Source organism: Azospirillum halopraeferens DSM 3675, assembly GCF_000429625.1.
GTDB classification, from domain to species: Bacteria; Pseudomonadota; Alphaproteobacteria; order Azospirillales; family Azospirillaceae; genus Azospirillum; species Azospirillum halopraeferens.
On the sequence record NZ_AUCF01000010.1, the window covers coordinates 113,550 to 218,753 of the forward strand.

The following is a 105,204-nucleotide window of genomic DNA, read 5'->3' on the forward strand; positions in this document are numbered from 1 at the left end:
TCGCCTGCAAGCTCTGCGAAGCGGTCTGTCCGGCGCTCGCCATCACCATCGAGGCCGAACCGCGCGAGGACGGCAGCCGCCGCACCACGCGGTACGACATCGACATGACGAAGTGCATCTACTGCGGCTTCTGTCAGGAAGCCTGCCCGGTGGACGCCATCGTCGAAGGTCCGAACTTCGAGTTCTCCACGGAAACCCGCGAGGAACTCTTCTACAACAAGCAGAAGCTGCTGGCGAACGGCGACCGCTGGGAGGCGGAGCTTGCCTCCAACCTTGCGGCCGAAGCGCCCTACCGCTAAGAACCCCCGGGCGAAGCGGGGGCGGGGCCATGCGGCCCGGCCCCCGGCCCAACGCCCGGTACGGACGGATACACCCTCGACCGCGGAGGCGGGGACTTACGATGATTGTGCAAAGCCTGGCATTTTACGTGTTCTCCGCCATCCTGGTGGCCTCCGGCGTGATGGTCATATCGGCGCGGAACCCGGTGCACTCGGTGCTCTACCTCATCCTGGCGTTCTTCCAGGCGGCCGGCCTGTGCGTGCTGATGGGGGCGGAGTTCCTGGCGATGATCCTCATCATCGTCTACGTCGGCGCCGTGGCGGTGCTGTTCCTGTTCGTCGTGATGATGCTCGATATCAACTTCCGGGAGCTGCGCAGCGGCTTTCTACAGTACCTGCCCATCGGCGGGCTGATCGGCTTCATCCTGCTGGCCGAGCTGGCCGTGGTGCTGGGTGCCTGGATCGTGGCTCCGGGTGCGGCCGCGCAGGTCGCGGCACCGGCCCCGCCCATCGACCAGGTGACGAACACGCACGCGCTCGGCATGCTGATCTACACGCATTACGTCTACCTGTTCCAGGCGGCCGGCATCGTCCTCCTGATCGCCATGGTCGGCGCCATCGTGCTGACGCTGCGCCAGCGCGAGGGCGTGCGCAAACAGAACATCGCCGAGCAGCTTGCCCGCCGCCGCGAAGACGCGGTCGTGATCCGCAAGGTGCCGACCGGAGGAGGAATCTAAGCCATGGACATCGGGCTCGGCCATTATCTGACGGTCGCCGCGATCCTGTTCACCCTCGGGGTCTTCGGCATCTTCCTGAACCGCAAGAACGTCATCATCATCCTGATGTCGGTTGAGATGATGCTGCTGGCGGTGAATCTCAACCTCATCGCTTTCTCCGTCTATCTGAACGACCTCGTCGGTCAGGTCTTCTCGCTGATCATCCTCACCGTGGCGGCCGCCGAGGCGGCGATCGGCCTGGCGATCCTGGTGGTCTACTTCCGCAACCGCGGCTCCATCCGAGTCGAAGACATCAACCTGATGAGGGGCTGAGCCGCGCCATGGATGTCATCGTCGTATTCCTCCCGCTGCTGGCGTTCCTCATCGCCGGTGCGATCGCGCTGTTCGCCGGCGCGCCGCACGACGACCACGGCCATGGTCACGGTGACCACGGCCACGGCGGGCACCACAAGGCCGACTGGCGCGATACCGCTTCGCAGTTCGTCACCGCCGGCTCGCTGCTGGTCTGTGCCGTCCTGTCCTGGGTGATCTTCTTCCAGGTGGTCGGCGGCGGCGCCGCGCGCACGGTGGAGCTGTTCACCTGGATCGACAGCGGCACCTTCGAGGTGTCGTGGGCGCTGCGCATCGACCAGCTCACCGCGGTGATGCTGGTGGTGGTCAACACCGTGTCCGCCATGGTGCACGTCTACTCCATCGGCTACATGAGCCACGATCCGAACAAGCCGCGGTTCATGGCCTATCTGTCGCTGTTCACCTTCTTCATGCTGATGCTGGTGACGGCGGACAACCTGGTGCAGATGTTCTTCGGTTGGGAAGGCGTCGGTCTCGCCTCCTACCTGCTGATCAACTTCTGGTACGAGAAGCCATCGGCCAACAACGCGTCGATGAAGGCCTTCCTGGTCAACCGGGTCGGTGACTTCGGCTTTGCACTGGGCATCTTCGCCATCTTCGTGCTGACCGGTTCGGTGACGTTCGACGCGATCTTCGCGCGCGCGCCGGAGATCGCCGGGACCACCATGACCTTCCTGTCGTGGGAAGTGCCCGCACTGACCGTCGCGTGCCTGCTGCTGTTCATGGGCGCCATGGGCAAGTCGGCGCAGCTCGGCCTGCACACCTGGCTGCCGGACGCGATGGAAGGCCCGACTCCGGTGTCGGCCCTCATCCACGCGGCCACCATGGTGACCGCCGGCGTGTTCATGCTCTGCCGCCTGTCGCCGGTGTACGAGTACGCGCCGGCGGCGCTGGAGGTGGTGACGGTGGTCGGTGCCCTGACGGCGTTCGTCGCCGCCACGATCGGCATGACCCAGTTCGACATCAAGCGCGTCATCGCCTATTCGACGATGTCGCAGCTCGGCTACATGTTTTTCGCGGTCGGCGTGTCGGCCTACGGCGCCGCCATGTTCCACCTGTTCACCCATGCCTTCTTCAAGGCCCTCCTGTTCCTCGGCGCCGGCTCGGTCATCCATGCCATGTCGGACGAGCAGGACATGAGGCACATGGGGGGCATCTGGAAGCACATCAAGATCACCTACGCCTTCATGTGGATCGGCAACCTGGCGCTGGCCGGCCTGCCGTTCTTCGCCGGCTACTACTCCAAGGACATGATCCTGGAGGCCGCCTTCGCCGCCCACAGCCCGGTCGGCACCTTCGCCTTCTGGCTGGGCATCGCCGCCGCGGTCATGACCGCCTTCTACTCCTGGCGCCTGCTGATCATGACGTTCCACGGCACGCCGCGCGCCAACGAGCACGTGATGGCGCACGTCCATGAGTCGCCGGCCGTCATGCTGATACCGCTGGGCGTTCTGGCGGCGGGCGCGCTGTTCGCCGGCATGCTGTTCCACAACGGCTTCGTGGGCGACGGCCGGGGCGAGTTCTGGGGGGCATCGATCCTGGTGCTGGAGGCCAACGACAGCATCGAGGCGGCCCACCATCACCTGCCGGGCTGGGTGCCGGTGCTGCCCATCTTCTGCGGCCTGATCGGCATCGCGCTGGCCTACCTGCTCTACATGTTCTTCCCCGGCATTCCCGGCGCCATCGTCCGGACCCTGTCGGGGGCACACCGGTTCATCTACAACAAGTGGTACTTCGACGAGCTGTACGACTGGGCCTTCGTGCGCCCGGCCCGGGCGCTGGGTTACGGTCTGTGGAAGTCGGGCGACGGTGCCGTCATCGACGGCGTGGGGCCGGATGGCGTGGCCGCGGCGACGCGGGACATGGCGGCCCGGGCGGCCCGGCTGCAGTCCGGCTACGTCTACCACTACGCCTTTGCGATGGTGATCGGCGTCGTGCTGCTGATCGTCTGGCTGTCGATGTTCGGCTGATCGGTTAAGGGGGAAGAAGAACAATGGCTGGCTGGCCGATCCTGTCGATCACGACGTTCCTGCCGCTTGTGGGCGCGTTGTTCATCCTGATCATCCGCGGCACGCCCGAGGATGTGAACCGCAACGCCCGCAATGTGGCGCTGTGGACCACGCTGATCACCTTCGTGCTGTCCCTGTTCATCTGGATCAACTTCGATCCGGCGAACCCGAACTACCAGATGGTCGAGAAGGTGGCGTGGATCCCCACCTTCAACATCTCGTACCATATGGGTGTCGACGGCATCTCCATGCTGTTCGTCATCCTCTCCACCTTCCTGATGCCGCTGTGCATCCTGGCGAGCTGGGAATCGGTGAAGACCCGCGTCAAGGAGTACATGATCGCCTTCCTGGTCCTCGAGACCCTGATGGTCGGCATGTTCTGCGCGCTGGACTTCGTCGTCTTCTACATGTTCTTCGAAGGCGTCCTCATCCCGATGTTCCTGATCATCGGCGTGTGGGGCGGGGCGCGGCGGGTGTACGCGGCGTTCAAGTTCTTCCTTTACACCCTGCTCGGCTCGGTGCTGATGCTGCTGGCGATCCTCGCCATGTACTTCCTGGCGGGCACCACCGACATCCCGACGATCACCGCGACGGCGATCCCGCGGGAGATGCAGATGTGGCTGTGGCTGGCCTTCTTCGCCTCCTTCGCGGTGAAGGTGCCGATGTGGCCGGTGCACACCTGGCTGCCCGACGCCCACGTGGAGGCGCCGACCGCCGGGTCGGTCATCCTGGCGGGCGTGCTGCTGAAGATGGGCGGCTACGGCTTCCTGCGCTTCAACATCCCGATCATGCCCGAGGCCACCGAGTTCTTTGCCCCGATGGTCTTCGCGCTGTCGGTCATCGCGGTGATCTACACCTCGCTGGTGGCGCTGGCGCAGGAGGACATGAAGAAGCTGATCGCCTACTCCTCCGTCGCCCACATGGGCTTCGTGACGATCGGCATGTTCACCCTGAACCAGCAGGGCGTCGAGGGCTCGATCTTCCAGATGCTGTCGCACGGCATCGTCTCGGGCGCGCTGTTCCTGTGCGTGGGCGTGGTCTACGACCGGCTGCACACCCGCGAGATCGCGCGCTACGGCGGCCTCGTGCACAACATGCCCAAGTACGCCGTGGTGTTCATGTTCATGACCCTGGCCTCGGTCGGCTTGCCCGGCACCTCGGGGTTCGTGGGTGAGTTCCTGGTGCTGCTGGGCGCCTACCGTGCCAACACCTGGGTGGCCTTCCTGGCCGCCACCGGCCTGGTGCTGGGCGCCGCCTACGCCCTGTGGCTCTACCGCCGGGTGGTGTTCGGCAAGATCACCCGCGACGACGTGCGCGCCATGGCCGACATGAGCCCGCGTGAGATCGCGGTGTTCGCGCCGCTGATCGTGGTGGTGCTGTGGATGGGCATCTACCCGTCGAGCTTCCTCGGCGTCATGTCGGCGTCGGTCGAACAGCTCATCACCGTCTACGAAACCAAGCTGGCCGCGGCGGCGGCCGTTGGCCCCGAACTGGCCGCGCGCTAGAGGACACGCCATGCTCGCAGAATTTCCCGACCTGTGGCCGGCGCTGCCGGAGATCTTCCTGGCCCTCGCCGGTATGGCCCTCCTGATGCTCGGCGTGTTCCGCGGCGACGGGTTCACCCGTCCCGTGGCCTACTTCACCGTCGTCGCCATGCTGTTCGCCGCCGTGCTCACGCTGGGTCTCGGCGAGGCGCGGGTGGTCACCCTGAACGGACTGTTCGTGATGGACGCCTTCGGCGTCTTCATGAAGATCCTGGTCCTCGTCGCGGCGGCCCTGGCCGTGCTGATGTCGCTCTCCTACATCGAGCGCGAGCAGATGCGGCGGTTCGAGTTCCCGGTCCTCATGCTCTTCGCGACGCTGGGCATGATGATGATGATCTCGGCCAACGATCTCATCTCGCTCTACGTCGGCCTGGAGACGCAGTCCCTCGCGCTCTACGTCATCGCCGCGTTCCGGCGTGACTCTGCGCGCTCGGCCGAGGCGGGCCTGAAGTACTTCGTGCTGGGTGCCTTGTCGTCCGGCCTGCTGCTGTACGGCGCCTCGCTGGTCTACGGCTTCGCCGGCACCACCAGCTTCGACCGCATCGCCGCCCTGTTCGATGGCGGCGCCCACGCCTCCACCGGCGTGATCATCGGCCTGGTGTTCGTCGTCGCCGGCCTGGCCTTCAAGATTTCGGCCGTGCCGTTCCATATGTGGACGCCGGACGTCTATGAGGGTGCGCCGACGCCGGTCACCGCCTTTTTCGCCGTGGCCCCGAAGATCGCCGCCATCGCCCTGTTCACCCGCCTGCTGATCGAACCGTTCGGCCACCTGGTCCACCAGTGGCAGCAGATCATCATCGTCGCCTCGATCCTGTCGATGATCCTCGGCTCCTTCGCCGCCATTGTGCAGACCAACATCAAGCGGCTGATGGCTTACAGCTCCATTGGCCACATCGGGTACGCGCTGGTCGGTCTGGCGACGGGCACCGAGGTGGGCGTGCGCGGCGTGCTGATCTACATGGCGATCTACCTGTTCATGAACGTTGGCGCCTTCGCCGTCATCCTCAGCATGAAGCAGAACGGCCGCATGGTGGAGGAGGTGAAGGACCTGGCGGGTCTGGCCCGCACCAGCCCGCTGCTTGCGGCGGCGATGGCCATCTTCATGTTCTCCATGGCCGGCATCCCGCCCATGGCCGGCTTCTTCGGCAAGCTCTATGTGTTCCTGGCGGCCATCGAGGCGCAGCTCTACACCCTGGCGGTGGTCGGCGTGCTGACCAGCGTGGTGGGCGCCTACTACTATCTGCGCATCGTCAAGATCATGTACTTCGACGAGCCGGTGGAAGCCTTCGACCGCATCGGCGATGACGGGATGACCGCCATCCTGGTGGGCACCGGCCTGTTCACGCTGCTGTTCTTCGTCCTGCCGGCGCCGATCCTGAACGGTGCGGCCACGGCGGCACGGACACTGTTCGCGGGATGATCGACGCACCGGTTCCGGGGGCGGCGGCCTGGCAGCCGCCCCCGGGCTTTCGGGTCGTCGCGTACGACACCGTCGGCAGCACGAACGACATCGCGAAGGACCTGGCGCGCTCCGGATCACCGGAGCGCACCGTCGTCTGGGCCCGCCGCCAGACGGCCGGCCGCGGCCGGCGGGGGAGGGCCTGGGAATCGGCTGCGGGGAACCTCTATCTGTCGACCGTGCTGCGGCCGGCGGTGCCGGTCACGGTGGCGGCACAGATCTCCTTCGTCGCGGCCCTGGCCATCGCCGATCTGGCGGCCACCCTGCTGCCGGCCTCCGCCGCGGTGCGCTGCAAATGGCCCAACGACGTCCTTGTGAACGGCCGCAAGCTGGCCGGCATCCTGCTGGAGACCGAGGCCGCCGCCGACGGGACGGTGGCGTGGCTGGTGCTGGGCACCGGCATCAACCTGACCGAGGCGCCGCCGGGCGCCGAGTACCCCGCCACCACCCTGGCCGCCGCGGGGGCGGACCATCCCGTCCCGGAGACGGCGGGGCCGATGTTCCTGGGGGCTCTGGACGGCTGGCTGGAGCGCTGGACCGCCGCCGGGTTCGCCGCCGTGCGCACCGCTTGGCTGGAGCGGGCCGCGGGGGTCGGCGGGCCGGTGGCGGTGCGGCTGGCTGACCGCACGCTGCACGGCACTTTCGTCGACCTGGACGACGACGGCGTGCTGTTGCTCGACTGCGGCGACGGAGCCGGGGTGCGGCGGGTCGCCGCCGGTGACGTCTTCTTTCCCGGGGTGCCGCCCGCGACCGGAGGGGTGTGAGATGCTGCTCGCCATCGATGCCGGCAACACGAACGTGGTCTTCGCCATCTATGACGGCGACGTGCAGCGCGGCCTGTGGCGGATCGGCACCGATCCCCGGCGCACCGCCGACGAGTACATGGTGTGGCTGACCCACCTGATGGCGCTGCGGGCGCTGGCCCCCGGCGATATCGACGGCTGCATCATCGCCAGCGTGGTGCCCGGCGCCACCTTCAACCTGAAGCGCCTGTGCAAGGACCATTTCGGGTGCGAGCCGATGATCGTCGGTCAGCCCACGGTCAGCCTGGGGGCCAAGGCGGTGGTGGAGCGCCCGGACGAGGTGGGCGCCGACCGACTGGTCAACGCGGTGGCCGCCGCCGCCGCCTATCCGCTGCCGCTGATCGTCATCGACTTCGGCACCGCCACCACCTTCGACGTGGTGGACGAGGACGGCAACTACCGCGGCGGCGTCATCGCGCCGGGCATCAACCTGTCCCTGGAAGCGCTGCACATGGCCGCGTCCAAGCTGCCGCGGGTGGAGATCGTGCAGCCCGCCGCGGTGATTGGCCGCAACACGGTGCAATGCATGCAATCCGGCATCTTCTGGGGCTACGTCGGCCTCATCGAAGGGCTGGTGGAACGCATCCGGGCGGAGTACGGCCGGCCCATGACGGTGGTCGGCACCGGCGGCCTGGCTGTATTGTTCGCCAAGGCGACCCATCTTATCGAGCACACGGACGCGGAGCTGACGCTGCGCGGCCTCCTCCTGATCTACAGGCGCAACGCGGCAGCATGAGCATCTCGGCCAACGGCACCTCCGGGCATGGCGGCCCGTTCACCCCCGACGACGACGGTCTCTACTTCGTGCCGCTGGGCGGCTCGGGCGAGATCGGCATGAACCTCAACCTCTATGGCCATCGCGGCAAGTGGTTGATGGTGGACCTCGGCATCTCCTTCGCCGACGACACCATGCCGGGCCTCGACGTCATCATGCCGGACCCCACCTTCATCGCGGAGCAGCGCGAGAATCTGGTCGGCATCGTGCTTACCCACGCCCATGAGGACCATCTGGGCGCCGTGCAGTACCTGTGGCCCATGCTGGACTGCCCGGTCTATGCCACCCCCTTTACCGCGTCGGTGCTGCGCGCCAAGCTCTACGAGCGCCAACTCGCGCACCGCGTGCCGATCGTCGAGGTGCCCCTCGGCGGTTCCGTCGAGGCCGGGCCGTTCCGGGTGGAGTACGTCACCGTCACCCATTCCATCCCGGAACCCAACGCCCTGGCCATCCGCACCGCGGCCGGCACGGTGCTGCACACCGGCGACTGGAAGCTCGACCCGGATCCGCGCGTGGGTCCGGTCACCGACGACGCCCGTCTGCGTGCCATCGGCGACGAAGGGGTGCTGGCGATGCTGTGCGACAGCACCAACGCCCTGGTGCCCGGCCGCTCCGGCTCGGAGGCGGAGGTCCGCAAGACCCTGACCGACCTGATCGGCCGCTATCCCAACCGCGTCGCCGTGACCTGCTTCGCCACCAACGTGGCGCGGTTGGAGAGCATCGCCGCGGCTGCCGCAGCCCACGGGCGCAACGTGGCGCTGGTCGGCCGGTCGCTGTGGCGGATCAACGAAGCGGCGCGCGCCAACGGCTATTTGCACGACACGCCGCCCTTCCTGACGGAGCACGAGGTCAACTTCCTGCCCCGCGACAAGGTCGTCCTGATCTGCACCGGCAGCCAGGGGGAGCCGCGGTCGGCGCTCGCCCGCATCGCCGGCAACGACCACCCGCAGGTCTCGCTGGAGCCGGGCGACACCGTCATCTTTTCATCGCGGGAGATCCCCGGCAATGAACGGGCGATCGGGCGGGTGCAGAACCTGCTGGCGTCGCGCGGCGTCACCGTGGTCACCGCCGACCACGCGCCCGTCCACGTCTCCGGCCATCCGGCGCAGGACGAACTGGTGTCCATGTATCAGTGGGTGCGCCCGCGCATTGCCGTCCCGGTGCACGGCGAGCAGCGCCACCAGCTTGAGCACGCCCGGCTGGCGCGGGACTGCCAGGTGTCCGAAACCGTGGTGCCGACCAACGGCGACGTCATCCGCCTGGCCCCCGGCCCGGCCGAGGTGGTGACGCAGGTGCGCGCCGGGCGCTGGGCGCTGGACGGCAAGAAGCTGGTGCCCCTCGACAACGGGCTGATGCGGTCCCGCCACCGCATGGTGAACAACGGTGCGGCGGTGGCCACGCTGGTGATGAACGGCAAGGGCGAACTGGTCACCGCCCCGCAGATCGCCGTCATGGGGCTGCTGGATGAGACCATCGAACACAACGCACTGCTCGATGTGGTCGACGCGGTGCGCGAGGCGGTGGCGGCGCTGCCCCGTGCGGCGCGGCTGGACGACGCGCCCGTGCGTGAGGCGGCCCGCATCGCCGTGCGGCGCACCCTCAACGCCTCCCACGGCAAGAAGCCGCTGACCGAAGTGCACCTGGTGCGAATCTGAGCGATCCAGGATAACGAACGAAGACCAAGAAACCGGGGGACCATCATCATGATCGGCAAACTGAATCACGTCGCCATCGTCGTTCCCGACCTGCCCGCCGCCACCGCCCTCTACCGCGACACCCTCGGCGCCACGGTGTCGGAGCCGGTCGACCTGCCGCCGCACGGCGTCACGGTGGTGTTCGTCACCCTGCCCAACACCAAGGTGGAACTGCTGCACCCTCTGGGCGACCGGTCGCCGGTGGCGCCGTTCCTGGAGAAGAACCCGTCGGGCGGCATCCACCACATCTGCTATGAGGTGGACGACATCCTGGCCGCCCGTGACAAGCTGAAGGCCGAGGGGGCCCGCGTGCTGGGCGACGGCGAGCCGAAGATCGGGGCGCACGACAAGCCGGTGCTGTTCCTGCACCCCAAGGATTTCTGCGGCACGCTGGTGGAACTGGAGCAGGCGTGAACCGGGCCGGCCGATCGGCCGGCGCGCACCGTCAGGAAAGAGGGCCATATGGGTTGGGTCAGCGGGATCGCCGTCTACTTCGTCGTCTGGTGGGTGGTGCTGTTCGCGGTGCTGCCCTGGGGCGTGCGGGCACCGGACGATCCCCTGCCGGGCACAGCCGAAAGCGCCCCGCAGCAGCCGCGGCTGATGCTGAAGTTTGCGGTCACCACGGTGGTGGCCGCGGTGGTGTGGGCCGGCATCTATGCCGTGGTGGCATCGGATCTGATCTCGTTTCGCGAGATGGCCCGGGGAATGTAGCGGCGCGGCGGCGGCGGGTCCCACCGCCTCCACCGGCGGTCGTTTTTTCGGGGCATATGGCTTTTAGTCGATTCTAATATTCCGTCCGCTGTCTTAAGAAAGGCACCGTGACGAGGCGCCGCATGCAATCCGAAACCATGGTCCCGGCCGAGACGCCAACGGGTCGCCCGCTGACGATCCGTACCCTGTGGGCGCTTCTGGTCGCGTCGGTGGCCGGGCCGGCCCTGATCCTGGCCCTGTTCGCCGTGACGTCCTATCGCGACGAGGTGGCGGCGTCCCGGGCGGCGCTTCAGACCCAGGTGGACGTGCTGTACGAACACACCTTGCGTGTGTTCGATCTCCATCGCATCGTTGTGGAACGCGTGCGCGCGATCGTCGAACTGCGCCGGGGCAATGAACGCGCCATCCACGCGGAATTGCAGCACCTGGCGGCGACGCTGGCACCACTGTCTTCTCTGTGGGTCCTGCGCGCCGATGGCGGGGTGCTGGCGACGTCGGTGGTGCATCCCGTGCCGTCGGGAGTCAACCTGTCGGACCGCGACTATTTCCGCGCCCTGCGCGACGATCCGGCCCGCGACCTCTTTATCAGCGAAGTCGGGCGCGGACGGGTCGATCGGGCCCTGTTCTTCACGGTCGCCGTGCCCATGCGCGACGCCGAGGGGCGGTTCGACGGGCTGATCGCCGTCTCGTCCGATCCCGGCTACTTCAGCGAAGCGTTTCCGCGCCTGCTGCGCGACAGCCGGTTCGACCTGGCCGGCCTGCTGCGGGACGACGGGGCCATCCTGGCGCGCCATCCCGTTGCCTATCCCGCTGCCGAGCCGCCCTTCCCGCGGCTGCCGCCCGACAGCGGCCTGATGACGGCGATAGGCAGGCAGCCGGACCGGGGCGCCTACGTCCATGAGACCTGGAGTGATGACGTTACCCGTTCCTTCGCCTACCGGCGGATCGAGTCGCTGCCGCTCTACGTGGTCGTGGCCCGTTCCACGGCCGACGTGAACGCTGTGTGGGGCGCCAAGCTGGCCGGCTTCCTGCCCGCCTGGGGTATCGCCACCCTGGCCCTGGTCGCCGCCACCCTTTTCGCATTGCGCAACGCCCGGCGCGAGCAGCGGACCCTGGATGCGTTGCGCGACGAGATGCAACGCCGGGACCGGGCCGAGGAGGCGCTGCGGCGCACCCAGCGGTTCGAGGCGATGGGCCAGCTCACCGGCGGCGTCGCCCACGACTTCAACAACGTGCTGCAAGGCATCGGCGGCTGCCTGGCGGCACTCGACCCCCATATCCCGCAGGGTCCGGCCCGCGGGATGTTCGAGGCGGCGCGCCGGAGCGTGGAGCGCGGCGCGGGACTCACCCGGTCCCTGCTGGCCTTCGCCCGGCGCCAGGTCCTGGCGCCGGAGCCGACCGACATCGGCGACATGCTGGACGGGATGCGGCCCTTGCTGGAGCGCACCCTCGGCGGTCTCATCCGGGTGGACATCGCCGTGCCGCCGGATCTGCCCGCGGCCCTGGTGGATCGCGCCGGCATGGAATCCGCCATCCTCAACCTTGCCATCAACGCCCGCGACGCCATGCCCGCGGGCGGGCTGTTGACGCTGCGGGCCAGGGAGGTGCGCGTGGGCGACGGCGGGGACGCGGTCCACCCGCCCGACCTGGCGCCCGGCCGCTATGTGGCGGTGATGGTGGAGGATACGGGCATCGGCATGGACGACGCCACTCTTGCCCGCGCCTTCGAACCCTTCTTCACCACCAAGGAGGTGGGCCGGGGCTCCGGCCTCGGATTGCCCATGGTGCACGGGATGGCGGCGCAACTGGGCGGCGGTGTCCACATCGCCAGCGCCGTCGGACGGGGAACGACGGTCACCGTCTGCCTGCCGTGTGCCACCACCGCGCCGGCGCCGGCGACCGTTGCGCCGCCCGTTCCGGCACCGGACGAGGCAAAGAAGGCGGACGAGGCCGGCGGCGGCGAACGGGTGGTGCTGCTGGTCGATGACGACGCGGTCATCCGCGTCGCCATGACGGCCGTGCTGGAAATGGCGGGGTTCCGGGTGCGCGAGGCGGGTGAGGGCACGTCGGCCCTGGCCCTGCTGCGGGACCACCCCGACATCGGCGCCCTGGTCACCGACTACGCCATGCCCGGCATGACCGGAGCGGTTCTGGCGCGGGAGGCGCGCCGCCTGCGCCCCGGCCTGCCGGTGCTGGTGATCACCGGCTACGCCGAGGCGCCCGACGGGATCGACTGCGACGGGCTGTTGCAGAAGCCGTTCCGGCCGCCCGATCTGACGGCCCGCCTCGGCGCCCTTCTGGATCGGCAGGCGGCGTCCGGCACCGTCCCGAAACCGTAACGTTCGTCTGCTACTGAAGGGGCCCTCGCGCGGGGGCTCCTCGGGCCCCGTCGCAAAGAACGCAAGGAAGGGGCACGAGACGATGGGATTCCCGAAGCATCTGGCCGCCGCGGCGCTGCTGTCGCTCGCCGCCGGCGCCGCCGCCGCCGCACCCTCGGGCACGCTGACGGTCTACACCTCGCAGCCGACGGACCAGATGGCCGCGGTGGTCAAGGCGTTCACCGCCGCCCACCCCGATGTGACGGTGGAGCTGTTCCGCTCCGGCACCACCGAGGTGATGAACAAGCTGCAGGCGGAGTTCACCGCCGGTGATCCCCGGGCCGACGTGGTGCTGATCGCCGACGCGGTGGCGACCACCCAGCTCAAGAACGACGGCCGTCTGCTGGCCTACCCCGACGCTCCGACCGGTGCCGTCCCGGCGGCTCTGATCGACCCCGACCGCACCTTCTTCGGCACCAAGCTGATCACCACCGGCATTGTCTACAACACGGGTCTTGTGACGACCCCGCCGGTGTCGTGGAACGATCTGAAGACGGCGGACGCCGCCCGGGCCACCATCATGCCCAGCCCCCTCTATTCGGGCGCCGCCGCCATCCACGTCGGCACCATGGTGCAGCAGCCGGCCTTCGGCTGGTCCTATTATGAGGAACTGGCCAAAGGCGGCGCCGTCGCCGGCAAGGGCAACGGGTCCGTCATCGAGGCGGTCGCCCGAGGCGAGAAGGCCTACGGCATCATCATCGAGTACATGGCGCTGAACGCCCGGGCCAAGGGCTCGCCCGTCGGTTTCGTGGTGCCGCAGGAAGGCGTCAGCGTCATCACCCAGCCCGTCGCCATCCTGAAGACGGCGAAGAACGTGGAAGCGGCCAAGGCGTTCGTCGCCTGGCAGTTGTCCGAGGCGGCGCAACGCCAGGCGGTGGAGCAGGGCTACTACCCGGTGATCCCCGGCATGGCCGCTCCGGAGGGCTATCCCGACCTCAAGTCGGTGCGCATCCTGGAGGCCGATCCGGCCGTCATGCTGAAGTCCGACGAAGAGATGAAGAAGACCTTTGCCGATCTGTTCGGGGGGTGACGGCGTGACGGATCATGCGCCGGCGGTGGCGATGAGCGCCCGCCGCCCGGCGTTTCCGGCGGTGAACGGGGAGGCCCTGCTGCTGGCGGGGCTGCTCCTCTATCTCGGCGTGCTGGCGCTGTGGCCGCTGGCCCGTCTGTTCGCGGAGGCTCTGGCCCCCGCCGACGGTGCGCCGTTCGGGCTGCTGGCCGAGGTGTGGGGCAGCCGCGCCACCCGGCGCGCACTGGTGAACACGCTGGAGGCCGGGCTGTGGTCGGCCCTGCTGTCGGTGGCGATCGGCACCGCCGCGGCGCTGCTCGTCGGATTGACGGACGTCCGCGCCAAGTCGGCCGTGGTGTTCCTGCTGTTGATTCCCCTGCTGATCCCGCCGCAGATCACCGCCCTGGCCTGGCTGGAACTGGCCGGGCCGTCCAGCCCGATCCTCGGCCCGGTGGGTCTGGCACCGCCGCCGGGCGGCACCAACCCGCTCTATTCCGCCGGCGGCGTCATCCTGGTCATGGGGGTGGAGCACGCCACCATCGTCTTCCTGGCGGTGCGGGCCGGGCTGCGCGCCCTGCCGCGCGACCTGGTGGAGGCGGCGCGGCTGTCCGGCGCCGGCCCCCTGCGCGTCACCGCCGGAGTGATCCTGCCGCTGCTGCGCCCTGCCGTCCTGGCGGGGGCGGCGCTGGCCTTCGTGTCGGCCATCGGCAACTTCGGCGTTCCCGCCCTGCTGGGCATTCCCGGTCGCTACCCCGTGCTGACGACGCTGATCTACCAGCGCCTCAACGGCTTCGGACCCAAGGTGCTGGGCGAGGTGGCGGCCCTGGCGCTGATCCTGGCCGTGCTGGCCGCCGCCGGGCTGGGCCTGCGCGCGCTGCTGGCGTCCCGCGGCTCCGCCGTGGTGGACCGTACGGCGGGGGGCGCGGCGCCCTTCGCGCTGGGCCGGGCCCGCCCGTGGGTGGAGGCGGCGCTGTGGGGGGCGCTGCTGGTGCTGTCGGTGCTGCCGCTGCTGGCGTTGCTGGCCGCGTCGCTCAGCCCGGCCCTCGGCGTCGCGCCGGGGCCGGACACGGCGACCCTGGCCAACTACCGGTTCGCGCTTCTGGAGCAGGAGGCGGTGCGCCGCGCCTTCGCCAACAGCTTCGCCCTGGCGGCGACCGCCGCCGCGGTGTCGGCGCTGGTGGGGGTGCCGCTGGCCTATCTGCTGGTGTTCCGGCGCAGCCGGGTGGCTCGCGTCCTCGATCTGGCGGCCGACGCGCCCTACGCGGTGCCGGGCATCGTGCTGTCCATCGCGGTGATCCTGGTGTTCCTGCCGCCGCTGCCGCTGCTGGGGTTCAGCCTGTACGGCACCATGGGCATCCTGCTGGCCGCCTACCTCGCGCGTTTCCTGGCGCTGGCCCTGCGCCCGGCGGTGGCGGGCATGGAGACGCTGGATCGGGCGCTGGAGGAGGCGGCGCAGGTGGCCGGGGCGGGCGTGCTGCGCCGTCTGGTCACGGTGATCCTGCCGCTGGCTGCACCCTCGGCGGCGGCCGGCGGGCTTCTGGTCTTCATGACCGCGTTCAACGAACTGACGGTGTCGGCCCTGCTGTGGTCGACGGGCAACGAGACGCTGGGTGTGATGGTGTTCGCGCTGCATTACGAAGGCAATTCTCCGGCGGCGGCGGCGGTGGCGGCGGTCAGCGTGGCGGTGACGCTGGCGCTGGCCCTGCTGGTCAGTCTGGCCGGCCGCCGGCTTCCGGAAGGGGTGGTGCCATGGCGGGCCTGACACTGGACCGGGTGACCCGGCGGTTCGGCCCGGCCGTGGCGGTGGACGGGGTGTCCCTGGAGGTGCGCGACGGGGAGTTCGTGGCCCTGCTCGGTCCCTCCGGCTGCGGCAAGACGACGTTGCTGCGCCTGGTCGCCGGGTTCGAGGCGCCGGACGACGGGGTCATCGCCATCGGCGGCGAGACGGTGGCGCGCCCCGGCGCCGTCGTCCCGCCCGAGCGCCGCGGCCTCGGCATGGTCTTCCAGTCCTACGCCCTGTGGCCGCACATGAGCGTGGCCGACAACGTCGCCTATGCGCTGAAGGTGCGCCGGCTGCCCGCGGCCGAGCGGACCGCGCGGGTGGCCCGGGCGCTGGAGCTGGTGGGGCTGGCCGGCCTGGCGGGACGGAGGCCGCAGCAGCTTTCCGGCGGGCAGCGGCAACGGGTGGCGCTGGCGCGCTGTCTTGCCATGCGCCCGCGCGTCGTGCTGCTGGACGAACCCCTGGCCAACCTGGACGCCCACCTGCGCGACGCCATGCAGGAGGAGTTTCGCCGCGTCCACCGGGAAACCGGAGCCACCATCCTGTACGTCACCCACGACCAGGCGGAGGCCATGGCGCTGGCCGACCGCGTGGCGGTGATGGACCGCGGCCGGCTCGAACAGGTGGCGACGCCGCGCGACCTCTATCGTGCGCCGGCCACCGCCATGGTGGCGGGTTTCGTCGGGCGCGGCATGCTGGTGCCGGTGACGGTGCGGAGCGGGGCCGGGGCCGGGCGGGTCGCCGTCGGCCTGTGGGGTCATGGCGCCGTCGTTCGCGGCGACGGCTGTCCCGGGGAATCGCGGCGGCTGTGCCTGCGCGCCCGCGACCTGGACCTGGCGCCCGCCGACGGCGAGGGTGTGCTGGCGGCCCGCGTGGTCGGGATCGCCTTTCAGGGGGCCGTGTCGCGGGTCACCCTGGCCGCCGGTCCGTCCGGCGCCGAACTGCATCTGGACTGCGAGGGCGAGCCGCCGCCGCCCGGCGTGGCCGTGGGGGTGAGGGTGCGCGACGGCTGGCTGCTGCCGGAGGGGTAGGGTGGTGGCGCGCCTCACCGTCCTGTCCGGCGTCGGCGCCAAGGGGCCGGCCTGCTTCCTGGTGGAGGCGGCCGGGCGCCGCCTGCTGCTCGACCTGGGCGAAGGGCCCGATGCCGGGATGCGGCCCGACCTGTCGGGACTGGACCGGGTCGACGCGATCCTGCTGAGCCACGGCCATCCGGACCACACCGGGGCGCTCGACCTGCGCCGCCGGCTGGGCGATCCGCCGGTCTGGGCCACGGCGCCGGTCCTGGAGGCGCTGCCCGTGCCCGAAGCGGATCGGCGGGTGCTGCCGCTGCGCGGGATCACCGAGGTGTCCGGGGTGGTCGTCGAAACGGGCCGGTCGGGGCATGCGCCGGGCGGGGTGTGGCTGCGCCCGGCGGTCGGCGGCGGGCTTCTCTACATGGGCGATTCCTGCCCGGAATCGGACGTTTACGCCTACGACCCGCCGCCGCCGGCAGCCACCCTGGTGCTGGACGCGTCCTACGGTGTGTGGGACGACACGCGCGCGGCGTGCCGGGCGGCCCTCGATCCGTGGTTCGACCGTCCGGCGTTGGTGATGCCGGTGCCGGCCGGCGGTCGCGGTCCGGAGATCGCCCTGCACCTGTTGGCCACCGGCCGGCCGCCGCCGGCCCTCGACGCCGCCAACCGGGCGGCGCTGGACCGGCTCACGGGCGACGGTGCCGATGGCGTGCGGCCGGGGGCGCTGTCCGGCCTGCGCCGGCTGGCCGCCGTGCCGGGCACCGCGACGGCGGAACGTCCGGTGCACGGGATCGTGCTGGCCGCCACGGCCGACGCATCCGGCGGGCTGGCGGGGACGCTCGCGGCGGCCTGCGCCGATGCGGCGGAGCCGGCCATCCTCTTCACCGGGTATCTCGGCCGGGGCACGCCGGCGGAGCGGCTGGTCGCCGCCGGCCGTGCCGCGGTCCTGCGCTGGCCGGTGCACCCGCGCCTGTCGGCCAACGCCGACCTGGTGCGGGCGACGGCGGCGGTGCGGGTGGTACCCGCCTTTGGTGACGCCCGGCACCTGGCCGTCTGGTCGAAGACCTTCGCCCCGGCCGCCGTGACCCTTGACCGGACCGTCGACCTTTAGCCGAGACGCCGACGCCGTTCGGGGCAGATGATGCCTCACCGGATTGCCTATTGAATCGGCAAAACTGCGCCTTGTCTTTGAGCTAATGCCCTATGATCAGGCAAAAATAGAAAAACTTTGGTTGAGTGAAGGGGGTGCTTCCAAATTGGTCTTGCCTTGTTCGGAGTACAGTCGCACACTTACATGGTGACGAGGGTTTGTACTCTCTGACCGACGCCTGGTGGCGATTCCTCCCTTGACTCGGGCCGCGCGGCTGACGCTTCGCGGCCCTTTTCTTTGTGGTCGTGGTGGCCGGGCACAGCGGAATGGGATAGGGTCTCCGGGGGTGTCCGGATATGCCGAAGGTTGCTCCGGAAAGATTATCCTCCTTAGGATTTTCTTAAGGGCACCGCTTTGAAAGTTACGGCAAATTCGATAGGCCCGACCCCGGTGCTCCGGAGCGCCGACGGTGGTGGCTGTGCGTCGTGGAGGGCGGACCGGTGCCGTCGCTCCCTTGCCGGGGGCGACCAGGATTGAGGCGTGCATGACCGCGAACGAGACGGAGCGATTCGAGCAATTCGCGGCGGTCCTGCAGACCGAGCTGCTCGAACGAACGAAGAAGACGCTGGAACTGCTGGTGCCCGAACGGCAGGCCTGTGCGCCCCTGCCGTTTGCTCAGACTCCATCCTTCATCGACATCTACGCCGAGGTGGTGCGGGTCGGCATCTTTCCCGTGGTGCTGAGCCGGCGGCCGGTGCGTGCCATCATGGGCGACGTGGACTGGACCAGGGAAGGGCGGGAATACCTGCTGACCGTGCTGGACGACCGATCCAATGCGGTCTTCACCTCCTGGGACTATGCCTGGGATGCTCTGTGGGACGAGCGCAAGGCCAGCGCCTCCTCCGCGTCCGCCCAGCCCGAGCGCAAGAAAGGTTTCCTCAGCGCCCTGTTCGGCCGCCGGTCCCGCGGCGCGCCGGATCCGCGCCCGTCGAACGGCGATGGGGACGGGGATGGCCCGGTCATGGCCGGGCTCTACACCATGCTGAACCAGTTGGCGGAAAAGAAGGGCTTCCTGCCCCTGTTCCACGACGACATCAAGGTGTTCAAGGGGCTGGTGCGGGTGAAGCCGGCGCGCGTCCTTGCTGCGACCAAGGAACTGGCGCAGTATCACCGCCAGGAGTTCGAGCTGACCGGGCATGAGCAGGCCAAGGCCGGCGTTCTGTCCGATGCCCTGCAGAAATGGCAGTTCAACCTGCCCGACCGCATCGGCGAGTTCCTCGTGCTGAAGGCGGCTGTCGATTTCGAGCACGTCAACAAGGCGTTCGTGGGAAAGTACATCCGCCAGTCCGCCCGCACCCAGGAAGAGGCGGAGCGCGGCATGCCCTATCTCACCCTCTACTGGAAGGCGATGTCCCATGCCGTCATGCCGCAGGATTGATGCCGCCCTCGTCGTGCTGGCGCTGGCGGTGGCGCTGCCGGTTCCGGCCGCGGCCGGCGACGCGGAATGCCAATGGCTGACGGCGCACCGCCCCGCGCCGGATGTGGAGTTCACGCCGGGCGTCGACGTGCACGGACACCCCGTGGCCCCCGCCGACCTGCCGGGCTCGGCCGGGGCGGCGCCCCGCCCGGACCGGTTCGAGATCCCGGTCAGCCTGGCCTTCCTGCGCCGTGCCGGCGTGGCGGTTCCCCCCTCCGTCCTGCCGCCGGGGACCGAGATCGGCCGGCTGGTGGTCGAGGGCGGGCGGCTCAGCTTCAACGGCCAGCCGCTGGGCGGCGCCGACGCCGACCGCCTCTACGCTCTGTGCGGCCCGCGACGGTGAACCGCGGTGGACACGGCGGCCACTCCTTCCTAAAGTCCGGCTTTCCGTTGCACCGGCATCGTTCCGGCCCCGACCCAGCGAGAGTGCACCCCATGCGGATGTCCGCCTTTTTCCTGCCGACCCTGAAGGAAACCCCCACCGAGGCGCAGATCGTCTCGCACCGGCTGATGCTGCGGGCCGGCATGATCCGGCAGACCAGCGCCGGGATCTATTCCTGGCTGCCGCTGGGCTGGCGGGTGCTGCGCCGGATCGAGCAGATCGTGCGCGAGGAGCAGGACGCCGCCGGTGCCCAGGAGGTGCTGATGCCGACCATCCAGTCGGCCGATCTGTGGCGGGAGAGCGGGCGTTATGACGATTACGGCAAGGAGATGCTGCGCATCACCGACCGTCATGAGCGCGAGATGCTCTACGGTCCCACGAACGAGGAGATGATCACCGACATCTTCCGCACCTTCGTGAAGAGCTACCGGCAGCTTCCCCTCAACCTCTACCACATCCAGTGGAAGTTCCGGGACGAGATCCGCCCCCGCTTCGGGGTCATGCGCGGCCGCGAGTTCCTGATGAAGGACGCCTATTCCTTCGATATCGACGCGGCCGGGGCCAAGCGGTCCTATCAGGCCATGTTCCTGGCCTATCTGCGCACCTTCGCCCGCATGGGGCTGAAGGCGATCCCCATGCGCGCCGACACCGGCCCCATCGGCGGCGATCTCAGCCACGAGTTCATCATTCTGGCCGAGACGGGCGAAAGCGGCGTGTTCTGCGACAAGCAGTGGCTCGACCTCGACGTCCTCGCCGAAGCGCCGAATCACGGCGACGATCTGCAGGCGTTCTTCGACCGCTTCACGTCGATCTACGCCGCGACCGACGAGAAGCACGACGCCGACGACCCCTCGACGCCCAAGGACCTGGTGTCCGCCCGCGGCATCGAGGTCGGCCACATCTTCTACTTCGGCACCAAGTATTCCAAGCCCATGAACGCCGCCGTCGCCGGCCCGGACGGCGAGCCCGTGCTCGTGGAGATGGGCAGCTACGGCATCGGCGTGTCGCGGCTGGTGGCCGCCATCATCGAGGCCAGCCACGACGAGAACGGCATCATCTGGCCGGACGCGGTGGCGCCCTTCAAGGTCGGGCTGATCAACCTGAAGCCCGGCGACGCGGAAACCGACCGGGTGTGCGGCGACCTCTACGCCGGGCTGGGGGCATCCGGCGTCGACGTGCTGTACGACGACCGGGACGAGCGGCCGGGCGTGAAGTTCGCCGACATGGACCTGATCGGCCTGCCCTGGCACCTCGTGGTCGGCCCCCGCGGCCTGAAGAACGGCACGGTGGAGCTGAAGCGCCGCGCCACCGGTGCGCGCGAGGAGCTGTCCGTCGAGGCGGCGCTGGCGAAGCTGATCGCCTGATCCTGCGACCCCGCGGCCGGCACCGGTTGAGCGCCCGGCCGGCCGCGGCGGCAGTGCTCCCTTTCTTTTGCCACCATCGGCCCCTATGGTGCGGACCACGCTTCCCGTCGTTCCGTCCCGGACCCAGCCCCCATGATCTTTTCCGCTTTCGAACGCATGGTGGCGATGCGCTACCTGCGCGCCCGCCGGCAGGAGGGGTTCATCTCCGTCATCGCGGGGTTCTCGCTGCTCGGCATCGCGCTGGGGGTGGCGACCCTGATCATCGTGATGGCGGTGATGAACGGCTTCCGGGCGGAGCTGCTGGGCCGGGTGCTGGGGCTCAACGGCCACCTCAACGTCTATTCGGCGCAGGGCGGGCCGCTGGACGATTTCGACACGCTGGCGGACCGGTTGCGCGCCGCCCCCGGCGTGGTGCAGGTGACGCCGACGGTGGAGGGGCAGGCGCTGGTGTCGGTGCGCGGCACCGCCTCGGGCGCCGTCGTGCGGGGCGTGCGTCCCGAGGATTTCCGCGACCGGTCGACTCTGGCGTCGGCCATTGTGCTGGGCTCCGTCGGCGCCTATGACGAGGACCGCATCGCCATCGGCATCCGCATGGCCCAGCGCCTGGGTCTGTCGGTGGGCGACCAGTTGACGCTGATCGCGCCGCAGGGCAACGCCACCGCCTTCGGCACGGTGCCGCGCATGCGCAGCTTTCCCATCGGCGCCATCTTCGACGTGGGCATGTTCGAATACGACAACGCCTTCGTGTTCATGCCGCTCGACCAGGCGCAGATCTTCTTCCGCACCGGTGAGGATGCCGTCACCTCGCTGGAGGTGTTCGTCCGCGACCCGACGCAGATCGCCGCGGCGCGCTCCGCCATCCTGCCGACGGTCGCGGGGATCGGCCGCGTCATCGACTGGCAGCAGTCGAACGCCAGCTTCTACACGGCGTTGCAGGTGGAGCGGAACGTGATGTTCCTGATCCTGTCCCTGATCATCATGGTCGCCGCGTTCAACATCATCTCCTCGATGATCATGCTGGTGAAGGACAAGGGCCGCGACATCGCCATCCTGCGCACCATGGGAGCGACGCGCGGCATGATCATGCGCATCTTCTTCCTGTCCGGCGCCTCCATCGGCGTCGTCGGCACGGTGGCCGGCCTGGGGCTGGGCATTGCCTTCGCCCTGAACATCGAGAGCATCCGGCAGTTCATCCAGACCCTGTCGGGCACCGAACTCTTCTCGGCCGAGATCTATTTCCTGTCGCAGCTTCCGGCGAAGATCGACTGGGGCGAGGTGGTGCAGGTGGCGGCCATGGCCCTGGCCCTGTCGATCGGCGCCACCCTCTACCCGTCCTGGCGGGCGGCCCGCCTCGACCCGGTGGAGGCCCTGCGCTATGAGTGAGGCAGCGATGCTGGAGCTGTCCGGCGTGGTGCGGGTGTTCGAGCAGGCGGGCACCAGGCTGGAGGTGCTGCGCGGCGCCGCCCTGGCCGTGCGGCCGGGGGAACTGGTCGGGCTGGTCGGCCCGTCGGGGGCGGGGAAGTCGACCCTTCTGCACATCGCCGGTCTGCTGGAGCGGCCGGACGGCGGATCGGTGCGCATCGGCGGCACCGACGCGGCCCGCCTCGACGACGACAAGCGCACGGCGCTGCGCCGCCGCTGCATCGGCTTCGTCTATCAGTTCCACCACCTGCTGCCCGAGTTCTCGGCGCTGGAGAACATCGTGCTGCCCCAGATGGTCGCCGGCGTCACCCGGGGGCAGGCGGCGGTGCGGGCCGGAGAACTGCTGGCGGCCGTCGGGCTGGCGGCCCGCGCCGGCCACCGCCCGGCCCGCCTGTCGGGCGGCGAGCAGCAGCGCGTCGCCATTGCCCGCGCCCTGGCCAACCGGCCCGGTCTGCTGATCGCCGACGAGCCCACCGGAAACCTCGATCCCCACACCGCCGAGGCGGTGTTCGGCCTGCTGACCGACCTGGTGCGGCGCGAACGCGTCGGCGCCCTGGTGGCCACCCACAACCTCGACCTGGCCAAGCGCATGGACCGGGTGCTGGAGCTGCGCGACGGGGTGCTGGTCGAGCACCGATAGGGTGGTGCGGCCGCCGCTCACGCAATTGCGAATGGTGCGCGGCGGCGGTCCGCGGCACACTCTCCGGCACAATGATCGACCGGGAGGGTGAACAATGGACCAGCGGATCATCGACCTCTACGACGAGTACACCCACAAGCCGCTGCCGCGGCGGGTGTTCCTGGAGCGGCTCACCGTCCTGGTCGGCGGTGCGGCGGCGGTGCCGGCGGTGTTGCGGGTGATCGAGCCGAACTACGCCATGGCGGCGATGGTGGCCGAAGACGATCCGGCCATCACGGCGGGGATGATCGACCATCCCGGCGGCGCCGGGACCCTGCGGGGCTACCTCGCGCGGCCCGCGGGCGGCGGCCGGTCGCCGGCGGTGATCGTTATCCACGAGAACCGCGGCCTCAACCCGCACATCCGGGACGTCGCCCGGCGCTTTGCCAGGGACGGTTTCCTGGCGCTGGCCCCCGATCTGCTGACGCCGCTGGGCGGCACCCCCGACGACCCCGACCGGGCGCGCGATCTGATCGGCCAGCTTCAGCGCGATGCGGTGGTGGCCGACCTCCGGGCGATGACGGCGTTCCTCGAAGGCCATGACGGGGGCAACGGCAAGGTCGGCGCCGTGGGGTTCTGCTGGGGCGGCGGCATGGTCAACCAGCTTGCCGTCGCCGAACCGGGCCTGGACGCCGGTGTGGTCTATTACGGCCCATCCCCCGAACCGGCGCAGGCGGCGTCCATCAAGGCACCGCTGCTGCTGCACTACGCCGGGCTGGACGAGCGCATCAACGCCGGCGTGCCGGCCTATGAGACCGCGCTGAAGGCCGCCGGCGTCGACCACACGCTGCACATGTACGAGGGCGTCAATCACGCCTTCAACAACGACACCTCCGCCGAGCGCTACGACGAGGCCGCCGCCACGCTGGCGTGGCAGCGCACCGTCGCCTTCCTGAAGGACCGTCTGGCGGCGGGCTGAGCCGGCGGACGTCAGGTGCCGGCGTGCAGGCGCCGGCACTCGTCCAGGGCGTTGAGCGCCCAGTTGGTGCCGGTCAGGTCGAAGCCGGCGAGGGCGCCGCCGGGGCCGCGGAACTCGACCCGCAGGGCGCGTGCGAAGGCGTGAACCTCGTCGTCGTAGCGGGCGGTGGGAAAGCTGACCGTCAGCGACGGGCCCGGTTCCACCAGGGCCCGGAAGGCGACCCGTTCGCCATCGTCGAACACCGCCTGAAGGCGCAAGGGGCCGTCCGTCGGCCGACGCGGTCCCACGCCGGACAGGCGGAAGCCGGAGTCCTCGGCGCCGGCGACGAACACCAGCCGCGCCCCGCGCACGCCGGGCCGCCATGCCTTGCAGAAGGGGCGGCCGTCGGCGCCGGCCTCGTGGAACTCGATCACCCAGTCGTTGCGCTCGCCCAGCACGCGGGTCGGCTCCTCGGGCGCCGCGGGTACGGCGGCGGGCTGCGCGGCCGGAGCGGGCGGGGCGTCGGGCGGCGTCTGGCAGGCCGCCAGCGCCAGGGTGGCGAGGAGGGCCGTCAGGCTCGGGGCGCGGAGGGCCGTCAGGCTCGGGGCGCGGAGGTGTCGCATGGGTGTGCTCTCGGGCGGATTCCGAAGGACAGTGACGCTTTTTACACCAACGAAAGAAGTATGCGAAGCCTCCGCCCGGCGCTGCGCCTCCGGGGGGTGGCCGGCGAAACCGAACGGGGTGGGGCAAACGGTCGCTGCGGGTTGAAGGGCCACCGGTGCTCTGTTAGCGTGCGCACACTTTTTCCGGACCCGCCTCCATGACGCTTGCCACCGCACTCCTCCTGGCCATGAGCCTATCGATGGACTCCTTCGCCGCGGCGCTGGGGACGGGCGCGGTGTTGCGGCGGCCCGGCATCCTGGCGGCGGTGCGCGTGGGGGCCGTGTTCGGGGCGGTGCAACTCGCCACCCCGCTGATCGGCTTCGCGCTGGGGCTGACCTTCGCCGCCGCCGTCCACGCGGTCGACCACTGGATCGCCTTCCTGCTGCTGCTGGCGGTGGGCGGCAAGATGGTGATGGAGAGCCTCGACGAGGATGGCGCCGACGCGCCGCGCCGCGCCGAGCCCGGCTACGCGGCCCTGTTCTGCACGGCGTTTGCCACCAGCATCGACGCGGCCGCCGTCGGGGTCTCGCTGGCGGTGGTGGAGGTGGACATCCTGGCGGTGTGCCTGCTGATCGGTGCGGTGACCTTCGGCATGGCGGCGGGCGGCGTTCTGGTGGGCCGCGCCGCCGGGCCCGCACTGGGCCGCCGCGCCGAACTGATCGGCGGCCTCGGCCTGATCGCCATCGGTGTCAAGATCCTGGTGGAGCACACGATCCTCTGATCGCCGCGATCGCCTACTCCAGCCCGGCCTTCTTGCGCACGTCGTAGCTGCGCTTGACCGCCCATTCCTCCATGAACTTGACCAGTTCGGCGTCGGGCGGCTCGGGCAGCATCACCTTCAGCTTCACGTACTGGTCGCCGGTCTGCTTGGTCTTCTGGGACACCACTCCCTTGCCGCGCAGACGCAGGACGGAGCCGGTGTTGGACCCCGGCGGCACCTTCACCGCCACGGTCCCGGCGACCGTGGGAACGCGGATGGTGGCGCCCAGGATCGCCTCGTTCAGGGTCACCGGCAACTCCAGGTGGATGTCGCCGTCCTGGCGGGTGAAGTGGGGATGGGGTTCGACGTGCACCTCGATGATGGCGTCGCCCGCCGCGGCTCCGCCCATCCCACCCAGCCCCTGGCCCTTCAGGCGCAGCTTCTGCTCGTCCTCGGTGCCCGGCGGGATGGTGACGTCCAGGCTCTTGCCGTTGGACAGGCTGATTCGCCGCTTGGCGCCGACCGCCGCTTCCAGGAACGAGACGGTCACGGAATAGGCGATGTCGGTGCCGCGGGCCTTGGGGCCGGACGCCGTCCCGTCGCCCGCGGCACCGGTGCGCCCGCCGGTGGATTTGGTCCCCGCCGCGCCGCCGCGCCGGCGTCCGAACAGGTCCGAGAACCAGTCGTCGCCGAAGCCGAAGCCGGCATCGTCCGCTCCGGCCCCGGCTCCGGCCCCGCGGGTTCGCGGCCCGTGGGACCGGTGGCTGAAGGGACGCTCGCCGCCGTCGGCATCGATCTCGCCGCGATCGAACCGGGCCCGCTTGGCCGGGTCGGACAGCAGGGTGTAGGCGGCCGAGATCTCCTTGAACCGTTCCTCGTTGCCGGCGTGCCCGGGCTTCAGGTCGGGATGGTATTCCTTGGCAAGCTTGCGATAGGCCTTCTTGATCTCCTCGGCGCCGGCCGTCCGCTGAACGCCGAGAACGTGGTAGGGGTCGCGCATGGTGGCCACGAAGCAAATCCATCCCGCCCCGCTACGTGGGGCTCGCAGGCTGAAGGAACGTCAATTCATGATCTTCCACGTACCGTCCGGCTGTTTGCAAGCGGTTCCGAACGCCATCTCCGTGCGGCCGCCAACGGTCACCGTCTGCTGGTACTCCCGGCAGTACTCGCCACGGTTGCTGTAGCCGTCGCGCGTCGAGGTGACGGTGCCGGAATGGCCCGTCTGGGGGTTGTTCCAGGCGATCTGCTGGCCCACCGGTGCGGCATAGGCGCGCTGCGCCGCCTGGGTGGCGTAGGTCTGGTCGGCGCGGTCGAGGGAGGCGCCGATCTCCTTGCCGATGTAGGCGCCGAGCAGCGTGCCGACGCCCGTCGCGACGAGCTGGCCGGTCCCGCCCCCGAACTGGGAGCCGATGACGCCGCCGACGATGGCGCCGCTGACGGTGCCCGCCGTCTCCTTGGGAGCGGACTGGCAGCCGGCGAGCAGGAGGGCCGCCGCGAGGGCGGTAACGACGTAGGGTTTGGTGATCATCGTGCGAGCCTCAGGAGACGGAATCCGGGGGCGCGTCTGCCGTGCGCGCCTTGAACCACCGGTATAGTCCAACCTGTGCTATCTGTGAATTGCGACGACGCCGCGGCGCGCGGTGTTCGGCGCGGGCAACGACGACGGAATGATGGCGACCATGGCCGACGCGACGGAAGACCCCTTTGCACTGTTCGCCGCCTGGATGGCCGAGGCGGAACGCAGCGAGCCCAACGATCCCAACGCCATGGCGCTGGCCACGGCCGATGCCGCCGGCTTGCCGTCCGTGCGCATGGTGCTGCTCAAGGGGTTCGATGCTGCCGGCTTCGTCTTCTACACCAACACCGAAAGCCGCAAGGGCGAGCAGCTCGGCGCCAACCCCAACGCGGCGCTGTGCTTTCACTGGAAGTCGCTGAAGCGGCAGGTGCGGGTCGAGGGTGCGGCGGAACGGGTCAGCGACGCCGAGGCCGACGCCTATTTCGCCAGCCGACACCGCGACAGCCGCATCGGCGCCTGGGCGTCGCAGCAATCGCGCCCCATGGAGGGGCGCTGGGACCTGGAGAAGCGGGTGGCGCAGTACGTCGCACGGTTCGCCGTCGGCACGGTGCCGCGCCCGCCCCATTGGACCGGGTTCCGCATCGTGCCGCGTCGGATCGAGTTCTGGACCGACAAGCCCTTCCGCCTGCACGAGCGCATCCTGTACGTGCGCGACCCGGCGGCACCGGACGGCTGGACCACCGAACGCCTCTTCCCCTGACGACGGAGCACGCAGCGTGGCGGAAAACCGGAAAGGAGCGGGGGTGACCCACGACGCCGGCGCGATCGAACGGCTGCGCCGCCGCGCCACCTACGCCAGCGTGTCGGTGGCGCTGGCGCTGATCATCGCCAAGCTCGGCGCCTATCTGATCACCGAATCGGTCAGCATCCTGTCGTCGCTGATCGATTCCTCGACCGACCTGCTGGCCTCCCTGGTGACCCTGCTCGCGGTCCGCCACGCCCTGAAGCCGCCCGACCTGATGCACCGCTACGGCCACGGCAAGGCGGAGGCGCTGGCCGCCCTGGCCCAGGCGGCGTTCATCAGCGGGTCCGCCCTGTTCCTGTCGATCGAGGCGGTCCGCCGCCTGATCTATCCCGAACCGATCTCGCAGGGCGGAGTGGGCATCGCCGTGATGGTGCTGTCCATCGTGCTCACCTTCGGCCTCATCACCTTTCAGCGGCACGTGGTGGCGCGGACCGGGTCGATCGCCATCGGTGCCGACCGCCTGCACTACGCCGGCGACCTGCTGATGAACTCGGCGGTGATCGCGGCGCTCCTGTTGACCATGCTGACCGGGGTCGCCGCCATCGACCCGCTGGCCGGCCTGGCCATCGCCGCCTTCCTGCTGCACGGCGCGCGGGGGGTGGCGCGGCAGGCGCTTGCGGTGCTGATGGACCGTGAACTGGAGGGCGCGGAGCGTGACCGCATCGCCGCCATGGTGCTGGCCCACGACGGCGCGCTGGGCCTTCACGACCTGCGCACCCGCAGCACCGGAACCGGGATCTTCATCGAGTTCCACCTGGAGGTCGATCCCCTCATCAGCGTGGTCCAGGCCCATGACATCGCCGATGCCATCGAGCGCACGCTGGTGGGCGCCTTCCCCAGTTGCGAGGTGCTGATCCACCAGGAACCCGCCGGTTTGCAGGACGAACGGCTCGACAACCGCATCGGCGCGCTGCGCTGACGGGGGCTTCCCGTGTCGGATACCGGACCAAGGCGACCGCCGTTCTGTCGTCGGTGTGACAATGCCCTGTCGATCCGGAGGGCGTGACGGATCGGGAATCCCGCATTCAAGCCGTTTCCGGGTTATGGCACGCTTCCTGCTAGGTCGCTGCTCTTCATTGGTGCTCGAACGCCGAAGGGAGCGGACCTTGAAGCCAACCGCGCTGAGCCTGAGCGGCCGGGAGCGGACCTTTCCGCCCGACGAGATCATCGTCAGCAAGACCGATCCGCAGGGCCGCCTCACCTACGTCAACGACGTCTTCCTCATGGTGGCCGGTTACACCGAGGATGACCTCATCGGCCGGCCCCACAACATCATCCGCCATCCCGCCATGCCCCGCACGGTCTTCCGCCTGATGTGGCGGACGGTGCGGGAGGGACGGGAGATCTTCGCCTATGTCAACAACCGCGCCAGCAACGGCGACCATTACTGGGTGCTCGCCCACGTGACGCCGAACCTGGCGGCGGACGGCACGATCGCCGGCTACCACTCCAGCCGCCGGGCCCCCCGGCGCGCGGCGGTTGAGCGTGTCGACGCCCTTTATGGCCGGTTGCGAGCGGCTGAGATCGCCGCGGGGGACGGCGAGGCGGGCATGGCCGCCTCCGCCCGCCTGCTTGACGAGGTGCTGCAAGGGGAGGGCATGGGTTATGACCGGTTTGTCCTCGGTCTCTAGGGCCGTCCTCGCGCTGTGGTGCGGCGTTGCCCCGGCCGGCGCGCTGGTGCTGATCGCCGTGGCGCGGCAGGACTGGCTGTCGGCGGTGCCGGCCGTGGTCGTGCTGGGGGTGCTGGCCGGCGCCCTGCTGGCCCTGCGCCGCACCGGGCGGAGCATCGCCCGGGCCGCGGCCGTCTGCGAGGCGGCGGCGCGCGGCGATCTCTCGGCGCGGGTGCTCGGCATCCGCGGCCATGGCGACATCGGGCGCCTGCTGCGCAACATCAACCGCCTGCTCGACCTGACGGAGGCGTTTTGCAAGGAGGCCGACGCGGCCATGCAGAGCGCCTGCGCCCGGCGCTACCACCGCACCATCCTGGCCACCGGCCTGCGCGGCGACTTCGCCCGTCATGCCGCCACCATCAGCGGCGCGCTGGAGCAGATGCGCGCCCGCGACGACGAGGCCATCCGCTTCGCGGAGGAGAACGTCCGCGGCGTCCACCGGACGGTGAGCGGCGCCGTCGCCCGCCTGCGTGACAACGCCGCGCGTCTTGCCGACAACGCGGGGGCCGCCGTCCACGACGCCATGACCGCGGCGGCGGGCGCCCGGCAGGCGATGTCCAGCGCGCAGGCGGTGGCCGCCGCCGCCGACCGGCTCCACGCGTCCTTCGGAGAGGTGGACCGGCAAACCGTGGCCGCCACCGCCATCACGGGCGACGCCGCGGCGCTGGCCGGGCGCACCGACGGCACCGTCGCCGAACTGTCGGAGGCGGCCGGGCGCATCGGTGACGTGGTGGAACTGATCGAGGAGATCGCCGCCCGTACCAACCTGCTGGCGCTGAACGCGACCATCGAGGCCGCAAGGGCCGGCGAGGCGGGCAGGGGCTTCGCCGTCGTCGCCAACGAGGTCAAGGGACTGGCCAACCGGACGGCCCTCGCCACCGCGGAAATCGCCACCCATGTCCGCCGCATGCGCGCCGTCGCCGACGATGCCGGCACGGCCCTGCGCGCCATCGGCGACACCATCGGCCGGATCGGGCAGACGTCGGCGGCGGTGGCCGGGGCGGTGCAGCAGCAGACGAGCGTGACCGCCGACATCACCCGCAGCGCGGGCGAGGCGGCGTCGGGTGCCGGGGCCGTCACCGCGGCGATCGGCACGGTGCACCGCGCCGCCGAGCAGACCGACGCGGCGGTCAACGGCATTGCCGCCGCCACGGCCGATCTGGCCCGTCAGGCCGAAGCCCTGGACGGCCAGATCGACGCGTTCATCGCCGGCCTGCGGGCGGTGCAGGGTGCTGCTTAGTTGAACGCCACGCCCGGCTTGGCGCCCAGCTTCTTCAGGATCATCGCCGCCGGGCAGAAGCCGGTGAAGGCGGCCTGCAGCATGTTCAGGCCGACGAAGGCGGTCAGGTAGAGCCAGTAGACGCTGTGCACCTGCGACAGTGCGACGCTGAGCAGGATCATGGTCCCGGCGAAGGCGAACATGATGCGGTCGATTGACATGGGGCAGGGACTCCGGAGTCAGGGGGTGTCATCGGCGGAGCCGGGGGCCGGCACGCAGTAAAGGCCGGAGAGAACGCCGATCAGCGCCTCCACGTCCGTGCTGGCCAGCGAATAGTGGATGGTCCGCGCCGTCCGGCGTGTCGCCACCAGCCCGTCCGCCCTGAGCCGTGCCAGGTGCTGCGACAGGGCCGATTGGCTCAGCCCGACGAGTGCGGCCAATTCGCCCACCGTCTTTTCGCCGGCCTCCAGTTGGCAGAGGATCATCAGGCGGCGTTCGTTGCCCATCGCCCTCAGAAGCCGAGCCGCCTTCCAGGCGTTGCGTTCCAGCTCCGCGATATTCATGCTTGCTAAATTAGCAACAATGAATATATGGGTCAAGCGGAAACCCTGACCCTCCGCTCGAGGGAGCTTCGAGATGACCGACCCCACCGTCCCGTTCCGACCCCTGTCCGGTGCCCCGGCACTGGCCCTGCTGATGGCCCTGGCGCTCGCCCTCGTACCGGGGCATGCCGCCGCCGCCGAGGGTCGCGCCACCGTGGAGCGCCGTGACGTCGACGACCTGAAGGCCGTCTTCGCCACGGTGGAAAGCGTGCGCCAGGCGACGGCGCGAGCGCGAATCACCGGCACCGTCCGCGCGCTCGACGTGGTGGAGGGGGACCGGGTGGAGGGCGGGCGGGTGCTCGCCACCGTTGAGGACCCCAAGCTGACCCTGCAGCTCACGGCCCTGGACGCCCGGCTGCGGTCCCTCGACGCCCAGCGCCGCCAGGCCGAGGTGGAGATGGAGCGGGCCCGCTCCCTGCGCGCCAGCGGCACCGGGTCACAGGCCCGGCTGGACGATGCGCAGACCGCGCTGGACGTGCTGGTGGCCCAGGTCGCCGCCGCGCAGGCGGAGCGGTCGGTGCTCGAACAGCAGCTTGCCGAGGGGGCGGTGCCGGCGCCGTCGGACGGGCGGGTGCTCGCGGTCAAGGTGGTGGAAGGCAGCGTGGTGATGGCGGGCGAGCCGGTTGCGGTCATCGCCACCGACCGTTACGTGCTGCGCCTGCACCTGCCGGAACGCCACGCCCGCTTCATCCGCGCCGGCGATGCGGTGCTGGTCGGTGCGCGGGGCCTCGGCGGCGGGCCGGACGGCGGGGCGGAGCACCTGGGCGCCGGCACCGTCCATCGGGTCTATCCGGAGCTGGAGCGGGGCAGCGTGGTGGCCGACGTGGAGGTCGCCGGCCTTGGCGACTACTTCGTCGGCGAGCGGGTGCGGGTCTTCGTGGCCACCGGGACGCGGCCGGCGCTGGTGCTGCCGGAGGGGTATGTGGAGCGCCGGTTCGGGCTGGAGATGGTGACGCTGGACGACGGCACCCGCACCGTCGTGCAGACCGGCCGGGCGCTGCCGGCCACCCCCGGCGGCGTCGGCGGGGTGGAGATCCTGTCCGGGTTGCGGCCCGGTGACGTCGTGGTCCGTCCGTAACGACCCTGAAGAAGGAGACCGCCATGTCCCCGGGCCTGTCCGGTGTGCTGACGCGCACCTTCATCCGCTCGCCGCTGACGCCGCTGCTGCTGCTCGCCTCCATCGTGGTGGGGCTGGTCGCCCTGAACGGCCTGGCGCGCGAGGAGGAGCCGCAGATCTCCGTCCCCATGGTGGACATCCACGTCCGGGCCGACGGGCTGAAGGCGGAGGACGCGGTCGAACTGGTCACCAAGCCCCTGGAAGAGATCGTCAAGGGCATCGACGCCGTCGAACACACCTACAGCCAGACCTCCGACGACCGCGTCATCGTCACCGCGCGCTTCGACGTCGGCACGGACTCCGACGACGCCATCCTGCGGGTGCACGAGAAGATCCGCGCCAACATGGGCCGCATCCCGCTGGGCATTCCCGAACCGCTGATCGTCGGGCGCGGCATCAACGACGTGGCCATCCTGACGCTGACCCTGGCCCCCCGGCCCGACGCGGCGGCGCGCTGGGACGACAACGCGCTGCACGCCGTCGCCGACGAGCTTCTGTCGGAACTGATCAAGGTCGACGACGTGGGCCTGACCTACACGGTCGGCGGCCGGCCCGACCAGATCCGCGTCGAGCCGGATCCGGAACGCCTCTCCCTGTACGGCATCACCCTCAACCAGCTCGTCGACAAGGTGGCCAACGCCAACCGCTCCTTCGTGCTGGGCCCGGTGCGGGCGGACGGCGGGATGCGCACCGCCGTGGCCGGCCAGACCCTGCAGGGCGTGCCCGACATCGGCCTGCTGCTGCTCACCGCCCGCGACGGCCGGCCGGTCTATGTGAAGGACGTGGCCAACGTGGTGGTCGGGGCGGCCCCGCCGGACCGGCGGGTCTGGCACATGGTGCCGGATGGGCAGGGCGGGCTGACCGCCGTGCCGGCGGTCACCCTGGCGCTGGCCAAGCGGGCCGGGGCCAACGCCGTCACCATCGCCGGGGCGGTGCTGGACCGGCTGGAACTGGTGCGCCACCGCCTGCTGCCGGCGGAGGTGGAGGTGGTGGTCACCCGCAACTACGGCGAGACGGCCAACGAGAAGGCCAACGAGCTGCTGTTCCACCTGGCGCTGGCCACGGTGTCCATCGTCATCCTGGTCACCGCCGCCATCGGCTGGCGCGAGGGGGTGGTGACCTTCGTGGTCATCCCCACCACCATCCTGCTCACCCTCTTCGCCTCGTGGCTGATGGGGTACACCATCAACCGCGTCAGCCTGTTCGCCCTGATCTTCTCCATCGGCATCCTGGTGGACGACGCCATCGTGGTGGTGGAGAACATCGACCGCCACTGGTCCATGAACGACGGCCGCCCGCGCGTGCGCGCCGCCATCGAGGCGGTGGCCGAGGTCGGCAATCCCACCATCATCGCCACCCTGACGGTGATCGCGGCGCTGCTGCCGATGATGTTCGTGTCCGGTCTGATGGGTCCGTACATGAGCCCCATCCCGGCCAACGCGTCGGCGGCCATGCTGTTCAGCTTCTTCGTCGCCATGGTGCTGACGCCCTGGCTGATGGTGAAGCTGCGCCCCGGCGGCGGTGCCGGAGAGACGGGCCCCGCCGGCCACGGCGGTCGCGACAGTCCCGCCGGCCATGACGGCCATGACGGGCACGGGTCCGGGGGCTGGCTGGCCGGCGCCTACCGCGCGGTGGCGACGCCGCTGGTGGCGACCCGGGCGCGGGCATGGCTGTTTCTTCTGACGGTCGGCGTGGCCACCCTGGTGTCCATGGTGCCATTCTACACCCGCGACGTCGCGGTCAAGCTTCTGCCCTTCGACGACAAGTCGGAACTGCAGGTGGTGATGGACCTGCCCGAAGGCGCGTCGGTGGAGGACACCGAGCGGGCCCTGCTCGCCGCCGCCCGCGCCCTGGCCGACCTGCCGGAGCTGGCCCACATCCAGGTCTACGCCGGCACCTCCGCGCCCTTCACCTTCAACGGGCTGGTGCGCCACTACTACCTGCGCGACCAGCCGGAGCTGGGCGACCTTCAGGTCAACCTGGCCCCCCGGCACGACCGCGCCCGCGCGGGCCATACGGTGGCGCTGGAGGTGCGGGAGCGGCTGGCAGCCCTGTCCTTCCCCGAGGGCACGGCGGTGAAGGTGGTCGAGGTGCCGCCGGGGCCGCCGGTGCTGGCCACCCTGCTGGCGGAGGTGTACGGCCCCGACGCGGAAACCCGCCGCGCCGTGGCGGCGCAGGTGCGCGCGGCCTTCGAAGCGGTGCCCTTCGTCGTCGATACCGACGACAGTTTCGGCCGGCCGGCGGAGCGGCTGCGCTTCGCCCTCAACCAGGACAACCTGGAGTTCTTCGGGGTCGAGGAGGAGGCGGTCTACGACACCTTGCGCGCCCTGATGGGGGGCGTGCCGGTGGGCTACTCCCACCGCGGCGCCGGGCTTGACCCCGTGGAGATCGCGGTGCGGCTGCCGGAATCCGACCTGCACCTCAGCGAGCGGCTGATGGCCACGCCGGTGCCGGGGCGCGACGGCACGGCGGAGCTGGGCGACCTCGTCCGCGTCACCCGGGAACCGGCGTCCTTCCCGCTGTTCCGCCGCGACGGCCGCTTCGCCGAGATGGTGATGGGCGAGCTGGCCGGCGCCTACGAGGCGCCGATCTACGGCATGCTGGCGGTGACCGAGCGCATCGGGGCCATGGACTGGTCCCGCTTCGGTCTGGACGGTCCGCCCGCGATCAGCCTGTACGGCCAGCCGGAGGACGAGTCCGTCGTCTCGCTGCTGTGGGACGGGGAGTGGGAGATCACCTACGTCACCTTCCGCGACATGGGTGCGGCGTTCGCCGTGGCCATCCTCGGCATCTACCTGCTGGTGGTGGGTCAGTTCGGCAGCTTCAAGCTGCCCCTGGTGATCCTGGTGCCGGTGCCGCTGACGCTGATCGGCATCGTCGCCGGGCACTGGATGTTCGGGGCGGCGTTCACCGCCACTTCGATGATCGGCTTCATCGCCCTGGCCGGCATCATCGTGCGGAACTCCATCCTGCTGGTGGACTTCGTCCGCCACCTGCGGGAACGGGGGGTGCCGGTCCGCCGTGCGGTCATCGAGGCCGGGGCGATCCGCTTCAAGCCGATCCTGCTGACGGCGCTGGCAGCGATGATCGGGGCCGCCTTCATCCTGACCGACCCGATCTTCCAGGGGCTGGCCATCTCGCTGCTGTTCGGGTTGATGAGTTCGACGCTGCTCACCGTGCTGGTGATACCCGCCATCTACGTGGTGCTGCGCGACGATGAACGGCCCGGCGATGCGGCGGCACCGCCGGTCAGCGCCGGGACGGCCGCCTGATCGCCGTCCGTGCGGGCCGGCCGCGAATGTTACAGGGGGGAGGCGGTCATTCACCTCCCCTGTGTGTTGCGATTTTGCAAAAATCCGGCAATAATCACAAAAGGGAGAAAACGCTCCATACAACGGTTACAAAAAAGCGGCGGACGCAATGGACAGCACGTTCGAAAACCGGTCGTATCTCATAGCGGATATTGCGGCGGAAGCAGGGACGCTGGGCATCGAAATAGCCGACGTGGCCGGTCACGTTGAAGATGTCAGTGGTCGAATCAACCGCCAGGCTGAAGTCTTCTCGCAATTGCGGGAGACCGGTGCCAAGATGGCGTCGAGCACGCAACGTATTGCTGCGGCGTCGTCCGTTGCCCGTACTGTAACCGAGCGGGCGCGCCGGGAGGTGGAGTCTTCCCACGACCAGGTGCAGCAATCGCTGACGGACATCCACGCCCTGGTGGCCGCCGTGGGCGGTATTGAAACCCAGATCACCGGCCTGCGCGAGGCGCTGGACCGGGTCGGGCGTGTCGCCAAGGAAATCTACGCCATCGCCAAGCAGACCAACCTGCTGGCCCTGAACGCCACCATCGAGGCGGCGCGCGCGGGCGAGGCGGGGCGGGGTTTCGCGGTGGTGGCGGGCGAGGTCAAGGCCCTGTCCACCAAGACCAGCGAGGCGACGGCGGAAATCGACGCCACGCTGAAGTACCTGAACGAGCAGGCCCAGCGCCTGATGGTGGAAAGCTCCGCCAGCGCCGTGAAGGCGCGCGCGGTCAACGAGGGCACGACGGCCATCGGCCAGGTGATCGACACGGTCGGTCGCGCCATGAACGAGTTGCACATCGAAACCGATAAGATCGACCATGCGTCGGCCGACATCGCCGCCGACTGCGACGAGCTGGGTCGGGAAATCTCCGACCTGGCGGTTGGCGTGCAGCTTTCCAACGAGAACCTGGGGCAGGCGCGCGACCGCATCAACAACCTGCTGGGCATGGGCGAGCGCCTGATCGGCATCACCGCCGAACTGAACGTGGAGACGGTGGATACGCCGTACATCCGCAAGGCGCGGGAAGCCGCCGCCAGGATCGCCGCCGCCTTCGAGGACGCGGTCGGACGCGGCGAGATTGCCGAACAGGACCTGTTCGACCGCAACTACCAGCCCATCGCGGGAACCGACCCGCAGCAGATGATGACCCGTTACACCGCATTCTGCGACCGCGTCCTGCCGTCGATCCAGGAGCCGGTGGCCGGCAGCGACGAGCGTGTGGTGTTCTGCGTGGCGGTCGACACCAACGGCTACCTGCCCACCCACAACGCACGCTTCAACCAGGCCCAGCGCCCCGGAGATCCCGTGTGGAACGCCGCCCACAGCCGGAACCGACGCATCTTCAACGACCGCGTGGGCCTGGCCGCCGGCCGCAACGTGAAGCCGTTCCTGCTGCAGACCTACCGCCGCGACATGGGCGGCGGCACCTACGCCCTGATGAAGGACGTCTCCGCCCCCATCATGGTGCGCGGGCGCCACTGGGGCGGCGTGCGGATCGCCTACAAGGTCTGAAGGCTCCGCCTTCGCCCTCCCGGTCCGATGATCGGGAGGGCGAAGGCGCTTATCCCAGGCGGACCGCGGTGCCGTTGACCGACACCATCAGCATGCCGTTCTCCTTGCCCAGCACCTCGTAATCCACGTCCACGGCGACGATGGCGTCGGCGCCCAGCACCCGCGCCGCCTCGGCCATGTCGGCGAAGGCCGCCTCGCGCGCGTCGCGCAGGGCGTTCTGATAGCCGCCGGCACGGCCGCCGATGATGTCGCGTATGCCCGAGAACAGGTCCCGGAAGACGTTGACGCCGAGAATCGCCTCCCCGGTGACGACACCCAGATAGGCGACGACCCGGCGGCCTTCGACGGAATCGGTGGTGGTGATCAACATGGTCCTTCTCCGTGGCGCAAATCCCTCGCCGGCACATGGCATCGAAGCGTGAGCACGGCAACCCTGGCGCTCGACGGCTTAAACGTTATATGGAAGCGAGACAAAACCAAATGCCGGAGAGCGCCCCATGCCGTCGCGTCGATCCGAAACCGTCGGATACCTCGCCAGCTTTGCCGGACGCCTCTTTATCCGGGCGCTGGAGCGCCGCATCCAGCCCCACGGGCTCTACCCCGGACAGCTCCCGCCCCTGCTGTGCCTGTGGGAGCGCGAGGGCATCAGCCAGGCCGAGCTGTGCCGGCTGGTCCAGGTGGAGCAGCCCACCATGGCCAACACCCTCAACCGCATGGAGCGCGACGACCTGATCCGCCGGTTACCCGATCCGCGGGACCGGCGCCGGGCGCTGGTCTATCTCACCGACCGCGCCCGCGCCCTGGAGGAGCCGGTCATGAAGGCGACCGAGCTGGTCAACGCCCTGGCCACCGACGGGCTGAGCGGGGATGAGCGGGAGGAGTTCCGGCGGCTGATGGACAAGCTGGTGGAGAACCTGGAACGCGATTCGGAATCCTGACGGGATGTTGGTGCGAATCCGCATCGGTGTCCGGCCGGAACGGGTTGCTCCGCAGGAACGGCTTGCGATTTCGCATTGATCCGCCATTCTCCGCGCCGGTGGCGGGGGGAGGTGCGGCATGGACGGGACACGGCAGGCGTTGCTGCGCTGGATGACCGGCGTGATGGAGGCCCGCGGCTGGAGCGCGCGGGCGTGGGCGCAGGCGGCCGGGGTGACGGCCAGCAACCTGACCCGTTTTCTGCACGACCCGCGGACCGGCAGCCTGCCCGGCACCGACACCATCGGCCGTCTGGCGCGCGCCGCCGGGGCGGAGCCGCATTTCCTCGACGACAGGCGGTTTCCCCGGCTGTGCCGCGTGCCGGTGCTGGAGCGCGACCAGGCCGTCGCCGTGCTGGCGCTCGGCCGCCGGGCGGCGGAGGTGTACGTGGCCGACCGGTTGCGCGACGGCGGCCCCTGCGTGCCGGTCGACCGCCCGGTGTCGCGCCGGGCGTTCGCTCTGCGCGTCGGGGCGCGGACCCTGAACGCCGCCGGCATCCTGCCCGACGACCGTGTGGTGCTGGAGCCCGCGGACGAGGTGGAGCCGCGCGCCGGCGACGTGGTGATCACCGTGGGCGACGACGGGGTGTGCGGCTACCGCTATCACCCGCCGTTCCTGGTGCCCGTCTCCACCGACCCGGACTGCGGTCCGACCGCCCTCGACCGCGCCCGGCTGGCCGGTGTGGCGATGCAGGTCGTCCGGCCCCTGCGCGGCTGACGGCGCGCCGGCGTCAGGCGAATCGCGCCAGGGCGCGGCGGCGGATCAGGTCGGGCAGAGCGGGGTGGCGGCCCACGGACGGGGTCAGCCACAGCCGGCGCCCCTGCGCGGGCGTGCCGTCGGGTATGCCGCCGCCCGCGCGCAGCAGGGCCGGCAGGTCGTCATCCTCATGGTGGCCGCCCGACAGGAAGAAGGGAACGACGACCACGCAGGCGCGGCCGGTCACGGTGCGCCAGGCGTCGGCGGTCGGCGCCTCGCTGAGGAACAGGGTGCCCGTCTCGCCGTAGCGGCCGGCCAGCGCCGCGGCGACGCCCCGCGTCGCCCGCGCCGAGGCGTCGGAGCGCGAACTGCCGTGACCCGCCACCAGCACCGCCACCGTTCGCGGATCGAGCCCCGCCCCGGTGATGGCCGCGTCCGCCAGGCCGGCGACCAGGCCCGGGATCTCCGTATCGAGGCCCAGCGGCGGCAGCACGTCGACGGCGTGCCCGGTCGCCCCCGCCTCGGCCAGGAGCCGCGGCAGCACGCTTCCGGCGATGTAGCCGCCGGTGGTCAGCAGGGGCATCACCGCCACAGGTCCCGGCGGCAGGCGGGTGAGCGCTGCCGCAGGGGCGGGCGGCTGCAGGGCGAAGGCCGCCTCGACGGCGCTGAAGCCGCCGGCACGGCGCAGGTCCGCCACCAGGGAGTCGGCAATGGCGGCCCCGGCGCCGTCGGAGGTGCCGTGGGCGAAGAGCAGGAGGGAGGGCGCGGGCATCGGTGCTCCGGAACGGGACCGCGGCGGTGCGGCCCCTACCATCTGGCGCGCGGCGCCGGCTCCGGCCAGCCCGGCCCCCCGGGAAATCGTTGCCGCCCGCCTTGAATCATTAGTCGAATCTAATAGATTGCCTGACCGGGGGACGTATAAAACACCCCGGGAGGGAGACGCCATGACACCCATCGTAGAATCCTTCTTCGACCCGCGGACGGCGACCGTGACCCATGTGGTGCACGGCGGGCCCGGCAGCCCTTGCGCCATCATCGATCCCGTGCTGGACTTCGACATGGCGTCGGGGCGCCGCCGCACCGAGTCGGCCGACCGGGTCGCCGCCTTCATCCAGGCGCAGGGGTTGCGTGTGGACTGGCTGTTGGAGACGCACGCCCATGCCGACCACCTCAGCGCCGCCCCCTATCTGAAGGAAAAGCTGGGCGGCCGCATCGCCATCGGCAGCCACATCCGCGACGTGCAGCGCATCTTCGGCGGGGTTTTCAACGCGGAACCCGCCTTCACCGCCGACGGCAGCCAGTTCGACGTCCTGTTCGAGGACGGTGCCACCTTCGGCATCGGTGCGATGGATGCCGAAGTGCTGCACGTCCCCGGACACACGCCGGCCTGCGTCGCCTTTCGCATCGGCGACGCCCTGTTCGTCGGCGACACCCTGTTCATGCCCGACGTGGGGACGGCGCGCTGCGACTTTCCCGGCGGCGACGCGGCGACGCTGTTCCGTTCGATTCGCCGCCTGCTGGATCTGCCCGACGCGACGCGGGTCTTCGTCTGCCACGACTACCCGCCGGCCGGCCGCGGGCCGGCCTGGGAAACCACCGTCGCCGAGCAGCGCCGCGCCAACATCCACGTGAAGGACGGCATCTCGGAGGCGGATTTCGTGACCATGCGCACCGCCCGCGACCGCACGCTGGATCTGCCGGCGTTGCTCGTCCCGTCGGTCCAGGTCAATATGCGCGCCGGGCACCTGCCCCCTCCCGAATCGAACGGCGTGCGCTATCTCAAGATCCCGGTGGATCGGCTGTGACCCGACCGGGCCTGCAAAACGAAGGACATCCCATGCCCACTCTCGCCCGGGTCGAAGATAACGTTTACGTCTGCGGACAGCTTCAGGAGGCGGACTTCGCCGACCTGGCGCGCCAGGGCGTGAAGACCATCGTCAACAACCGCCCCGACGGGGAGGAGGCGACGCAGCTTCCCCACGCCCGCGCCGCCGAGCTGGCGGCGCAGCACGGCCTGGAATACCACTTCATTCCGGTCGGGCGGGACCCGCTGACGCTGGAGATGGTCGACCGCTTCGCCGACATCCTGGCGCAGTCGCCGCGCCCGGTGGTCGCGTACTGCCGCTCCGGCGCCCGGTCCTCCACGCTGCACTCCTACGCCAGGGCCCGCCGGCTGGAACAGCGCTGATCATCCGCCATCCCACCCATTTCCATTAGGGAACCCTTGTGGAACGCCGGTGCCGATGCGATGATCGGCACCGGTTCTCCGCAACCAGGGAATGGGCACAGGGGATGGGCGTGACAGCGCAAACGGCCGGCCCGCCGCGCGGGCCCTTCGCGCCGGACGACGCGGCCGCGTACACGCGCTGGCGCGACGCCAAGCTGGCGCACCTGCCCGCACGGCCGGACGATCTGCTGGTCGAACTGGCCGACCCCCGGGCCGTCACGGCGGCCGAACGCGCCGCCCTGGCGGAGCGCTGCCGCCGCCACAACATGGCGCTGTTCGTCGGCCCCGTGGTGGCCGACGGCACCCGGGACTGGTTGCGCGCCTTCGCGCGGACGTTCGGGCTGGACGACCTGGACAGCAACATGCTGGCCGACGAGGACGGCATCTCGCCGCTGACGGTGGCCGCCGACGGTCCGCGGCGCGCCTACATCCCCTACACCGACCGGCCGCTGTCCTGGCACACCGACGGCTACTACAACCCGCTGCACCGGCCGGTGCGCGGCCTCGTCCTCTATACGGTGCAGGATGCGGCGGAGGGCGGGGAGAACGCGCTGCTCGACCATGAACTGGCCTACATCGCGCTGCGCGATGCCGATCCCGGCCACATCGCCGCCCTGTCGCAGCCCGACGCCATGACCATCCCGCCCAACGCCGAACCCGGCCAGCCGCCGCGTCCGGCCCAGCCCGGCCCGGTGTTTTCCGTCGACCCGCTGACCGGGGCGCTGCACATGCGCTACACCGCGCGCGTCCGCCACGTGGTGTGGAAGGACGACCCCGCGGTCACCGCCGCCGTCGCCGCGCTGAACGGCCTGTTGAACGGCGGCTGCCCGTGGGTCCTGCGCCACCGCATGGCGCCCGGCCAGGGATTGCTGTGCAACAACGTGCTGCACAACCGCACCGGATTCCGGGATGCGCCGGACCGGACGCGGCTGGTCTACCGCGCCCGGTTCCACGACCGCGTTTCCGCCGCCTGATGCCAGCCAACGAGGTTTTCTCCCGATGACCGCACCGACCGACGGCGAGAGCGTCGCCGACCGCGACACCGTCGCCCTTCCCTGGGGCAAGGAGATGCTGATCCAGGAGGTGGTCTACGACACCGGACTGCGGCTGCTGCGCCTGCGCATCCGCGAGGGCCGGCGGTTCACCGTCGTCGACCTGGACGCCCGCGCCATCGCCCGCCTGCGCGCCCTCACCGACGGCTGGACCGACGTCGCCGAGGGGGAAGCCGAAGCGCTGGACGTGGACGGCGGCTGACCGCCGGACCGCGCGGGCGGGGACGGCCTGACGCTCAGGCCGTGCGCGCCCGCTCCTCCGCCTCCCCGTTCCCGGCCGGGACGAACCAGGAGAGCGTGTCGGCCAGGGTGACGACGCGGCCGATGATGACGGTGGCAGGGGAGGACAGGCCGGCGGCGGCGACGCGGTCGCGCAGCGTGGCGAGCGTGGCGACGACCCGGCGCTGCTGCGGCGTGGTGGCGTTGCGGACCGCCGCGGCCGGCGTGTCGGGCGGCAGCCCGGCGCCCAGCAGGCCGCTCACGATCTCCGGCAGCGTCGCCAGCCCCATGTAGAACACCAGGGTCGTGTCGGCGTCGGCGATTCGCGACCAGTCGTAGGGAATCTCCCGGTTCTCGCGCATGTGGCCGGTCAGGAAGCGCACGCCCGACGCCAGCCCGCGGTGGGTCAGGGGAATGCCGGCGTAGGCGCTGCACCCGGCGGCGGCGGTGATGCCGGGCACCACGTCGAAGGGGATGCGGTGGCGGGCCAGATGCTCCGCCTCCTCGCTGCCGCGGCCGAAGACGAAGGGATCGCCGCCCTTCAGGCGGACCACCCGGCGCCCCGAGCGGCCGAGGTTCAGCAGCAGCTCGTTGATGGAATCCTGGGGCATGTGGTGGCGGTTCAGCGCCTTGCCCGCGTAGATGCGAGTCGTCCCGGCGGGGATGAGGTCGAGGATCTCGGGGCTCACCAGCCGGTCGAACACCACCACGTCGGCGCTGCGGATCAGGCGCAACGCCTTGACGGTCAGCAGGTCGGGGTCGCCGGGACCGGCGCCCACCAGGTGGACGAACCCTTGGGACACGGTGGATTGAGGCATGTTCGGCAACCCCTCAATATGAGTATTCCATAATATGATGGTTCCGTAATATGATGTCCAGCGTTTCCGCGAGCCACCGGTGCGGGGCGCGACGGATTGTTGCCGATATGCCCTTCGGCGCATTGGGGTCTTGCGTTCAGGGGGCGGACGGTTTTAAGAAGTGTCCATTCGATAGTTCTAATATCCGAGAAACGGAATATGGAATCCTGCGCATGCACGGCGGCAGGCCGGCGACGCCGCCTGCGGCGCCGACGATGAAGCCGCTCCGTTGCCGCCTCCACCCCGACGGGGCGGGGGCGTGAAGCCACCGGTGCGGACTCCTTCGTGGAAAGACTATGGCGATGCACATTTATCTGCCGATCGCGGAAATGTCGCTGAACTTCCTGATCCCGGTTCTGCTCGGCGCCGGGGTCGGCGTGCTGACGGGCATGTTCGGTGTGGGCGGCGGCTTCCTGATGACGCCCTCGCTGATCTTCATCGGCGTGCCCCCGGCCGTCGCGGTGGGGACGGAGGCGGTGAAGATCGTCGGCTCCTCGGTGTCGGGCGTTCTCGCCCACTGGCGCAAGGGCAACGTGGACGTCCAGATGGGGGTGGTGCTGCTGATCGGCGGCCTGGCCGGATCGTTCGTCGGGGTGCGGGTCTTCACCTGGCTGCGCGGCATCGGGCAGATCGACGTGACCATCGCGCTGCTCTATGTGGTGGTGCTGGGCATCGTCGGATCGATGATGTTCGCCGAAAGCCTGGGCTCAATCCTGCGCAGCCGGGCGGCGCTGGCCGGCGGCGGCAGCGTGGCCGCACCGTCGGGCGGGCGCGGGCGCGGCGGCTGGGTGCGCCGGCTGCCCTTCAAGATGGCGTTCCGCCGCTCCAAGCTGGTGATCAGCCCGATCGTGCCGCTGGGGGTGGGCTTCCTGGTCGGCATCCTCTCCGCCCTGATGGGCGTGGGCGGCGGCTTCATCATGGTCCCCGCCATGATCTACCTGATCGGCATGCCGACCAAGGTCGTGATCGGGACGTCGCTGTTCCAGATCATCTTCGTCACCGCCAACACCGCGTTCCTCCAGGCATGGCAGAACCACACGGTCGATGTCCTGCTGGCGCTCCAGCTTCTGGTGGGCGGCGTCATCGGCGCCCAGGTCGGCACCTGGCTGGGGGGCAAGCTGAAGGCGGAGCAGCTTCGCGTCGGGCTGGCGGCGGTGGTGCTGGCGGTCTGCTTCAAGATGGCGCTCGGCCTGGTGCTCGAACCGGATGAGCTGTACTCCTTCGCCGCCAAGGGAGGGCACTGAGCCATGCGGACCCTGGTCGTCGCGGCGCTGGCGGCGCTGCTGCTCGTCCCGGTTCCGGCCGGTGCGGTGCGATCGGAGGTGGTTGCCGACCTGTCGGACCACCTCATCGCCATCACCACCGGCTTCACCGGCTCCAGCCTCCTGCTGTTCGGCGCCACCGACGGGGCGGGCGATGTCGTCCTGGTGGTCACCGGCCCGCGCAGCGACGTGACGCTGCGCCGCAAGGACCGGCGCATGGGCATCTGGGTGAACACCGAGGGGCTGCGCTTTCGCGACGTCCCCAGCTTCTATGCGGTGCTGTCCAGCCGCCCCGCCGGCGACATCCTGGACCCCGCGGAAGCCGCGGCCCACGGCATCGGCTTCGACGCCATCCGCCCGGCTCCGGCCGACCCCGCCGCCCCGGCGGCGGAAGTCGCTGCCTACCGGGAGGCACTGTTCCGCCTGAAGCAGGAACAGGGGCTGTACTTCGAGGAAACCGGCATCCGCTTCACCGGCGAACGCCTGTTCCGGGCCGATCTGCGCTTTCCGTCCAGCGTGCCGGTGGGCGAATTCAGGGCGATGATCTATCTGGTCAAGGACGGCCGGGTGGTCAGCTCCCAGCCGACGCCGCTGGTGGTCAGCAAGGTCGGCATGGGGGCACAGGTGCACTGGTTCGCCAACCGGCACGCCGCCGCCTACGGCGCCCTTGCCGTCGCCGTATCGGTTCTCGCCGGATGGCTCGCCGGCATCGTCTTCCGAAAGAAGGTGTGACCATGACCTCCGTCCCCCCCGTCCCCGCCGGTGACGACGTTCCGGCCGCCCCGCCCGTGCCCGATCCCGGGGAACGCGTGTTCCTGGTGGTGGTCGACAGCAGCCCCGAGCTGGGCGTCGCCATCCTGTTCGCCTGCCGGCGCGCCGCCCGCACCGGCGGGCGGGTGGCGCTGCTCTACGTGATCGAGCCGGAGGACACCGGGTCCGCCGACATCGGCAACTGGATGGGCGTGGGCGACGTCATGCGCCAGGAGGCGCGGGAGGAAGCGGAGATCACGCTGGGCATCGTATCGGAGCGCATCAAGACCTGCTCCGGCAAGATGCCGATGTTCTTCATCCGCGAAGGCAACCGGGCCGAGGAACTCATCCGTCTGATCCGGGAGGAGAAGAGCATCTCCGTCCTGGTGCTGGCCGCCGGCACGGGGGCCGAAGGGCCCGGCCCCCTCGTCAGCAATCTGACCGGCAAGAACGCCGCGGGAATGCGGGTGCCGGTGACCATCGTGCCGGGATCCCTGTCCCGCGAGGAGATCGAGGCGATCACCTAGAACGAAACCGACCTTCCGTGAAGCGGAGGCAACCTTCGGAGAGGAAGCGCCAGGACCATGCTGAGCGAACGCCGGATCGACCTGTCCCCCGTCGTCCACGACGAGGTGAAATACACCACCTGCTATATGTGCGCCTGCCGCTGCGGCATCAGGGTGCATCTCAAGGACGGGCTTGTCCGCTACATCGAAGGCAACCGCAACCATCCCACCAACAAGGGGGTGCTGTGCGGCAAGGGCTCGTCGGGCATCATGCAGCACTACTCCCCGGCCCGCCTGCGCAAGCCGCTCAGGCGCGTGGGCGAGCGGGGCGAGGCGAAGTTCGAGGAGATCGAGTGGGAGGAGGCGCTGGCCCTGGCCACCGACTGGCTGGGCGGCATCCGCGCCACCGACCCGAAGAAGCTGGCCTTCTTCACCGGCCGCGACCAGAGCCAGTCGCTGACCGGCTGGTGGGCCAACCAGTTCGGCACGCCCAACTTCGCCGCCCACGGCGGCTTCTGTTCGGTGAACATGGCGGCGGGCGGGCTGTACACCATCGGCGGCTCGTTCTGGGAGTTCGGCGAGCCGGACTGGGACCGCGCCAAATACTTCCTGCTGTTCGGCGTCGCCGAGGACCATGATTCCAACCCCATCAAGACGGGTCTGGGCAAGCTGAAGGCGCGCGGCGCCAAGGTCGTGTCGGTCAACCCGATCCGCACCGGCTATTCCGCCGTGGCCGACGAATGGGTGGGCATCCGCCCCGGCACCGACGGCCTGTTCGTCATGGCGCTGATCCATGAGCTGCTGCACGCCGACCGCATCGACGACGCCTATCTCGTGCGCTACACCAACGCGCCGTGGCTGGTGATCCGGGCGCCGGGCGACCCCGATCACGGCCTGTTCGCCCGCGGCGCCGACGGCGCGCCGCTGTGCTACGACCACGCCACCGGCACGCTGGTCGACGCCCGCGAGGCCAACATCATGCCGGCGCTGGTGGGCACCCACACGCTGCCCGACGGGCGCAAAGCCGTGACGTCCTTCCAGCTTCTGGCAGAGCGCTACATGGCGCCCGAGTACAGCCCCGACGCGGTGGCCGAGCGCTGCGGCGTGGCGGCCGCCGACATCCGGCGCATCGCCATGGAGCTGGCCCACGTCGCCTTCGAGGAGGCGATCGAGCTGGACATCCCGTGGACCGACTGGGCCGGCCGGCGCCACGAGACCACCATCGGGCGCCCCGTCGCCATGCACGCCATGCGCGGCATCTCCGCCCACACCAACGGGTTCCACACCTGCCGGGCGATCCACCTGCTGCAGGTGCTGCTGGGGGCGGTGGAATGCCCCGGCGGCTTCCGCTTCAAGCCGCCGTTCCCCAAGCCCATCCCGCCGGGTCCCAAGCCGGCGGGCAAGACGGTGACGCCGGGCAAGCCGCTGGGCGGCATGCCCCTGGGCTTCACCACCGGGCCCGAAGACCTGCTGGTGGAGGCGGACGGCACCCCCATCCGCATCGACAAAGCCTATTCGTGGGAGGCGCCCCTGTCCTCCCACGGGCTGATGCACATGGTCATCACCAACGCGTGGAAGGGCGATCCCTATCCCATCGACACGCTGTTCATGTACATGGCCAACATGAGCTGGAACAGCACCATGAACACCAAGGGTGTCATGGAGATGCTGACCGACAGGGACCCGGCCACCGGGGAGTACCGCATCCCCCGCATCATCTATTCCGACGCCTATTTCTCGGAGATGGTGGCCTACGCCGACCTGATCCTGCCCGACACCACCTATCTGGAACGGTGGGACTGCATCTCGCTGCTCGACCGGCCGATCTGCGAGGCGGACGGGCCGGCTGACGCCATCCGCCAGCCGGTGGTGGAGCCCGATCGGGACGTGCGCGCCTTCCAGACCGTCCTGCTGGACCTGGGCGCCCGGCTGGGCCTGCCGGGGATGACCAACGAGGACGGATCTCCCAAGTTTCCCGGCGGCTATCCCGACTACATCGTCAACCACGAGCGCACGCCCGGCATCGGCCCGCTGGCCGGCTGGCGCGGCGCGGCAGGGGAGACCTTCGGGCGCGGCGCGGTCAACCCGGACCAGCTCCGCCGCTACGTCGAGAACGAGTGCTTCTGGGCCCACCACCTGGAGCCGGGCCAGAAATTCTACAAGTTCGCCAACCGCGACTATCTTGAGTTCGCGGTCCACATGGGCTTCATCGCCTCGTCCGACCCCATCGTCCTGCAGCTCTATTCCGAGCCGATGCAGAAGTTCCGCCTGGCGGCGGAGGGGCACGGCAGCGTCCAGCCGCCCGACCACCTGCGCGCCCGGGTGAAGGAGGCGTTCGACCCGCTGCCGGTCTGGTACGTCCCCTTCGAAGAGGCGAAGGTCGACACCGACGCCTTCCCGCTGCACGCGCTGACGCAGCGGCCGATGATCATGTACCACTCCTGGGGGTCGCAGAACGCCTGGCTGCGCCAGATCCTCGGCTCCAACAAGCTGTACGTGGCGGCGGTGACGGGGCGGCGGATGGGCATCGCCGACGGCGACTGGGTGCGCGTCACCAGCCACAACGGCACCATCAAGGTGCAGGTCAAGCTGATGGAGGGGCTGAACCCCGACACGGTGTGGACCTGGAACGCCATCGGCAAGCGGGCCGGCGCCTGGAACCTGGCGCCCGATGCGGGCGAGGCGCGCAAGGGGTTCCTGCTGAACCACCTGATCAGCGAGCTGCTGCCGCCCGAATCCTGCGGGCGGCGCCTGTCCAACTCCGACCCCGTCACCGGGCAGGCCGCCTGGTTCGACCTGCGTGTGCGCATCGAGAAGTGCGAGCCCGGTGAGGAGGCGGTGAGCGAGCCGCAGTTCCCCGTGATCGAGCGGCCGGTCGGGCTGGAGCCCGCGCCGGAGGTGAACCGCTACGGCTCCGCCTTCCGCCGTCCCCGCTGAGGAGAGAACGCATGACCAGCCTTCCGGCCGAGCGGGGCGCCAAACGCCTTGGCCTCGTCATCGACCTCGACACCTGCGTCGGCTGCCACGCCTGCGCCACCAACTGCAAGGAATGGAACACCGGCGGCCATTCCGCCCCGCTGACCGACGTCAACGCCTATCAGGCCGAGCAGCGCGGCGTCTGGTTCAACCGGGTCCACACCTTCGAAGCCGGGCAGGGGGCGGACGGGCGGACCGTCCACTTCCCCAAGAACTGCCTGCACTGCGAGTTTCCGGACTGCGTGACCGTCTGCCCCACCGGCGCCTCCTACAAGCGGGCCGAGGACGGCATCGTGCTGGTCGATCACGACAAGTGCATCGGCTGCAAGCTGTGCTCCTGGGCCTGCGCCTACGGGGCGCGGGAGTTCGACGAGGACGAGGGGGTGATGAAGAAGTGCACCCTGTGCATCGACAAGATCTACAACACCCGCCTGCCCGAGGCCGACCGGGTGCCGGCCTGCGTCGCGACCTGCCCCTCCAGGGCCCGCCATTTCGGCGACCTCGGCGACCCGCACTCCGCCGTGTCGAAGCTGGTGGCCGAGCGGGGCGGCTTCGATCTTCTGCCGGAGCTGGGCTACCAGCCGACCACCAAGTACCTGCCGCCGCGCCCGGCCGCCCGGCCGCTCGACAACGTCGGCCAGCGGCCGCGCCCCGCCAACGAGGACCCCGCGCCCGCGGGTTTCCTGCGCTGGATGGACCGAATGCTGTCGCGCTGAGGAGGATCGACCCATGCATCCCGCTTATTCCGTCATCGTCTTCACCACCGCGTCGGGCGCCGGCTATGGGCTGCTGGCCCTGCTGGGGCTGTTCGCGGCCGCGGGCGCGCTGCCGGCGGACACGGGGCTCGGCATCGTGGCGCTGGGGCTGGCGCTGGGCCTGATCGCCGGCGGCCTGCTGTCGTCGCTGGGCCACCTCGGCCGGCCCGAGCGCGCCTGGCGCGCCATGTCGCAATGGCGGTCGTCCTGGCTGGCGCGCGAGGGTGTCCTGGCGCTGCTGACCTTCGCGCCGGCCGGGCTGTTCGCCATCGGCTGGGTGTTCCTCAACGACACCGGCGGCGTCTTCGCCGGGCTGGGCGTGGCGAGCGCGGTGCTGGCCGGGATCACGGTGTGGTGCACCTCGATGATCTACGCCAGCCTCAAGCCGATCCGGCAGTGGCACAACGTTTTCGTCACCCCCGCCTATCTGGTGCTGGGTTTGATGACCGGCGCTCTGCTGCTGGTGCTGCTGAGCCGCCTGTTCGGCGTCTGGCAGCCGGCCTTCGGCTGGCTGGCGGTGGCGTCCGTTCTGGCGGGCTGGGCGGTGAAGGCTGCGTACTGGCACCACATCGACACGGCGCGCCCGCGCAGCGATCTCGGCACCGCCACCGGGCTCGGCCGTCTCGGTCCCGTGTCGCTGCTGGAGATGCCGCACACGGAAGAGAACTTCCTGATGAAGGAGATGGGCTACCGGGTGGCGCGCACCCATGCGGCCAAGCTGCGCCGCATCGCCCACCTGGCTCTGTTCGCCCTGCCGCTGCTGCTTTCCCTGCTGGCGCTGATCACCCCGCCCCTGCTGTCCGGCATCGCCGCCCTGCTGGCCGTGGCCAGCGCCGGCGCCGGCGTCCTGACCGAACGCTGGCTGTTCTTCGCCGAGGCGCGGCACACCTGCATGCTGTACTACGGCCGGGCGGCGTGACCGGTGGGAAACGGATCAGGCTGCGGGGACGTCGGTTCGGGCGAAGTCGTTGCCCTTGAACAGCAGCGGCTCGCCCTTTTCCTGTGCCAGAGCGTAGGAAAACACGTCACCGAAGTTGAGGCGGGCCGGGCTGCCAGTGCCCTTGCCGTAACGGCTGAACGCTCCAAGCGCGATTCGGGCATGACGTTCATCAACCGCTTCGACGCGAATGGCATAGTCGTGGAGGAGCGTTTGCACGGCGTGCTCCACCGCTCCGGTGGTGTCGCGCCGGGCGACAATTCCGATTTCGACCAATGTGGCAGCGGAAATCCGGCACACGTCGGCTGTAGCGATCTTTGCCAGGAGCAGCGGTGCCTCCGGTTCGCCTTTCAGGATGGCGATGATCGCCGATGTGTCGATGACCATTGGTTCAGCACGGCAAGCCGCTGGCATCATACAGATCCGCCGTCGGGTCGTCGTCCAAAGGCGGAAGTGTGCGTACCAGGGCCATCGTACGCTCCACCTTTGCCTTTTGTTCCGGGGACAGGGAGGCGAGCGGGTCTGCGTCCGGCGGAACCGGAGACGAAGATGGGTGCTCCGGCGGCGGCCTCTCCGTCTTCAGCAGGGCCTCCCGGATTGCGGCACTGATCGCCTCCTCGACGCTTGCGTTGCGCAGCGCCGCCAGGCGGCGGGCGTTGCGCTCGGTTTCGGGGTCGATCATGAAGCCCATGGCCCGCTTCTCCGTTCGGCCGGACGAGGATTACCGTCGGACACTGTAACAGATCCGCTCGATGCGGTGGCAGCCGTTACCCCCCGAACACGAACGGCACGTCCGTCCGCTCCCGGTAGGCGGCGGAGTCGGCGACGCTGCCCGCCGCCACGGTCCGGCGCGCGGCGCGCAGGGCCGTTTCGATGCGGCGGTCGGGCAGGTGATAGCGCGCCTCCAGCCCGATGGCGGCCGGCCCCGGGCAGGGCTCGCCGAAGACGTCGGCGTAGAGGCCGCTCATCATGGCGTAGCGCGCGCTCATCAGCGTGTTGGTGGCAGCCTTGACGCGGGCCACGTCGTCGCGGTCGCGCACGAAGAGGGCGGTCATCAGCGTCACCGCGATGGCGTGCATCACGTCATAGCGCACATGGGCGATGAAGACGTGCAGGTGGTGCGCCGTCAGCGGCTCGCCGGTGGCGCGGGCCCAGCGGATGATGCCGCCCAGCAGCAGGCTGAAGAACTCCGGCACCCCCCACTCCATGCCGAGTCCCACCGAAGCCAGCGCCTCCAGCGGCGTGAAGGCGGGGTCGCCGGCCAGCAGGCGCTGGGTCAGCACGTTGTCGGCGACCGCGTGGAGCAGCGGCGGGTTGCGCTCGCCCCCCGGCACGCCCAGCCCGTCGAAGAGCTGGCCGTACATCACGATGTGGGTCGTGGAGCCGAGCAGGCGGTCCAGCGTCGGGTAGTCCTCCACGGCGTGGCTGCCGACCCCGTACTCGTCGGCGACCAGTTGGGCCAGCACGATCTGCGCGAACTCCGACAGGCGCTCCGGGTTGGCCACCGGCGGCAGGGGGGCCAGGCTGTGGAAGCGGCCGATGGCCATGGCGACGCACTGGCGCGTGTTCTTGATCTGGTTGTGGTACTGCGCGGCGAAGCGGACGAGGTGGGCGCGCTCCATCTCTCCGGCGAAGACCCGGCGGAAGAAGGGATGCCGCCACACCGGGTGTTCCATGACGTGGTCGTGCAGATCGCTGAACAGGGCGTGCACGCGCGCCGCGTCCACGTCCACCGGTCCGATCTCCGCCAGACGCCGGCTCAGGGGATGGGACGGGTCGTCCAGCACGCCGACGGCCGCGCGGAAATCGGCGCGCTGGCTGTCCCGGAAGGCGGCCAGCACGGAATCGGCGTCGCGCTCCAGCAGGTCGTCCAGGGGATGCACCCCCGGCGCCAGGCGGAGCCGGCCGTCGGGGCCGGGAAGGAGGAGGTCGGTGAAGGGGCTTGCTGTCATCGTGATGCCTCGAGATGCCGACGGAACGGATGCATTGCATCCGGCATGCCAGTCAGCGGGGTTCGGTACACATTGTCGCACATGGAGTGGGTGATTTTCCGCTGGCCAAACCGCACGACATTGTATTAGGGTTCTATCATATGCTGAACCAATAAAATAAGACCGCAGCGATGCGGCGGCGCCGGGGGTGGCGGGGGAACCGGTTTCTGCGACCGGTGATCCGAACGGGAAGGAAACGGAAGATGATGGTGCACCGGCTCGATCATCGGGCGATGCCCGGAACGGAGTAGCACGCGCGTCGCCCGCGCGCCGCCCAACGGGGGCGGCGGCGCGGACGCATGCCCGGAACCGGGCGCGGCGGTGCCGACCGTGGACATTCCGAACAAGGCGGGACGCGGAGCGGACGGGGGTCCGCGCCGCGGCGAGTGGAACTGTGTCAACGCTCAGGGAGATCGCGTGATGTCGAAGGAAATGCCCAAGACACCGCTCTTGGACCAGCTCGAAAGCGGCCCGTGGCCGAGCTTCGTGTCCGGTCTGAAGCGGCTGGCGCAGTCCGAGGACAAACAGTACGCCGGCATGATGAAGGATCTGCTCGGCCAGCTCGAGCGGAGCTACGAGACGCGCAAGGGCTATTGGAAGGGCGGCACCGTCGGTGTGAAGGGCTATGGCGCCGGCGTAATCCCGCGCTTCTCGGAAATCTCCGGCGAGTATCCGGAGTCGGCGGAGTTCCACACGCTGCGGGTGATGCCGCCGGCCGGCATGCACTACACCACCGACCTGCTGCGCAAGATGTGCGACATCTGGGAGACGCACGGCTCCGGCCTGATCGCGCTGCACGGGCAGTCCGGCGACATCATGTTCCAGGGCATCCGGACCGAGAACGTCCAGGCGGCCTTCGACGCGCTGAACAAGCTGGGCTTCGACCTCGGCGGCGCCGGGGCCGGCGTGCGCACCTCGGTCTCCTGCGTCGGCGCCGCGCGCTGCGAGCAGTCCTGCTACGACGAGGCCAAGGCCATGCGTTCCATGGTCAACGCCTTCCTCGACGACATGCATCGCCCGTCGCTGCCCTACAAGTTCAAGTTCAAGTTCTCGGGCTGCGCCAACGACTGCACCAACGCCACCCAGCGCGCCGACTTCGCGGTGATCGGCACCTGGAAGGACGACATGCAGGTCGACCAGGACGAGGTGAAGACCTACATCGGCAAGATGGGCCGCAAGTGGTGCATCGACCAGGTCATCACCATGTGCCCGACCAACGCCCTGTCGCTCAACGACGACGACACGCTGGAGGTCGACAACAAGAGCTGCGTGCGCTGCATGCACTGCATCAACGTCATGACCAAGGCGTTGAAGCCGGGCAAGGAGCGCGGTCTCTGCCTGCTGCTCGGCGGCAAGCGCACGCTGAAGATCGGTGACCTCATGGGCACCGTCATCGTCCCCTTCATGAAGATGGAGACGGACGAGGATTACGAACAGCTCGTCGAACTGGCCAAAAACATCGTCGACTTCTTCGCCGAGAACGCGCTGGAGCACGAGCGCACCGGCGAGATGATCGAGCGCATCGGCATCGCCAACTTCGTCGAGGCCCTGGGCCTCAAGCTCGACCCGAACATGATCACGCATCCGCGCACCAACTCCTACGTCCGCACCGACGGCTGGGAGGAGGAGGTGGCGAAGTGGAAGGCGCAGCGGGCGGAGGCCCGGCCCGTCGCGGCGGAATGACCGCGAACCGCTTCAGCGTGACGACGATTTCCCGGAGGAAACGATGACCGTGGCCGTCGAAGAGCACAAGACCGTCGAATGCGGTGTGCCCGACCCGTTCCCCTTCATGCACCCGCTGCTCAAGAAGAACTACGGGCAGTGGGCCTGGCACGACCGTCCGCGCCCCGGCGTTCTGCACCACGTCGCCAACAACGGCGACGAGGTGTGGACGGTGCGCGCCGGCACCCAGCGCCAGATGGACGTCTATACGATCCGCGCCCTGTGCGACATCGCCGACCGCTATGCCGAAGGGCATGTGCGCTTCACCGTGCGCTCCAACGTCGAGTTCATGGTGTCGAGCTACGACAAGGTCGATCCGCTGATCGACGCCCTGGAGGAGGCCGGCTATCCCGTCGGCGGCACCGGCAACTCGGTGTCCATGATCTCCCACACCCAGGGCTGGCTGCACTGCGACATCCCCGGCACCGACGCCTCCGGCGTCGTCAAGGCCCTCATGGACGAACTCTATGAGGAGTTCAAAAACGAGGAGATGCCCAACCGGGTGAAGATCACCACCTCGTGCTGCCAGATCAACTGCGGCGGCCAGGGCGACATCGCCATCAACGTCCAGCACACCAAGCCGCCCAAGATCAACCACGACCTGGTGGCCAACGTCTGCGAACGCCCGGCGGTGGTGGCGCGCTGCCCGGTCGCGGCGATCCGCCCGGCCCTGGTCAACGGCAAGCCGTCGCTGGAAGTGGACGAGAAGAAGTGCGTGTGCTGCGGCGCCTGCTACCCGCCGTGCCCGCCCATGCAGATCAACGATCCGGTCCACACCAAGATCGCGATCTGGGTGGGCGGCAAGCATTCCTCGACCCGCTCCAAGCCGACCTTCCACAAGCTGGTGGCCGCCGGCATTCCCAACAACGCGCCCCGCTGGCCGGAAGCCGCCGGGATCGTCAAGCAGATCCTCTACGCCTACAAGGAAAACGCCAAGCCGTGGGAGCGGATGGGCGAGTGGATCGAGCGCATCGGCTGGGCCCGCTTCTTCGAGCTGACCGGTCTTCCCTTCACCAAGTACCACCTCGACACGTGGCGCGGCGGCCGTGCCAGCCTGAACGCGTCGGCCCAGCTGCGGTTCTAAGGGAAGGGACCCTCCATGAAGTTTGCCATCCTGGTCAACGAAGGCCCGTTCAACCACCAGGCGTCCGACAGCGCCTACCAGTTCTGCAAGGCCGCCCTGGACATGGGGCACGAGGTGGTGCGGGTCTTTTTCTATTACGACGGCGTGCACAACGCCAACCGCCTGTCCGAACCGCAGTCGGACGACCGCAACGTGGTGCGGCGCTGGTCGGAACTGGGCGTGCGGCACGGGCTCGACCTGTCGGTGTGCGTCGCCGCCGGTCTGCGCCGCGGCATCAAGGATGACGTCCTGGCTCCGGGGTTCCGCATCACCGGACTCGGCCAGCTCATCGAGGCGGGCATCGAAGCCGACCGCCTCGTGACGTTCGGCGATTGAGCGGGAGGAGCATCCGATGAGCGAAGAAGCCACCGTCAAGAAGTTCATGTACCTCAACCGCAAGGCGCCGCATGGCACCATCTACGCGCTTGAGGTGCTGGAGATGATCCTGGTCGCCGCCATGTTCGACCAGGACGTGCACGTCTGCTTCGCCGACGACGGCGTGTATGAGCTGAAGAAGGGCCAGGACGCCAAGGGCGCCCTGGAGATGAAGGACTTCGTCACGACCTACCGGGCGCTCGACGGCTACGACATCGAAAAGCTCTACGCCGAGAAGGAGTCGCTGGAGGAGCGCGGCCTGACCGCCGCCGACCTGGTCGTCCCCGTCGAGGTGATCGACCGCGCGGCGATGGCGGCGCTGATCGACTCCATGGACGTCGTCCTGAGCGCGTGAGGAAAGCCATGCTGCACACCGTCAACAAGTCGCCGTTCGAGCGCAACAATCTCGACGCCTGCCTCAACCGCGCCGCCGCCGGCTCGGCCATCCTGCTGTACGAGGACGCGGTCTACGCCGCGGTGGCCGGCACCGCCGTCGCCGAGCGCGTGCGCCATGCCGCCGAGCAGCACGACGTCTACGTGCTCGCCCCCGACCTGCAGGCCCGCGGCATGAAGGACGCCGCGCTGGTCGAAGGCGTGAAGCCCGTGGACTACACGGGCTTCGTCGAACTCGTCGCCGCCCGCGGCACGGCGACCGCCTGGCTCTGATCCACGGACCCCAAGAATCATAACGCTGGAGGAAAGCACATGTCCTACGACGTCAACGGCAAGACCATCGATCACGACGAAGAGGGCTACCTCACCGACCTCGCGCTGTGGAACGAGGATCTGGCCGCGATCATCGCGGAAAAGGAAGGTGTCAACATGACGCCGGAGCACTGGGAGGTCGTCAACTTCCTGCGCGAGTACTATCAGGAATACCAGATCGCGCCGGCCATCCGGGTGCTGACCAAGGCCCTGACCAAGAGGATGGGGGCCGACAAGGGCAGCAACAAGTACCTCTACGAACTCTTCCCCTACGGCCCCGCCAAGCAGGCGTGCAAGATCGCCGGCCTGCCCAAGCCGACCGGCTGCGTGTGATCGCAAGCATCCCTCTCCCCTCCGGGGGGAGGGAATCCCCCCGGAGGGGAGAGGCGGTATGGAAAGGGCAGGGCGGATGTCGGTACTCTTCGCACTCCTCTATTACACGGCCGCAGCCGTCTTCGCGGCCGGACTGGCGTACAAGATCCACCGGTACGCCACCGTGCCGGCGCCGTTGAAGATCCCGACCACCCCGGCGCCGCTGACCCGCACGGGGGTGGCGTTCCGGCTGGCGCGCGAGGTGGGGCTGTTCGAAAGCCTGTTCCGCGCGGACAAGCTGCTGTGGGCTCTGGCGGTGCTGTTCCACCTGGGCCTGCTGCTGGTGGCCCTGCGCCACCTGCGCTACGTGGTCGAACCCTTGTGGTTCTGGATCGTCTGGGTTCAGCCCTTCGGTGTCTACGGCGGGCTGGCCATGCTGGCGGGGCTGACCGGCCTGCTGGTGCGCCGCTTCGTGATCCCGCGCATCCGCTACATCACCGGCCCGTCGGACATCCTGATGCTGCTGCTCCTGCTCGGCATCGGCGTCTCCGGTTTCGCCATGAGCGCGGTGGCCCGGACCGACATCGTCGCCGTCAAACAGTTCTTCCTGGGCCTCATGGTGGCTGACATCCGGCCGCTGCCCGCCGACGGTTTCCTGCTGCTCCACCTGTTCCTGGTGGCCGTGCTGGCGATCGTCTTCCCCTTCTCCAAGCTGCTGCATGCACCCGGCGTCTTCTTCTCGCCGACGCGCAACCAGGTCGACGACGCCCGCGAACGCCGCCACGTCGCGGCCTGGGCGCGGCCTCTCGATCAGCAGCGCTGACCGTCTGAAGGAAGGTCCGGAACCGTGGCTGCCAACTACACCATCCCCGCCCTGACCGAGGATCCCGACCTCCGCGAGACGCCGGAGCTGACGCCCGGTGCCATGGGGCACCTCAAGCCCTTCGTCGCCGCGCCGGCCCACCAGGAGGCGCTGGGCTTTCCCGGCACCCTGGTGGACGGCTGGGAGGAGAAGGCGGTGGCGCGCCTGGGCGAACTGCTCGGCAAGTACCGCTCGCTGCAGGTCTACCTGGACGCCTGCGTCAAGTGCGGCGCCTGCACCGACAAGTGCCATTACTTCCTCGGCACCGGCGACCCGAAGAACATGCCGGTGGCCCGCCAGGATCTGCTGCGCAGCGTCTACCGCCGCCACTTTACCCCCATGGGGAAGATGTTCCCCCGGCTGGTCGGCGCCAAGGAGCTGGACCGGGCGATGCTCGACGACTGGTACAGCTATTATCACCAGTGTTCGCAGTGTCGGCGCTGTTCGGTCTTCTGTCCCTACGGGATCGACACGGCCGAGATCTCCATGGCGGCGCGCGACATCATGGACCACATCGGCCTGGGGCAGAAGTACTGCAACGAGATCATCGGCAAGGTCCACAAGATCGGCAACAACCTGGGCCTGCCGGAACCGGCGCTGGCCGACACGCTGGAAGGTCTGGAGGAGGACGTCAAGGACGACACCGGGCATGACGTCCGCTTTCCGCTGGACGTGGAGGGCGCCGACGTCCTGCTGGTCACGCCCTCGGCCGACTTCTTCGCCGAGCCGCACGTCGACGGGCTGATCGGCTACGCCAAGGTGTTCCACCAGGCGGGGGTGAGCTGGACGCTCAGCTCCCACGCCTCGGAGGCGGCGAACTTCGCCATGTTCATCGGCTCGTACGAGCAGATGCACATCATCGCCAACCGCATCCGCCAGGCCGCCATCGACCTGAAGGTCAAGCGCATCGTCTTCGGCGAGTGCGGCCATGCCTGGCGCGTCGCCTATTCCTTCCTCAACACGCTGGCCGGCCCGTGGGACTTCCTCGACCCGAAGTATCCGGTGCCGCAGCACATCCTGGAATTCACCCGGGATCTCATCCGCAACGGCGGCATCCGCCTCGACCGCGAGGCGAACACCGGCATGACGCTGACCTTCCACGACTCCTGCAACGTCGCCCGCGCCTCGCGCATGGGCGACTTCGAAGGCGGGCAGTTCGTCATCCCCCGCGAGGTCATCAAGGCGTCGGTGCCGAAGTTCGTCGACATGCACCCCGACACCATCCACGACAAGACGTTCTGCTGCGGCGGGGGCGGCGGCCTCCTGACCGACGACCTGATCGAGCTGCGCGTCAAGGGCGCCCAGCCGCGCGTCAGCGCGCTCAAGCAGGTCGTGGAGCGGGAGGGCGTCACGCACATGGCCGCCATCTGCGCCATCTGCAAGAGCCAGTTCACCAAGGTCCTGCCGTCCTACGGCCTGGACATGGAGATGGTGGTGTCGGTCCATCAGCTCGTCAGCAAGGCCATCCGGCTCGGTGGCAACGATTGAACGTCGAACAGAACGTCCAGGAGGGAACGCTTCCATGTCATCGCAGACGGCAACGGCCAATCCGACCGCACTCTCCTTCCGCCGTTACAAGGACGGCGATCACAAGCCGGGGCCCTGGCAGGAGGAGATCTTCCAGGCGAGCTGGTCGCACAAGTGCCCGACCTACGTTCATCGCACCGCCCCATGCCAGGCGTCCTGCCCGTCCGGCCACGACATCCGCGGCTGGCTGGCCATCGCCCGCGGCCAGGACAAGCCGGCCGCGGGAGTCGCCTGGCAGGAGCACGCCTTCCGCCGCATGACCGCCGCCAACCCGTTCCCGTCGGTGATGGGCCGGGTCTGCCCGGCCCCGTGCGAGGACGGCTGCAACCGCAACGAGGTCGAGGACCGCGTCGGCATCAACGCGGTGGAGCACTTCGTCGGCGACTGGGCGCTGGCCAACAACCTCGCCTTCGACGCACCGGCGACGGAGTCCGGGCGCAAGGTCGCCGTGATCGGCGGCGGCCCCGGCGGCCTGTCCGCCGCCTACCATCTGCGCCGCCGCGGCCACGCCGTCACCGTCTTCGAGGACAAGCCGGAGCTGGGCGGCATGATGCGCTACGGCATCCCCGGCTACCGCACGCCCCGCACCGTGCTGGACGGCGAGATCGGGCGCATCCTCGCCATGGGGGTGGAGGTCCGCGCCAACACCCGCGTCGGCCGCGACGTCACCATCGCCGAGCTGGAGAGCGGGTACGACGCCGTCTTCTGGGCGATCGGCACCCATTCCGGCCGGCCGCTGCCGGTGCCCGGCTCCGACGCGCCCAACTGCATCACCGGCGTCGATTTCCTGCGCGCCTTCAACGAGGGGCGCCTGAAGGGCGTCACCGGCAAGGTGATCGTGGTCGGCGGCGGCGACACGTCCATTGACGTGGCCTCGGTGGCCCGGCGCATCGGCCACATCACCCACGCCCACCCCAAGGACCGGCCCGAGAACATCATCTTCGGCCAGACCGCCCACGACGTGGCGGACAGCGCCACCCGCGAGGGCGCGCACGTCACCCTGACGTCGCTGTTCCCGGTGGAGAAGATGACCGCCGCGGAGCAGGAGGTGAATGACGCCAGGCGCGAAGGCGTCGACATCCGCGGCGGCATCATGCCCCTGGAAGTGGTGAAGGGCGAGGACGGCCGCGCCGTCGCGCTGAAGATGTGCAAGTGCGAGATGGACGGCGCCGTGCCGCGGCCCGTGGCCGGCACCGAGTTCGAGATCGCCTGCGACCTGATCGTCTCGGCCATCGGTCAGAAGGGCGACATGACCGGACTGGAGGCGCTGGACAACGGCCGCGGCTTCATCAACGCCGACAAGCTGCTGCGCGTCCCCGGCCACAAGAAGCACTTCGTGGGCGGCGACATCGTGCGCCCCCACCTGCTGACCACCGCGATCGGCCACGGCCGCATCGCCGCGGAAAGCATCGACCGCTTCTTCGCCGGGGTGGAGGAGGATCGCCGCCCCCGCGTCGACGTGGTCCACTTCGACCTGATCGACCGCATGAAGGAGCGCAACGTGGCGCCCGAGCCCTTCGTCAGCGGCGGCGAGGGGCATCGCGGCACCGCGGCGGCGAGGTTCGCGGTCCACAATTACGAGGACCGCGGCCCCCACGAGGTCGTCACCCACGAGGACCTGTTCCTCGGCCATTTCCCCTACACGGCCCGCAACGTCCGCCGCCATGTGGAGATCGGCCCCGACGACGTGTTGGGCAACTTCGATGAGCGCCTGGTCGCGCTGACCGAACAGGAGGTGATGGCCGAGGGCAAGCGCTGCATGAGCTGCGGCATGTGCTTCGAGTGCGACAACTGCGTCATCTACTGCCCGCAGACCGCCGTGTCGCGCACGCCGCAGAAGGAGCGGGCGACCGGGCGCTACGTGCAGACCGACTATTCCAAGTGCGTGGGCTGCCACGTCTGCAAGGACGTCTGCCCCACCGGCTACATCCAGATGGGCCTCGGGGAGTGACCGCCATGACCGGCGTGCGCACGCTCCTGATCGCCCTCGGCCTGGCGGCGGCCGCCGTCACCGGGGTGCTGGCGGCGGGTGAGGGGACGGCTCCGTCCCCCGCCTTCCGGCAATGGCCGGGTGAGTGTGTCGCCGACGCGCCGTTCATGCGGCGCAACCACATGGACCTTCTGAAGCATCAGCGCGACGACACGGTCCACGGCGGCATCCGGCCGGCCAACCACAGCCTGAACGCCTGCGTCACCTGCCATGCGGTGAAGGGCGACGACGGCCACCCCGTGACGGTCGCCGACTCCCGCCACTTCTGCCGCACCTGTCACGACACCACCGCGGTGCGCGTCGACTGCTTCTCGTGCCACACCTCGACGCCGGGGGTCGCGAAATGAAGGACGTAAAAACGCCGCCCTCTGCGGAGGGGAGAGGGGACACGGTCTCCCGCCGCTCCCTGCTCGGGGCCGCGCTGGCGGCGGTCACCCTGGCGCCGGGAATCACCCTGTACGCCGGGCCGGCGGCGGCGGCCGCCGACGGGGCGAAGCGGTGGGGGCTGCTGATCGACACCACGCGGTGTGACAGCGGCTGCTCCGCCTGCGTCACCGCCTGCGGGGCGGAGCACGGGTGGAGCGACGCCGGCCGCGCCCGGCCGGACCAGGCACCGCAATGGGTGCGCAAGGTGGACGTGCGCGATCCCGCCACCGGCCGCACGGCGTCGCTGCCGATCATGTGCCAGCACTGCGCCAAGCCGCCCTGCGTCGACGTTTGCCCGACCGGAGCGTCGTTCAAGCGGGCCGACGGCATCGTGCTGGTGGACCGCCACATCTGCATCGGCTGCCGCTACTGCATGATGGCCTGCCCCTACAAGGCGCGGTCCTTCGTGCACGAGCCGGTGACCGGCCAGCGGCCGGGCAGCCCGCGGGGCATGGGCACGGTGGAAGCCTGCAACCTCTGCGTCACGCGCGTCGATGCCGGCGGCCGGCCGGTCTGCGTCGACGCCTGCGCCGGCGCCGGCCGGTCAGCCATCCTGTTCGGCGATCTCGACGATCCGGGCAGCGCCATTTCCAGGCGCATCCGCGAGGTGGCTCCGGCGCGCATCCGCGACGACCTGCGCCTCGACACGGGCGTCTACTACCAGGGGATCTGACCCGCCATGGCCAGGACGAAGACCGCCTTCGCCACGCTCGACTCCCGTTCCTCCCGCTTCGTGCGGATCGCCGGCCTGCTGGCCGCCGTCGCCGCGGCCGGGGGGGCCGCCGCCCTGTACATGGAGCACGAGGGGCACGTCGTCACCGGCATGAACAACCAGATCGTCTGGGGTCTGCCGCACGTTTTCGCCATCTTCCTGATCGTCGCGGCGTCGGGGGCGCTGAACGTCGCCTCCATCGCGTCGGTGTTCGGGCGCACGGTGTACAAGCCGCTGGCCCCGCTGTCGGGGCTGCTGGCGGCGGCGTTGCTGGCCGGCGGGCTGGCGGTGCTGGTGCTCGACCTCGGCCGGCCCGACCGGCTGACGGTGGCGATGACCCACTTCAACTTCCGCTCGATCTTCGCGTGGAACGTCCTGCTCTACTCCGGCTTCTTCGCCATCGTCGGCGTCTATTTGTGGACGATGCTGGACCGGCGGATGAACCGCTGGACGTCGGCCGCGGGAACCGGCGCGTTTGTCTGGCGCCTGGTGCTCACCACCGGCACCGGCTCGATCTTCGGGTTCCTGGTGGCGCGCGAGACCTACCATTCCGCGGTGATGGCGCCGCTGTTCATCGCCATGTCCCTCAGCTTCGGCACCGCGGCGTTCACGCTGGTGGTCAGCGCCCTGTACCGGATCGAGGGGCGCCCGCTGGGCGATGCCGTGCTCGGCCGGCTGGCCCGGCTCCAGGCCATCTTCGTGGCCGCGGTCCTCTACTTCGTCGTCATCCAGCACCTGACCGTCGCCTATACCGCGCGGGGGGGAGCGCTGGAGGCGTACCTGCTGGGCGGTCCCTACGCGCCGATGTTCTGGTTCGTCCAGATCCTGGCGGGCACGGTGGCGCCGCTGGTCCTGCTGCTGCGCCCGGAATTCAACCGCGACCGCCGCAACCGGCTGCTGGCGGCCGGTCTGGTCCTGCTGGGCGGGCTGGCGCAGGTCTATGTGATCGTCATCGGCGGGCAGGCGTGGCCGCTGGAGCTGTTCCCCGGCCGCGAGGTGACCTCGGCCGCATTCGACGGTACGCTGGGGTCCTATGACCCGACCCCGGCGGAGTTCCTGCTGGGGATCGGCGGGGTGGCCGTCTCGCTCCTCATCGTGGCGGTCGCTTGCGCGGCGTTGCGTTTCCTGCCGGAGAGTCTGGCGGACGCCGCGGTCGACCCGCATCACGCCCGCGCCGACGCCTGAAGGAGCCGGGCGGCACCGCCGCATCGCGAGGACCAACGGACGCCATGACCAAGACCAACGAACATCCCTTCGCCCAGTACGTGCGCATTCTCGGCAAGGGGCCGACGCTGTCGCGCTCCCTTACCGAGGAGGAGACCCACGCCGCCGTCTCCATGATCCTGCGCGGCGAGGTGGAGCCGATCCAGCTCGGCGCCTTCCTCTGCCTGGTGCGCGTGAAGACCGAAACGCCGGAGGAGCTGGCCGGCTTCGCCCGCGCCGCCCGCGACAGCCTGGTGCTGCCCGCCGACCCGCCGCCGGTCGACCTGGACTGGCCCAGCTACGCCGGCAAGTCCCGCCGCCTGCCCTGGTTCCTGCTGTCGGCCCTGCTGCTGGCAGACAACGGCGTCACCGTGTTCATGCACGGCACCGAGGGGCACACCGCCGGCCGCCTGTTCACCGGGGCGGCGCTGGAGGCGCTGGGGGTGCCGGTCGCCCGCTCCCTGGATGAAGCGGCGGGCCACCTCGCGGCGCGGCGATTTGCTTATGTGCGGCTGGCGGACATGAGCCCGAAACTGCACGAGATCATCGGGCTGAAGGCGGTGCTGGGGCTGCGCAACCCGGTGCACACGGTGGCCCGCATGCTGAACCCCTTCGGTGCCCCCTGTCAGATGCTGGGGGTGGCGCACCCGCCCTACCGCGACGCCCACCAGAAGGCCGCCGCCCTGCTGGGCCAGCCCAACCTGGCGGTGTTCAAGGGCGAGGGCGGGGAGGCTGAGCGGCGGCCCGAGAAGCCCTGCGAGGTCTTCACCGTGACTGACGGGGCGCTGGCCAGCGAGGTGTGGCCGCCGTTTGCCCGCACCACCACCGTGCGCCACGACGACGAACTGGACGCCGGCCGCCTGAAGGCCGTGTGGACCGGCGCCTCCGATGACGCGGAGGCGGTCGACGTCATCGTTGCCACGGCGGCGGTGGCCCTGAAGCTGCTGGGCCGCGCCGCCACCCATGCGGAGGCCGAGACGCTGGCCGCCGAACTCTGGCGCACTCGCAACACCGTCGCCCCGGCCGGGGCCGCCTGACGCCCCGCTCCCCAAGGAGGACACCGCCCATGGCCCGCCTGTTCATCTCCGCCGCGCACAAGTCCTCCGGCAAGACCACGGTCACGCTGGGGCTCTGCGCGGCTCTGGCGGCGCGCGGGCTGGCGGTGCAGCCCTTCAAGAAGGGGCCGGACTACATCGACCCCATGTGGCACGGCCTGGCGGCGGGCCGGATCTGCCGCAACCTGGACTTCTACACCCAGGGGGCCGAGGGGATTCCCGGCTTCTACCACCGTCATGCGGCCGGTGCCGACGTGGCGCTCATCGAGGGGAACAAGGGCCTTTACGACGGCGTCGATCCGGAGGGGCGGGACTCCGGGGCGGCGCTGGCCAAGCTGCTGCAGGCACCGGTGGTGCTGGTGATCGACGCCGGCGGCATCACCCGCGGGGTGGCGCCGCTGCTGGTGGGCTACGCCGCCTTCGACCCGGCGGTGAGCATCGCCGGCGTCATCCTCAACAAGGTCGCCGGCAGCCGCCACGAGTCCAAGCTGCGGGAGGCGGTGGAGCGCTACACCGACCTGCCGGTGCTGGGCGCCGTCCATCGCTCGGCCGATCTGGCCATCACCGAACGCCATCTCGGCCTGGTCCCGGCCAACGAGGAGGCGGAAGCGCAGGCCGTCGTCGCCCGCATCCGCGATGCGGTGGCGGCGCAGGTGGACCTCGACCGCGTTCTGGAGGTGGCGCGCCGGGGCGCCGCCGGATCGGGACCGCTCCCGACCCTTCCCCCCGCCGATGGCGGGGGGCGGGCAGGAGGGGGGGCGGGTGCTCCGTCGTTCCGCACCCGTCCCTCCGCCGGTCGCATCGCCTATGCCCGCGACGCCGCATTCGGGTTCTACTATCCCGAGGATCTGGAGACGCTCGCCGCCGAAGGGTTCGAGATGGTGCCCTTCGACGCCCTGCGCGACGCCGCCCTGCCGCCGGCCCTGGACGGCCTGTTCATCGGCGGCGGCTTTCCCGAGATGCACATGGAGGCGCTGGAGGCGAACGCGTCCATGCGCGCCTCGGTCCGCGCTGCGGTGGAAGGGGGGCTGCCGACCTACGCCGAATGCGGCGGGCTGATGTACCTGTCGCGCTCCATCGCCAGGGACGGGCGGCGGCACGCCATGGTCGGGGTGCTGCCCCTCGACACGGTCATGCACAAGCGCCCGCAGGGGCGCGGCTATGTGCGCCTGCGCGAAACCGCCTGCTTTCCCTGGCCGGCGGCCGGGGGTGACGGCACCCTGGTGGGGCATGAGTTCCACCATGCCGGCGTCGCCAACCTGGCACCCGGCTGCCGCTTCGCCTACGCGGTGGAGCGCGGCTATGGTATCGACGGTGAGCGCGACGGCATCGTCGTGCACAACGCACTGGCCGCCTTTTCCCATCTGCGCGGCGTCGGCGCCAACGCCTGGCCCCGACGCTTCGCCGCCTTCATCCGGTCCCGCGGCGCCCGCGCGCCCGCCATCCGGACCCCCGATGCCCGGACCCCCGATGCCCGGGCCGCCTGAGCGGCGCCGGGACCGTCCCGAACCATAAGAACACCACCCTTCAGGAGTGCACCCGCCATGTCCCGCCGGACGATCGACGCCCGCAACGCCTTCTGCCCCGGTCCGCTGATGGAACTGATCGCCGCCATCAAGGCGTCCACCCCGGGCGACGAGGTGGAGGTGCTGTCCTCCGACCGGGCGTCCGCCGACGACATTCCCGCCTGGGCCCGCAAGATCGGCCACGACGTGGTGGCCTGCGACCGGGTCGGCGAACACTGGAGCATCGTGATCCGCAAGGCGCGGTGAGGCGGCGCGTTCTCCGTCATCCGGGGTGTGGCGCGCTGCGGTCGAGCGCGCCGGCCACCGCCGTCAGCAGATCGCGGGGCACGAAGGGTTTGACGACGAACCCCAGCGGGTGCGTCGCCTCGGCCCGCCGTGCGGTCAGCGCGTCGGTCTGCGCGCTGACGTAGACGATCGCGATGGCGAACTGCGCGCGCAGCGCCGCCGCGGTGTCGATGCCGTCCATCGGCCCGGCGAGGCGGATGTCCATCAGCGCCAGGTCCGGGCGGGTCGCTGCGGCGCAGGCCAGCGCGCCGGCGCCGGTCGCTTCCACCCCGACAACCTCGTATCCGCCGTCCGACAGCAAGGCACGCAGCGACAGGGCCACCAGCGCCTCATCCTCGACGATCAGTATGCGTGCGCTCATCCCACCATCTTCGGTTCGGTTTCGCCTGCCATACCTCACGTCCATCGCGCGGTGTGTCCCTCGCGTGTCGGTGTGACGGACGCCGGCGGCATCATACGGCTACGGCGCCGCAATCCATAGTCCGTTCCGCCGATGGCGCCGGAACCAATGAGCCCATACAATCCCTCACCATCAAATCGTGTTTGTGCGCACCGGCCTCACGCACAGCCGGGAGAGCTGCGATGGAATCCTGGACGGACACTGGTATTGAAGCGGTCGGGCGGGTGCGTTGGGGAAGCCATTTCTGCCAGTTCTATGACACCTCCACCGACCTGACCGACATTCTCGTCCCCTACTTCAAGGCGGGACTGGAGCAGGACGAGCAATGCCTGTGGGTCGTGGCGCCGGATCTGTCGGTCGACGGGGCGGTCGCTGTCCTGCGCAACGCCGTGCCCGATCTGGATGCTCGGATGAACCTGGGCCGGATCGACTTCATCGACCAGCGCGCCTGGTACCACGAGGGCAGCCTCGACACCTCCCTGCACGGGTGGCTGGCGCGCGAACGGGAGGCCCTCGACCGCGGCCGCCGCGGCCTGCGCCTGACAGGTAACGTGCTGCCGCGCCGTCTGGCCGACTGGGATGGCTTCATCGACTATGAAACCCGTGTGAGCGACCATTTCGCCGGCCGCCGCATCGTGGGGCTGTGCACCTATTGCCTGGGTGCCTGCCAGCCGACCGACGTGCTCGACGTGGTGGGAATCCATCAGTTTGCGGTGGCCCGCCGCCACGCCGCGTGGCAGGTGATCGAAAGCGCCTCGGTCAAGCAGGCCAAGGAGGAGTTGCGGCTGCTGAACGCCGAACTGGAGGAGCGCGTCCTGGAGCAGACGGCGGAACTGCGCCGGGCGCTGGAGAACAAGGATGTGCTGTTCCGCGAGGTGCACCACCGCGTCAAGAACAACCTTCAGGTCGTGTGCAGTCTGCTGATCCTGAAGGCCGGCCGGCTCGCCGACGGGGCGGCCCGCCAGATGGTCGACGAGATGGTGGAGCGCATCCGCGCCATGAGCCTCGTCCACGAAGCCCTGTACCAGCGCGACGACAGCGCCCGTATCGACTTCGGCGCCTACCTCCGCACGCTGGTGGAGGGGCTGCAGCGCACCTACGGGACGGGAGACCGCGTGCGCCTGCGCGTCGACGCGGCGGCGGGCTGCGCCCTCGACCTGGATGCGGCCATACCCGCCGGCCTCATCACCACCGAGGTGGTGTCCAACGCCCTCAAACACGCCTTCCCCGCGGGGCGGAGCGGCACCGTCACCATCACGTTCGCCCGTGATGACGACGGCGCCAGCCGGCTGACGGTTCGCGACGACGGCCCCGGCCTTCCCGGGGCCGAACCTTCCGCGGCCGGAGCCGGTCTCGGTCTGGTGCGGGCCCTGGCCGCCCAACTGCATGGGCGCACCGCCTTCCACAGCGACGGCGGGGCGGTGTTCGAACTGGTGTTTCCGGCATAGGGCATCATGCGTTTGCGCCGAAACGCATGATGCCCCTGCCCCTGTTCAATGCCTGAGGTGCCAGGAATCGCCGACCCGTTCATAGCGGCGCAGAACGGCGGCCCAGGCGATTCGACGGGCGGCCTCGTTGCGGCGGGCCTGACCTTCGCCCTCGTCGTATTCCCGCCAGGCCCGGTTGAAGGCGGAACGATAGATGTCCTGCGCGCCGTCAGGCAGGCCGGACTTTACCGAATCGGGCAATTCGGCGTTGCTGGGAAACGGCATTGCGCGTCCTCCACGGCGTTTCTTATGATTGTTTTGATCATAGCCTTTTTCCCGCCCTCTGCTGAAGCAGTCTTTTGGCGGAGGGGGGTATGCCGAAACGCAAAACGCGCACAACGCAAAACCCCCTTCCGGCAAGTGATCCGGAAGGGGGTTTCGGGACGGGGGGCCCGCGGGCGTCGGTCGATGAACGCGTTATGGCGCGCGGCGCGCGGCGCGGTGGGCCGGGATCGGGATCGGGCGGGCCACCTGCTCCTCGCGGCGGCTGGCGGACATGTCGATCTCGATGCGGGCCAGAGCCTTGCGCAGCTCGTGCACGGCATCCGACAGGGGTTGGATGCTGTTTTCGCCCGGCTGCTGGCGCCAGGTGCGATAGGCCGCCAGGCAGGTCCGTGCGGTTTCCCGCAGGCGGGCCTCCACGGCGTCCACGGGCGGCGTCGGTTCGGCGCGGGCCGGACGCGGCGCCGCTTGCTCGCCGCCGGCAGGGGCGGCGGCAGGAGCGACGGCCACGGGTGCCGCCGGCAACGGCGCCGGTGCGGCGGGAGCGGGCTCCACCACCGGTGCGACGGCCGGCTCACCCCGCGAGGACCGATCGCCGCGAAGCTGGTCGGCACGCAGGGTGCCGCCGCGAGCGGACTCGCCGCGCGACCGTTCCGGACGCGGCTCCCCGCCGCGGGCGTGGCGGGGCGGCTGTGGCGCCGGATCGGCCTCGGCTGCCGGTTCGGCGTCGGGCCGGGCGGGCTCCCCGGCGGGGGCCTGCGCTTCCGGAGCGTCCGTCGCGGGCGGCGCGGCCTCGGAGGGTGCCGTCTCCGCCGGTGCGGCGTCGGCCGCCGGCTCGCCGGTCTCCTCGCCGCCCTGGCCGCTGGCCTCAGCCTTGCGGACGATGTAGGAGATGGCGCTGGGGGTGCATTCGAATTCGCGGGCGATGGCCGACAGCGTTGCGCCGGCCCGGTACCGTTCAAGAATTCGTGGCCATGCCGATTGCGGAATTCGGCCGCGCCGCTTCGGGGATTCCGCTTCGGTGCCGGTTTCTGCGTTCATAATGTCGCTCGGTTGCCAAAGAGAATTTTGCGTCATTCGACAGATGCCCGTAGGAGATCGCACTCTTCCCCCGCCGCGCCGCATGGAGAGTGCGGCGAGCCTCATTGAAGCACTGAGTTGGCGGCGTTGATTTCTGTGCAGATCAATATCGGCGTCCGAAGCGGAAAATACCAGCGGAACTTTGCGGGGAAAAGCGAATTTGTATGCGCAAACGCAGTTTGTGCAGCGGCTTGCGCGACGCCGGCGGCGGCGGCGGGCTCGCCGCCGGCTGCGCCTCCGGCCGCATTTCGCCGGCGGGGATGTTCGGGATTTTAAAAACTACCGCGATGGTGGTTCCTCTTTCAAATCCTTCGGGGGGTGCTGAAGGGTCCGGGGGAACGCGGATTTGAATCCGGCGTTTCGATTCCGTCCCGCTCACGCTCGCCGGAGTTTGCTCCATGCCGCATGCCTCCGCTTCCCCTTCGTCGCGCCTCGGCTCGCCGGTGCGCGCGCTCGCCCTGGCCCTGGCCCTGGCGACGGTGCCGGCCCTGCCGGCTGCCGCCCGCGGGGCGCCGCAGTCGTTCGCCGACATGGCCGAGGCCCGGCTGCAGACGGTCGTGAACATCTCCACCAAGGCGCGGAGCGAGCCGCGCGGCGGGCCGGCGCTCCCGGACGCGCCGGGCTTTCCCGACGGATCGCCGTTCGAGGATTTCTTCCGCAATTTCCGTGGCGACGGCCCGCGGCCGGAGCCGGAGCCGGCGACGGCGCTGGGCTCCGGGTTCATCATCGACGGGTCGGGCTACATCGTCACCAACCATCACGTGATCGCCGAGGCCGACGAAGTGTCCGCCATCCTGCACGACGGTCGCGAGTTGAAGGCGGAGGTGGTGGGCGCCGACCCGGCGACCGATCTGGCCGTCCTCAAGGTCGACACCGACGCGCCGCTGCCCGCCGCACCCTGGGGTGACAGCGACGCCGTCCGGGTGGGTGACTGGGTGGTCGCCATCGGCAACCCGTTCGGGCTGGGCGGCTCGGTGACCGCCGGCATCCTGTCGGCGCGCGCCCGCGACATCCAGCAGGGCCCCTACGACGAGTATCTGCAGACCGACACCGCCATCAACCGGGGCAACTCCGGCGGGCCGCTGTTCAACACCGACGGCGAGGTGGTGGGGATCAACACCGCCATCTTCTCCCCCACCGGCGGCTCGGTCGGCATCGGCTTCGCCGTGCCGTCCTCGGTGGCGCGCCCGATCGTCGAGCAGTTGCGGTCCAACGGGCAGGTGCGCCGCGGCTGGCTGGGCGTGCGGGTGCAGACCGTAACGCCGGAGATCGCCGAGAGCCTGGGCCTGCGCGAACAGCGCGGCGCCCTGGTCACCAGCGTCGACCCCGCCGGCCCGGCCGCCGAGGCGGGCCTCACCCAGGGGGACGTGGTCACCCGCTTCGGGTCCACGGCGGTGAACGAGATGCGCGACCTGCCGCGGGCCGTGGCCAAGGCTGCCGTCGGCAGCACGGTGGAGATGCAGGTGCTGCGCCGCGGCGAGCCGCACACGCTGGCGGTCGCCATCGGCGAACAGCCGGGCGAGCCGATGGCGACCGCCGGCACCAGCGCCCCGCCACCGTCCGCCGCGCCGGGCACCGACGTGCTCGGGCTGCGCCTCGCCCCGATGACGCCGGATCTGCGCAACACCTTCGCCATCGCCCCGGACGTCGACGGGGTGGTGGTCACCGAGGTGGCGCCCGACAGCCCCGCCATGGAGCGGGGGATCGAGCCCGGCGACGTCATCGTCGAGGCCGGCCAGCAGCCCGTTCTGCGGCCCGAGGACGTGGAGGCCAGCGTCGACGAGGCGCGCGCGGCGGACCGCGGCAGCGTTCTCATGCAGGTCAACCGCGGCGGCGACTTGCATTACGTGCCGGTCCCGGTGGATGGTCGGGGGTGATGCCCAAGGAACTGACCCACATCCTGTTCGCCGACAGCGTCCGTGACGCGCTGCCGGCCGCCGCCGCCGGTCACACCGCCGACCTGCACTTCGGCGCGATCGCCCCGGACGTCTTCTATTACCGGGCTCCGCGCCCCGGCGCGGCGGTGGACCTGTACGCCCGCGGCGAGGCGGTTCACGGCGCCGCCGGCGAGGACACGGGGGCCGTGCCCGTGGCCATGCTGGACCGCATCGCCGGCCTTCCGGCGGGGGAGGAGCGGGAGCGCCGGGCGGCCTTCCTGTGCGGCTTCCTGACCCACATGGCCCTGGACATGGCGTTCCACCCCTGGGTGGTGCACCGCGCCGGCGCCGACCGGCTGGCGACCGCGCGCCACCTGCTGCTGGAAAGCTGGCTCGACCTGGTGATGCTGCGCCGCGCCGGGCTGGACCTCGGGCGCTGGCGGCCGCTTGACGCGGTGCGCGCCAACGGGCCGTCGAACCGGGCCGCGCTGGATCTGCTGGCAGGCGCACTCGGCCCCGCCCGCGGCGAGGACGCCGCAGCCATGCGCCGGGCGCTGGCCTGGCAGTACCGCGTGCAGATGACGGCCACCCGGCTCTTCCCGTCGCGACTCGCCGCCCGCGCCGCGGCGCTGGCCGACCGTGCCGCCGGCGGCACCCTGAAGGAGCGGGTGGCCCTGTTCTATCCCGTGCAGCGGGACCCGTTGCCGGGTGTCGTCGCCGATGCCGGCGCCTTCGTCCACCCCGTCACCGGCGCCATGGTGGACGGCGGCCTGTCCGGCCGCTGGCAGGCGGCGCGCGAGCTGGCGACCGCTTTCCTCGGCGCAGTCGGCGACGTGCTGGACGGGCGGGCGGAAGCGGCCTGGCTGTCGGCGGTGGTGGGCCGCCGCAGCCTCACCACCGGGCTGCCGGACTGCCCCATGGGGCGGGCGCGCCATTTCGATCCGGTGGCGCTGGGGCCGCTGTGGCGCTACGGGATGGCGTGACGCGCATCTGGCCTGACGGGCACCGGCGTCTTTTCCCCTATCGCTGATGCGGCGGCGGCGGTATTTTGCCGGCCGGTCGGGCCCCTTGCACGGGCCGCTTTCGGGTTCTGAGGACGTCTTCCGTGGCTACTGTTTCGGCGGACCGCGACGCGGTGCGGCTGTCGGTCGTGATTCCGGTCTACAACGAGGCCGAGAACGTCATCCCCCTCCTTGACGAGATCGAGGCGGCGCTGGCCGCCCACGGGCCGTTCGAGGTGGTGTTCGTCGACGACGCGTCGGACGACGACACCGCGGCGCGCCTGGCGCCGCGCATCGCCGCGTCGGCCGGCGGCAACCCCGTACGCCTGGTCCGGCACGTACAGCGGTCCGGGCAGAGTGCCGCCGTGCGTACGGGCGTCAAGGCGGCGCGGGGGACCTGGATCGCCACGCTGGACGGCGACGGCCAGAACGACCCCGCCGACATCCCGGCCCTGCTCGCCCGCAGCGGCGAGGCGGACACCCCGCTGATGGTCGGCGGCCTGCGGCGCAAGCGGCGCGACACCTGGTCCAAGCGGGCGGCATCGCGCTTCGCCAACGGGTTGCGCCAGGCGATGCTGCGCGACGGCTGCGCCGATACCGGCTGCGGCCTGAAGCTGTTCCGCCGCGATGCGTTCCTCGATTTGCCATATTTCGGTGCCATGCACCGGTTCCTGCCTGCGCTGTTCCGGGCGCACGGCCACCCCGTGGCGTACGTGCCGGTCAACCATCGGCCCCGTCAGCGCGGCGCCTCGAAGTACACCAACCTGCGCCGCGGCCTGATCGGCGTCGTCGACCTGCTCGGCGTCTTCTGGCTCCAGCGTCGCACCCGGCTTTCGCCCGCGGTGGAGGAGCGCTGAGGCGCTTCCCCCCGGCAGAGGATTTCAGCGCCCCATGATCGACGCCCTCGTCACCTGGTTCAACGAACGCAGCACCACCGAACTGGTGTGGATCGCGCTCGGCTTCGTCGCGCAGTTCATGTTCATGATGCGCTTCGTCGTCCAGTGGATCGCCAGCGAACGGGTGCGGCGCAGCATCGTGCCGGAGACGTTCTGGTACTTCAGCATCGCCGGCGGCGTGCTGCTGCTCGCCTACGCCGTGCATCGCGCCGACCCGGTCTTCATCCTCGGGCAGGCGCTCGGTCTGGTGATCTACGTCCGCAACATCTACTTCATCTGGTCGGGCAAGCGCGCCGACAGCCGCGCCGCCGCCGACAACGCCGCCGGCAACGCGGACGCGGAGCCCGGCCGCCCGTGAGCGACGCCCGCCGCCTCTCCCCCGCCGCCTATCTGCTGCTGACACTGTTGAGCCTGGCCCTGTTCCTGCCGGGGTTCACCGTCCTGCCGCCGTTCGACCGGGACGAGGCGCGGTTCGCCCAGGCGTCCTTCCAGATGCTGGAGAGCGGCGATCTCGTCGACATCCGCTTCCGGGACGAGGCGCGGCACAAGAAGCCGGTCGGCATCTACTGGCTCCAGGCCGGCGCCACGGCGGCCGTGCAGGCGCTGGACGCGGCGGTGGGGAAGGCGGTGTGGACCTACCGCATCCCGTCCCTGGCCGGTGCGGTGCTGGCGGTGCTGCTGACGGCGTGGGTCGGGGCGCGCCTGTTCGGCGCCACCGCCGGCGCGCTGGCCGGCGTGATGCTGGCGGGCTGCGTCGTCATGGGGGTCGAGGCGCGCATGGCCAAGACCGACGCCGCCCTGCTGGCCACCATCGTGGCGGCCCAGGGGGCGCTGGCCCTGCTGTACGCCGGGCGTGCGGAGCCGGCCGGTGGCCGGGGTCTGCCCGCTCTGTTCTGGGTCGCGCAGGGACTGGGCATCCTGATCAAGGGCCCCATCACCCCCATGGTGTCGGTGCTGACCATCGTGGCGCTGGTGGCGTGGGACCGCCGCGCCGGCTGGCTGCGGCGGCTGCGGCCGCTGGAGGGGCTGGCCATCGTGGCGCTGATCGCGCTGCCCTGGCTGATCGCCATCACGGTGCAGACCGACGGCGCCTTCTTCCGCGCCTCGGTGGGGCACGACATGCTGGCCAAGGTGGGCAGCGGCCAGGAGGGCAAGGGCCTGCCGCCCGGTTATTATCTCGGCACCTTCTGGATCACCTTCGCCCCGTGGGCCTTCCTGGCGCTGCTGGCGGTGCCGTGGGTGTGGCGCCACCGCCGCACCGACGCGGTGCGGTTCTGCCTCGCCTGGATCGTGCCCACCTGGTTGGTGTTCGAGGCGGTGCCGACCAAGCTGCTGCACTACACCCTGCCGACCTTCCCGGCCATCGCGCTGCTGACCGCCGCGGCCGCGCTGGCGCACGCCGACCGCGCGGCGGAGCGGCCGCGCCGCGCCCTGTTCGCGGCTGCCGCGGTGCTCGGCGCCGTCGGTCTGGTCGGGCTGGCGGTGGCGGTGGCGGTGGTCCCCTGGCTGGTCGACGGGCGCATCGACTCGCGCGCCGTCGCACTGGTGCCGGTGGTGCTGGTGCTGTTCGTGTGGGCGCTGGTGTTCGTGCGGCGCGGTGCAGCGCAGCGGGCCGTGGCGGCGGCCATGGCCGCGGCGGCGCTGCTGTACGGCGTCACCTACGCCTTCGTGCTGCCCGCCGTCGATGGCATCTGGGTCAGCCGCGCGGTGGCGCAGGCGGTGACCCGCACGGCCGAGTGCCCGACCCCGGTGGTCGCCTCGGCCGGCTACAATGAACCCAGCCTGGTGTTCCTGGTGGGAACGCGGACGCTGCTGGTCGGCGGTGCCGCGGCGGCGGCGCACCTGCAGGACGGCGGGGCCTGCCCGCTGGCGCTGGTGGAGAGCCGGTTCGAGGCGGAGTTCCGCGCCGCCGCCGGCGCCGCCGGGGCGCGCGCGCTCGCCGAGGTGCGCGGGTTCAACTACAACAACGGCCGCCGGCTGGTGCTGACGCTGTACGCGCCGCCGCGCTGAACCGGGGCGCTACGCCGCCGGGGCATCGGACCGCATCAGGCGGCGGATGAAGTTCACCATGGCACGCAGCACCGTCTGCTGCTGGTCGCGGTGGGGGGAGTGGCGGCAGTTGGGCAGGACCAGCGTTTCCGCCGGGCCGGACACCCGGCGGGCGATGGCGTCGACCTGGGCCAGGGTGGCGTATTCGTCGTCCTCGCCCTGGATGACCAGCACCGGCGCGGCGATGCCCGGAAGATACTCCTCGATGTTCCAGGGCCTGAATTCCGGCGACAGCCAGATGCCGGACCAGGCGTCGAACAGGGCGCCGGCGTCGTCGTGGTGGCGGGCCAGCCGCTCCGGCAGGTCCGACGCGTTCCACACCTCCACCGCGGTGCGGATGCCGGCCAGCGTCTCCTCCTCCACGAAGACGTGCGGCGCCTCCAGGATCAGGCCGCGCACCGGCCGGCCGGAGCCGCCGGCGTGGATCAGCGCGATCGAGGCGCCGTCGCTGTGGCCGATCAGGATGGGCTCGTGGATGCGGAAGTGGTCGAGCACCTGCGGTAAAATGTCCAGCGCCTCGCGGTGCTGGTAATCGACGCCCCGCGGGCCGTCGGCCGGGTCGGAATGGCCGTGGCCGGCGCGCCCGTAGATCAGCACCGGGCAGCCCGTCCCGGCGGCGACCTTGTCGGGAAAATCCCGCCACAGCGAAACGGAGCCCAACCCTTCGTGCAGGAAGACCAGGGTGGGGGCCGCTGCATCGCCGGGAATCCAGCGGTGTTCGAGGCGGCGGTTCTGAATGCGGAGCGTCATGCAACGCCCCTTAGCAAGGAGGCGGGGTGCTCGGCAAGACGCTCCTTCAGAGAAAGGCGGCAGCCTCGTCCGGACGCCACAGCCAGGCGGCGCCGCGCACGCCGCTGGAGTCTCCGTGGACCGACCGGCGGATCGGCGTGTCGATGCGGTCGGAGAAGACGCGGTGCGCCACCAGGGGCGGCAGCCGATCATACAGGGCGATGGCGTTCGACAGGCCGCCGCCCAGCACCACCACGTCCGGGTCCAGCAGGTTGATGACCGCCGCCAGTCCGCGGGCGATGCGATCGGCCAGACGCTCCAGCGATGCCAGTGCCGCGGCGTTGCCGGCCGCCGCCGCGGCGACGATGGCCTCCGCGCTCAGCGATTCGCCGGTGGCGGCGGCGTGGTCGACGGCGAAGGCGGGGCCGGACACGAAGGTTTCCAGGCACCCGTGACGCCCGCAGTAGCAGGCCGGACCCGGCCGCTCGCCGTCGTCAGGCCAGGGCAGCGGGTTGTGCCCCCATTCCCCGGCGATGCCGTTGCGGCCCCGCAGGGGGCGCCCGTTCACCACGATGCCCGCACCGCAGCCGGTGCCGAGAATGGCGGCGAACACCACCGCGCATCCCGCCCCGGCGCCGTCCGCCGCCTCTGACACGGCGAGACAGTTGGCATCGTTCTCGACCCGCACCGGGCGGCCGAGCGCCGCCGCCAGGTCGCGGTCCAGCGGGTGGCCGATGATCCAGGTGGAGTTGGCGTTCTTCACCAGGCCGCTGTGGGGGGACACGATGCCGGGGATGCCGACGCCGACGCTGCCGCGCCCGGCCGCGGCGGGGCCGCCGGCTTCCGCCTCCAGCGCCGCCACCAGCGCGGTGATGGTGGCGACCGTGGCGGCGTAGTCGCCGCGCGGCGAGGGGACCCGGCGCCGGGCCAGGATCGCGCCCTGCGCGTCCAGCGCGATCCCTTCGGTCTTGGTGCCGCCGAGGTCGATGCCGATGCGGATCATGGGGAGTTCCTGTGGTGCGTTATGGCCCGGAGAGTCGAACTCGGGAGAAGCAGATGCCGGAACCCATCAATACTCGTTAACCGCACGATCATCCAGGTCAAGCATCGCGCGGCAGTTTTGCAACGGCATCCGGCAATCCGCAGCCCCCGGGGGGAGCGGGAACGGAAACCGGTTGACCTTGTCTTCGCATATTGTAGAACCGCGTGGAACGCCTACGCGCCGCCAGTCCACCGCCGTCACCGCAGCCGGAGTACATGATGAACAGCGAACGCGCCGTCCACGCCCGCTTCGCCACCGGCCGGGTTTTCCGGTCGCTGACCGCCGCCGTCGCCGCCGTGTCCGTCCTCGGTTTTTCCCTGTCGGCGTCGGCCTCCGGCCGCCCCGCCTGCTACTCGCGCGCCGAACACGCGGCCGAGCAGGCGATCCGCATGCACACCGAACTGATGGTGATCGGCCTGACCTGCCAGTCGGTCGCCGCGGCGGAGAACCCCTTCGGCAAGTACCAGGACTTCACGATCAAGCACCGCGCCTTCATCTCCGACCAGGAGAAGGTGTTGATCGAGCATTTCCGCAAGACCGCCAGGGGCAACCCGACGCGGGCTTTCGACAGCTTCCGCACCGAACTGGCGAACGAGATCAGCCGGCGCTCGGCCATCGTCGGCACCAACATCTACTGCTGGAACTATGTGGACCGCGCCAAGGCGGCGCTGCAGCTTACCCGGGACGACGTGAAGACGCTGACCGGCGACGAGAAGGGGGCGGCACTCCTGCACCTCAGCTCCAAGCCGCTGTGCGATGTGAAGGTGGTCAGCGGTCCCGACCCGGTGTTCGATGTGGCCGCCGCGACCCCGCCGGCCCCCCGCACCGACGCGAAGCCCGCCGCCGCTGCCAAGCCGGCCGACGCCAAGCCGAAGCCGGCGCCCACCCCGGCGTCCGCCAAGGCCCCGACCAAGCCGGCGGCCAAGCCCGCCGCGAAGCCCGCCCCGGAAAAGGTGGCCGCCAACTTCCAGCGCTGAGCGCCGCGTCGCATCCGATGGTTCCTGCCAACCCCTTCCGGCTCCTGCCGGAAGGGGTTTTTGATGGCGCATGGCCCGTCCGCCGAGAATGCAGGCCACGGCGGGTTGACTGACGTGTAGGGAAGACGGTCCCGCGGTTCGCCGCGACCCCGCCCCGTCCCTGAGCCACCGCCATGCCCTCCCGCCCGCTCCGCACCCGGCGTCCGCCGTCGCCCGCCCTTGCCGCGGTGCGCGACGCCCTCGGTATTCCGGGCGTGGTGCTGTTCGCCAGCTACGTCGGGTTCGGGTCTCTGGTGCGCGAGAGCGGGCTGGGCCTGCCGGAGGGGTTGGTGTCCACGGCGACCGGCTGGGCCCTGCCGGGGCAGGTGGCGCTCGTGGAACTGTACGCGGTCGGTGCCTCCATCGTGACCATCGCCCTGGCGGTGGCGCTGACCAACACGCGTCTGCTGCCCATGGTGGTGACGATCATGCCGCTGCTGCGCGACGACCGGGCGCCGCGCTGGTGGTTCTACGCGCTGGCGCATGTGGTCGCCGTCACCTCCTGGGCGAACGGCATGCGGCGGCTGCCGGCGCTGGCGCCCGGCGACCGCCTGCGCTGGTTCGCCGCCTATGGCGCCGTCCTGTGGTCGGCGACCATGGCGGGAACGGCGGCGGGGTTCTTCCTGGCCGGTCTGGTGCCCAAGCCGGTGACCCTGGGTCTGGTCTTCCTCAATCCCGTCTATTTCCTGCTGCTGTTCGCCGAGGACCTGCGGGACCGCGCCAAGGTTCTGGCGCTGGGCCTCGGGGCGGTGACGGGGCCGGTTCTGCACCTCGCCGCGCCCGCCTACGGCCTGCTCGCAACCGGGTTGGCGGCGGGCACGCTGGCTTTCCTGCTCGACCGCATCCTCGCCCGGAGGACGCGCCACCGTGGCTGACTCCCCGGCCATCTGGGCCGTTCTGGCCGCCGGTGCGGCCGTTACCTACGCGGCGCGGGGCCTGGGGGTGGCGCTGTCGGGGCGCATCGATCCCGCCGGCGCGGTGTTCCGCTGGGTCGGCTGCGTCGCCTACGCGCTGCTGGCTGCGCTGGTGGCACGGATGATCCTGCTGCCGGTCGGGCCGTTGCAGGAAACGGCTACCGGCCAGCGGCTGCTGGCCGTGCTGGCGGCGTTGGCGGTGTTCTACGCGGCCCGCCGCAGCGTCGCCGCCGGTGCCGCTGCGGGAACGGCCATGATGATCGCCCTTGCCTGGAGCGGCCTGAGTCCGTTCTGACGGGTACCATGCGCATGGTTCCGACCGACAGGAAATTGTCGGTTGAGCCCCTGCCATGGAACAATCGGACGGTGGGGCGGCCGCCGATGGTAATACCATCGAGCAGCCGGCAATCCCCTCTTGCCCTGTTCGAACGGGGTGGGCTAACGTCCTGACGGATAACGAATGCAGCCCTGCGGTCCACGCATGGCTTGATCAGTTCAGGGAGCGGGAAAAACGTGACCGAAGAACCAAACGGTCCCGCTTGTCCGGCCTGCCCGTTCGCGGCACGCTGAAGCGGGGTCGGTCAATGGAATATTTCCTTCAACAGTTGATCAACGGGCTGACGCTGGGCGCCATCTATGGCCTCATCGCGATCGGCTATACGATGGTGTACGGCATCATCGGCATGATCAATTTCGCCCATGGCGAGATCTACATGATCGGCGCCTTTGTTTCAGTCATCACATTCCTGGTGCTGGGGGCGCTGGGCATCACCTGGGTGCCGCTGGCACTGGCGCTGATGCTGATCTTCGCCATGCTGTTCACCAGCGTGTACGGCTGGACGGTGGAGCGGATCGCCTACCGGCCCCTGCGGGGATCCCAGCGGCTGGCGCCGCTGATCTCCGCCATCGGCATGTCGATCTTCCTGCAGAACTACGTGCAGGTCCTCCAGGGGGCGCGCGTCAAGCCGCTTCCCCCCATCGTCAGCGGCGGCTTCTCGGTGATGGAGCGGGCCGACGGCTTCGTGGTGTCGCTCAGCTACCTGCAGATCTTCATCATCCTGCTGACGGTGGCGCTGATGTACGGCTTCACCCAGCTCATCCAGCGCACCGAACTCGGCCGTGCCCAGCGTGCGTGCGAGCAGGACAAGGTCATGGCCGGGCTGCTCGGCGTCAACGTCGACCGCACCATCTCGCTGACCTTCGTGATGGGCGCCGCCCTGGCGGCGGTGGCGGGCATGATGGTGACGCTCTACTACGGGGTGATCGACTTCTACATCGGCTTCCTGGCCGGCGTGAAAGCCTTCACCGCGGCGGTGCTGGGCGGCATCGGGTCGTTGCCCGGCGCCATGCTCGGCGGACTGTGCATCGGCCTGATCGAGGCGTTCTGGTCCGCCTACTTCACCACCGAGTACAAGGACGTGGCGGCCTTCTCGATCCTCGTGCTGGTTCTGATCTTCCGCCCGACCGGCCTGCTGGGCCGTCCGGAAATCGAGAAGGTGTGAGGCGATGACCGCACTTCCCCTGTCCCGGAGCCGCGGCATCCAATGGTCCGCGGTGCTGCGCGAGGCCGGGCTGACCGCCTTCGTCGCCTTCCTCCTGACCGTGCCGCTGGTCGGTCTGCGCACCGTCGACCGCCCCACCGGCCTGACCATCGACGCCCGCTTCGACGAGGTGCTGGTCGCCGTCTTCCTGGTGTTCATCGGCCGCCTGGGCCTGGGCCTGATCCGCGAAGGCCAGGCGCTGCTGGTCCTGGTGCTGGCGCTGCTGGCCACCGGGGTCGGCATCGTCGCCCCCCTGCCGACGCAGGTGCTGGAGGTGATCCTGGTCGGCGGCGGCCTGGTGATCGCCATCCGCGCCACGGTCACCCTGGTCACCAACCGCTCCACCCTGTCGCAGGCGGAGCGCGACAAGCGCATGGACGTGGTGGCCGCCAAGGTGCAGCACGCCTCGCGCTGGCTGGCGCCCATCGGCATCGGCTTCGCCCTCATCTTCCCCTTCCTGCCCTTCGCCGACCGGCACCTGATCGACATCGGCATCCTGCTGCTGACCTACATCATGCTGGGCTGGGGGCTGAACATCGTGGTCGGCCTGGCCGGCCTGCTCGACCTGGGCTACGTCGCCTTCTACGCCGTCGGCGCCTACTCCTACGCCCTGCTGGCGACGATCTTCGGCTGGAGTTTCTGGGTCTGCCTGCCGCTGGCCGGTCTGTTCGCCGCCCTGTCGGGCGTGCTGCTGGGCTTTCCGGTGCTGCGCCTGCGCGGCGACTATTTCGCCATCGTGACCCTCGGCTTCGGTGAGATCATCCGCATCGTGCTGCTGAACTGGTACGAATTCACCGGCGGTCCCAACGGCATCATCGGCATTCCCCGCCCGACCTTCTTCGGCATCGCCGATTTCACGCGCACGCCGACGGACGGGATGCCGGCCTTCCACGAGTTGTTTGGGCTGCCCTTCAGTTCGTTGCAGCGCATCATCTTTCTCTACTACGTCATCCTGGTGCTGGCGCTGATCGTGAACGTCTTCACCCTGCGGGTGCGCAAGCTGCCGCTGGGCCGGGCCTGGGAAGCGCTGCGCGAGGACGACATCGCCAGCGCCTCGCTGGGCATCAACCGCACCAACGCCAAGCTGGCGGCCTTCGCCATCGCGGCCATGTTCGGCGGGTTCGCCGGCAGCTTCTTCGCCACCCGCCAGGGCTTCATCAGCCCGGAGAGCTTCACCTTCATCGAATCGGCGATCATCCTGGCCATCGTCGTGCTGGGCGGCATGGGCAGCCAGCTCGGGGTGGTCATCGCCACGTTCCTGGTGATCGGCCTGCCCGAGGTGTTCCGTGAACTGGAGCAATACCGCATGCTGGCCTTCGGTGCCGGCATGGTTCTGATCATGCTGTGGCGTCCGCGCGGGCTGCTGGCCCACCGCGATCCGACCGTGACGCTGGGAGGTGCGCGAAAGGCGCCGTCCGGACCGGGCTCTGCCGCGGCGGGAGGCGTGTCATGACGGCGCCGAATCCGATCGCGGTCACCGGCGCCCCGCTGCTGCGGGTCGAGCACCTGACCATGCGTTTCGGCGGGCTGGTGGCGGTGAACGACGTGTCCTTCACCGCGCTGAACCGCGAGATCACCGCCATCATCGGCCCGAACGGTGCCGGCAAGACGACCCTGTTCAACTGCCTGACCGGCTTCTACAGCCCGACGGTGGGCCGCCTGACCCTGCGCCATCCCGACGGCCGGGAGTTCCTGCTGGAGCGCATGCCCGGCTACGTCATCTCCCAGAAGGCGGCGGTGGCCCGCACATTCCAGAACATCCGCCTGTTCAGCGGCATGAGCATTCTGGAGAACCTGCTGGTCGCCCAGCACAACAAGCTTCAGAGGGCGTCCGCCTGGTCGATCGCCGGCCTTCTCGGTCTGCCCGGCTACCGGCGGGCCGAGAAGGAGGCCATCGACCTCGCCAGCTACTGGCTGGACCGGGTGAAGCTGCTGGAGTATGCGGACTGGCAGGCGGGGAACCTGCCCTACGGCGCCCAGCGCCGGCTGGAGATCGCGCGGGCCATGTGCACCGAGCCGGTGCTGCTGTGCCTGGACGAACCGGCGGCCGGTCTCAACCCGCGTGAATCGGCAGAACTGAGCGAACTGCTGCGCTTCATCCGCGACGAGCACAAGATCGGCGTGCTGCTGATCGAGCATGACATGAGCGTCGTCATGACCATTTCCGACCACGTGGTGGTCCTCGACTATGGCCGAAAGATCGCCGACGGCACGCCGGAGGTGGTGAAGAACGACCCCGCCGTCATCCGCGCCTACCTGGGCGAGGAAGAGGACGAGGAGTTGCCGGAGATCGTCGCCCGCGATCTCGGCGTCGACGGCAGCGAAGGCCACCGCACCGGGGAGGGGACATGAGCACGCTTCTCAAGGTGCAGGGGGTTCACACCTTCTACGGGTCGATCGAGGCGCTGAAGGGCGTCGATCTGGAGGTGGGAACCGGCGAGATCGTCACCCTGATCGGCGCCAACGGCGCCGGGAAGTCGACGCTGCTGATGACCATCTGCGGCAACCCGCACCCGCGCGGCGGCCGCATCTACTTCGAGGGCGAGGACATCACCGGGCGTCCCACCTACGAGATCATCCGCCGCGGCATCGCCCAGAGCCCCGAGGGGCGGCGCATCTTCCCGCGCATGACGGTGCTGGAAAATCTCCAGATGGGGTCCATCACCGCCCGGCCCGGCAGTTTCGACACCGAGCTGGAACGGGTGCTGACCCTGTTCCCCCGCCTGAAGGAGCGCATCGGCCAGCGCGCCGGCACCATGTCGGGCGGAGAGCAGCAGATGCTGGCGATCGGCCGCGCCCTGATGAGCCAGCCGAAGATGCTGCTGCTGGACGAGCCTTCGCTGGGCCTTGCGCCGCTCGTGGTCAAGCAGATCTTCGAAGTCGTCAAGGAAATCAACCGCGAGCAGAAGATGACCATCTTCATGGTGGAGCAGAATGCCTACCATGCGCTCAAGCTGGCGCACCGCGCCTATGTTATGGTGACCGGCCGGATCACCATGTCGGGGACCGGCGCGCAGCTTCTCGCCGACCCGGAGGTGCGGGCGGCCTATCTGGAGGGAGGGCACTGATGGACGGTGTTCTCGGGGCGTCGCCCGGCGTCTTCATCTTCATGACCGTGATCCTGTTCGGCGGCTGTGCCATCCTGACCGGCCAGGCGCTGGCCGAGGGGTGGAAGCCCATCCGTGAGGTGTACGGCTATTCGATCCTGCTGGGACTGGGGGACCGGTTCCTGGTCTTCGCCCTTTTCGGCGGCGAGTTGCTGTCCATTTACGGCTTCGTCCTGCACACGGCGGTCATCGGCGCCATCGCCGTCATCACCTATCGCGCCGCCAAGGCGCGGCGGATGGTCAGCCAATACCCCTGGCTGTACGAGCGCGCCGGTCCTTTCGGATGGCGGGAGCGGCCGGGGACCGGCGTGGCGGAATAGGCCGTCGGGGCGCTTGCCGCGCCGACGGCCGCAGGGAGTATACTCGCTTTCACGTTACCGCCGGCCGCACCGGGAGACGCGGCCGGCGGGGACGCCCCGGAGGGTCCGGAGCGGCCGCACTTCAACCAGCGACCACACATGAAGCAGGGAGCAACAACGAACATGGCATTCAAGCACACCCTCCTCGCCGCCGCCGCCTTCATGGCCTTCGGTGCGTCGGTCGCCCATGCCGACATCGCCGTCGCCACGGCGGGTCCGATCACCGGCCAGTACGCCACCTTCGGCGAGCAGATGCAGAAGGGCATGGAGATGGCGGTGAAGGACATCAACGCCGCCGGCGGGCTGCTGGGCCAGCAGCTCAAGCTGGAGGTCGGCGACGACGCCTGCGATCCCAAGCAGGCGGTGGCCGTCGCCAACCAGCTTGCCCAACGCGGCGTGAAGTTCGTGGCCGGCCACTTCTGCTCGTCCTCGTCGATCCCCGCCAGCCAGGTCTACAACGAGGAGGGCGTGCTGCAGATGTCGCCCGCCTCCACCAACCCCACCCTGACCGAGCAGGGCTTCGACAACGTGTTCCGCGTCTGCGGCCGCGACGACCAGCAGGGCAAGGTCGCCGGCCAGTACCTGTCCGACAACTTCAAGGACAAGGCGATCGCCATCCTTCACGACAAGACCGCCTACGGCAAGGGCCTGGCCGACGAGACCAAGAAGGCCCTGAACGCCGCGGGCGTCAACGAAAAGCTGTTCGAGGCGTACAACCCCGGCGAAAAGGACTACTCGGCCGTCGTCTCCAAGCTGAAGCAGTCGAACGTCGACGTGGTCTATGTCGGCGGCTACCACACCGAGGCCGGCCTGATGGCCCGTCAGATGGCCGAGCAGGGCATGAACACCCGCATCGTCTCCGGCGACGCACTGGTGACGAACGAGTACTGGGCGATCACCGGTCCCGCCGGCGAGGGCACCATGATGACCTTCGGCCCCGATCCCCGCGAGAAGGCCGAGGCGAAGGCGGTGGTGGAGAAGTTCCGCGCCGCCGGCTACGAGCCGGAGGGCTACACCCTCTACACCTACGCCGCCATGCAGATCTACGCCGAGGCGGTGACCAAGGCGGGTTCCACCGACATGGAAAAGGTCGTCGAGCAGATTCGCAAGAACGAGTTCGAGACCGTCATCGGCCGCATCGGCTTCGACGCCAAGGGCGACGTGACGACGCCGGCCTACGTCTGGTACCGCTGGAACAACGGCCAGTACGCCGAAGTGAAGTGATCCATGGACTCCGGGGCGCCGTCGGGCGCCCCGGGGCACGGGTGGGAACTGGACGTGGCCCGGCGGGTGACCGCCGGGCCATTTGTTATGAAGGCTCCGGCGTCAGCCGCCGGGGCGCGCCTCTGCGGCAATCGCGGGCGGGGCGGTGGCGGAGGGGGCGCCTTGCGGCGGCGGCATGCGCTCCGCCAGCAGCCGTTCACAGGTCCGCAGCACCTCCCGCCAGAAGGCGGCGGCCCGCACGTTGTTGGCCGCCGTCAGCTCCACGAGCCGGACGCGGCTGATTCGCGTCGCGACCTCACCCATCTCCTCGACCAGGCGAGTCGCGAAAAGAAGCACGTCATGATCGGTCTTCATGGCTGAGACAACGCTAACCCGCCGGCTGTGTTCCCGCTCTGCGTCCCATGGCCGCGCCGACGGCTGTTGCGCAGCGGCTACAACCCGTGCCGGGCGGGACACGCCCCCAAACGGACACTCGCCACGGGTGGGGCAAATGGTGTTTCAATGACGTCCCGCCGGAGTTTGCCGGCGGTTCGCCGCACGCAGGGTTCTGGAGAGTGGTCATGCGCAGGAAGCGCGAAGTCGTCGAGGGTCAGATGTTCCGCAAGCTCGGGCCCGGCGGCGGGGTCTGGCAGGTCGTGGCCATCCGCAAGGATGGGATGGGAACGCAGCACGCGCAGCTCAAGCGGGCCGACGATCCGCTGACGTTGAAGACACTGGCCGTCACCACGCTGCTGGACCCCCACGAGTTCGAGTGGGTGCCCGAGGGGCAATAACCGCGCGAGTCGGCCGCTGCCGCCGGCCGCGCGCCTCGTCTCTATGGATACATGGCTGTCTGAATTGCGCTGTGCGGCTGCCGCTGCCCGGCGTATTTTCGTTTGGGTTGCGCTGGCTGTGTCCGAAAGCAATCCGTGCGATCCCGGCCCCGGCCGAAGCAGCAGAAATGCAACAGGCCGGGATTTCCGACCACAGGGGTATTGTGGGCCGGGGGTTGTGCTGGTATCTCACAAAACGGACGTTCAACCGAAGACGGGTTGCGGCGGACCGAAGCGGTGCGGCCGGGATTGCGGCTGCCGGCGTTTCGACCCGGGGTTGGCGTCGACCGTATGCGTGGTGCCACGGTGGTGGAAAGCTCGCACGCCCGACAACGCCGTCATCAATGGGGAACAAACAAATGAAGATTCGTGGACTTCTGCTGGGCACTGCGCTGGCGGTCATGCTGCCGGCCGGTGCGATGGCTGCCGAGGGTTTCTACATCGGTGCCGGTGGCGGCCTGAACTGGACCCGCGACGCCGACTTCCGTGAAGCCACCACGGGGTTCGAGGACGACGTCGAGTTCGACATGGGCGGCGCGGTGTCGCTGTCCGCCGGTTACAAGAGCGCCATGGGCCTGCGCGGCGAACTGGAGTTCAACTGGCGCTGGTCGAACGACATCGACAAGGTCAACGGCATCAGCCCCGGCGCCTTCGGCGTGGATGGCGACATCAGCTCGCTCGCCTTCATGGGCAACGTGCTCTATGACATCGAGACGGGCACCGGCTTCACCCCCTACATCGGCGTCGGCGCCGGTATCGCCCGGGTGAAGCTCGACCTCGACTCGCCGGCGGGCAGCTTCAAGGACCATGACTGGACGTTCGCCTACCAGGGCATCGCCGGTGTGGCCTACAACTTCACCAACAATCTGGCCCTGACGGCCGACTACCGCTACTTCGCGACGCTCGATCCGAAGTTCAGCGACGCCGGCACGACGATCGAAGGCGAGTACCGCAACCACACCGTCATGGTCGGCCTGCGCTACACCTTCTCCGCCCCGGCCGCCCCGGCCCCGGCCCCGGCGCCGGTCACGCCCGCCGTCCAGCAGGCGCCGCAGACCGAGTACCTGGTGTTCTTCGATTGGGACCGTGCTGACATCACGCCGGTGTCCGACAAGATCATCGGCGATGCCGCCGCCGCCGCCGGCCAGGTGCGCGCCGTCAGCATTCACGTGATCGGCCACACCGACACCTCGGGGTCGCCGACCTACAACCAGCGTCTGTCGGTGCGCCGCGCCCAGGCCGTGCAGCGCGCGCTGGTCGCCAAGGGCGTCCCGACCAACATGGTCACCATCGAGGGCAAGGGCGAGACCCAGCTCCTCGTCCCGACCGGTCCGAACGTGCGCGAGCCGTCGAACCGCCGTGCGCAGATCCTGATCCGCGTGAACTGATCGGGACGAGGCTGCCGCGGGGTGCGTGCCCCACGGCTGTCGGGTGACGGGTTCAGGGGCGCCGCCGTCGGGTGGCGCCCCTTTTTTATCGACCGGGGGAGCCATGGACGCCGCCGTCCCGCTGGACGTCGTCGTACCCTGCCTGGACGCGGCGGATGCGCTGCCGGCGCTGATCGCCGCCCTGGCCGGGGCGGGACCGGGCCTGCGGCTGATCGTCGCCGATGGCGGTTCGCGCGACGGCACCGCCGCGGTGGCGGCCGCAGCGGGCGCGACGGTGGTGCATGCTCCCCGCGGACGCGGGACGCAGCTTGCCGCGGGGGCGGGTGCCGGGCGGGCGCCGTGGCTGTTGTTCCTGCACGCCGACACCCGGCCGGCGGCGGGCTGGCGGACGGCCGTCGACGCCTTCACCGCCGACCCGGCCAACGCCCGGCGGGCGGCCTGTTTCCGGCTGCGATTCGACAGCGCCGCGCCGGCGGCGCGCCGGGTGGAGCGGCTGGCGGCCTGGCGCAGCCGCGCGCTCGGCCTGCCGTACGGTGACCAGGGACTGCTGATCGCCCGCGCCTTCTACGAGGCGCTGGGCGGCTTCCGGCCGTTGCCGCTGATGGAGGACGTCGATCTGGTCCGCCGCATCGGCCGCAGCCGTCTGATCACCTTGCCGGTGGATGCCGTCACGTCGGCGGCCCGCTATGAACGGGACGGCTGGCGGCTTCGTCCGGCCCGCAACCTCCTGTGCCTGGCCCTGTACTTCGCCGGGGTGCCGCCGGGTGTCATCCGGCGCCTGTATGGATGATGCGCAATCACCTCGTCATCTTCGCCCGTCAGCCGCGGCTGGGGCGGGTCAAGCGGCGGCTGGCGGCCGGGGTGGGGGACGTGGCGGCCCTGCGCTTCTACCGCACCACCCTGACCGACCTGCTGCGGCGGGTCGGCCATGATCCGCGCTGGACCCTGTGGCTGGCGGTCACCCCCGACCGGGCCGCCGGAGGGCGGGGGTGGCCGCGGGAGGCGCGGCGGGCGCGCATCCTGCTCCAGGACGGCGGCGACCTTGGCGCGCGCATGGTCCGGCCCTGGCGCACCCTGCCGCCGGGACGGGTGGTGGTGGTGGGCAGTGACATCCCGGACGTCGATGCCGGGCGTGTCGCCGCGGCCTTCCGCGTTCTGGGCCGCTGCGCCTATGTGTTCGGACCGGCGGAGGACGGCGGCTATTGGCTGGTGGGTGCGCGCCGCCGCGCGCCGCCGCCGCCCGGTCTGTTCGCCGGCGTGCGCTGGTCCACCGCCCACGCGCTGGCCGACTCGCTGGCCACGCTGCCACGCGGGGCTACGGTCGGGTTCGTCGACACGCTGGCCGATGTGGATGACGCCGCGGCGCTGGCGCGGCGGCGTGACCGGCCGGTCACGAAGTCTTGACCAATGGCGGGGTTGCCGGACCGGCTCCGGCCCGGCCATGCTCGCCGGACGCGACGGAGCGGCAGCGGGGGAGCGCAGGCGCCATGGCAGGAGTGTTTCGTCGCATCGCGGCACTCGCCGTGCTCGCGGTGCTGGCCGGTGCGGGGCCGGTCGCGGCGCAGGGAATGCCGGCGCCGGACTGGGAGGCGATTCGTGAGCGGGCGCGGGGCCAGACCGTCTATTTCAACGCCTGGGGCGGGTCGTCCACGGCCAACGCCTACATCGCCTGGGTTGCCGAGCGGGTGCGCGAGCGCAACGGGATCGAGTTGCGGCACGTCAAGGTCACCGACATCGCCGAAACGGTGGCCCGCGTGCTGGCGGAGAAGACGGCGGGCCGCACCGACGGCGGCTCCGTCGACCTCATGTGGATCAACGGCGAGAACTTCGCGGCCATGAAGGCGAACGGGCTGCTGTTCGGGCCCTTCACCGACTGGCTGCCCCATTATCGGCTGGTCGACACCACCGGCAAGCCGACGACGGTGGACTTCACGGTCCCGGTGGACGGGATGGAGGCGCCCTGGGGCATGGCGCAGTTCGTTTTTGTGCACGACGCCGCCGCGCTGCCCGATCCGCCCCGCACCATTCCGGACCTGCTGGCCCGGGCCCGGAGCAATCCCGGCCGCTTCACCTACCCGCAGCCGCCGAACTTCCTGGGCACCACCTTCCTGAAGCAGGCGCTGCTGGAGCTGGCGCCCGATCCCGGAGCCCTTCGGCTGCCGGCCGACGACGCCGCATTCGACGACGTAACCGCCCCCCTGTGGGACTTCCTGGACGCGTTGCACCCGACGTTGTGGCGGGGCGGGCGGGTGTTTCCGGCCAGCGGTCCGGACCAGCGCCGGCTGCTGAACGACGGCGAGGTGGAGCTGTCCCTCGCCTTCACTGCGCTGGAGGCGGCCAGCTCCATCGAGGCCGGCCTCCTGCCGCCCACCGCGCGGGTCTATGCCCTGGCAGGCGGCACCATCGGCAATGCCAATTTCGTGGCCATCCCCTTCAACGCCACCGCCAAGGAAGGGGCGCTGGTGGTCGCCGATTTCCTGCTGACGCCGGAGGCGCAGGCGCGCAAGGCCGACCCGCGCCATTGGGGCTCCGACACGGTGCTCGACCTGAACCGCCTCGACCCGGCGGACCGCGCCCTGTTCGACGCCGTCCCCCGCCATCCCGCGGCACCGGAGCCGGGAGCGCTGGGCGCTCCGCTGGCCGAGCCGCACCCGTCGTGGATGGGGCGGATCGAGCGGGAATGGCAGCGCCGCTACGCCGCGGGCTGAACCCCGTGGCGGGCGCGGCGGCGGATTTCGCGCAGAGAATCGATCACCGGCCCCAGCACCCGCTCGTGGAAGCGGTCGCAGCCGATGCACAGGTTGGCGAAGGGACGGCCGTCCGGAGTCGTCGTTTTGCTGGCCTGCACGAAGTCCTCCACCGACCAGCCGAAGGTCAGTCCCATGCGATCCGGCCGGCCGGCCGACAGGGCTTCGAAGGCGGGGTGGCCGGCCAGGCTGTCGAGGATGGCGGTCAGCGGTTCTTCCAGCAGGGACCCCAGGGGCGTGGCGGTCTTCAGGCAGCAGGGGTAGACGGCGCCGGTGGGGTCGACGGCCACCTCCGATCCGGCCTGTCCGTGGCGCAGGAAGCCCAGGGCCCCGGACCAGCGGTTGCAGAAGTTATCGGCCAGCGTGGCGGTGGACAGGCTGTTGTCCCGGGCGCGGCCGCGCGGCCAGATCTTGCCGATCCATTGGTCGGGCGTGGCGCCGAAGAAGGAATAGCTGGCCTGTCCCGGCGGCCCGTCGGCAGCCCCGCCGGGCACCATGCCCATGCGGTCGAACAGCGCCATCAGGTCGGCGCGCAGCCGGTCCTTGCGGTCGCCCTGCATGCCCGTGTGGAAGTCGTCCAGGCCGGAGATGGAGAGATGGTCGGCACCGTGGCGCAGCAAGTCCTCGACGATGGGGCCGGTCACCAGGTCGCCGGTGGTCTGCACCACCAGCCGCACGCCGCCGCTGTCGGCGTAGCGGGCGCGCAGGCGGGACAGGGTGGGCATCAGCACGCGGTCGCGCACCGGGTCCACCAGCACGTCACCCCCCGCCAGGATGATGCGGCCTCGCCGCACCGCCGGGGTTCCGTCGGGGCCGACGGCCGCGGCATCACGGAACAGCATGGTGTCGGGGAAGTGGCTGATGATGCGCGGCGCGTTCTCCTCCGCTTCGCGCACCACCGCCTCCAGGGCGGCGCCGGTGTAGGGGCGGAAGCGATCCTCGTAGCAGTGTTTGCAGCGGCGGTGGCACGCCCAGCACAGGACGTAGTAGATCGATTCCACGGCGGTTTCCCCTCGTTGCTCCCGGTCCACAAGGTGGGGGCGGGAAGGGGCGGGGGAAACCGCCGCACCCGGATCGGCCGGTCAACTCGCCGTGAAGGGGGCGGATGATGAGCGCGGCGCACCGCCTGATCCCGGCGCTGACCGTCGCCGTGATCGTCGGCCCCGTGCTGGTGGGGCTGCTGGGCACCGTGCTGCCGGCCTTCGGCGTGCATCCGGGGCTGGATGGCGTGGGGCCCGGTTTGGATGCCTGGCGGGATCTGATGGAGGCGCCGGGGCTGGCGACGGCCGTGCGGCTGACGGTGACAACGGCGTTCGCGGCGACGCTGCTGTCGCTGGCGCTGGCGGCGGGCTTCTGCGCCGCGTGGCATGGCAGCCCCTGGTTTGCCCGCCTGCGCCGCCTGCTGCCGCCGTTGCTGGCGGTGCCGCACGCGGCCTTCGCCATCGGCTTCGCCTTTCTGGTGGCGCCGTCGGGCTGGCTGGTCCGACTCGTTTTCCCATGGGGCACGGGGTGGACGCAGCCGCCCGACGTGGCGCTGATCCAGGACCCCTTAGGCATCGCCCTGATTCTGGCGCTGGTGTGCAAGGAAGTGCCGTTCCTGGTGCTGGTGATCGTGGCGGCGCTCGGCCAGACGCGCGCCGATGCCATGCTGGCGGCGGCGCGGGCCCTGGGGTACGGGCCGGTGACCGCCTGGCTGCTGGTGGTGCTGCCGCCGGTCTACCGGCAGGTGCGGCTGCCGGTGCTGGCGGTGCTCGCTTACTCCCTCTCGGCGGTGGAGCCGGCGCTGCTGCTTGCGCCCACCGCGCCGCCGCCGCTGACACCGCTGGTGCTGCGCTGGTTCGCCGACCCCGACCTGGCGTTGCAGTTCCGTGCCGCGGCCGGGGCGGTCCTTCAGTTGGCGATCGTCGCCGCGTCCATCGCACTGTGGCTGGCGGCGGAGCGCCCGGTGGTGGCGGCCGGCCGGTGGCGGATCGCCGCGGGCCGGCGCGGCGGGCCGGGTCGTCCCGTGCGGCTGGCCACCGGCGGCGCCATGACCCTGGCGGTGGCGGCGGTGGTCGGGGCGATGGCAGTGCTGGCGGTGTGGGCGCTGGCCTGGACCTGGCGCTTTCCCGACGCGCTGCCGGACCGCTGGTCCACGGCCACCCTGGCCGCGGCATGGCCGGAGCTGGCGGTGCCGGCGGGCCATACGCTGCTGGTGGCCGGGCTGGCGACCGGCCTCGCCCTGGTCCTGGCGGTCGGCTGCCTGGAGGGAGCACGGCGCGGCCGTGCCGCGGCGCCGCATCGGGTGCTGCTGATGATCCACCTGCCGCTGCTGATGCCGGCGGTGGGGTTCCTGTTCGGCGTCCAGGTTGCCCTGGTGGCCGGCGGCCTGGACGGCACGCTGGCGGCGGTGGTGTGGGTGCATCTGCTGTATGTGCTGCCGTACGTGTTCCTGACGCTTGCCGACCCCTGGCGGTCGTTCGACGAACGCTACGAACGCACGGCGCGCGGGCTGGGCGTCGGCCCGCTCACCGTGTTCGTGCGGGTGCGGTTGGCCATGCTGCTGCGACCCCTGCTCACCGCCGCCGCGGTCGGCTTTGCGGTCAGCGTCGGCCAGTACCTGCCGACCCTGTTCGCCGGGGGCGGACGCGTCGCCACCCTGACGACCGAGGCGATGGCCCTGGCCGCCGGCGGCGACCGCCGGGTGGTCGCGGTGTACGCCTTCGCCCAGGGTGCGCTGCCGCTGGTCGCCTTCGTCCTGGCGCTGGCGGTGCCGGCCGTCCTGCACCGGAACCGCAAAGGGATGCACGCGGGATGAGCCTGCGCCTGGAAGGGATCGTGCTGGAGGTGGCGGGGCGTCCCGTCGTCGCGCTGCCGGAACTCACGGTTCCGGCGGGGGAGGTGGTGACGATCATGGGCCCCTCCGGTTGCGGCAAGTCGAGCCTGCTGGCCTGCGTCTCCGGCAGCCTGGACCCCGCCTTCACCGTGCGCGGGCGGGTGCTGCTGGACGGACGCGACCTTGCCGGGCTGGCACCGGAGCGGCGGGGCATCGGCATCCTGTTCCAGGACGACCTGCTGTTCCCCCACCTGTCGGTGGGTGAGAACCTGGCGTTCGGCCTGTCGCCGGAGGTCCGCGGCCGGGCGGCGCGGCGGGCGGCGGTGGAACGTGCGCTGGAGGAATGCGGCCTGGCCGGCTTCGCCGGGCGTGACCCGGCCACCCTGTCCGGCGGGCAGCGGGCACGGGTGGCGCTGATGCGCACGCTGCTGTCGCGTCCGCGTGCGCTGCTGCTGGACGAGCCGTTCGGCAAGCTGGATGCGGCTCTGCGCGGTCAGATCCGCACCTTCGTGTTCGAGCATGCCCGTGATGCCGGCTTGCCGACGCTGTTGGTGACCCATGACCCCGACGACGCCGCCGCGACGGGCGGCCCGGTGGTGGTGATCGACGGCGTTAGCCCATAAGCGGCATGACCGGCGGACCCGGAGCGCTGTTGGTAGGGCCATTACCGCAACGCGACATGCACGGAGAGGCTCCATGTGGTCACGCAACACCACCCTGATTTTTGCCGTGGTCTTTGCAGCCGTCGGCATCCTCGGCTTCGTGCCGGCCTTCGTCACCATGCCCGCGGGCGGACATGACATGGTGATGGACGGCATGCACGGACTTCTGTTCGGCCTGTTCCCGGTGAACTGGCTGCACAACCTGGTTCACCTGGGCTTCGGTCTGTGGGCCTTTTTCGCCTATTTCTCGGGCATCGACAGCTCGCGCTTCTTCCTGAAAGCGACCGCGGTCATCTATGCGGTGCTGACCGTCATGGGGCTGATCCCCGGCCTCAACACCCTGTTCGGCCTTGTGCCGCTCTACGGACACGACATCTGGTTGCACGCCCTGATCGCCATCGTCGCCGGCGGCGTCGGCTTCTTCGTCGACGAACGCGATACGGCGCGTGAGGCGCACTCCACCCGGGTGTGATCGGCCAAAAACGGAAAGAGCCTCTCCCGGTTTCCCGGGAGAGGCTCCCCTGAACGCTGCCCGGTTCCGTGGGACCGGGCCGCCGCATCAGATCGAGTAGTACATCTTGTACTCGATCGGGTGCGGCATGGTCTCGAAGGCGAGAACCTCTTCCATGCGCAGATCGATGTAGGATTCGATCATGTCCGAGGAGAACACGTCGCCCTTCATCAGGTAGGCGTTGTCGGCCTTCAGGTTCTCCAGCGCCTCACGCAGCGAGCCGCAGACGGTCGGGACCTGGGCGAGTTCCTCCGGCGGGAGGTCGTACAGGTTCTTGTCCATGGCGTCGCCGGGGTGGATCTTGTTCTGGATGCCATCCAGGCCGGCCATCAGCATGGCGGCGAAAGCCAGGTAGGGGTTGGCACCCGGATCCGGGAAGCGCACCTCGACGCGCTTGCCCTTCGGCGAAGTCGCGTAGGGGATGCGGCAGGAGGCCGAGCGGTTGCGGGCCGAATAGGCCAGCAGCACCGGCGCCTCATAGCCCGGCACCAGACGCTTGTAGCTGTTGGTGAGCGGGTTGGTGAAGGCGTTCAGCGACTTGGCGTGCTTGATGATGCCGCCGATGTAGTACAGCGCGATCTCCGACAGATCGGCGTAGCCCGAGCCGGCGAACAGCGGCTGGCCTTCCTTCCAGATCGACTGGTGGCAGTGCATGCCCGAGCCGTTGTCGCCGAACACCGGCTTCGGCATGAAGGTCGCGGTCTTGCCGTACGCGTGCGCGACGTTGTGCACGACGTACTTGTAGAGCTGCATGTTGTCGGCGGTCTTGACGAGCGTGTCGAACTTGATGCCCAGCTCGTGCTGCGACGGCGCCACCTCGTGGTGGTGCTTCTCGACCGGGACGCCCATCTCGGCCAGCACGCTCAGCATCTCGGCGCGCAGGTCGGAGCCGGAATCGACCGGCGGAACCGGGAAGTAGCCGCCCTTCACCGACGGGCGGTGGGCCAGGTTGCCGTCCTCATACTCCTTGCCGGACGTGTAGGGGCCTTCCTCCGAGTCGAACTCGTAGGAGACCTTGTGCATGTCCACCTGGAACTTCACGTCGTCGAAGATGAAGAACTCGGCCTCGGGGCCGAAGAAGGCGGTGTCGCCGATACCGGCCTGCGCCATGTAGCGCTCGGCCGCCTTGGCGATGCCGCGCGGGCAGCGCTCGTAGGGCTGGCCGGTCGACGGCTCGAACACGTCGCACATGATGTTCAGCGTCGGCTGCGCCGCGAACGGATCCATCACGGCCGTCGAGGGATCGAGCTTCAGCACCATGTCCGACTCGTTGATCACCTTCCAGCCGGCGATCGACGAACCGTCGAACATGATGCCGTCCTCGAAGACGTCCTCGTCGATCGTGCACACATGCTGGGCCGTGTGCTGCAGCTTGCCCCGCGGATCCGTGAAGCGGAGGTCCACGTACTTGACGTCGTGCTCCTTGATCAGGTCGAAGACCTTGCTGATGTCGGACATGTCGTACTTTCCACGCTTAGGAGAGGTTTGGTTCCCGCGAACGTCGGTCCGGCCTTGCGGGGCGGGTCTGCGGCGCTGGCGGCGGTGTTATGTCACGCCTTTCCGGCCGGCACAATGCGACAGAGCGGAGCGGTCGGAGACCGCTGCGCCCGGCTCGCAAAGGTCACCGTCCGGGGCGCGGACGATGCTGTGTACCGGTTGGGGAACGGGCATGGCGGGCAGGCTTGGCTGATTGGAACGGTGCGTCGGCAGCGGATCAGATCGCGTCGGCGCCCTTTTCGCCGGTGCGGATCCGGATCACCTCCTCCACGGGGGTGACGAAGATCTTGCCGTCCCCGATGCGGCCGGTGTGGGCCGCCTGCTGGATCGCCTCGATCGCCCGTTCGACCAGGGAATCCTCCATCACCACCTCGATCTTCACCTTGGGCAGGAAGTCGACGACGTACTCCGCGCCCCGGTACAGTTCGGTGTGGCCCTTCTGACGGCCGAAGCCCTTGGCTTCGGTGACGGTGATGCCCTTGATGCCGACCTCGTGAAGCGCCTCCTTCACTTCGTCGAGCTTGAACGGCTTGATGATGGCTTCGATCTTCTTCATGGGTCTCTCGTGTACGAGGTGCCAACGCCGGCAGGCACCGTCCGCGCACCGCCGGCGCCCCCTTATAAGCACGGATCGTGCCAGGAAGCGGGCATGCGCCCGAACGGGATGGAACGCCTCCCCCGGACGGGTGGTGCCGAAGGAGTTGGCAGGGTGGTGCCGCTTTATGAGGCTGAGTGAACGATATTTAGGCACGCGGTGCAAGCCGGGCCTCCGGGGGCGGGTCCCGGCCGCCGAAAAAAAACTTCAGCCGGCCGTCAAAGTCCGCTTGACCGGCGCAGGCCGTTGGGGCATAGAACGCCTCCACCTGCGGCGACGGTAGCTCAGTTGGTAGAGCCCTCGGTTGTGGTCCGAGTGGTCGTGGGTTCGAGTCCCATCCGTCGCCCCAGTTTCCCTTCCGACATCCCCTGGGTTTTTCGTCCGTTGTTCGGCACGGCGCGCCATCGGTGCGACGGTGTGCGGCGGGCGTTTCTCGTGTTTGCGCCGCCTTGATTCCCGCGCGGCCGTGCCGCAGGCTGGCGCCCGGCACCTTGGCGGCCGCACACGAGCGATAAGGGAACCGCACCATGACCTCAGGCAGCGCGTTGCTGACGGTTGCCCAGATGTACCGCGCCGATGCTCTGGCGATGGCGGGCGGCGTGCCGGGAACGGAACTGATGGAAAACGCCGGCGCCGCGGTGGCGCGCGCGATCCGGGCCCGCTGGGAGCCGCGCCCCACCGTCGTGCTGTGCGGCCCCGGCAGCAACGGCGGCGACGGGTTTGTCGCGGCGCGCCTGCTGGGCGAGGCGGGCTGGCCGGTGACGCTGGCGCTGCTGGGCAGCCGTGACGCGCTGAAGGGCGACGCGGCGGCGGCGGCGGCGCGCTGGACGGGCCCGGTGGTGGCGGCCGCTCCGGCGCTGCTGGAGGGCGGGCCTCTGGTGGTGGACGCGCTGTTCGGCGCCGGTTTGTCGCGACCGCTGGAGGGTGTGGCGCGCGACCTGGTCCAGGCGATGAACGCGGCGGGCCTGACGGTCGTCGCTGTCGACGTGCCCAGCGGCGTGCTGGGCGACACCGGCGCGGTGCTCGGCGACGACGACCCCGGTGTGGCGCCGCAGGCGGCGCTGACCGTCACCTTCTTCCGCGCCAAGCCGGCCCACCGGCTGCTGCCCGGCCGCCTGCTGTGCGGTGAGACCGTGGTCGCCGATATCGGCATCCCCGCCGCCGTGCTCGACGAGATCCGGCCGCGCCAGTGGGAGAACGGGCCGGAGCTGTGGCGGGCCGCCTTCCCGCGGCCGCGCCTCGACGCGCACAAGTACGCGCGCGGCCACGCGCTCGTGCTGGGTGGCGGACGGATGACCGGCGCGGCGCGTCTGGCGGCGCGGGCGGCGCTGCGGGCCGGGGCCGGGCTGGTCAGCGTCGCCTGCCCGCCGGAGGCCTTCGCCATCTACGCCGCCGCCACCGCCGGCCTGCTGGTGCAGCCGGTGGAGGATGATGCGGCTTTCGCGGCGTTGCTGAAGGACCCGCGGCGCAACGCCGTGCTGCTGGGCCCCGGCGCCGGAACCGGGCCGGCGACGCGGGAGCGGGTGCTGGCCGCCCTGGCGGCGGAAAAGGCCTGCGTGCTCGACGCCGATGCGCTGAACGTTTTCGAGGACACGCCCGACGACCTGCTGGACCGGCTGGACGAACGGTGCGTGCTCACCCCCCACGAAGGGGAGTTCACCCGCCTGTTCGGCCTGTCCGGGGACAAGGTGACGCGCGCCCGCGCGGCGGCGGCGCGGTGCGGTGCGATGGTGGTGCTGAAGGGGCCCGATACGGTGATCGCGTCGCCCGACGGGCGGGCGGTGATCAACGCCAATGCGCCGCCCACCCTGGCCACCGCCGGGTCGGGCGACGTGCTGGCGGGCCTGGTGCTGGGGTTGGTGGCGCAGGGGATGGAGACGTTCCATGCCGCCTGCGCCGCGGTGTGGCTGCACGGCGAGGCCGCCGCCGCCTTCGGCCCCGGGCTGATCGCGGACGATCTGCCCGACGCCGTGCCGGCGGTGCTGCGCCGGCTGGACGGTCCGGCCGACCCGGCCTGACGCCGGGCAGGGCCGGGATTCAGCGTCCAGGAAGGACGCCCGTTCCCGACGACGCCGTCCGGCACCAGCGCGGGGCGCGGGCGGCGGGGCGGGGGCGGCGCTCCGGCCCGGTGGTCCGCGGGTCGCTGCGCAGAGTTGGCGGTTGGGGCTCCCGCTCCCCGTCATCGGCGCCGCCGTCGACCAGCCAGGCGGCGGTGTGGCCGTGGATGACGGCGAGCTTCGCCGCCTCGGCGGGGTTGCGCTCGGTCCGCCAGGCACGTTCGATGATCCGCAACAGGCGCCGGTGCCCGCCGGTGCCCGCCATGAGCTGGTCCAGCAGCAGGCGCGCCGCCCCCGGCGGCAACCCTTCGTGACGGGCGACGAGCGTTACCTGATCGGCGAGCAACGCGGTGATGGAGAACGAGTTCGGATCGGTGTGCAAGCGCACGGCAAGGCTCCTTCCGCGGCGGGGCGGCCGCGGTCCGCAGGTGCGGGGGATGAGGTGTGCGGGGGGGCGACGGCGGCCCGACGGTCAGGCGGCGCGGTCCATGGGGTGCTGACGCAACCCTTCCCGCGCCGTCCGGATGACGCGGAGCACGTCCGCGCGGGTCAGGCCGTCGCGGGCCAGCAGCAGATCCACGATCGGGTCGTCGAGCAGGTGCTCCACCTGCGTCCGGGCAGCGTAGGGTCGGGCGGGCGTCAGGGTGTGTTCGCTCGTCATGGCGCTGTCTCCCTTGATCGTCGTCGGGGTTGACCCCGTTTCACCCGGCCGCGGCGACCCGCAGCCGGTTCATCCGGATCGCTTCCAGCATCCCTGCTATCTTCGGCGGACGGGGGCATTCTAATCCCCGGACACGCCCGCGAACATTCATCGCAACGCAGTATCTACTTAGCCGAGTGATAGCAGCCTGACCGGACGGTCCGCACCTTATGACCTATGTCCGAAGAATCGCCTCTTCGCACCGAACCGGTCAAGTTCCGGAAGATCATGCTGAAGTATGACGGGATCCTGCTCACAAAGCATCGCGCGCAAATGAAATACGTATCCCCGGCCGCCTCCCCCGGTCCTAAGGTCGGATAGCGGTGCCCCAACCTCGGCGAAGCGCCTATGACCGGGACGGCGGGGCGCCCCGCCGCCGGGACATGCCGATCCTGCTTGCCGGACGTCGCCGCGGCGGGCAGATTCACGTCATGAACGATACCCCGACGACCGAGGAGGGTTCCGTGTCCGGCTCACTGGAAACGCCGCGGACCGCATCGGCCGGCGAACCGCTTCCGGCACCGCCGCCGGCCGGGGCCGAAGCGGCGGAGCCGGGCCTGATCGACCGGGCGCTGGAGAACCTGTGGGCGCGCTGGCGCGACATCGCCGCCTCGGCGCGCGAGGCCGTAGGCGCCGCGCCGCGGGCCAACCTGCCGCGGGAGGATGCGGACCGGCTGAAGGCGCAGATGCAGGCGTGCCTGGAGACGCGCGGCGGCGAGGTGTCGGCCCGCGCCCGCGCCGCCCAGCTCGGCCGCACCTATCTGGCGCTCGACGCGGAGGGCCGGCGCAACTTCCTGATGATCCTGGCGCGCGACTTCGACGTCGACCGTGCGGCGGTCGACGAGGCGGTGGAGGCATTCCACCGGGCCGACGCCGATCCGGTGGAGCGCGGCCGCGCCGAGCGGGCGCTGCGCCGCGCCCTGGAGCCGCCGCGCCTGAACCTGCTGACCCAGTTCAACGGCCTTCCCGAGGGGGTGAAGTTCCTGGTCGACCTGCGCGCCGAACTGCTGGGCATGGCCGCGCGCGAGCCCCTGTTGCAGGCGCTGGAGGATGATCTGAAGAGCCTGCTGCGGCATTGGTTCGACGTGGGTTTCCTGGAGATGCGGCGCATCACCTGGGACAGCCCGGCGTCGCTGCTGGAGAAGCTGATCGCCTACGAGGCGGTGCACGAGATCCGGAGCTGGCAGGACCTGAAGGACCGGCTCGATTCCGACCGTCGCTGCTTCGCCTTCTTCCATCCCCGCATGCCCAACGAGCCGTTGATCTTCGTCGAGGTGGCGCTGGTCCAGGGCATGTCGGACAACGTGCAGGCGCTGCTCGACCCCTCTGCCCCGGTCTGCGATCCGGGGGCGGCGGACAGCGCCATCTTCTACTCCATCTCCAACGCCCAAAAGGGTCTGGCCGGCATCAGCTTCGGCAATTTCCTGATCAAGCGGGTCGCCGACGGGCTGGCGGCGGAGTTTCCCAACCTGAAGACGTTCGCGACCCTGTCGCCGATCCCCGGCTTCCGCCGCTGGCTGGACGGCGAACTGGCCGCGCGTGGCGACGACCTGCTGCCGCCCGCGGAGCGCGAGCGGGTGGCGGAGCATCTGGTGATGAGCGGGCCGGCGGAGGCCGGGCCCGGCATTCTGGAGTCGGCCCTGGCGCGCCCCGACTGGCCCGACGACGAGGGGCTGTGCAAGGCGCTGCGGGCGCCGCTGATGCGGCTGGGTGCCCGGTATCTGCTCAACGCCCGGGCATCCGGCGGCAGCGGCGGGACGCCGCGGGCCCGCGACCCGGTCGCCCATTTCCACCTGTCCAACGGGGCCCGGATGGAGCGGCTGAACTGGCTGGGCGACCGCTCGGCCAAGGGCATCGCACAGTCCTGCGGCCTGATGATCAACTACCGCTACCGGCTGAACGAGATCGACGCCAACCACGAAGCCTACCGCGGGGAGGGAAAGGTGAACGCCTCGTCCTCCCTGCGCTCGCTCACCCGCGGCGCCTGACGGGACGCCCCGCGCCGCGGCGATGCGGCCGGCACCCCGCGCCCGGGACCATTTTGTGTGTTTGCCCGGGGGCCGTTATGCTATAGACCCCTCTACGCTGGCGGTCGGGCCGGGGCGCATGCACCCGGCACGTGCCGCCTTTGCCGTTGCGGGCGTGGCGGAACTGGTAGACGCGCCGGATTTAGGTTCCGGTGACTTCGGTCGTGGGGGTTCGAGTCCCTTCGCCCGCACCAAGGCAGAGCTTTGAACCGATCGCAGAACGCGGTGCCGGGCCGCTCCCAGGGGGCGCCGCCGGGCCGACAACGAGACAGGCTTTCGCTCCAATGCAGATTACCGAAACCAGCGCCGACGGCCTGAAGCGCGAGTTCAAGGTCGTCGTTTCCGCCAAGGACATCGACGAGAAGGTCAACCTCAAGCTGGAGGAGGTGCGCCGCCAGGTGCAGCTTCCCGGCTTCCGCCCTGGCAAGGTGCCGGTGTCGGTGGTCCGCCAGCGCTATGGCGGCTCCGTGCTGCGCGAGGTGCTCGAGGACGCCGTCGCCGACAGCTCCCGGCAGGCGATCAGCGAGCGTGGCCTGCGCGTCGCCCTGCAGCCGAAGATCGAGCTCGACAAGTACGAGGAGGGCGGTGACCTCGCGTACTCCATGAGCCTCGAGCTGCTGCCCGACGTCGAGCCCGGCGACCTGTCCGGCCTGGAGCTGGAGAAGCCGGTCGCCGAGGTGGACGACACCCGCGTCGACGAGATGCTCCAGCGCATCGCCGGCGCCCGCTCGACCACCGCCCCGCTCACCGAGGATCGTCCGGCCGCCAACGGCGATGTGGTGATCATCGACTTCGCCGGCACCGTCGACGGCGAAGCCCGTCCCGGCATGGACGCGAAGGACTTCGAGCTGGAGCTGGGCTCCAACCAGTTCATCCCCGGCTACGAGGACCAGCTCGTCGGCGCCGCGGCCGGTGAACACCGCACGGTCACCGTCCGCTTCCCCGAGGACTACCAGGCCACCGAGCTGGCCGGCAAGGAAGCGGTCTTCGAGGTGGACGTGAAGGAGATCCGCGCCAAGGTCCCGGCCACCGTCGATGACGAACTGGCCAAGGAGTTCGGCGTCGAGAGCCTGGACAAGCTGAAGGAGTCGGTGCGCGACAAGCTGAAGAGCGACTACGCCGCCGTGTCGCGTCAGCGGGTCAAGCGCCAGCTCCTCGACAAGCTGGCCGAGAGCCACTCCTTTGACGTGCCGCCGGGTATGGTCGAGATCGAGTTCGAGGCCATCTGGCAGCGCCTGCAGCAGGAGCTGAAGAACGGCAACGCCGGCGAGGACCAGGACAAGCCCGAGGAGGAGCTGCGGGCGGAGTACCGCGCCATCGCGGAGCGCCGTGTCCGTCTGGGCCTGCTGCTGTCCGAGGTGGGGCGCCGCAACGACGTCCAGATCTCCCAGGACGAGCTGAACCGCGCCCTGATCGCCGAGGCCCGCCGCTGGCCGGGCCAGGAGCGCCAGGTATTCGAGTTCTTCCAGAAGAACCCGCAGGCCGTCGAGAACCTGCGCGCGCCCCTGTTCGAGGACAAGGTCGTCGACTTTATCCTGGAGCTGGCGACGGTCAACGAGCGCACGGTGTCCGTCGAGGAGCTGCTGCGCGATCCGGACGAGGACGCGGGCGAGACGCAGGCGGCCTGACGCCGGGTCGAGGGGCGGTCGGGGCGGCCATGCGGCCGTTTCCGCCGCTCCCGCGGCGGCGCGGCGTGGCGTTTGCCCCGATCGTTCCTATATTGCTGGAATGCCCATTCCGGTGGGTTCCGCCGAGCAAGGCTTGAGAGTCAGGGTCAGAAAATCATGAACAATTTTGAGCCCCGGATGAACGCTCTCGTCCCGATGGTGATCGAACAAACCAATCGGGGCGAGCGCGCTTACGACATCTACTCGCGCCTGCTGAAGGAGCGGATCATCTTCCTGATCGGTGGCGTCAACGATGCGGTCGCCAGCCTGATCTGCGCGCAGTTGCTGTTCCTGGAATCGGAAAACCCGAACAAGGACATTTCCTTGTACATCAACTCCCCGGGCGGCTACGTGTCGGCCGGTCTGGCGATCTACGACACCATGCAGTACATCCGCCCGCAGGTGTCCACCGTGTGCATCGGCCAGGCCGCGTCCATGGGCGCGCTGCTGCTGGCCGCCGGGGCGGAGGGCAAGCGATTCTCGCTGCCCAACAGCCGCATCATGATCCACCAGCCCTCGGGCGGCGCCCAGGGACAGGCGGCGGACATCGAGATCCAGGCGCGCGAGATCCTGAAGCTGCGCGACCGCCTGAACCAGATCTTCGTCCGGCATACCGGCCGGAGCCTGGAGGAGATCGAGGCGAACATGGAGCGCGACACCTTCATGTCGCCCGAAGAGGCCAAGACGTTCGGTCTGATCGACGAGGTGGTGGAGAGCCGGCCGCGCGGTGCCGACAGCGGGAGCTGAGCGGTTCCGGCCGGTCCGCAACGGGACCCGGCCGGGTTCGGCTCGAACAAAATGTTGAACACGGCGGCGCGCCGGGTGTTGAATTGCAGGGTTGCGGCGCGCTACGGTGGTCGTGGCAAGGAATTTCCCCGCGGAACGCGGGGGGTTCCGGGGACGAACGGAATGATGGCGTCGGGGGACGTCGCTCGGCCCGTCGAAGGATTGAGAACACCAGGCTGGTCCCCCGGGAGCATGACGGAGTACCGATGACCAAGTCCAGCAGCGGCGATTCGAAGAATACGCTCTACTGCTCGTTCTGCGGCAAGAGCCAGCACGAGGTCCGCAAGCTGATCGCCGGTCCGACGGTGTTCATCTGCGATGAATGCGTCGAACTGTGCATGGACATCATTCGCGAGGAGAACAAGACCACCCTCGTGAAGTCCCGGGACGGGGTGCCGACACCGCGCGACATCCACACCGTGCTCGACGATTACGTCATCGGCCAGGACCATGCGAAGCGTGTCCTGTCGGTGGCCGTGCACAACCACTACAAGCGTCTGGCGCACGGCACCAAGCACAACGACGTCGAGCTGGCGAAGTCCAACATCCTGCTGATCGGCCCGACCGGCTGCGGCAAGACCCTGCTGGCCCAGACGCTGGCGCGCATCATCGACGTGCCGTTCACCATGGCCGACGCCACCACGCTGACCGAAGCGGGCTACGTCGGCGAGGACGTCGAGAACATCATCCTCAAGCTGCTCCAGGCCGCCGACTACAACGTCGAGCGGGCGCAGCGCGGCATCGTCTACATCGACGAGGTCGACAAGATCTCCCGCAAGTCGGACAACCCGTCGATCACCCGCGACGTGTCGGGCGAGGGCGTGCAGCAGGCCCTGCTGAAGATCATGGAAGGCACCGTGGCCTCGGTGCCGCCCCAGGGCGGGCGCAAGCACCCGCAGCAGGAGTTCCTGCAGGTCGACACCACCAATATCCTCTTCATCTGTGGCGGCGCCTTCGCCGGCCTGGAGAAGATCATCGCCCAGCGCGGCAAGGGCACGTCCATCGGCTTCGGTGCCGACGTGCGCAGCCCGGAGGAGCGGTCCACCGGTGACATCCTGCGCCAGGTGGAACCCGAGGACCTGCTGAAGTTCGGCCTGATCCCCGAGTTCGTCGGCCGTCTGCCGGTGGTCGCCACGCTGGCCGACCTGGACGAGGGGGCGCTGGTGGAGATCCTGACCAAGCCGAAGAACGCCCTGGTCAAGCAGTACCAGCGCCTGTTCGAAATGGAGGACGTGCGCCTCGACTTCTCCGAAGACGCGCTGAAGAACATCGCCGCCAAGGCGATCGCCCGCAAGACCGGCGCCCGCGGCCTGCGCTCGATCATGGAGGCGATCCTGCTCGACCCGATGTTCGACCTGCCCGGCCTCAACGGGGTGGAGAGCATCGTCATCAACAAGGAAGTGGTGGAGGGCCGCGCCCAACCCCTCTACGTCCATTCCGAACGCCGCAGCGAGGCGCCGGGGGCATAGCCCCCGTGCACCGAAGGCGGTCACACCGAAAAAGGGGCGCTTCCGGCGCCCCTTTTTTTGTGAGTTGCCGACGGCCGGCGTGCCCGCCGCTATCCCCGCAGGCGGGCGATGTTCTCCGCGTACTTCTCCGGTCCGCCGGTGAAGGTGGCGGTGCCGGCGACCAGCACATCGGCGCCGGCGTCGATGGCGAGGCGGGCGGTTTCGGGGTTGATTCCGCCGTCGACCTGGAGGTCTATGGGCCGGCCCAGGGCGTCGATGCGCCGGCGCAGCTCGCGAATCTTGGGCAACTGGTTGGCGATGAAGCTCTGACCGCCGAAGCCGGGGTTGACCGTCATGATCAGCACCAGGTCCAGGTCGTCCAGGACGTAATCCAGGGCCGACAGGGGGGTGGAGGGGTTGAGCGAGACGCCGGCCTTCGCCCCCAGGCTCTTGATGAGCTGGATGGTGCGGTGCAGGTGCGGCCCGGCCTCGGCGTGGACGGTGACGATGTCGGCGCCGGCCCTGACGAAGTCGGGCACGTACGGGTCCACCGGCGCGATCA

General features: G+C 70.0%; 109 protein-coding genes and 2 tRNA genes (1 of these 111 cut by a window edge). 87 read left to right on the forward strand and 24 right to left on the reverse strand.

The genetic code is table 11. The features are described from left to right. The 22 genes from nuoI to G472_RS0111260 form a co-directional block, all read left to right on the forward strand. Positions 1 to 299 carry the 3' portion of an NADH-quinone oxidoreductase subunit NuoI gene (gene nuoI / locus G472_RS0111155; RefSeq protein ID WP_029008460.1) on the forward strand. Its footprint begins 190 nt before the window's first position, so the window shows 299 of its 489 coding nt (coding positions 191–489); its start codon lies beyond the left edge, outside the window; it ends in the stop codon at positions 297 to 299. Positions 300 to 400: 101 nt separating this feature from the next. Beyond that, positions 401 to 1,015: an NADH-quinone oxidoreductase subunit J gene (locus tag G472_RS0111160; protein ID WP_029008461.1), complete on the forward strand. Its 615-nt coding sequence runs from the start codon at positions 401 to 403 to the stop codon at positions 1,013 to 1,015. 3 nt (positions 1,016 to 1,018) lie between these two features. Beyond that, the gene (gene nuoK, locus G472_RS0111165; protein WP_029008462.1) at positions 1,019 to 1,327 is read left to right on the forward strand and encodes an NADH-quinone oxidoreductase subunit NuoK; all 309 of its coding nucleotides are present in this window, start codon (positions 1,019 to 1,021) and stop codon (positions 1,325 to 1,327) included. A gap of 8 nt (positions 1,328 to 1,335) precedes the next feature. Then, on the forward strand, positions 1,336 to 3,336 hold the full coding sequence (gene nuoL, locus G472_RS0111170) for an NADH-quinone oxidoreductase subunit L (protein ID WP_029008463.1): 2,001 nt from the start codon (positions 1,336 to 1,338) through the stop codon (positions 3,334 to 3,336). Positions 3,337 to 3,359: 23 nt separating this feature from the next. Continuing rightward, complete coding sequence (locus tag G472_RS0111175; protein ID WP_029008464.1) at positions 3,360 to 4,880, forward strand: NADH-quinone oxidoreductase subunit M; 1,521 nt, start codon at positions 3,360 to 3,362, stop codon at positions 4,878 to 4,880. A gap of 10 nt (positions 4,881 to 4,890) precedes the next feature. Continuing rightward, positions 4,891 to 6,339 (forward strand): NADH-quinone oxidoreductase subunit NuoN, encoded by a 1,449-nt coding sequence (gene nuoN, locus G472_RS0111180; RefSeq protein WP_029008465.1) that lies wholly within the window; start codon positions 4,891 to 4,893, stop codon positions 6,337 to 6,339. Beyond that, on the forward strand, positions 6,336 to 7,142 hold the full coding sequence (locus G472_RS0111185) for a biotin--[acetyl-CoA-carboxylase] ligase (RefSeq protein WP_029008466.1): 807 nt from the start codon (positions 6,336 to 6,338) through the stop codon (positions 7,140 to 7,142). The genes nuoN and G472_RS0111185 overlap by 4 nt, the downstream gene beginning before the upstream one ends. A 1-nt stretch (position 7,143) precedes the next feature. Next, a complete protein-coding gene (locus G472_RS0111190; RefSeq protein ID WP_029008467.1) occupies positions 7,144 to 7,917 on the forward strand; it encodes a type III pantothenate kinase in 774 nt (257 codons plus the stop codon). Then, entirely contained in the window at positions 7,914 to 9,611 is a 1,698-nt protein-coding gene (locus tag G472_RS0111195) for a ribonuclease J (protein ID WP_084536583.1), read from the forward strand. Before G472_RS0111190 ends, G472_RS0111195 begins: the two co-directional genes overlap by 4 nt. A 48-nt stretch (positions 9,612 to 9,659) precedes the next feature. Next, positions 9,660 to 10,064: a methylmalonyl-CoA epimerase gene (mce, locus tag G472_RS0111200; protein ID WP_029008469.1), complete on the forward strand. Its 405-nt coding sequence runs from the start codon at positions 9,660 to 9,662 to the stop codon at positions 10,062 to 10,064. 48 nt (positions 10,065 to 10,112) lie between these two features. Then, positions 10,113 to 10,361, forward strand: coding sequence for a DUF1467 family protein (locus tag G472_RS0111205; protein WP_029008470.1), 249 nt, complete (start codon positions 10,113 to 10,115; stop codon positions 10,359 to 10,361). 122 nt (positions 10,362 to 10,483) lie between these two features. After that, positions 10,484 to 12,700, forward strand: a complete 2,217-nt coding sequence (locus G472_RS32575; RefSeq protein WP_051340692.1) for an ATP-binding protein — start codon at positions 10,484 to 10,486, stop codon at positions 12,698 to 12,700. Between the two features lie 82 nt (positions 12,701 to 12,782). Then, on the forward strand, positions 12,783 to 13,769 hold the full coding sequence (locus G472_RS0111215) for an ABC transporter substrate-binding protein (RefSeq protein ID WP_029008471.1): 987 nt from the start codon (positions 12,783 to 12,785) through the stop codon (positions 13,767 to 13,769). A 4-nt stretch (positions 13,770 to 13,773) separates the two neighbouring features. Then, complete coding sequence (locus tag G472_RS0111220) at positions 13,774 to 15,510, forward strand: ABC transporter permease (RefSeq protein WP_245593460.1); 1,737 nt, start codon at positions 13,774 to 13,776, stop codon at positions 15,508 to 15,510. Next, positions 15,498 to 16,559 (forward strand): ABC transporter ATP-binding protein, encoded by a 1,062-nt coding sequence (locus G472_RS0111225; RefSeq protein ID WP_029008473.1) that lies wholly within the window; start codon positions 15,498 to 15,500, stop codon positions 16,557 to 16,559. Before G472_RS0111220 ends, G472_RS0111225 begins: the two co-directional genes overlap by 13 nt. 4 nt (positions 16,560 to 16,563) lie before the next feature. Further along, positions 16,564 to 17,652, forward strand: coding sequence for an MBL fold metallo-hydrolase (locus tag G472_RS0111230; protein ID WP_029008474.1), 1,089 nt, complete (start codon positions 16,564 to 16,566; stop codon positions 17,650 to 17,652). A 523-nt stretch (positions 17,653 to 18,175) separates the two neighbouring features. Continuing rightward, a complete protein-coding gene (locus G472_RS0111235; protein ID WP_035692023.1) occupies positions 18,176 to 19,069 on the forward strand; it encodes a hypothetical protein in 894 nt (297 codons plus the stop codon). Further along, positions 19,047 to 19,451, forward strand: a complete 405-nt coding sequence (locus G472_RS32580; protein ID WP_029008476.1) for a hypothetical protein — start codon at positions 19,047 to 19,049, stop codon at positions 19,449 to 19,451. The genes G472_RS0111235 and G472_RS32580 overlap by 23 nt, the downstream gene beginning before the upstream one ends. Positions 19,452 to 19,543: 92 nt before the next feature. Then, positions 19,544 to 20,854, forward strand: a complete 1,311-nt coding sequence (gene proS, locus G472_RS0111245) for a proline--tRNA ligase (RefSeq protein WP_029008477.1) — start codon at positions 19,544 to 19,546, stop codon at positions 20,852 to 20,854. 132 nt (positions 20,855 to 20,986) lie between these two features. After that, a complete protein-coding gene (locus tag G472_RS0111250) occupies positions 20,987 to 22,237 on the forward strand; it encodes a lipoprotein-releasing ABC transporter permease subunit (protein WP_029008478.1) in 1,251 nt (416 codons plus the stop codon). Further along, positions 22,230 to 22,916 carry an ABC transporter ATP-binding protein gene (locus tag G472_RS0111255; RefSeq protein ID WP_029008479.1) on the forward strand — a complete coding sequence of 229 codons (687 nt, stop codon included), beginning with the start codon at positions 22,230 to 22,232 and terminating at the stop codon, positions 22,914 to 22,916. Before G472_RS0111250 ends, G472_RS0111255 begins: the two co-directional genes overlap by 8 nt. 94 nt (positions 22,917 to 23,010) lie before the next feature. Further along, on the forward strand, positions 23,011 to 23,874 hold the full coding sequence (locus tag G472_RS0111260; protein WP_029008480.1) for a dienelactone hydrolase family protein: 864 nt from the start codon (positions 23,011 to 23,013) through the stop codon (positions 23,872 to 23,874). 11 nt (positions 23,875 to 23,885) lie between these two features. Here the strand turns inward: G472_RS0111260 and G472_RS0111265 are convergent, their stop codons facing one another. Next, complete coding sequence (locus tag G472_RS0111265; RefSeq protein ID WP_029008481.1) at positions 23,886 to 24,476, reverse strand: hypothetical protein; 591 nt, start codon at positions 24,474 to 24,476, stop codon at positions 23,886 to 23,888. Positions 24,477 to 24,673: 197 nt separating this feature from the next. Here G472_RS0111265 and G472_RS0111270 point away from each other — a divergent pair, with 197 nt between their 5' ends. Continuing rightward, complete coding sequence (locus tag G472_RS0111270) at positions 24,674 to 25,237, forward strand: manganese efflux pump MntP (RefSeq protein WP_029008482.1); 564 nt, start codon at positions 24,674 to 24,676, stop codon at positions 25,235 to 25,237. Between the two features lie 13 nt (positions 25,238 to 25,250). Here G472_RS0111270 and G472_RS0111275 read toward each other — a convergent pair whose 3' ends face one another. Together G472_RS0111275 and G472_RS0111280 are read right to left on the reverse strand one after the other, a co-directional pair. Next, on the reverse strand, positions 25,251 to 26,216 hold the full coding sequence (locus tag G472_RS0111275) for a DnaJ C-terminal domain-containing protein (protein WP_035692089.1): 966 nt from the start codon (positions 26,214 to 26,216) through the stop codon (positions 25,251 to 25,253). Between the two features lie 60 nt (positions 26,217 to 26,276). Continuing rightward, the gene (locus G472_RS0111280; RefSeq protein ID WP_029008484.1) at positions 26,277 to 26,744 is read right to left on the reverse strand and encodes an RT0821/Lpp0805 family surface protein; all 468 of its coding nucleotides are present in this window, start codon (positions 26,742 to 26,744) and stop codon (positions 26,277 to 26,279) included. A gap of 142 nt (positions 26,745 to 26,886) precedes the next feature. On the opposite strand from G472_RS0111280, the gene pdxH reads away from it, so the two are divergent. The 4 genes from pdxH (at position 26,887) to G472_RS0111300 (ending at position 30,447) form a co-directional block, all read left to right on the forward strand. Continuing rightward, a complete protein-coding gene (gene pdxH, locus G472_RS0111285; RefSeq protein ID WP_035692091.1) occupies positions 26,887 to 27,492 on the forward strand; it encodes a pyridoxamine 5'-phosphate oxidase in 606 nt (201 codons plus the stop codon). 43 nt (positions 27,493 to 27,535) lie between these two features. Continuing rightward, entirely contained in the window at positions 27,536 to 28,456 is a 921-nt protein-coding gene (locus G472_RS0111290; protein WP_051340695.1) for a cation diffusion facilitator family transporter, read from the forward strand. 187 nt (positions 28,457 to 28,643) lie between these two features. Next, complete coding sequence (locus G472_RS0111295) at positions 28,644 to 29,168, forward strand: PAS domain-containing protein (RefSeq protein WP_029008487.1); 525 nt, start codon at positions 28,644 to 28,646, stop codon at positions 29,166 to 29,168. Next, on the forward strand, positions 29,143 to 30,447 hold the full coding sequence (locus G472_RS0111300) for a methyl-accepting chemotaxis protein (protein ID WP_029008488.1): 1,305 nt from the start codon (positions 29,143 to 29,145) through the stop codon (positions 30,445 to 30,447). Before G472_RS0111295 ends, G472_RS0111300 begins: the two co-directional genes overlap by 26 nt. Here G472_RS0111300 and G472_RS0111305 read toward each other — a convergent pair. Both G472_RS0111305 and G472_RS0111310 read right to left on the reverse strand, forming a co-directional pair. After that, positions 30,444 to 30,647 (reverse strand): YgaP family membrane protein, encoded by a 204-nt coding sequence (locus tag G472_RS0111305; RefSeq protein ID WP_029008489.1) that lies wholly within the window; start codon positions 30,645 to 30,647, stop codon positions 30,444 to 30,446. The genes G472_RS0111300 and G472_RS0111305 overlap by 4 nt on opposite strands. Before the next feature lie 18 nt (positions 30,648 to 30,665). After that, on the reverse strand, positions 30,666 to 30,989 hold the full coding sequence (locus G472_RS0111310; protein ID WP_029008490.1) for an ArsR/SmtB family transcription factor: 324 nt from the start codon (positions 30,987 to 30,989) through the stop codon (positions 30,666 to 30,668). 73 nt (positions 30,990 to 31,062) lie between these two features. Here G472_RS0111310 and G472_RS0111315 point away from each other — a divergent pair, with 73 nt between their 5' ends. The 3 genes from G472_RS0111315 (at position 31,063) to G472_RS0111325 (ending at position 36,960) form a co-directional block, all read left to right on the forward strand. Further along, the gene (locus G472_RS0111315; RefSeq protein WP_051340697.1) at positions 31,063 to 32,106 is read left to right on the forward strand and encodes an efflux RND transporter periplasmic adaptor subunit; all 1,044 of its coding nucleotides are present in this window, start codon (positions 31,063 to 31,065) and stop codon (positions 32,104 to 32,106) included. Between the two features lie 23 nt (positions 32,107 to 32,129). Further along, complete coding sequence (locus tag G472_RS0111320; RefSeq protein ID WP_029008492.1) at positions 32,130 to 35,417, forward strand: efflux RND transporter permease subunit; 3,288 nt, start codon at positions 32,130 to 32,132, stop codon at positions 35,415 to 35,417. Positions 35,418 to 35,733: 316 nt separating this feature from the next. After that, entirely contained in the window at positions 35,734 to 36,960 is a 1,227-nt protein-coding gene (locus tag G472_RS0111325) for a methyl-accepting chemotaxis protein (protein ID WP_245593461.1), read from the forward strand. Positions 36,961 to 37,009: 49 nt separating this feature from the next. Here G472_RS0111325 and G472_RS0111330 read toward each other — a convergent pair whose 3' ends face one another. Then, positions 37,010 to 37,330, reverse strand: a complete 321-nt coding sequence (locus tag G472_RS0111330; RefSeq protein WP_029008494.1) for a heavy metal-binding domain-containing protein — start codon at positions 37,328 to 37,330, stop codon at positions 37,010 to 37,012. 127 nt (positions 37,331 to 37,457) lie between these two features. Here G472_RS0111330 and G472_RS0111335 point away from each other — a divergent pair, with 127 nt between their 5' ends. Next, positions 37,458 to 37,898 carry a MarR family winged helix-turn-helix transcriptional regulator gene (locus G472_RS0111335; protein ID WP_029008495.1) on the forward strand — a complete coding sequence of 147 codons (441 nt, stop codon included), beginning with the start codon at positions 37,458 to 37,460 and terminating at the stop codon, positions 37,896 to 37,898. Between the two features lie 118 nt (positions 37,899 to 38,016). After that, positions 38,017 to 38,652, forward strand: coding sequence for a hypothetical protein (locus G472_RS0111340; RefSeq protein WP_029008496.1), 636 nt, complete (start codon positions 38,017 to 38,019; stop codon positions 38,650 to 38,652). Positions 38,653 to 38,665: 13 nt separating this feature from the next. Here G472_RS0111340 and G472_RS0111345 read toward each other — a convergent pair whose 3' ends face one another. After that, positions 38,666 to 39,403 (reverse strand): CbiX/SirB N-terminal domain-containing protein, encoded by a 738-nt coding sequence (locus G472_RS0111345; protein WP_029008497.1) that lies wholly within the window; start codon positions 39,401 to 39,403, stop codon positions 38,666 to 38,668. Between the two features lie 172 nt (positions 39,404 to 39,575). On the opposite strand from G472_RS0111345, the gene G472_RS0111350 reads away from it, so the two are divergent. The 4 genes from G472_RS0111350 (at position 39,576) to G472_RS32585 (ending at position 42,112) form a co-directional block, all read left to right on the forward strand. Beyond that, a complete protein-coding gene (locus G472_RS0111350; RefSeq protein ID WP_029008498.1) occupies positions 39,576 to 40,436 on the forward strand; it encodes an MBL fold metallo-hydrolase in 861 nt (286 codons plus the stop codon). 32 nt (positions 40,437 to 40,468) lie between these two features. Further along, positions 40,469 to 40,819: a protein tyrosine phosphatase family protein gene (locus tag G472_RS0111355; RefSeq protein ID WP_029008499.1), complete on the forward strand. Its 351-nt coding sequence runs from the start codon at positions 40,469 to 40,471 to the stop codon at positions 40,817 to 40,819. Positions 40,820 to 40,929: 110 nt separating this feature from the next. Next, complete coding sequence (locus tag G472_RS0111360; protein ID WP_029008500.1) at positions 40,930 to 41,832, forward strand: TauD/TfdA family dioxygenase; 903 nt, start codon at positions 40,930 to 40,932, stop codon at positions 41,830 to 41,832. A gap of 25 nt (positions 41,833 to 41,857) precedes the next feature. Continuing rightward, a complete protein-coding gene (locus tag G472_RS32585; RefSeq protein ID WP_051340699.1) occupies positions 41,858 to 42,112 on the forward strand; it encodes a DUF6967 family protein in 255 nt (84 codons plus the stop codon). 34 nt (positions 42,113 to 42,146) lie between these two features. On the opposite strand, the gene cobA is transcribed toward G472_RS32585, so the two are convergent. Beyond that, positions 42,147 to 42,947 (reverse strand): uroporphyrinogen-III C-methyltransferase, encoded by an 801-nt coding sequence (cobA, locus tag G472_RS0111370; protein ID WP_029008501.1) that lies wholly within the window; start codon positions 42,945 to 42,947, stop codon positions 42,147 to 42,149. 341 nt (positions 42,948 to 43,288) lie between these two features. Here cobA and G472_RS0111375 point away from each other — a divergent pair, with 341 nt between their 5' ends. Genes G472_RS0111375 through G472_RS0111400 form a run of 6 tightly spaced genes read left to right on the forward strand, consistent with a single transcriptional unit; the run spans position 43,289 to position 50,154 of the window. Continuing rightward, positions 43,289 to 44,230: a sulfite exporter TauE/SafE family protein gene (locus G472_RS0111375; protein ID WP_029008502.1), complete on the forward strand. Its 942-nt coding sequence runs from the start codon at positions 43,289 to 43,291 to the stop codon at positions 44,228 to 44,230. A gap of 3 nt (positions 44,231 to 44,233) precedes the next feature. Next, a complete protein-coding gene (locus tag G472_RS0111380) occupies positions 44,234 to 44,980 on the forward strand; it encodes a TIGR02186 family protein (protein ID WP_029008503.1) in 747 nt (248 codons plus the stop codon). Between the two features lie 2 nt (positions 44,981 to 44,982). Beyond that, positions 44,983 to 45,525 (forward strand): universal stress protein, encoded by a 543-nt coding sequence (locus G472_RS0111385; protein WP_029008504.1) that lies wholly within the window; start codon positions 44,983 to 44,985, stop codon positions 45,523 to 45,525. A 57-nt stretch (positions 45,526 to 45,582) separates the two neighbouring features. Then, the gene (locus tag G472_RS32590; RefSeq protein WP_051340700.1) at positions 45,583 to 48,441 is read left to right on the forward strand and encodes a molybdopterin oxidoreductase family protein; all 2,859 of its coding nucleotides are present in this window, start codon (positions 45,583 to 45,585) and stop codon (positions 48,439 to 48,441) included. Between the two features lie 11 nt (positions 48,442 to 48,452). Then, a complete protein-coding gene (locus G472_RS0111395) occupies positions 48,453 to 49,196 on the forward strand; it encodes a 4Fe-4S dicluster domain-containing protein (protein WP_029008505.1) in 744 nt (247 codons plus the stop codon). A gap of 13 nt (positions 49,197 to 49,209) precedes the next feature. Beyond that, complete coding sequence (locus G472_RS0111400) at positions 49,210 to 50,154, forward strand: dimethyl sulfoxide reductase anchor subunit family protein (RefSeq protein ID WP_029008506.1); 945 nt, start codon at positions 49,210 to 49,212, stop codon at positions 50,152 to 50,154. Positions 50,155 to 50,169: 15 nt separating this feature from the next. Here the strand turns inward: G472_RS0111400 and G472_RS0111405 are convergent, their stop codons facing one another. The 3 genes from G472_RS0111405 to G472_RS0111415 all read right to left on the reverse strand — a co-directional run bounded on the left by G472_RS0111405 (position 50,170) and on the right by G472_RS0111415 (position 52,124). After that, complete coding sequence (locus G472_RS0111405; protein WP_029008507.1) at positions 50,170 to 50,559, reverse strand: type II toxin-antitoxin system VapC family toxin; 390 nt, start codon at positions 50,557 to 50,559, stop codon at positions 50,170 to 50,172. 4 nt (positions 50,560 to 50,563) lie between these two features. After that, positions 50,564 to 50,863, reverse strand: a complete 300-nt coding sequence (locus tag G472_RS0111410; RefSeq protein ID WP_029008508.1) for a type II toxin-antitoxin system VapB family antitoxin — start codon at positions 50,861 to 50,863, stop codon at positions 50,564 to 50,566. Between the two features lie 76 nt (positions 50,864 to 50,939). Then, positions 50,940 to 52,124 carry a hypothetical protein gene (locus G472_RS0111415; protein WP_029008509.1) on the reverse strand — a complete coding sequence of 395 codons (1,185 nt, stop codon included), beginning with the start codon at positions 52,122 to 52,124 and terminating at the stop codon, positions 50,940 to 50,942. Positions 52,125 to 52,583: 459 nt separating this feature from the next. Here G472_RS0111415 and dsrA point away from each other — a divergent pair, with 459 nt between their 5' ends. From dsrA to G472_RS0111490, 15 genes are all read left to right on the forward strand, one after another. After that, positions 52,584 to 53,846, forward strand: a complete 1,263-nt coding sequence (gene dsrA, locus G472_RS0111420; protein WP_029008510.1) for a dissimilatory-type sulfite reductase subunit alpha — start codon at positions 52,584 to 52,586, stop codon at positions 53,844 to 53,846. Between the two features lie 43 nt (positions 53,847 to 53,889). Beyond that, a complete protein-coding gene (gene dsrB / locus G472_RS0111425; RefSeq protein ID WP_029008511.1) occupies positions 53,890 to 54,969 on the forward strand; it encodes a dissimilatory-type sulfite reductase subunit beta in 1,080 nt (359 codons plus the stop codon). A 15-nt stretch (positions 54,970 to 54,984) separates the two neighbouring features. After that, a complete protein-coding gene (tusD, locus tag G472_RS0111430; protein WP_029008512.1) occupies positions 54,985 to 55,344 on the forward strand; it encodes a sulfurtransferase complex subunit TusD in 360 nt (119 codons plus the stop codon). 16 nt (positions 55,345 to 55,360) lie between these two features. Further along, on the forward strand, positions 55,361 to 55,738 hold the full coding sequence (gene tusC, locus G472_RS0111435; RefSeq protein WP_029008513.1) for a sulfurtransferase complex subunit TusC: 378 nt from the start codon (positions 55,361 to 55,363) through the stop codon (positions 55,736 to 55,738). Positions 55,739 to 55,746: 8 nt separating this feature from the next. Then, a complete protein-coding gene (gene tusB, locus G472_RS0111440; protein WP_029008514.1) occupies positions 55,747 to 56,049 on the forward strand; it encodes a sulfurtransferase complex subunit TusB in 303 nt (100 codons plus the stop codon). 39 nt (positions 56,050 to 56,088) lie between these two features. Beyond that, positions 56,089 to 56,421 (forward strand): TusE/DsrC/DsvC family sulfur relay protein, encoded by a 333-nt coding sequence (locus G472_RS0111445; RefSeq protein WP_029008515.1) that lies wholly within the window; start codon positions 56,089 to 56,091, stop codon positions 56,419 to 56,421. Positions 56,422 to 56,497: 76 nt separating this feature from the next. Then, a complete protein-coding gene (locus G472_RS0111450; protein ID WP_029008516.1) occupies positions 56,498 to 57,223 on the forward strand; it encodes a respiratory nitrate reductase subunit gamma in 726 nt (241 codons plus the stop codon). A gap of 24 nt (positions 57,224 to 57,247) precedes the next feature. After that, on the forward strand, positions 57,248 to 58,750 hold the full coding sequence (gene dsrK / locus G472_RS0111455) for a sulfate reduction electron transfer complex DsrMKJOP subunit DsrK (RefSeq protein ID WP_029008517.1): 1,503 nt from the start codon (positions 57,248 to 57,250) through the stop codon (positions 58,748 to 58,750). 34 nt (positions 58,751 to 58,784) lie between these two features. Next, positions 58,785 to 60,740, forward strand: coding sequence for an NAD(P)-binding protein (locus tag G472_RS0111460; RefSeq protein WP_029008518.1), 1,956 nt, complete (start codon positions 58,785 to 58,787; stop codon positions 60,738 to 60,740). A 5-nt stretch (positions 60,741 to 60,745) separates the two neighbouring features. Then, the gene (locus tag G472_RS32595) at positions 60,746 to 61,126 is read left to right on the forward strand and encodes a hypothetical protein (RefSeq protein WP_035692026.1); all 381 of its coding nucleotides are present in this window, start codon (positions 60,746 to 60,748) and stop codon (positions 61,124 to 61,126) included. After that, the gene (dsrO, locus tag G472_RS0111470; RefSeq protein ID WP_051340701.1) at positions 61,123 to 61,878 is read left to right on the forward strand and encodes a sulfate reduction electron transfer complex DsrMKJOP subunit DsrO; all 756 of its coding nucleotides are present in this window, start codon (positions 61,123 to 61,125) and stop codon (positions 61,876 to 61,878) included. The genes G472_RS32595 and dsrO overlap by 4 nt, the downstream gene beginning before the upstream one ends. A 6-nt stretch (positions 61,879 to 61,884) precedes the next feature. Next, a complete protein-coding gene (nrfD, locus tag G472_RS0111475) occupies positions 61,885 to 63,102 on the forward strand; it encodes an NrfD/PsrC family molybdoenzyme membrane anchor subunit (RefSeq protein ID WP_029008520.1) in 1,218 nt (405 codons plus the stop codon). Between the two features lie 44 nt (positions 63,103 to 63,146). After that, positions 63,147 to 64,157: a glycosyl transferase family protein gene (locus G472_RS0111480; RefSeq protein ID WP_029008521.1), complete on the forward strand. Its 1,011-nt coding sequence runs from the start codon at positions 63,147 to 63,149 to the stop codon at positions 64,155 to 64,157. A 29-nt stretch (positions 64,158 to 64,186) separates the two neighbouring features. Then, entirely contained in the window at positions 64,187 to 65,662 is a 1,476-nt protein-coding gene (locus G472_RS0111485) for a cobyrinic acid a,c-diamide synthase CobB (RefSeq protein WP_029008522.1), read from the forward strand. Between the two features lie 57 nt (positions 65,663 to 65,719). Then, a complete protein-coding gene (locus G472_RS0111490) occupies positions 65,720 to 65,947 on the forward strand; it encodes a sulfurtransferase TusA family protein (protein WP_029008523.1) in 228 nt (75 codons plus the stop codon). A 16-nt stretch (positions 65,948 to 65,963) separates the two neighbouring features. On the opposite strand, the gene G472_RS0111495 is transcribed toward G472_RS0111490, so the two are convergent. Then, positions 65,964 to 66,347 (reverse strand): response regulator, encoded by a 384-nt coding sequence (locus G472_RS0111495; RefSeq protein ID WP_035692029.1) that lies wholly within the window; start codon positions 66,345 to 66,347, stop codon positions 65,964 to 65,966. 221 nt (positions 66,348 to 66,568) lie between these two features. Between G472_RS0111495 and G472_RS37070 the strand changes: the two genes are divergently transcribed. After that, a complete protein-coding gene (locus G472_RS37070; protein WP_051340702.1) occupies positions 66,569 to 67,834 on the forward strand; it encodes a sensor histidine kinase in 1,266 nt (421 codons plus the stop codon). 45 nt (positions 67,835 to 67,879) lie between these two features. On the opposite strand, the gene G472_RS0111505 is transcribed toward G472_RS37070, so the two are convergent. The 3 genes from G472_RS0111505 to G472_RS38785 all read right to left on the reverse strand — a co-directional run bounded on the left by G472_RS0111505 (position 67,880) and on the right by G472_RS38785 (position 69,575). Then, positions 67,880 to 68,098, reverse strand: a complete 219-nt coding sequence (locus G472_RS0111505) for a ChaB family protein (protein WP_029008525.1) — start codon at positions 68,096 to 68,098, stop codon at positions 67,880 to 67,882. 192 nt (positions 68,099 to 68,290) lie between these two features. After that, positions 68,291 to 69,136: a hypothetical protein gene (locus G472_RS37075; RefSeq protein WP_051340703.1), complete on the reverse strand. Its 846-nt coding sequence runs from the start codon at positions 69,134 to 69,136 to the stop codon at positions 68,291 to 68,293. A gap of 142 nt (positions 69,137 to 69,278) precedes the next feature. Then, on the reverse strand, positions 69,279 to 69,575 hold the full coding sequence (locus G472_RS38785; protein ID WP_156927082.1) for a hypothetical protein: 297 nt from the start codon (positions 69,573 to 69,575) through the stop codon (positions 69,279 to 69,281). Between G472_RS38785 and G472_RS0111515 the strand changes: the two genes are divergently transcribed. The 5 genes from G472_RS0111515 to G472_RS0111535 all read left to right on the forward strand — a co-directional run bounded on the left by G472_RS0111515 (position 69,574) and on the right by G472_RS0111535 (position 74,959). Continuing rightward, a complete protein-coding gene (locus G472_RS0111515; protein WP_029008526.1) occupies positions 69,574 to 71,052 on the forward strand; it encodes a DegQ family serine endoprotease in 1,479 nt (492 codons plus the stop codon). The two genes, G472_RS38785 and G472_RS0111515, sit on opposite strands and share 2 nt — an antisense overlap. Then, positions 71,052 to 72,035: a zinc dependent phospholipase C family protein gene (locus G472_RS0111520; protein WP_029008527.1), complete on the forward strand. Its 984-nt coding sequence runs from the start codon at positions 71,052 to 71,054 to the stop codon at positions 72,033 to 72,035. The genes G472_RS0111515 and G472_RS0111520 overlap by 1 nt, the downstream gene beginning before the upstream one ends. Positions 72,036 to 72,157: 122 nt before the next feature. Beyond that, entirely contained in the window at positions 72,158 to 72,910 is a 753-nt protein-coding gene (locus G472_RS0111525; protein WP_084536584.1) for a glycosyltransferase family 2 protein, read from the forward strand. A gap of 34 nt (positions 72,911 to 72,944) precedes the next feature. Beyond that, positions 72,945 to 73,307, forward strand: coding sequence for a lipid-A-disaccharide synthase N-terminal domain-containing protein (locus tag G472_RS0111530; RefSeq protein WP_029008529.1), 363 nt, complete (start codon positions 72,945 to 72,947; stop codon positions 73,305 to 73,307). Further along, positions 73,304 to 74,959, forward strand: a complete 1,656-nt coding sequence (locus G472_RS0111535) for an ArnT family glycosyltransferase (protein WP_029008530.1) — start codon at positions 73,304 to 73,306, stop codon at positions 74,957 to 74,959. The genes G472_RS0111530 and G472_RS0111535 overlap by 4 nt, the downstream gene beginning before the upstream one ends. A 9-nt stretch (positions 74,960 to 74,968) precedes the next feature. Here G472_RS0111535 and G472_RS0111540 read toward each other — a convergent pair whose 3' ends face one another. Continuing rightward, positions 74,969 to 75,748: an alpha/beta fold hydrolase gene (locus G472_RS0111540; RefSeq protein WP_029008531.1), complete on the reverse strand. Its 780-nt coding sequence runs from the start codon at positions 75,746 to 75,748 to the stop codon at positions 74,969 to 74,971. 46 nt (positions 75,749 to 75,794) lie between these two features. Continuing rightward, positions 75,795 to 76,730, reverse strand: coding sequence for an ROK family protein (locus G472_RS0111545; RefSeq protein WP_035692031.1), 936 nt, complete (start codon positions 76,728 to 76,730; stop codon positions 75,795 to 75,797). A gap of 257 nt (positions 76,731 to 76,987) precedes the next feature. On the opposite strand from G472_RS0111545, the gene G472_RS39755 reads away from it, so the two are divergent. The 9 genes from G472_RS39755 to G472_RS0111590 all read left to right on the forward strand — a co-directional run bounded on the left by G472_RS39755 (position 76,988) and on the right by G472_RS0111590 (position 84,930). Continuing rightward, complete coding sequence (locus G472_RS39755) at positions 76,988 to 77,746, forward strand: hypothetical protein (protein ID WP_051340704.1); 759 nt, start codon at positions 76,988 to 76,990, stop codon at positions 77,744 to 77,746. Positions 77,747 to 77,919: 173 nt separating this feature from the next. Continuing rightward, on the forward strand, positions 77,920 to 78,660 hold the full coding sequence (locus G472_RS32625; RefSeq protein ID WP_051340705.1) for an AzlC family ABC transporter permease: 741 nt from the start codon (positions 77,920 to 77,922) through the stop codon (positions 78,658 to 78,660). After that, positions 78,653 to 78,994 (forward strand): AzlD domain-containing protein, encoded by a 342-nt coding sequence (locus tag G472_RS0111560; RefSeq protein WP_029008533.1) that lies wholly within the window; start codon positions 78,653 to 78,655, stop codon positions 78,992 to 78,994. Before G472_RS32625 ends, G472_RS0111560 begins: the two co-directional genes overlap by 8 nt. Before the next feature lie 289 nt (positions 78,995 to 79,283). Next, positions 79,284 to 80,201 (forward strand): ABC transporter permease subunit, encoded by a 918-nt coding sequence (locus G472_RS0111565; RefSeq protein ID WP_029008534.1) that lies wholly within the window; start codon positions 79,284 to 79,286, stop codon positions 80,199 to 80,201. 4 nt (positions 80,202 to 80,205) lie between these two features. After that, complete coding sequence (livM, locus tag G472_RS0111570) at positions 80,206 to 81,693, forward strand: high-affinity branched-chain amino acid ABC transporter permease LivM (protein ID WP_029008535.1); 1,488 nt, start codon at positions 80,206 to 80,208, stop codon at positions 81,691 to 81,693. Continuing rightward, positions 81,690 to 82,592 carry an ABC transporter ATP-binding protein gene (locus tag G472_RS0111575; RefSeq protein ID WP_029008536.1) on the forward strand — a complete coding sequence of 301 codons (903 nt, stop codon included), beginning with the start codon at positions 81,690 to 81,692 and terminating at the stop codon, positions 82,590 to 82,592. The genes livM and G472_RS0111575 overlap by 4 nt, the downstream gene beginning before the upstream one ends. Beyond that, positions 82,589 to 83,308 carry an ABC transporter ATP-binding protein gene (locus tag G472_RS0111580; RefSeq protein WP_029008537.1) on the forward strand — a complete coding sequence of 240 codons (720 nt, stop codon included), beginning with the start codon at positions 82,589 to 82,591 and terminating at the stop codon, positions 83,306 to 83,308. Before G472_RS0111575 ends, G472_RS0111580 begins: the two co-directional genes overlap by 4 nt. Next, positions 83,308 to 83,667, forward strand: coding sequence for a DUF6867 family protein (locus tag G472_RS0111585; RefSeq protein ID WP_029008538.1), 360 nt, complete (start codon positions 83,308 to 83,310; stop codon positions 83,665 to 83,667). Before G472_RS0111580 ends, G472_RS0111585 begins: the two co-directional genes overlap by 1 nt. 162 nt (positions 83,668 to 83,829) lie before the next feature. Beyond that, positions 83,830 to 84,930 (forward strand): branched-chain amino acid ABC transporter substrate-binding protein, encoded by a 1,101-nt coding sequence (locus G472_RS0111590; RefSeq protein WP_029008539.1) that lies wholly within the window; start codon positions 83,830 to 83,832, stop codon positions 84,928 to 84,930. A gap of 102 nt (positions 84,931 to 85,032) precedes the next feature. Here the strand turns inward: G472_RS0111590 and G472_RS0111595 are convergent, their stop codons facing one another. Then, positions 85,033 to 85,284 carry a hypothetical protein gene (locus G472_RS0111595; RefSeq protein WP_029008540.1) on the reverse strand — a complete coding sequence of 84 codons (252 nt, stop codon included), beginning with the start codon at positions 85,282 to 85,284 and terminating at the stop codon, positions 85,033 to 85,035. 206 nt (positions 85,285 to 85,490) lie between these two features. Between G472_RS0111595 and G472_RS0111600 the strand changes: the two genes are divergently transcribed. The 5 genes from G472_RS0111600 (at position 85,491) to G472_RS0111620 (ending at position 89,838) form a co-directional block, all read left to right on the forward strand. Further along, positions 85,491 to 85,703, forward strand: a complete 213-nt coding sequence (locus tag G472_RS0111600) for a hypothetical protein (RefSeq protein ID WP_029008541.1) — start codon at positions 85,491 to 85,493, stop codon at positions 85,701 to 85,703. 398 nt (positions 85,704 to 86,101) lie between these two features. Beyond that, the gene (locus tag G472_RS0111605) at positions 86,102 to 87,130 is read left to right on the forward strand and encodes an OmpA family protein (RefSeq protein ID WP_029008542.1); all 1,029 of its coding nucleotides are present in this window, start codon (positions 86,102 to 86,104) and stop codon (positions 87,128 to 87,130) included. A 103-nt stretch (positions 87,131 to 87,233) separates the two neighbouring features. Further along, on the forward strand, positions 87,234 to 87,920 hold the full coding sequence (locus tag G472_RS0111610; protein ID WP_029008543.1) for a TIGR04283 family arsenosugar biosynthesis glycosyltransferase: 687 nt from the start codon (positions 87,234 to 87,236) through the stop codon (positions 87,918 to 87,920). Beyond that, on the forward strand, positions 87,917 to 88,534 hold the full coding sequence (locus G472_RS0111615; RefSeq protein WP_029008544.1) for a TIGR04282 family arsenosugar biosynthesis glycosyltransferase: 618 nt from the start codon (positions 87,917 to 87,919) through the stop codon (positions 88,532 to 88,534). Before G472_RS0111610 ends, G472_RS0111615 begins: the two co-directional genes overlap by 4 nt. Positions 88,535 to 88,617: 83 nt before the next feature. Beyond that, positions 88,618 to 89,838, forward strand: a complete 1,221-nt coding sequence (locus G472_RS0111620; RefSeq protein WP_029008545.1) for an ABC transporter substrate-binding protein — start codon at positions 88,618 to 88,620, stop codon at positions 89,836 to 89,838. Here the strand turns inward: G472_RS0111620 and G472_RS0111625 are convergent. Beyond that, complete coding sequence (locus tag G472_RS0111625) at positions 89,823 to 90,878, reverse strand: radical SAM family protein (RefSeq protein WP_035692035.1); 1,056 nt, start codon at positions 90,876 to 90,878, stop codon at positions 89,823 to 89,825. The two genes, G472_RS0111620 and G472_RS0111625, sit on opposite strands and share 16 nt — an antisense overlap. A gap of 107 nt (positions 90,879 to 90,985) precedes the next feature. On the opposite strand from G472_RS0111625, the gene G472_RS0111630 reads away from it, so the two are divergent. The 3 genes from G472_RS0111630 to G472_RS0111640 all read left to right on the forward strand — a co-directional run bounded on the left by G472_RS0111630 (position 90,986) and on the right by G472_RS0111640 (position 93,826). Continuing rightward, positions 90,986 to 92,674 carry an ABC transporter permease gene (locus tag G472_RS0111630; protein ID WP_029008547.1) on the forward strand — a complete coding sequence of 563 codons (1,689 nt, stop codon included), beginning with the start codon at positions 90,986 to 90,988 and terminating at the stop codon, positions 92,672 to 92,674. Next, positions 92,671 to 93,315, forward strand: coding sequence for an ATP-binding cassette domain-containing protein (locus G472_RS32630; protein WP_035692037.1), 645 nt, complete (start codon positions 92,671 to 92,673; stop codon positions 93,313 to 93,315). Before G472_RS0111630 ends, G472_RS32630 begins: the two co-directional genes overlap by 4 nt. 73 nt (positions 93,316 to 93,388) lie before the next feature. Next, positions 93,389 to 93,826: a DUF4383 domain-containing protein gene (locus G472_RS0111640; protein WP_029008548.1), complete on the forward strand. Its 438-nt coding sequence runs from the start codon at positions 93,389 to 93,391 to the stop codon at positions 93,824 to 93,826. A gap of 87 nt (positions 93,827 to 93,913) precedes the next feature. Here G472_RS0111640 and glnA read toward each other — a convergent pair whose 3' ends face one another. Continuing rightward, positions 93,914 to 95,323 (reverse strand): type I glutamate--ammonia ligase, encoded by a 1,410-nt coding sequence (gene glnA, locus G472_RS0111645; RefSeq protein ID WP_029008549.1) that lies wholly within the window; start codon positions 95,321 to 95,323, stop codon positions 93,914 to 93,916. 256 nt (positions 95,324 to 95,579) lie between these two features. Continuing rightward, positions 95,580 to 95,918: a P-II family nitrogen regulator gene (locus tag G472_RS0111650; RefSeq protein ID WP_029008550.1), complete on the reverse strand. Its 339-nt coding sequence runs from the start codon at positions 95,916 to 95,918 to the stop codon at positions 95,580 to 95,582. 312 nt (positions 95,919 to 96,230) lie between these two features. Here G472_RS0111650 and G472_RS0111655 point away from each other — a divergent pair. Further along, a tRNA-His gene (locus G472_RS0111655) sits at positions 96,231 to 96,306 on the forward strand. A 178-nt stretch (positions 96,307 to 96,484) separates the two neighbouring features. Continuing rightward, the gene (locus G472_RS0111660) at positions 96,485 to 97,975 is read left to right on the forward strand and encodes a bifunctional ADP-dependent NAD(P)H-hydrate dehydratase/NAD(P)H-hydrate epimerase (protein ID WP_029008551.1); all 1,491 of its coding nucleotides are present in this window, start codon (positions 96,485 to 96,487) and stop codon (positions 97,973 to 97,975) included. Positions 97,976 to 97,994: 19 nt separating this feature from the next. Here the strand turns inward: G472_RS0111660 and G472_RS38795 are convergent, their stop codons facing one another. Beyond that, positions 97,995 to 98,402 carry a hypothetical protein gene (locus tag G472_RS38795; protein ID WP_156927083.1) on the reverse strand — a complete coding sequence of 136 codons (408 nt, stop codon included), beginning with the start codon at positions 98,400 to 98,402 and terminating at the stop codon, positions 97,995 to 97,997. Positions 98,403 to 98,486: 84 nt separating this feature from the next. Next, positions 98,487 to 98,675 (reverse strand): hypothetical protein, encoded by a 189-nt coding sequence (locus G472_RS0111670; RefSeq protein ID WP_029008552.1) that lies wholly within the window; start codon positions 98,673 to 98,675, stop codon positions 98,487 to 98,489. Positions 98,676 to 99,178: 503 nt separating this feature from the next. Here G472_RS0111670 and G472_RS0111675 point away from each other — a divergent pair. From G472_RS0111675 to clpX, 5 genes are all read left to right on the forward strand, one after another. Then, positions 99,179 to 100,702: a malonyl-CoA decarboxylase gene (locus G472_RS0111675; protein ID WP_425387983.1), complete on the forward strand. Its 1,524-nt coding sequence runs from the start codon at positions 99,179 to 99,181 to the stop codon at positions 100,700 to 100,702. 148 nt (positions 100,703 to 100,850) lie between these two features. After that, positions 100,851 to 100,935: transfer RNA gene (locus G472_RS0111680), tRNA-Leu, on the forward strand. A 90-nt stretch (positions 100,936 to 101,025) separates the two neighbouring features. After that, positions 101,026 to 102,369: a trigger factor gene (gene tig, locus G472_RS0111685; protein WP_029008554.1), complete on the forward strand. Its 1,344-nt coding sequence runs from the start codon at positions 101,026 to 101,028 to the stop codon at positions 102,367 to 102,369. 156 nt (positions 102,370 to 102,525) lie between these two features. Then, complete coding sequence (clpP, locus tag G472_RS0111690) at positions 102,526 to 103,155, forward strand: ATP-dependent Clp endopeptidase proteolytic subunit ClpP (RefSeq protein ID WP_029008555.1); 630 nt, start codon at positions 102,526 to 102,528, stop codon at positions 103,153 to 103,155. A gap of 245 nt (positions 103,156 to 103,400) precedes the next feature. Further along, a complete protein-coding gene (gene clpX / locus G472_RS0111695; protein ID WP_029008556.1) occupies positions 103,401 to 104,663 on the forward strand; it encodes an ATP-dependent Clp protease ATP-binding subunit ClpX in 1,263 nt (420 codons plus the stop codon). Between the two features lie 89 nt (positions 104,664 to 104,752). Here the strand turns inward: clpX and G472_RS0111700 are convergent. After that, positions 104,753 to 105,204 (reverse strand): ribulose-phosphate 3-epimerase (locus G472_RS0111700; protein ID WP_029008557.1); only part of this gene is annotated, 452 nt, incomplete at its 5' end.

Coding starts and splice junctions, on each gene's coding strand:
- tig (WP_029008554.1), top strand. CDS start 101,026: ATGCAGATTACCGAAACCAGCGCCGACGGCCTGAAGCGCGAGTTCAAG.
- G472_RS32580 (WP_029008476.1), top strand. CDS start 19,047: ATGCCGTCATGCCGCAGGATTGATGCCGCCCTCGTCGTGCTGGCGCTG.
- G472_RS0111305 (WP_029008489.1), bottom strand. CDS start 30,647: ATGTCAATCGACCGCATCATGTTCGCCTTCGCCGGGACCATGATCCTG.
- G472_RS32575 (WP_051340692.1), top strand. CDS start 10,484: ATGCAATCCGAAACCATGGTCCCGGCCGAGACGCCAACGGGTCGCCCG.
- G472_RS0111400 (WP_029008506.1), top strand. CDS start 49,210: ATGCATCCCGCTTATTCCGTCATCGTCTTCACCACCGCGTCGGGCGCC.
- G472_RS32590 (WP_051340700.1), top strand. CDS start 45,583: ATGCTGAGCGAACGCCGGATCGACCTGTCCCCCGTCGTCCACGACGAG.
- G472_RS0111450 (WP_029008516.1), top strand. CDS start 56,498: ATGTCGGTACTCTTCGCACTCCTCTATTACACGGCCGCAGCCGTCTTC.
- glnA (WP_029008549.1), bottom strand. CDS start 95,323: ATGTCCGACATCAGCAAGGTCTTCGACCTGATCAAGGAGCACGACGTC.
- G472_RS0111485 (WP_029008522.1), top strand. CDS start 64,187: ATGGCCCGCCTGTTCATCTCCGCCGCGCACAAGTCCTCCGGCAAGACC.
- tusB (WP_029008514.1), top strand. CDS start 55,747: ATGCTGCACACCGTCAACAAGTCGCCGTTCGAGCGCAACAATCTCGAC.
- G472_RS0111660 (WP_029008551.1), top strand. CDS start 96,485: ATGACCTCAGGCAGCGCGTTGCTGACGGTTGCCCAGATGTACCGCGCC.
- G472_RS0111585 (WP_029008538.1), top strand. CDS start 83,308: ATGGACGGTGTTCTCGGGGCGTCGCCCGGCGTCTTCATCTTCATGACC.
- G472_RS32630 (WP_035692037.1), top strand. CDS start 92,671: ATGAGCCTGCGCCTGGAAGGGATCGTGCTGGAGGTGGCGGGGCGTCCC.
- G472_RS0111520 (WP_029008527.1), top strand. CDS start 71,052: ATGCCCAAGGAACTGACCCACATCCTGTTCGCCGACAGCGTCCGTGAC.
- G472_RS0111185 (WP_029008466.1), top strand. CDS start 6,336: ATGATCGACGCACCGGTTCCGGGGGCGGCGGCCTGGCAGCCGCCCCCG.
- nuoK (WP_029008462.1), top strand. CDS start 1,019: ATGGACATCGGGCTCGGCCATTATCTGACGGTCGCCGCGATCCTGTTC.
- G472_RS0111395 (WP_029008505.1), top strand. CDS start 48,453: ATGACCAGCCTTCCGGCCGAGCGGGGCGCCAAACGCCTTGGCCTCGTC.
- G472_RS0111580 (WP_029008537.1), top strand. CDS start 82,589: ATGAGCACGCTTCTCAAGGTGCAGGGGGTTCACACCTTCTACGGGTCG.
- G472_RS0111640 (WP_029008548.1), top strand. CDS start 93,389: ATGTGGTCACGCAACACCACCCTGATTTTTGCCGTGGTCTTTGCAGCC.
- G472_RS0111670 (WP_029008552.1), bottom strand. CDS start 98,675: ATGACGAGCGAACACACCCTGACGCCCGCCCGACCCTACGCTGCCCGG.
- G472_RS0111380 (WP_029008503.1), top strand. CDS start 44,234: ATGCGGACCCTGGTCGTCGCGGCGCTGGCGGCGCTGCTGCTCGTCCCG.
- tusD (WP_029008512.1), top strand. CDS start 54,985: ATGAAGTTTGCCATCCTGGTCAACGAAGGCCCGTTCAACCACCAGGCG.
- G472_RS0111300 (WP_029008488.1), top strand. CDS start 29,143: ATGACCGGTTTGTCCTCGGTCTCTAGGGCCGTCCTCGCGCTGTGGTGC.
- G472_RS0111270 (WP_029008482.1), top strand. CDS start 24,674: ATGACGCTTGCCACCGCACTCCTCCTGGCCATGAGCCTATCGATGGAC.
- mce (WP_029008469.1), top strand. CDS start 9,660: ATGATCGGCAAACTGAATCACGTCGCCATCGTCGTTCCCGACCTGCCC.
- G472_RS0111260 (WP_029008480.1), top strand. CDS start 23,011: ATGGACCAGCGGATCATCGACCTCTACGACGAGTACACCCACAAGCCG.
- G472_RS0111355 (WP_029008499.1), top strand. CDS start 40,469: ATGCCCACTCTCGCCCGGGTCGAAGATAACGTTTACGTCTGCGGACAG.
- G472_RS0111410 (WP_029008508.1), bottom strand. CDS start 50,863: ATGGGCTTCATGATCGACCCCGAAACCGAGCGCAACGCCCGCCGCCTG.
- G472_RS0111590 (WP_029008539.1), top strand. CDS start 83,830: ATGGCATTCAAGCACACCCTCCTCGCCGCCGCCGCCTTCATGGCCTTC.
- G472_RS0111190 (WP_029008467.1), top strand. CDS start 7,144: ATGCTGCTCGCCATCGATGCCGGCAACACGAACGTGGTCTTCGCCATC.
- tusC (WP_029008513.1), top strand. CDS start 55,361: ATGAGCGAAGAAGCCACCGTCAAGAAGTTCATGTACCTCAACCGCAAG.
- G472_RS32595 (WP_035692026.1), top strand. CDS start 60,746: ATGACCGGCGTGCGCACGCTCCTGATCGCCCTCGGCCTGGCGGCGGCC.
- nrfD (WP_029008520.1), top strand. CDS start 61,885: ATGGCCAGGACGAAGACCGCCTTCGCCACGCTCGACTCCCGTTCCTCC.
- G472_RS0111265 (WP_029008481.1), bottom strand. CDS start 24,476: ATGCGACACCTCCGCGCCCCGAGCCTGACGGCCCTCCGCGCCCCGAGC.
- G472_RS0111575 (WP_029008536.1), top strand. CDS start 81,690: ATGACGGCGCCGAATCCGATCGCGGTCACCGGCGCCCCGCTGCTGCGG.
- G472_RS0111600 (WP_029008541.1), top strand. CDS start 85,491: ATGCGCAGGAAGCGCGAAGTCGTCGAGGGTCAGATGTTCCGCAAGCTC.
- G472_RS0111255 (WP_029008479.1), top strand. CDS start 22,230: ATGAGTGAGGCAGCGATGCTGGAGCTGTCCGGCGTGGTGCGGGTGTTC.
- G472_RS0111605 (WP_029008542.1), top strand. CDS start 86,102: ATGAAGATTCGTGGACTTCTGCTGGGCACTGCGCTGGCGGTCATGCTG.
- dsrB (WP_029008511.1), top strand. CDS start 53,890: ATGACCGTGGCCGTCGAAGAGCACAAGACCGTCGAATGCGGTGTGCCC.
- G472_RS0111620 (WP_029008545.1), top strand. CDS start 88,618: ATGGCAGGAGTGTTTCGTCGCATCGCGGCACTCGCCGTGCTCGCGGTG.
- G472_RS0111225 (WP_029008473.1), top strand. CDS start 15,498: ATGGCGGGCCTGACACTGGACCGGGTGACCCGGCGGTTCGGCCCGGCC.
- G472_RS0111385 (WP_029008504.1), top strand. CDS start 44,983: ATGACCTCCGTCCCCCCCGTCCCCGCCGGTGACGACGTTCCGGCCGCC.
- G472_RS38785 (WP_156927082.1), bottom strand. CDS start 69,575: ATGGAGCAAACTCCGGCGAGCGTGAGCGGGACGGAATCGAAACGCCGG.
- G472_RS0111650 (WP_029008550.1), bottom strand. CDS start 95,918: ATGAAGAAGATCGAAGCCATCATCAAGCCGTTCAAGCTCGACGAAGTG.
- G472_RS0111415 (WP_029008509.1), bottom strand. CDS start 52,124: ATGACAGCAAGCCCCTTCACCGACCTCCTCCTTCCCGGCCCCGACGGC.
- G472_RS0111175 (WP_029008464.1), top strand. CDS start 3,360: ATGGCTGGCTGGCCGATCCTGTCGATCACGACGTTCCTGCCGCTTGTG.
- G472_RS37070 (WP_051340702.1), top strand. CDS start 66,569: ATGGAATCCTGGACGGACACTGGTATTGAAGCGGTCGGGCGGGTGCGT.
- G472_RS0111495 (WP_035692029.1), bottom strand. CDS start 66,347: ATGAGCGCACGCATACTGATCGTCGAGGATGAGGCGCTGGTGGCCCTG.
- G472_RS0111310 (WP_029008490.1), bottom strand. CDS start 30,989: ATGAATATCGCGGAGCTGGAACGCAACGCCTGGAAGGCGGCTCGGCTT.
- clpP (WP_029008555.1), top strand. CDS start 102,526: ATGAACAATTTTGAGCCCCGGATGAACGCTCTCGTCCCGATGGTGATC.
- G472_RS32585 (WP_051340699.1), top strand. CDS start 41,858: ATGACCGCACCGACCGACGGCGAGAGCGTCGCCGACCGCGACACCGTC.
- dsrO (WP_051340701.1), top strand. CDS start 61,123: ATGAAGGACGTAAAAACGCCGCCCTCTGCGGAGGGGAGAGGGGACACG.
- G472_RS39755 (WP_051340704.1), top strand. CDS start 76,988: ATGAACAGCGAACGCGCCGTCCACGCCCGCTTCGCCACCGGCCGGGTT.
- G472_RS0111595 (WP_029008540.1), bottom strand. CDS start 85,284: ATGAAGACCGATCATGACGTGCTTCTTTTCGCGACTCGCCTGGTCGAG.
- G472_RS0111490 (WP_029008523.1), top strand. CDS start 65,720: ATGTCCCGCCGGACGATCGACGCCCGCAACGCCTTCTGCCCCGGTCCG.
- G472_RS0111345 (WP_029008497.1), bottom strand. CDS start 39,403: ATGCCCGCGCCCTCCCTCCTGCTCTTCGCCCACGGCACCTCCGACGGC.
- G472_RS37075 (WP_051340703.1), bottom strand. CDS start 69,136: ATGAACGCAGAAACCGGCACCGAAGCGGAATCCCCGAAGCGGCGCGGC.
- G472_RS0111460 (WP_029008518.1), top strand. CDS start 58,785: ATGTCATCGCAGACGGCAACGGCCAATCCGACCGCACTCTCCTTCCGC.
- G472_RS0111315 (WP_051340697.1), top strand. CDS start 31,063: ATGACCGACCCCACCGTCCCGTTCCGACCCCTGTCCGGTGCCCCGGCA.
- G472_RS0111530 (WP_029008529.1), top strand. CDS start 72,945: ATGATCGACGCCCTCGTCACCTGGTTCAACGAACGCAGCACCACCGAA.
- G472_RS0111505 (WP_029008525.1), bottom strand. CDS start 68,098: ATGCCGTTTCCCAGCAACGCCGAATTGCCCGATTCGGTAAAGTCCGGC.
- G472_RS0111445 (WP_029008515.1), top strand. CDS start 56,089: ATGTCCTACGACGTCAACGGCAAGACCATCGATCACGACGAAGAGGGC.
- pdxH (WP_035692091.1), top strand. CDS start 26,887: ATGGCGACCATGGCCGACGCGACGGAAGACCCCTTTGCACTGTTCGCC.
- G472_RS0111275 (WP_035692089.1), bottom strand. CDS start 26,216: ATGCGCGACCCCTACCACGTTCTCGGCGTTCAGCGGACGGCCGGCGCC.
- G472_RS0111195 (WP_084536583.1), top strand. CDS start 7,914: ATGAGCATCTCGGCCAACGGCACCTCCGGGCATGGCGGCCCGTTCACC.
- G472_RS0111480 (WP_029008521.1), top strand. CDS start 63,147: ATGACCAAGACCAACGAACATCCCTTCGCCCAGTACGTGCGCATTCTC.
- G472_RS0111540 (WP_029008531.1), bottom strand. CDS start 75,748: ATGACGCTCCGCATTCAGAACCGCCGCCTCGAACACCGCTGGATTCCC.
- G472_RS0111340 (WP_029008496.1), top strand. CDS start 38,017: ATGGACGGGACACGGCAGGCGTTGCTGCGCTGGATGACCGGCGTGATG.
- nuoL (WP_029008463.1), top strand. CDS start 1,336: ATGGATGTCATCGTCGTATTCCTCCCGCTGCTGGCGTTCCTCATCGCC.
- G472_RS0111320 (WP_029008492.1), top strand. CDS start 32,130: ATGTCCCCGGGCCTGTCCGGTGTGCTGACGCGCACCTTCATCCGCTCG.
- G472_RS0111615 (WP_029008544.1), top strand. CDS start 87,917: ATGATGCGCAATCACCTCGTCATCTTCGCCCGTCAGCCGCGGCTGGGG.
- G472_RS0111610 (WP_029008543.1), top strand. CDS start 87,234: ATGGACGCCGCCGTCCCGCTGGACGTCGTCGTACCCTGCCTGGACGCG.
- G472_RS0111565 (WP_029008534.1), top strand. CDS start 79,284: ATGGAATATTTCCTTCAACAGTTGATCAACGGGCTGACGCTGGGCGCC.
- G472_RS32625 (WP_051340705.1), top strand. CDS start 77,920: ATGCCCTCCCGCCCGCTCCGCACCCGGCGTCCGCCGTCGCCCGCCCTT.
- G472_RS0111235 (WP_035692023.1), top strand. CDS start 18,176: ATGACCGCGAACGAGACGGAGCGATTCGAGCAATTCGCGGCGGTCCTG.
- proS (WP_029008477.1), top strand. CDS start 19,544: ATGCGGATGTCCGCCTTTTTCCTGCCGACCCTGAAGGAAACCCCCACC.
- G472_RS0111545 (WP_035692031.1), bottom strand. CDS start 76,730: ATGATCCGCATCGGCATCGACCTCGGCGGCACCAAGACCGAAGGGATC.
- dsrA (WP_029008510.1), top strand. CDS start 52,584: ATGTCGAAGGAAATGCCCAAGACACCGCTCTTGGACCAGCTCGAAAGC.
- G472_RS0111335 (WP_029008495.1), top strand. CDS start 37,458: ATGCCGTCGCGTCGATCCGAAACCGTCGGATACCTCGCCAGCTTTGCC.
- G472_RS0111215 (WP_029008471.1), top strand. CDS start 12,783: ATGGGATTCCCGAAGCATCTGGCCGCCGCGGCGCTGCTGTCGCTCGCC.
- clpX (WP_029008556.1), top strand. CDS start 103,401: ATGACCAAGTCCAGCAGCGGCGATTCGAAGAATACGCTCTACTGCTCG.
- nuoN (WP_029008465.1), top strand. CDS start 4,891: ATGCTCGCAGAATTTCCCGACCTGTGGCCGGCGCTGCCGGAGATCTTC.
- G472_RS0111250 (WP_029008478.1), top strand. CDS start 20,987: ATGATCTTTTCCGCTTTCGAACGCATGGTGGCGATGCGCTACCTGCGC.
- cobA (WP_029008501.1), bottom strand. CDS start 42,947: ATGCCTCAATCCACCGTGTCCCAAGGGTTCGTCCACCTGGTGGGCGCC.
- G472_RS0111325 (WP_245593461.1), top strand. CDS start 35,734: ATGGCGTCGAGCACGCAACGTATTGCTGCGGCGTCGTCCGTTGCCCGT.
- G472_RS0111330 (WP_029008494.1), bottom strand. CDS start 37,330: ATGTTGATCACCACCACCGATTCCGTCGAAGGCCGCCGGGTCGTCGCC.
- G472_RS0111160 (WP_029008461.1), top strand. CDS start 401: ATGATTGTGCAAAGCCTGGCATTTTACGTGTTCTCCGCCATCCTGGTG.
- G472_RS0111205 (WP_029008470.1), top strand. CDS start 10,113: ATGGGTTGGGTCAGCGGGATCGCCGTCTACTTCGTCGTCTGGTGGGTG.
- G472_RS0111515 (WP_029008526.1), top strand. CDS start 69,574: ATGCCGCATGCCTCCGCTTCCCCTTCGTCGCGCCTCGGCTCGCCGGTG.
- G472_RS0111350 (WP_029008498.1), top strand. CDS start 39,576: ATGACACCCATCGTAGAATCCTTCTTCGACCCGCGGACGGCGACCGTG.
- G472_RS0111630 (WP_029008547.1), top strand. CDS start 90,986: ATGAGCGCGGCGCACCGCCTGATCCCGGCGCTGACCGTCGCCGTGATC.
- G472_RS0111405 (WP_029008507.1), bottom strand. CDS start 50,559: ATGGTCATCGACACATCGGCGATCATCGCCATCCTGAAAGGCGAACCG.
- G472_RS0111280 (WP_029008484.1), bottom strand. CDS start 26,744: ATGATCACCAAACCCTACGTCGTTACCGCCCTCGCGGCGGCCCTCCTG.
- livM (WP_029008535.1), top strand. CDS start 80,206: ATGACCGCACTTCCCCTGTCCCGGAGCCGCGGCATCCAATGGTCCGCG.
- G472_RS0111375 (WP_029008502.1), top strand. CDS start 43,289: ATGCACATTTATCTGCCGATCGCGGAAATGTCGCTGAACTTCCTGATC.